This window comes from Streptomyces sp. NPDC001410, from assembly GCF_042895235.1.
Classification (GTDB): domain Bacteria; phylum Actinomycetota; class Actinomycetes; order Streptomycetales; family Streptomycetaceae; genus Streptomyces.
Genome location: NZ_JBIAWE010000019.1, coordinates 1 through 114,908 on the forward strand (window position 1 = coordinate 1; position 114,908 = coordinate 114,908).

Annotated in this window: 98 protein-coding genes and 2 tRNA genes; 61 read left to right on the forward strand and 39 right to left on the reverse strand. The window is 71.5% G+C overall.

The genetic code is table 11. From position 1 onward, the window contains the following. A partial coding sequence (locus ACFY3C_RS34510) for a tetratricopeptide repeat protein (RefSeq protein WP_390773602.1) occupies positions 1-932 on the forward strand: 932 nt, incomplete at its 5' end. A gap of 394 nt (positions 933-1,326) precedes the next feature. Here the strand turns inward: ACFY3C_RS34510 and ACFY3C_RS34515 are convergent. After that, a complete protein-coding gene (locus ACFY3C_RS34515) occupies positions 1,327-1,668 on the reverse strand; it encodes a hypothetical protein (RefSeq protein WP_390773603.1) in 342 nt (113 codons plus the stop codon). A 291-nt stretch (positions 1,669-1,959) separates the two neighbouring features. Between ACFY3C_RS34515 and ACFY3C_RS34520 the strand changes: the two genes are divergently transcribed. Beyond that, positions 1,960-3,396 (forward strand): hypothetical protein, encoded by a 1,437-nt coding sequence (locus tag ACFY3C_RS34520; protein WP_390773604.1) that lies wholly within the window; start codon positions 1,960-1,962, stop codon positions 3,394-3,396. Positions 3,397-3,584: 188 nt separating this feature from the next. Here the strand turns inward: ACFY3C_RS34520 and ACFY3C_RS34525 are convergent, their stop codons facing one another. After that, positions 3,585-4,322 carry an HNH endonuclease signature motif containing protein gene (locus ACFY3C_RS34525; RefSeq protein WP_390773605.1) on the reverse strand — a complete coding sequence of 246 codons (738 nt, stop codon included), beginning with the start codon at positions 4,320-4,322 and terminating at the stop codon, positions 3,585-3,587. A 2-nt stretch (positions 4,323-4,324) separates the two neighbouring features. Beyond that, positions 4,325-5,203, reverse strand: a complete 879-nt coding sequence (locus ACFY3C_RS34530; protein ID WP_390773606.1) for a recombinase family protein — start codon at positions 5,201-5,203, stop codon at positions 4,325-4,327. A gap of 317 nt (positions 5,204-5,520) precedes the next feature. On the opposite strand from ACFY3C_RS34530, the gene ACFY3C_RS34535 reads away from it, so the two are divergent. Further along, positions 5,521-6,366, forward strand: coding sequence for a hypothetical protein (locus ACFY3C_RS34535; RefSeq protein ID WP_390773607.1), 846 nt, complete (start codon positions 5,521-5,523; stop codon positions 6,364-6,366). A gap of 1,144 nt (positions 6,367-7,510) precedes the next feature. Here the strand turns inward: ACFY3C_RS34535 and ACFY3C_RS34540 are convergent. The 5 genes from ACFY3C_RS34540 to ACFY3C_RS34560 form a co-directional block, all read right to left on the reverse strand. After that, positions 7,511-9,160, reverse strand: a complete 1,650-nt coding sequence (locus tag ACFY3C_RS34540) for a tyrosine-type recombinase/integrase (RefSeq protein WP_390773608.1) — start codon at positions 9,158-9,160, stop codon at positions 7,511-7,513. A gap of 87 nt (positions 9,161-9,247) precedes the next feature. After that, a tRNA-Arg gene (locus ACFY3C_RS34545) sits at positions 9,248-9,320 on the reverse strand. 87 nt (positions 9,321-9,407) lie between these two features. After that, the gene (locus tag ACFY3C_RS34550) at positions 9,408-11,048 is read right to left on the reverse strand and encodes a glutamate--tRNA ligase (RefSeq protein ID WP_390773609.1); all 1,641 of its coding nucleotides are present in this window, start codon (positions 11,046-11,048) and stop codon (positions 9,408-9,410) included. Between the two features lie 166 nt (positions 11,049-11,214). Further along, complete coding sequence (locus tag ACFY3C_RS34555) at positions 11,215-12,828, reverse strand: IclR family transcriptional regulator C-terminal domain-containing protein (RefSeq protein ID WP_390773610.1); 1,614 nt, start codon at positions 12,826-12,828, stop codon at positions 11,215-11,217. 98 nt (positions 12,829-12,926) lie between these two features. Continuing rightward, the gene (locus tag ACFY3C_RS34560; RefSeq protein ID WP_390773611.1) at positions 12,927-14,204 is read right to left on the reverse strand and encodes a M6 family metalloprotease domain-containing protein; all 1,278 of its coding nucleotides are present in this window, start codon (positions 14,202-14,204) and stop codon (positions 12,927-12,929) included. A 334-nt stretch (positions 14,205-14,538) separates the two neighbouring features. Between ACFY3C_RS34560 and ACFY3C_RS34565 the strand changes: the two genes are divergently transcribed. Then, positions 14,539-15,180 carry a TetR/AcrR family transcriptional regulator gene (locus tag ACFY3C_RS34565; RefSeq protein ID WP_390773612.1) on the forward strand — a complete coding sequence of 214 codons (642 nt, stop codon included), beginning with the start codon at positions 14,539-14,541 and terminating at the stop codon, positions 15,178-15,180. 160 nt (positions 15,181-15,340) lie between these two features. Beyond that, complete coding sequence (locus ACFY3C_RS34570) at positions 15,341-16,879, forward strand: MFS transporter (protein WP_390773613.1); 1,539 nt, start codon at positions 15,341-15,343, stop codon at positions 16,877-16,879. Between the two features lie 16 nt (positions 16,880-16,895). Here the strand turns inward: ACFY3C_RS34570 and ACFY3C_RS34575 are convergent, their stop codons facing one another. Next, a complete protein-coding gene (locus tag ACFY3C_RS34575; protein ID WP_390773614.1) occupies positions 16,896-17,405 on the reverse strand; it encodes a MarR family winged helix-turn-helix transcriptional regulator in 510 nt (169 codons plus the stop codon). 102 nt (positions 17,406-17,507) lie between these two features. Between ACFY3C_RS34575 and ACFY3C_RS34580 the strand changes: the two genes are divergently transcribed. Further along, positions 17,508-18,299, forward strand: a complete 792-nt coding sequence (locus ACFY3C_RS34580) for a dioxygenase (RefSeq protein WP_390773615.1) — start codon at positions 17,508-17,510, stop codon at positions 18,297-18,299. Between the two features lie 37 nt (positions 18,300-18,336). Here the strand turns inward: ACFY3C_RS34580 and ACFY3C_RS34585 are convergent, their stop codons facing one another. Then, a complete protein-coding gene (locus ACFY3C_RS34585; protein ID WP_386573352.1) occupies positions 18,337-18,858 on the reverse strand; it encodes a GNAT family N-acetyltransferase in 522 nt (173 codons plus the stop codon). 188 nt (positions 18,859-19,046) lie between these two features. Between ACFY3C_RS34585 and ACFY3C_RS34590 the strand changes: the two genes are divergently transcribed. Both ACFY3C_RS34590 and ACFY3C_RS34595 read left to right on the forward strand, forming a co-directional pair. Continuing rightward, a complete protein-coding gene (locus ACFY3C_RS34590; RefSeq protein WP_386573350.1) occupies positions 19,047-20,045 on the forward strand; it encodes an RNA polymerase sigma factor RpoD/SigA in 999 nt (332 codons plus the stop codon). Between the two features lie 597 nt (positions 20,046-20,642). Then, positions 20,643-21,287: a TetR/AcrR family transcriptional regulator gene (locus tag ACFY3C_RS34595; protein WP_386573859.1), complete on the forward strand. Its 645-nt coding sequence runs from the start codon at positions 20,643-20,645 to the stop codon at positions 21,285-21,287. A 152-nt stretch (positions 21,288-21,439) separates the two neighbouring features. On the opposite strand, the gene ACFY3C_RS34600 is transcribed toward ACFY3C_RS34595, so the two are convergent. Next, positions 21,440-22,411: a helix-turn-helix transcriptional regulator gene (locus tag ACFY3C_RS34600; RefSeq protein WP_386573349.1), complete on the reverse strand. Its 972-nt coding sequence runs from the start codon at positions 22,409-22,411 to the stop codon at positions 21,440-21,442. A gap of 62 nt (positions 22,412-22,473) precedes the next feature. Between ACFY3C_RS34600 and ACFY3C_RS34605 the strand changes: the two genes are divergently transcribed. From ACFY3C_RS34605 to ACFY3C_RS34625, 5 genes are all read left to right on the forward strand, one after another. Beyond that, entirely contained in the window at positions 22,474-23,985 is a 1,512-nt protein-coding gene (locus ACFY3C_RS34605; RefSeq protein WP_390773616.1) for an MFS transporter, read from the forward strand. Between the two features lie 182 nt (positions 23,986-24,167). Beyond that, the gene (locus ACFY3C_RS34610) at positions 24,168-24,929 is read left to right on the forward strand and encodes a DeoR/GlpR family DNA-binding transcription regulator (RefSeq protein WP_386573346.1); all 762 of its coding nucleotides are present in this window, start codon (positions 24,168-24,170) and stop codon (positions 24,927-24,929) included. Next, on the forward strand, positions 24,926-25,873 hold the full coding sequence (pfkB, locus tag ACFY3C_RS34615) for a 1-phosphofructokinase (RefSeq protein ID WP_386573345.1): 948 nt from the start codon (positions 24,926-24,928) through the stop codon (positions 25,871-25,873). The genes ACFY3C_RS34610 and pfkB overlap by 4 nt, the downstream gene beginning before the upstream one ends. Positions 25,874-26,198: 325 nt before the next feature. After that, positions 26,199-28,325 carry a fructose-specific PTS transporter subunit EIIC gene (locus tag ACFY3C_RS34620; protein ID WP_390773617.1) on the forward strand — a complete coding sequence of 709 codons (2,127 nt, stop codon included), beginning with the start codon at positions 26,199-26,201 and terminating at the stop codon, positions 28,323-28,325. 112 nt (positions 28,326-28,437) lie between these two features. After that, positions 28,438-28,668 carry a hypothetical protein gene (locus tag ACFY3C_RS34625; RefSeq protein WP_386573342.1) on the forward strand — a complete coding sequence of 77 codons (231 nt, stop codon included), beginning with the start codon at positions 28,438-28,440 and terminating at the stop codon, positions 28,666-28,668. Positions 28,669-28,699: 31 nt separating this feature from the next. Here the strand turns inward: ACFY3C_RS34625 and ACFY3C_RS34630 are convergent, their stop codons facing one another. The 4 genes from ACFY3C_RS34630 to ACFY3C_RS34645 form a co-directional block, all read right to left on the reverse strand. Further along, positions 28,700-29,446 (reverse strand): DUF6227 family protein, encoded by a 747-nt coding sequence (locus ACFY3C_RS34630; protein WP_390773618.1) that lies wholly within the window; start codon positions 29,444-29,446, stop codon positions 28,700-28,702. A gap of 157 nt (positions 29,447-29,603) precedes the next feature. Continuing rightward, positions 29,604-30,824 carry an Ig-like domain-containing protein gene (locus tag ACFY3C_RS34635; RefSeq protein WP_390773619.1) on the reverse strand — a complete coding sequence of 407 codons (1,221 nt, stop codon included), beginning with the start codon at positions 30,822-30,824 and terminating at the stop codon, positions 29,604-29,606. A gap of 160 nt (positions 30,825-30,984) precedes the next feature. After that, entirely contained in the window at positions 30,985-32,025 is a 1,041-nt protein-coding gene (locus ACFY3C_RS34640; protein ID WP_390773620.1) for a P1 family peptidase, read from the reverse strand. 40 nt (positions 32,026-32,065) lie between these two features. Beyond that, positions 32,066-33,301, reverse strand: coding sequence for a low temperature requirement protein A (locus ACFY3C_RS34645; protein WP_390773621.1), 1,236 nt, complete (start codon positions 33,299-33,301; stop codon positions 32,066-32,068). Between the two features lie 136 nt (positions 33,302-33,437). Here ACFY3C_RS34645 and ACFY3C_RS34650 point away from each other — a divergent pair, with 136 nt between their 5' ends. Further along, entirely contained in the window at positions 33,438-33,614 is a 177-nt protein-coding gene (locus ACFY3C_RS34650) for a hypothetical protein (RefSeq protein ID WP_386573335.1), read from the forward strand. Positions 33,615-33,633: 19 nt separating this feature from the next. Here the strand turns inward: ACFY3C_RS34650 and mscL are convergent, their stop codons facing one another. The 6 genes from mscL to ACFY3C_RS34680 all read right to left on the reverse strand — a co-directional run bounded on the left by mscL (position 33,634) and on the right by ACFY3C_RS34680 (position 39,743). Next, complete coding sequence (mscL, locus tag ACFY3C_RS34655; RefSeq protein WP_389176139.1) at positions 33,634-34,092, reverse strand: large conductance mechanosensitive channel protein MscL; 459 nt, start codon at positions 34,090-34,092, stop codon at positions 33,634-33,636. Positions 34,093-34,230: 138 nt separating this feature from the next. After that, complete coding sequence (locus tag ACFY3C_RS34660; RefSeq protein WP_386573332.1) at positions 34,231-34,803, reverse strand: hypothetical protein; 573 nt, start codon at positions 34,801-34,803, stop codon at positions 34,231-34,233. Positions 34,804-35,113: 310 nt separating this feature from the next. Next, the gene (locus ACFY3C_RS34665) at positions 35,114-35,947 is read right to left on the reverse strand and encodes an S-methyl-5'-thioadenosine phosphorylase (RefSeq protein WP_390773622.1); all 834 of its coding nucleotides are present in this window, start codon (positions 35,945-35,947) and stop codon (positions 35,114-35,116) included. 102 nt (positions 35,948-36,049) lie between these two features. Next, entirely contained in the window at positions 36,050-36,364 is a 315-nt protein-coding gene (locus ACFY3C_RS34670) for an FmdB family zinc ribbon protein (protein ID WP_390773623.1), read from the reverse strand. A gap of 198 nt (positions 36,365-36,562) precedes the next feature. Continuing rightward, entirely contained in the window at positions 36,563-37,867 is a 1,305-nt protein-coding gene (locus ACFY3C_RS34675; protein WP_386573327.1) for an MFS transporter, read from the reverse strand. Between the two features lie 298 nt (positions 37,868-38,165). Further along, positions 38,166-39,743 carry a potassium/proton antiporter gene (locus tag ACFY3C_RS34680; RefSeq protein WP_390773624.1) on the reverse strand — a complete coding sequence of 526 codons (1,578 nt, stop codon included), beginning with the start codon at positions 39,741-39,743 and terminating at the stop codon, positions 38,166-38,168. A 195-nt stretch (positions 39,744-39,938) separates the two neighbouring features. Here ACFY3C_RS34680 and ACFY3C_RS34685 point away from each other — a divergent pair, with 195 nt between their 5' ends. After that, on the forward strand, positions 39,939-42,698 hold the full coding sequence (locus tag ACFY3C_RS34685; RefSeq protein WP_390773625.1) for a penicillin acylase family protein: 2,760 nt from the start codon (positions 39,939-39,941) through the stop codon (positions 42,696-42,698). 88 nt (positions 42,699-42,786) lie between these two features. On the opposite strand, the gene ACFY3C_RS34690 is transcribed toward ACFY3C_RS34685, so the two are convergent. After that, positions 42,787-43,368, reverse strand: a complete 582-nt coding sequence (locus tag ACFY3C_RS34690) for a 5-formyltetrahydrofolate cyclo-ligase (RefSeq protein WP_390773626.1) — start codon at positions 43,366-43,368, stop codon at positions 42,787-42,789. 134 nt (positions 43,369-43,502) lie between these two features. Between ACFY3C_RS34690 and galU the strand changes: the two genes are divergently transcribed. The 7 genes from galU (at position 43,503) to ACFY3C_RS34725 (ending at position 49,063) form a co-directional block, all read left to right on the forward strand. Then, positions 43,503-44,414, forward strand: coding sequence for a UTP--glucose-1-phosphate uridylyltransferase GalU (gene galU / locus ACFY3C_RS34695; protein ID WP_386573322.1), 912 nt, complete (start codon positions 43,503-43,505; stop codon positions 44,412-44,414). Next, entirely contained in the window at positions 44,411-45,733 is a 1,323-nt protein-coding gene (gene glp / locus ACFY3C_RS34700) for a gephyrin-like molybdotransferase Glp (protein ID WP_386573320.1), read from the forward strand. Before galU ends, glp begins: the two co-directional genes overlap by 4 nt. A 79-nt stretch (positions 45,734-45,812) precedes the next feature. Further along, entirely contained in the window at positions 45,813-46,325 is a 513-nt protein-coding gene (moaC, locus tag ACFY3C_RS34705) for a cyclic pyranopterin monophosphate synthase MoaC (RefSeq protein WP_389176119.1), read from the forward strand. After that, positions 46,322-46,822 carry a molybdenum cofactor biosynthesis protein B gene (locus ACFY3C_RS34710; protein WP_386573316.1) on the forward strand — a complete coding sequence of 167 codons (501 nt, stop codon included), beginning with the start codon at positions 46,322-46,324 and terminating at the stop codon, positions 46,820-46,822. Before moaC ends, ACFY3C_RS34710 begins: the two co-directional genes overlap by 4 nt. Before the next feature lie 20 nt (positions 46,823-46,842). Then, entirely contained in the window at positions 46,843-47,475 is a 633-nt protein-coding gene (locus ACFY3C_RS34715) for a GNAT family N-acetyltransferase (RefSeq protein WP_386573315.1), read from the forward strand. Positions 47,476-47,660: 185 nt separating this feature from the next. Continuing rightward, positions 47,661-48,896 carry a gephyrin-like molybdotransferase receptor GlpR gene (glpR, locus tag ACFY3C_RS34720; protein WP_390773627.1) on the forward strand — a complete coding sequence of 412 codons (1,236 nt, stop codon included), beginning with the start codon at positions 47,661-47,663 and terminating at the stop codon, positions 48,894-48,896. Between the two features lie 93 nt (positions 48,897-48,989). Then, positions 48,990-49,063, forward strand: a tRNA-Ala gene (locus ACFY3C_RS34725). 50 nt (positions 49,064-49,113) lie between these two features. Here ACFY3C_RS34725 and ACFY3C_RS34730 read toward each other — a convergent pair. Further along, a complete protein-coding gene (locus ACFY3C_RS34730) occupies positions 49,114-49,590 on the reverse strand; it encodes a GNAT family N-acetyltransferase (protein WP_386573312.1) in 477 nt (158 codons plus the stop codon). A gap of 71 nt (positions 49,591-49,661) precedes the next feature. On the opposite strand from ACFY3C_RS34730, the gene ACFY3C_RS34735 reads away from it, so the two are divergent. Further along, complete coding sequence (locus tag ACFY3C_RS34735) at positions 49,662-50,465, forward strand: exodeoxyribonuclease III (protein WP_386573311.1); 804 nt, start codon at positions 49,662-49,664, stop codon at positions 50,463-50,465. Between the two features lie 9 nt (positions 50,466-50,474). On the opposite strand, the gene ACFY3C_RS34740 is transcribed toward ACFY3C_RS34735, so the two are convergent. Then, positions 50,475-51,095, reverse strand: a complete 621-nt coding sequence (locus ACFY3C_RS34740) for a MerR family transcriptional regulator (protein ID WP_386573858.1) — start codon at positions 51,093-51,095, stop codon at positions 50,475-50,477. Positions 51,096-51,295: 200 nt separating this feature from the next. On the opposite strand from ACFY3C_RS34740, the gene ACFY3C_RS34745 reads away from it, so the two are divergent. From ACFY3C_RS34745 to ACFY3C_RS34760, 4 genes are all read left to right on the forward strand, one after another. Next, positions 51,296-52,825: a flavin-containing monooxygenase gene (locus ACFY3C_RS34745; protein WP_390773628.1), complete on the forward strand. Its 1,530-nt coding sequence runs from the start codon at positions 51,296-51,298 to the stop codon at positions 52,823-52,825. Beyond that, positions 52,822-53,739 (forward strand): alpha/beta fold hydrolase, encoded by a 918-nt coding sequence (locus ACFY3C_RS34750; RefSeq protein ID WP_386573308.1) that lies wholly within the window; start codon positions 52,822-52,824, stop codon positions 53,737-53,739. Before ACFY3C_RS34745 ends, ACFY3C_RS34750 begins: the two co-directional genes overlap by 4 nt. Next, on the forward strand, positions 53,736-54,620 hold the full coding sequence (locus ACFY3C_RS34755; RefSeq protein ID WP_386573307.1) for an SDR family oxidoreductase: 885 nt from the start codon (positions 53,736-53,738) through the stop codon (positions 54,618-54,620). Before ACFY3C_RS34750 ends, ACFY3C_RS34755 begins: the two co-directional genes overlap by 4 nt. Before the next feature lie 94 nt (positions 54,621-54,714). Continuing rightward, positions 54,715-54,930, forward strand: a complete 216-nt coding sequence (locus ACFY3C_RS34760; RefSeq protein ID WP_386573305.1) for a hypothetical protein — start codon at positions 54,715-54,717, stop codon at positions 54,928-54,930. A 94-nt stretch (positions 54,931-55,024) separates the two neighbouring features. Here the strand turns inward: ACFY3C_RS34760 and ACFY3C_RS34765 are convergent, their stop codons facing one another. Next, on the reverse strand, positions 55,025-58,417 hold the full coding sequence (locus tag ACFY3C_RS34765) for a S41 family peptidase (RefSeq protein ID WP_390773629.1): 3,393 nt from the start codon (positions 58,415-58,417) through the stop codon (positions 55,025-55,027). Between the two features lie 167 nt (positions 58,418-58,584). On the opposite strand from ACFY3C_RS34765, the gene ACFY3C_RS34770 reads away from it, so the two are divergent. From ACFY3C_RS34770 to ACFY3C_RS34795, 6 genes are all read left to right on the forward strand, one after another. Continuing rightward, on the forward strand, positions 58,585-59,232 hold the full coding sequence (locus tag ACFY3C_RS34770) for a TetR/AcrR family transcriptional regulator (protein WP_390773630.1): 648 nt from the start codon (positions 58,585-58,587) through the stop codon (positions 59,230-59,232). A gap of 142 nt (positions 59,233-59,374) precedes the next feature. After that, positions 59,375-61,606, forward strand: a complete 2,232-nt coding sequence (locus ACFY3C_RS34775; RefSeq protein ID WP_390773631.1) for an MMPL family transporter — start codon at positions 59,375-59,377, stop codon at positions 61,604-61,606. A 145-nt stretch (positions 61,607-61,751) separates the two neighbouring features. Then, a complete protein-coding gene (locus ACFY3C_RS34780; protein ID WP_390773632.1) occupies positions 61,752-62,132 on the forward strand; it encodes a hypothetical protein in 381 nt (126 codons plus the stop codon). Positions 62,133-62,185: 53 nt separating this feature from the next. Further along, complete coding sequence (locus ACFY3C_RS34785) at positions 62,186-62,398, forward strand: DUF397 domain-containing protein (protein WP_390773633.1); 213 nt, start codon at positions 62,186-62,188, stop codon at positions 62,396-62,398. An 848-nt stretch (positions 62,399-63,246) separates the two neighbouring features. Next, positions 63,247-63,762 (forward strand): YbaK/EbsC family protein, encoded by a 516-nt coding sequence (locus tag ACFY3C_RS34790; protein ID WP_386573296.1) that lies wholly within the window; start codon positions 63,247-63,249, stop codon positions 63,760-63,762. Continuing rightward, a complete protein-coding gene (locus tag ACFY3C_RS34795) occupies positions 63,759-64,604 on the forward strand; it encodes an EamA family transporter (protein ID WP_386573295.1) in 846 nt (281 codons plus the stop codon). Before ACFY3C_RS34790 ends, ACFY3C_RS34795 begins: the two co-directional genes overlap by 4 nt. Positions 64,605-64,755: 151 nt before the next feature. Here ACFY3C_RS34795 and ACFY3C_RS34800 read toward each other — a convergent pair whose 3' ends face one another. Next, positions 64,756-66,108 carry a hydrolytic protein gene (locus ACFY3C_RS34800; RefSeq protein WP_390773634.1) on the reverse strand — a complete coding sequence of 451 codons (1,353 nt, stop codon included), beginning with the start codon at positions 66,106-66,108 and terminating at the stop codon, positions 64,756-64,758. A 232-nt stretch (positions 66,109-66,340) separates the two neighbouring features. On the opposite strand from ACFY3C_RS34800, the gene ACFY3C_RS34805 reads away from it, so the two are divergent. The 4 genes from ACFY3C_RS34805 to ACFY3C_RS34820 all read left to right on the forward strand — a co-directional run bounded on the left by ACFY3C_RS34805 (position 66,341) and on the right by ACFY3C_RS34820 (position 73,366). Continuing rightward, complete coding sequence (locus ACFY3C_RS34805) at positions 66,341-67,033, forward strand: LuxR C-terminal-related transcriptional regulator (protein WP_390773635.1); 693 nt, start codon at positions 66,341-66,343, stop codon at positions 67,031-67,033. A 203-nt stretch (positions 67,034-67,236) separates the two neighbouring features. Further along, entirely contained in the window at positions 67,237-70,401 is a 3,165-nt protein-coding gene (locus ACFY3C_RS34810; protein WP_390773636.1) for a hypothetical protein, read from the forward strand. Beyond that, positions 70,398-71,105 carry a DUF4255 domain-containing protein gene (locus ACFY3C_RS34815; protein ID WP_390773637.1) on the forward strand — a complete coding sequence of 236 codons (708 nt, stop codon included), beginning with the start codon at positions 70,398-70,400 and terminating at the stop codon, positions 71,103-71,105. Before ACFY3C_RS34810 ends, ACFY3C_RS34815 begins: the two co-directional genes overlap by 4 nt. A gap of 155 nt (positions 71,106-71,260) precedes the next feature. Further along, positions 71,261-73,366, forward strand: coding sequence for an AAA family ATPase (locus tag ACFY3C_RS34820; protein WP_390773714.1), 2,106 nt, complete (start codon positions 71,261-71,263; stop codon positions 73,364-73,366). Between the two features lie 22 nt (positions 73,367-73,388). On the opposite strand, the gene ACFY3C_RS34825 is transcribed toward ACFY3C_RS34820, so the two are convergent. Beyond that, on the reverse strand, positions 73,389-74,978 hold the full coding sequence (locus ACFY3C_RS34825; protein WP_390773638.1) for a DUF4157 domain-containing protein: 1,590 nt from the start codon (positions 74,976-74,978) through the stop codon (positions 73,389-73,391). Positions 74,979-75,228: 250 nt separating this feature from the next. Here ACFY3C_RS34825 and ACFY3C_RS34830 point away from each other — a divergent pair, with 250 nt between their 5' ends. From ACFY3C_RS34830 to ACFY3C_RS34845, 4 genes are read left to right on the forward strand one after another with little or no spacing between them, the layout of a single operon-like run. Continuing rightward, entirely contained in the window at positions 75,229-76,788 is a 1,560-nt protein-coding gene (locus ACFY3C_RS34830) for a phage tail sheath family protein (protein WP_390773639.1), read from the forward strand. Positions 76,789-76,823: 35 nt separating this feature from the next. Then, positions 76,824-77,264: a phage tail protein gene (locus ACFY3C_RS34835; RefSeq protein ID WP_097254126.1), complete on the forward strand. Its 441-nt coding sequence runs from the start codon at positions 76,824-76,826 to the stop codon at positions 77,262-77,264. Beyond that, on the forward strand, positions 77,261-77,767 hold the full coding sequence (locus tag ACFY3C_RS34840) for a hypothetical protein (protein ID WP_390773640.1): 507 nt from the start codon (positions 77,261-77,263) through the stop codon (positions 77,765-77,767). The genes ACFY3C_RS34835 and ACFY3C_RS34840 overlap by 4 nt, the downstream gene beginning before the upstream one ends. After that, positions 77,764-77,922 (forward strand): DUF6760 family protein, encoded by a 159-nt coding sequence (locus tag ACFY3C_RS34845; protein ID WP_163014002.1) that lies wholly within the window; start codon positions 77,764-77,766, stop codon positions 77,920-77,922. Before ACFY3C_RS34840 ends, ACFY3C_RS34845 begins: the two co-directional genes overlap by 4 nt. A 1,804-nt stretch (positions 77,923-79,726) precedes the next feature. Here the strand turns inward: ACFY3C_RS34845 and ACFY3C_RS34850 are convergent. Both ACFY3C_RS34850 and ACFY3C_RS34855 read right to left on the reverse strand, forming a co-directional pair. Further along, positions 79,727-79,948, reverse strand: a complete 222-nt coding sequence (locus tag ACFY3C_RS34850; protein WP_390773641.1) for a hypothetical protein — start codon at positions 79,946-79,948, stop codon at positions 79,727-79,729. A 156-nt stretch (positions 79,949-80,104) separates the two neighbouring features. Then, positions 80,105-80,377 carry a hypothetical protein gene (locus tag ACFY3C_RS34855; protein ID WP_390773642.1) on the reverse strand — a complete coding sequence of 91 codons (273 nt, stop codon included), beginning with the start codon at positions 80,375-80,377 and terminating at the stop codon, positions 80,105-80,107. A gap of 717 nt (positions 80,378-81,094) precedes the next feature. Between ACFY3C_RS34855 and ACFY3C_RS34860 the strand changes: the two genes are divergently transcribed. The 11 genes from ACFY3C_RS34860 to ACFY3C_RS34910 all read left to right on the forward strand — a co-directional run bounded on the left by ACFY3C_RS34860 (position 81,095) and on the right by ACFY3C_RS34910 (position 90,744). Next, the gene (locus ACFY3C_RS34860) at positions 81,095-81,373 is read left to right on the forward strand and encodes a hypothetical protein (RefSeq protein ID WP_386573281.1); all 279 of its coding nucleotides are present in this window, start codon (positions 81,095-81,097) and stop codon (positions 81,371-81,373) included. A gap of 33 nt (positions 81,374-81,406) precedes the next feature. Next, positions 81,407-81,832 carry a phage tail protein gene (locus ACFY3C_RS34865; RefSeq protein ID WP_386573280.1) on the forward strand — a complete coding sequence of 142 codons (426 nt, stop codon included), beginning with the start codon at positions 81,407-81,409 and terminating at the stop codon, positions 81,830-81,832. A 63-nt stretch (positions 81,833-81,895) separates the two neighbouring features. Further along, a complete protein-coding gene (locus ACFY3C_RS34870; RefSeq protein WP_390773643.1) occupies positions 81,896-82,618 on the forward strand; it encodes a LysM peptidoglycan-binding domain-containing protein in 723 nt (240 codons plus the stop codon). Then, the gene (locus ACFY3C_RS34875; RefSeq protein WP_390773644.1) at positions 82,615-84,444 is read left to right on the forward strand and encodes a VgrG-related protein; all 1,830 of its coding nucleotides are present in this window, start codon (positions 82,615-82,617) and stop codon (positions 84,442-84,444) included. The genes ACFY3C_RS34870 and ACFY3C_RS34875 overlap by 4 nt, the downstream gene beginning before the upstream one ends. Positions 84,445-84,483: 39 nt before the next feature. Next, the gene (locus ACFY3C_RS34880) at positions 84,484-84,801 is read left to right on the forward strand and encodes a PAAR domain-containing protein (RefSeq protein WP_390773645.1); all 318 of its coding nucleotides are present in this window, start codon (positions 84,484-84,486) and stop codon (positions 84,799-84,801) included. After that, a complete protein-coding gene (locus ACFY3C_RS34885) occupies positions 84,801-85,223 on the forward strand; it encodes a GPW/gp25 family protein (protein ID WP_097254132.1) in 423 nt (140 codons plus the stop codon). The genes ACFY3C_RS34880 and ACFY3C_RS34885 overlap by 1 nt, the downstream gene beginning before the upstream one ends. Beyond that, positions 85,223-87,184 carry a putative baseplate assembly protein gene (locus tag ACFY3C_RS34890; protein ID WP_390773646.1) on the forward strand — a complete coding sequence of 654 codons (1,962 nt, stop codon included), beginning with the start codon at positions 85,223-85,225 and terminating at the stop codon, positions 87,182-87,184. The genes ACFY3C_RS34885 and ACFY3C_RS34890 overlap by 1 nt, the downstream gene beginning before the upstream one ends. Further along, positions 87,181-87,759 carry a phage tail protein gene (locus ACFY3C_RS34895; RefSeq protein WP_390773647.1) on the forward strand — a complete coding sequence of 193 codons (579 nt, stop codon included), beginning with the start codon at positions 87,181-87,183 and terminating at the stop codon, positions 87,757-87,759. The genes ACFY3C_RS34890 and ACFY3C_RS34895 overlap by 4 nt, the downstream gene beginning before the upstream one ends. A gap of 808 nt (positions 87,760-88,567) precedes the next feature. Next, positions 88,568-89,314 (forward strand): NADase-type glycan-binding domain-containing protein, encoded by a 747-nt coding sequence (locus ACFY3C_RS34900; protein WP_390773648.1) that lies wholly within the window; start codon positions 88,568-88,570, stop codon positions 89,312-89,314. Between the two features lie 125 nt (positions 89,315-89,439). Then, positions 89,440-90,330 carry an NAD(P)-dependent oxidoreductase gene (locus tag ACFY3C_RS34905; protein WP_390773649.1) on the forward strand — a complete coding sequence of 297 codons (891 nt, stop codon included), beginning with the start codon at positions 89,440-89,442 and terminating at the stop codon, positions 90,328-90,330. Positions 90,331-90,468: 138 nt separating this feature from the next. Then, positions 90,469-90,744 (forward strand): DUF1876 domain-containing protein, encoded by a 276-nt coding sequence (locus tag ACFY3C_RS34910; RefSeq protein ID WP_386573272.1) that lies wholly within the window; start codon positions 90,469-90,471, stop codon positions 90,742-90,744. Between the two features lie 46 nt (positions 90,745-90,790). Here the strand turns inward: ACFY3C_RS34910 and ACFY3C_RS34915 are convergent, their stop codons facing one another. From ACFY3C_RS34915 to ACFY3C_RS34940, 6 genes are all read right to left on the reverse strand, one after another. After that, positions 90,791-91,951, reverse strand: coding sequence for a serine hydrolase domain-containing protein (locus tag ACFY3C_RS34915; RefSeq protein ID WP_390773650.1), 1,161 nt, complete (start codon positions 91,949-91,951; stop codon positions 90,791-90,793). A gap of 75 nt (positions 91,952-92,026) precedes the next feature. Further along, positions 92,027-92,431, reverse strand: coding sequence for an organic hydroperoxide resistance protein (locus ACFY3C_RS34920; protein ID WP_390773715.1), 405 nt, complete (start codon positions 92,429-92,431; stop codon positions 92,027-92,029). A 167-nt stretch (positions 92,432-92,598) separates the two neighbouring features. Beyond that, positions 92,599-93,075 carry a MarR family winged helix-turn-helix transcriptional regulator gene (locus ACFY3C_RS34925; protein WP_386573270.1) on the reverse strand — a complete coding sequence of 159 codons (477 nt, stop codon included), beginning with the start codon at positions 93,073-93,075 and terminating at the stop codon, positions 92,599-92,601. Continuing rightward, on the reverse strand, positions 93,072-93,833 hold the full coding sequence (locus tag ACFY3C_RS34930) for an energy-coupling factor ABC transporter ATP-binding protein (protein ID WP_390773651.1): 762 nt from the start codon (positions 93,831-93,833) through the stop codon (positions 93,072-93,074). The genes ACFY3C_RS34925 and ACFY3C_RS34930 overlap by 4 nt, the downstream gene beginning before the upstream one ends. Continuing rightward, positions 93,821-94,582 (reverse strand): cobalt ECF transporter T component CbiQ, encoded by a 762-nt coding sequence (gene cbiQ, locus ACFY3C_RS34935; protein WP_386573268.1) that lies wholly within the window; start codon positions 94,580-94,582, stop codon positions 93,821-93,823. The genes ACFY3C_RS34930 and cbiQ overlap by 13 nt, the downstream gene beginning before the upstream one ends. A 1-nt stretch (position 94,583) precedes the next feature. Then, the gene (locus ACFY3C_RS34940; protein ID WP_386573266.1) at positions 94,584-95,633 is read right to left on the reverse strand and encodes an energy-coupling factor ABC transporter permease; all 1,050 of its coding nucleotides are present in this window, start codon (positions 95,631-95,633) and stop codon (positions 94,584-94,586) included. A gap of 149 nt (positions 95,634-95,782) precedes the next feature. On the opposite strand from ACFY3C_RS34940, the gene ACFY3C_RS34945 reads away from it, so the two are divergent. Continuing rightward, on the forward strand, positions 95,783-96,124 hold the full coding sequence (locus tag ACFY3C_RS34945; protein ID WP_386573265.1) for an SsgA family sporulation/cell division regulator: 342 nt from the start codon (positions 95,783-95,785) through the stop codon (positions 96,122-96,124). Positions 96,125-96,191: 67 nt separating this feature from the next. Here ACFY3C_RS34945 and ACFY3C_RS34950 read toward each other — a convergent pair whose 3' ends face one another. The 3 genes from ACFY3C_RS34950 to ACFY3C_RS34960 all read right to left on the reverse strand — a co-directional run bounded on the left by ACFY3C_RS34950 (position 96,192) and on the right by ACFY3C_RS34960 (position 103,619). Beyond that, positions 96,192-97,856 carry a penicillin-binding transpeptidase domain-containing protein gene (locus ACFY3C_RS34950; protein WP_390773652.1) on the reverse strand — a complete coding sequence of 555 codons (1,665 nt, stop codon included), beginning with the start codon at positions 97,854-97,856 and terminating at the stop codon, positions 96,192-96,194. A 96-nt stretch (positions 97,857-97,952) separates the two neighbouring features. Next, positions 97,953-99,608 carry a penicillin-binding transpeptidase domain-containing protein gene (locus ACFY3C_RS34955; protein WP_390773653.1) on the reverse strand — a complete coding sequence of 552 codons (1,656 nt, stop codon included), beginning with the start codon at positions 99,606-99,608 and terminating at the stop codon, positions 97,953-97,955. 906 nt (positions 99,609-100,514) lie between these two features. Further along, positions 100,515-103,619, reverse strand: a complete 3,105-nt coding sequence (locus ACFY3C_RS34960; protein ID WP_390773654.1) for a tetratricopeptide repeat protein — start codon at positions 103,617-103,619, stop codon at positions 100,515-100,517. A 298-nt stretch (positions 103,620-103,917) separates the two neighbouring features. Between ACFY3C_RS34960 and ACFY3C_RS34965 the strand changes: the two genes are divergently transcribed. After that, the gene (locus ACFY3C_RS34965) at positions 103,918-105,015 is read left to right on the forward strand and encodes a PP2C family protein-serine/threonine phosphatase (protein ID WP_390773716.1); all 1,098 of its coding nucleotides are present in this window, start codon (positions 103,918-103,920) and stop codon (positions 105,013-105,015) included. A gap of 183 nt (positions 105,016-105,198) precedes the next feature. On the opposite strand, the gene ACFY3C_RS34970 is transcribed toward ACFY3C_RS34965, so the two are convergent. Beyond that, the gene (locus tag ACFY3C_RS34970; RefSeq protein WP_390773655.1) at positions 105,199-106,944 is read right to left on the reverse strand and encodes a dolichyl-phosphate-mannose--protein mannosyltransferase; all 1,746 of its coding nucleotides are present in this window, start codon (positions 106,942-106,944) and stop codon (positions 105,199-105,201) included. Between the two features lie 105 nt (positions 106,945-107,049). On the opposite strand from ACFY3C_RS34970, the gene rsmI reads away from it, so the two are divergent. From rsmI to ACFY3C_RS35005, 7 genes are all read left to right on the forward strand, one after another. Next, a complete protein-coding gene (rsmI, locus tag ACFY3C_RS34975; RefSeq protein WP_390773656.1) occupies positions 107,050-107,898 on the forward strand; it encodes a 16S rRNA (cytidine(1402)-2'-O)-methyltransferase in 849 nt (282 codons plus the stop codon). Positions 107,899-108,174: 276 nt separating this feature from the next. Further along, entirely contained in the window at positions 108,175-108,588 is a 414-nt protein-coding gene (locus tag ACFY3C_RS34980) for a hypothetical protein (protein WP_390773657.1), read from the forward strand. 48 nt (positions 108,589-108,636) lie between these two features. Next, positions 108,637-109,515 (forward strand): TatD family hydrolase, encoded by an 879-nt coding sequence (locus ACFY3C_RS34985; RefSeq protein ID WP_390773658.1) that lies wholly within the window; start codon positions 108,637-108,639, stop codon positions 109,513-109,515. Positions 109,516-109,641: 126 nt separating this feature from the next. After that, the gene (locus ACFY3C_RS34990; RefSeq protein WP_390773659.1) at positions 109,642-111,006 is read left to right on the forward strand and encodes a ubiquitin-like domain-containing protein; all 1,365 of its coding nucleotides are present in this window, start codon (positions 109,642-109,644) and stop codon (positions 111,004-111,006) included. A gap of 68 nt (positions 111,007-111,074) precedes the next feature. Further along, positions 111,075-111,944 carry a 16S rRNA (adenine(1518)-N(6)/adenine(1519)-N(6))-dimethyltransferase RsmA gene (rsmA, locus tag ACFY3C_RS34995; RefSeq protein ID WP_386573253.1) on the forward strand — a complete coding sequence of 290 codons (870 nt, stop codon included), beginning with the start codon at positions 111,075-111,077 and terminating at the stop codon, positions 111,942-111,944. Then, complete coding sequence (locus ACFY3C_RS35000) at positions 111,941-112,840, forward strand: 4-(cytidine 5'-diphospho)-2-C-methyl-D-erythritol kinase (protein ID WP_390773660.1); 900 nt, start codon at positions 111,941-111,943, stop codon at positions 112,838-112,840. Before rsmA ends, ACFY3C_RS35000 begins: the two co-directional genes overlap by 4 nt. Before the next feature lie 82 nt (positions 112,841-112,922). Next, on the forward strand, positions 112,923-114,731 hold the full coding sequence (locus tag ACFY3C_RS35005; RefSeq protein ID WP_390773661.1) for an ABC-F family ATP-binding cassette domain-containing protein: 1,809 nt from the start codon (positions 112,923-112,925) through the stop codon (positions 114,729-114,731). The last annotated feature ends 177 nt before the right edge of the window (positions 114,732-114,908 follow it).

A 114,908-nucleotide genomic window follows, 5' to 3' on the forward strand; every position in this document is an offset into this window, starting at 1 on the left:
CCATCTACCGCGAGACCAGCGACCGTCACGGCGAAGCTGAAGCGCTGACCGGCCTTGGTCTCGCTCTGGCCGGTATGCGTCGGTTTGAGGAGGCGATCGAGGCTCACGCCCAGGCTGCCGACATCTACCGTGAGAACGGCGACCGCCCTCGCGAAGGAATGGAACTGATTAGCCTCGGTCTCGCGCTGGTCAGGGTGGGGCGGTTCGAGGAGGCGATCGAGGCTCACACCCAGGCCTCTGCCATCTACCGCGAGACCAGCGACCGCCCTCGCGAAGGAATGGCGTTGGGCAACCTCGGTCTCGCGCTGGTCGAGGTGGGGCGGTTCGAGGAGGCGATCGAGGCTCACGCCCAGGCTGCCGACATCTACCGCGAGAACGGCGACCGCCCTCGCGAAGGAATGGCGTTGGGCAACCTCGGTCTCGCGCTGGTCGAGGTGGGGCGGTTCGAGGAGGCGATCGACGCCCACACCCAGGCCTCTGCCATCTACCGCGAGACCAGCGACCGTCACGGCGAAGCTGAAGCGCTGAGCAACCTCGGTTCCGCTCTTGTCGGCGTGGAGCGGTACGTTGATGGGGTGACTGCGGTGGAGTGCGCAGTGGAGATCTATCGTTGCCTTGCGGTAGACAGCCAGTCCGATTACGAGCCTGGCCTTGCTCATTCGCTTCTGTTCTTGGCTTCGCTGCGAGTCGAAGTGGAGAGGGAACGCGACCTTCCCGGGGCGTTGAGGGCGGCGGAGGAAGCAGCAGAACTCTTCGGCCGGCTGGTCGCAGCGGAGCCAGCAGCGTTCACTGGCCTGCTCCGTAGGGCGCTCGAGCTGCTCGCGGAGACCTTGGAGCTGTTGAGGCGTTCTGAGGACGCAGAGCGGGTACGTTGTCGCCTCGCGGACATGGACTCTCCAAAGAATGATCCCATCCTGCGACCAGGCGCTTGAGGAAGCACTCGCCCATGTCCCTGACCTGCTCCACCTCGCCGAGGTCTTCGGCTGGACGAGAAGACCTCGATCCGCTGTGCGAACTCAGCCCGCGCTCTCCTGGAGCAGCCCCTGCAAACCGACCCCACGACTTCACCACCAACCCACGGGTGAACCCCCCCAACATCGGTGCGCCGGACCGTGGGTTCCCGCCGAACTACCTTCAGTCTTCGCGAACTCGCGGGGGTCACGGGGTGTCGGTAAGAACCGTGTCACCGATCCTGATGGCTTATTGGGGTCCAGCCAAGGTGAGCCCAAAAGCCGCCACATGATGACCTTGGCAAATACCCGTCGGCCAGCTCGGCGGCGGTGTGGCCCCGCGTGTTCCGCTGTGGCGGCGCGCGGGCCGGGGAGTTCACCGGCGTGGAGGGCGGCGAATGTCGGCGCGCGCCTGTTCGACGCCGTCGGGGTACGCCTCGCGCTTGGTGTGCTCGGCGAACGCCCGGTAGATGCTCGCCACAGACGGGCTCTGCCCTCTGCGCTTGCTGGTGGGGCTGATCAGGTCGGGCTGGATCTGCTCGACGGACTCGCCTTTCGCCCTGCCGCGCAGCACGGTGTGTAGCAGGGCGTCGGTGATGGCCAGCGGCCGCCCCCCGTGCTTGCCCTTGCCGGCCGTGGTGTCGAGCCCCTCCAGCGTCGACTCGCGAATGTTCTCCCGCTCGGTCTCCGCGATCGCCGCGAAGAACGCGAACAGCAACGGCGCTGCGCCGGTGCGGTCGTAGGTGGCGGGCAGAGGCCGCCGGCGAGCATCCAGCCTTGGCCGGAGAGGAAGTTCGCGCCGGGATGTCTGGACGAGGCCAATTCGGGCGCGTCATGCTTGTCACGATGCGGCGCCTTGGGGAGCGCGGACCGCAGAGGGGAGGGGCCCTGGCCCGAGGCTTTGTCCTACACCGGCCTAATCAGGGCCTATCGGACGAAACCGCTCACAAGTCCGGAACCGATCACCTCACATCGGGCAACAGCACAGCCGCGAGGCGGAGGAGCCATAATGCCCTGGTACCCCTACACGCCCATCCCGAGACACCCATTCGATGCGGATATCGACTGTGGCGGTGCGGACAACACCGCCGGTTACACGCTCGTGGGGGACTTCGACGGGGATGGAGTCCAGGAAATAGCAGTCCAGATCTCTGGACGCGGCAGTCCCCAGAACATCTTCTGGGCCATGAAGAGGGCCGACGACCGCTTCATCAACATGAACCCGACCGGTCATCCGCTTGGTGCGGATATCGACTTCACCAAGCTCGACATCCCTACGGACTGGGGCGTCGTCGGCGATTTCGATGGAGACGGCACCGACGAGTTAGTCCTCCACATCGCCCGTCCTGGGACCGAGGGCAACGACCTGTGGGCTATCAAGCGCGACCCCGCTAGTGGCGCGTGGCTCCACATGCACCAGACAGGCCACCCTCTTGAGGCCGACATCGACTGCAGTGCGCTGGACATCGCCGTGAAGTTCGCGGTGGCGGGGGACTTCGACGGCGACGGAACCGACGAGCTGGTGCTTGCGCTCGACCGTCCTGGGACCGAGGGCAACGACCTGTGGGCCATGAAACGCGACCCCGCTAGTGGCGCGTGGCTCCACATGCACCAGACAGGCCACCCTCTTGAGGCCGACATCGACTGCAGCGAGTCGGACGTCCCCACAAGGTTCGCGGTGGCGGGGGACTTCGACGCCGACGGCACCGACGAGCTGGTGCTGGGCATAGATATGGGGAGAATCCAGGGCAACAGCCTGTGGGCCATGAAACGCGACGCTGGTAGCGGTGCGTGGCTCCACATGGACGCTGGCAGCTACTCATACGACGCCGACATCGAACTCAGCACAAGTCGGATGCCCGTCCGCGCCCTCGACGTCGGACGCTTCAGCAACGACGAACGAGACGTGCTCCTCGCCCTCCCGGAGTGGGCGGGAACACTCGGGAACGATCTGTGGGCGGTCGAACGAATCACCGACTTCCCGTCGATCCTCACCGGCACTGGCACCCTGTTCACCTCAAATCCGGGAGCGCCCGGGCCATTTCCTGCGCCTGTGACCATTGCGGTACTCGTGGCTTCCAACCGACGTTCCGCAAAGATCATGTCGATGACGCCGATCACGACCACGTTCGCGACTCCGTTCGGCATGAACACAGCCAAAATGACCCTGGTACGGGCCGGAGTGCTCCAGATCGACCGTGCCAACGGCACCGCGAACGTCACCGTGGTCCTGAACATAGCCAACAGCCTCGGCCCGGTCTATGAACTGGCCGTTCCCCTCAGCACCGAAACCTCACTCGTGACACCGCGGGCGAGTGGAGCCCGCTACAACTCCACGAGCGGCGCCATCGCACTCGTGGGGCAAGGGACCCTTGAGGGTCCACCTCCACTCGGCGGTGCGACGGCAACGCTCCTCATCAGCGGGACGTTCTCTCCTCCGTGGTAGGGGGTGCCGGAACGTCGCACTGTCGGCAGGACCTGCGCTCTCCCTACCAAGCGGCCCTGCCATCGGCGTACCGTCAAGAGCTATGACCAGCGGAAACCGGCAACGACGCGACGGCTCCCCCAAGAGGGTCCAGCTGACCAGCGGCGCTCATGGCGGCCCCAAGGACAAGAAGCGCAAGCTGCCGCGCGTCACGCAGCCGGACCGTGGGCAGAAGAAGGCAGCCGCCAGCCGGGCGTGGAAGGACCTGTTCGACCGGCTCGGCGAGGTGAAGAAGCGGGAGCAGGCCCGGCAGCAGGCCAAGCGCGGCACACCATAGGCCCCGGATTAGCGGTCAGCCGCGGCGTTGAGCCGACCAGTCGAGCTCGGCGCGTCCCGTATCGGGGTGCCGGTGTCGGTGGGTCGGTTCGGGCCTGAGCGCGACGGATGGCCTCAGCCATCACGGCCCGGGTCGTCTCGTAGTTCCATCCGCCCTGCCCGAAGTGGACGGTGGGCCGGAGCGAGGCGCCGGCCTCGCGGGCCGCCTCCCGGGCGATGCGCTCGATCTCCTCGTGCGGCACGTCGCGCAGCTGGCTGTTGAAGGTCTCGCGGGTCCCGGCGTCACCGAGGAACTCGGCAAGGATCCGGAGGTTCGTCATGCCGGGCCCCTGGCCGGACGCCTGCCGCCGTTCCAGCCAGGAGAGGAAGGAGTCCCGGGAGGCGGTGTTGGGCGCGCTCTCGTGGCAGGGGCGGCACAGCACCGCGAGGTTGTCGGCGTCGTCGGTGCCGTCCGCGGCGACGGGGACGATGTGCGCGATGTCGAGCCCGGTCCACACGGGGCGGTCGTCCTCCGTGGTGTAGCGGCTGGCCCCGTAGGTGCAGGCTTCGCAGGCCACCGGACGCCCGGCTTCTTCGAGGATGCGGCGCAGGGCCGCTGTGCCGGTGCGCACGCTCACTCGCCTCCAGCCACGGCGGCCTGGGCGGTCTGGTCGTTGTGCTCGCGCAGCATTCGCATGACGGTCGCGGGGGAGGGGTGCTGGCCCTTCTTCTTGCCGGTGGTGATGACGAGCTTGGCCGCGATGTCCCGCAGGCTCATCTCCTGCCCGCGCAGGTGCAGGGCCATGGCGAGCATGGCGTCGTCGGTGACGCTGGCGCCGCCGATCGACTTGCCCCGGGTGCGGGCCGACTCGTGGCCTTCCAGGGTGCGGTCCCGGATGTACTCGCGCTCCATGCCCGACAGGGCGGCGAGCACGGTGAACACGACGCCCGACGGGTCGTGCGAGCCCTTCAGCTCCCCGGTGAGGAACTCCAGCCCGATGTCACCGGCCTTCAGGTCTTCTGCCAGGGTCGCCAGGTCGATGCCGCGACCGAGGCGCTTGTGCTCGTGGACGACGACGGTCACGCGGACGCCGGAGGCGCGGATCTCGCGGGCGAGGGTGACGGCCTTCTCCAGCTCCGGCCGCTTCGTGGCGCGGGTGGAGATCTTCTCCGAGAACACGCGGGTGATGCCGTGCTCGTGCAGGGAGTCGAGCTGGGTGTCCAGCGACTGCCGGGCGGTGGACGCGCGGGCGTAGCCGATGCGGACGTGGCCGACGGGTTCGGCGCTGGCCCCGGCGGGGCGCGGCAGTTCCACCCAGGCCGTGCCCGGCTTGCGCACGGGCGGCACCGGCACGTTCAGGGCCTTGGCCAGTTGGGGCACGAGCCGGAAGCGGGCGGTGTGGTACTGGATCGCCACCCTGCCCTTGGTCGTACGGCAGGGTGAGCCCGCCGGGGCGGCGCAGGTGGACATGGGGCAGTCGTGCGCTTCAACGCGCTGGTAGTCGTCGGCCACGGACCCAATGTTTCATGTGTTGTTTCAAACAGGCAAGCCGTTTGCAACGTCCCATGAAACAGAGAACGTGCAGCATGATCGCTGCCCGGCGGGGTGTCTCACGAGCGACCACCTATGAAACGCGGCTCTCCGCTCGGCGCGAGACGGGGTGGGCAATTGCCCGGATGACTGTCCCGCCCCGGCTGCCCCGCGCGTGCTATTTCCGGGGAGCCGGATGCCCGCCAGGGCTTCAAGATCAATTCATTGCCCCTTTGACGCCCATCGGTTGGCCCCGAAACCCATCGCGACCGCGTCACGGTGCTGCCACACTCACGCCCATGACCGACGACAGCGCCAAGAGCCTCGACGGAGCCATCGGCACCCACGTCCACGCCATCACCTACGAAGCGATGGACTGGGCGACAGAGGCACTGCCGGCGCACGTACCGGCGGACAACCTGAAGAAGCTGAAGCTGGCCGCGGGCGAGCATCTCGCGGCGATGCTGACGACCGCCTATCTCGGCATCGTGCCGGTCGCCGTAGACGTCCACGGCGGCGTGGATCTCGTCTACCGCGTGGCGGACTCGGACGGCGACGCACTGTCGTCGCTGCTTGGCCGCAACGGTATCGAGTTCGCCGACTTTGAGGTGAAGTCGATACCCGGTGACTTCCGCGAGCACGACGCAGCGGCCTCGCGGGCACTGAAGCGAGGTGAGGAGCCAGGCACTCATTGGTCAACGTTCGTGTCAGCGAACGATGTCGTCGAGGCGGCCCAGCCGATGATCGCCAAGGCCGCGAAGCAGTTGCGGGACAAGTCCTCGCCTGACAGGGCCCGGGTGGTGTTCATCGTCTCCCACTTTTTCGACCGGCCCTACGTGGAATGTCTCGACCCGCTGATCGCGCACACCCTGACTGCCCCAACGCTGCCAGACGAGATCGACGCCATGTGGGTGTTCTTCGCGCCCTCGCACCTGGTGGTGTGGTCGGCTATCGAGCAGCGCTGGACGCAGCTTCTTCTCAGCAGTCTTAAGGAGGACGGGACGTCCCCGGAGGTCGACTTCGGCATGGAGCTGCTGCAGCACTACGAGAGGCTGTTCCTGGAGCGGGCAGGAATCGACGGGCCCTCGCCCTTCCTATACGGCCTCGTGGCTGGTGAGCTTGCATCTGCGGTTGACGCAGAGTGACGGCCGTCCGAGATGCGCGACACGGCAGCGGGAGTCAGCCAGTGCCAGGGCCCGTCAGACGGCTCGGGGTTTGGCCGCCCCGGCACGCCGCCGCCCTGTGACTTGTACGCACCATGACGGAGTAGTACGGACTGTGCGCCCTGTGGGAGGGTAGATACGACGGTCCCAGAACGGGGAGCGCCCCCCGCCGGACAGGGCGGAGGGCGCTCGTACCGCTACTGGGCGAGATGCCCCGGCTCACTGGTTATGAGCCGGGGCATCGTCACGACCGAGGCCAGACGAATTCCCGGATCGTGCGCGCCGTCCAGTACGCGGCGGATGCCACCGGCCCGAGCCAGAGGCGGATACGTTCCCGTACCGCCCGCCAGTCCACCTGCGGCTTCCTCCGCTTGCCCATCTCGTCCTCCCGGACGTCGGGGGACCGGCCGGATGCCGGGCCCTCGCGCGAGGGGCCTGGATAAGCCGCCCCCGGGCAAGCAGCACTGACCGTACAGGACTTGACGGGCCGTTACTCAATCGTCACCAAAGGATCGAAGGGCAGGGGGCAGGTGTCGTTCTCGCGGCTCTGCCAGCCCATCGCAGGCGCGCGGGCCTGCAGGCGGCCGCCTGGTGCTCGGGCGGTTGTGTCAGCTCTTCCGGCGCAGCCAGCGGCGGCGCTCGGGCCGGATCGCGTCTCCGGCGGGGGTGGCCGTGCCGTCGGGGTGGATCAAGTTCTAGGCGGTCGGAGTAGTTCCCTGGCAGCATGCGTCCCCTGCCATGTGCTGGGCGCCCCGCAAGTCGCCGGGACGCTCGCACTTGGGGCAGCATCCATCCTTGTCCAGTCGGACGTGCCCCGTACTGCTCCCGCTCGGATGCACTACCCGGACGCCCTTGGGAGGGCGGGGAGCTGTGCCCGTCCCGCCCCCACACCACAGGCACGGATAGCCCGACGCCATCGCGCCGAAAGCCCCGTCGTCCCAATAGATGCTGTGCCCACAGGAATGCCGCACATGGAAAACCACATCAGCCATGCCGGCACCCTACTTGCGCTATCGCCTGGGTCAGGGGTGCGCGGGGTCGGCGCACGCCATCCGTAGCGAGTCCCGTGACCTCTACGGTACGGGCCTCAACGCGCGCAGGGGAGAGAGTGCGGAGAGCACGGGCCCTATGCGACATCGGCTGTCGCCTGGAGCTCACGGACGACGGCTCGGCGGCCCCGGCTGACCTCGATCAGGCCGTCCTTCCTCAGCTGAGTGAATGCCCGGTGTGCGGTACCGACCGAGACACCGTGGGCCTGCGCGATGTCGCCGACTGTGGGGACGTCCTCGCCGGGCAGCATCGTGCCGTCCTTGATGGTGTCCGCGAGTTCCTTTGCGATCACTTCCCAGGGAGCGAGCTCGCGGGGCGGGGCGGCTTCGGTCTTGATCGTCTTGCCGATGGGACCCACCGCCGCGTCCGGGCCGGCCTGGACGGCCGTCTCGCACTGGCCGCACAGAGCCTCAGCGCCTTCCTCGGTGACCACGAGCATTGCCCACAGCGATTCGTTGCCGCACTCGCAGAGCAGACGGAGCCCGTTGATGACGGTAGTGACCGGCTGTTCGGCGAGTAGCCCTGCCGGCACCGGCAGCTGCTTGGCGAAGGCGGTGACGGCCTGGCGGTCGGAGGTGGCCAGGAAGGCTGCGTAGTACTTGAGCGTGGTCGCTCCTCCGCCGCCGTGCCCAACGCGACCGGCGACCGTTCGTACGTCGGCACCGGCGCCCAGAAGCTCGGTCACGTTGTACGCGCGCAGGTCTTTCAGACGGTGGGTGTGGATCTTCAGCTTCTGCGCGAGGCGGCGGTATCTCTGGCTGACGCTTGAGGGCACGAGTGGGGCGGAGCTGTCGGCTTCGCCGGAGAACACGAAGGCGTCACGGGCGAGTTCACCGCCGAGCGCCTTGCAGCGTTCCTCGGCTCGGGCTCGGTGGGTGGCCAGGACGGAACGCGTGATCACGTCGATTGCCTGCTTACGGCGCTGGTGGGTCTTGGTGTCCTTGATCCTGCGGCCGTTGTTGGAGTGCTTCACAAAGAGTTCGAGGCGGTTGAGGTTGATGTCCGACCAGCGCAGGGCGCACATCTCGCCGCGGCGTGAGCCGGTGACCATCGTCATGAACAGGAACGCTCCCCAGTCCAGGTCCCGCTGCCAGGCAGTGTTCAGAACCAGGGCTGCCTCTTCGGGAGTGGGCGGGTCGGGGTTCGGCTTGGGTTGGGACGGCGGCTCGGCGAGGGCGGCCACGTTCGTCGTCACGTATCCCCAGCGCAGGCCGCGGCTGAGCGCCGGACGCAGGATGAAGTGAATCTTGCGGACGGAGTTCGCGGCGAGCGGCGCGCAGAGGTGCTTCTGCTTTGTCTTGGGGTCGGTCTTGCCGTTGCGCCGGCCTTCGCACTGGTCCTGGCACTGCCGCAGACGGGCGTAGAACAGCTCCAGCATCTCGGCGGTCAGCTTGCCCGCCTTGAGGTCGCCGAACGTGGGCCTGAGGTAGTTGCGGATGATGCCCTCGGCACGCTCGTACGACGTCTCGTCGAGTTCGGCGACGCCGAGCCAGCGATCGAGCAGGAAGGACATGGTCACCTGCGTCTTGGGGTGGCGCTTCTCGTCGACCTGGTGCAGGAGCTTCGTGCGGAGCTTCTCCGCCTCGGTCTCCGTCTCGGCCTGCTCGTGGAGGTAGATGTCCTTCTTCGTGAGCGGGTCGCGCCCGGCGTACACCCGGACCTGGAAGCCGGCCCCATTGGGGCGGATGCTGCCGCGCTGACGTCGCTTGCTCTTGGTGTTCGCCATGGTTCTGGAACCTATTCATGGTTAATGCCATGGCTACGACGAACAGCGCGCCTACCTCAGAGAGGTAAACGCGCTGGTCAGGCAGTGTGCCCCCGGCAGGATTCGAACCTGCGACACCCGCTTTAGGAGAGCGGTGCTCTATCCCCTGAGCTACGAAGGCGAGGATCTGCACCGACAGTGTAGCGGCTGCCGCCGTGGGGGGTTCGAGCGTTTGTGGGGGTCGGCGGGTGGGGGTGGTGGGGGAGGGCTACGCGGTCAGTGCGGACACGCGGCGGAGTACCTCGTCGCGGCCCAGTGTGCGGGCCACGGCGAAGAGGTCCGGGCTGCGGGTCGAGCCGGTCAGGGCCACCCGGATCAGCTGGGAGGCCTCGCGGATCGAGCCGGGGTAGGCGTCCGGGTTCTTCTTGTACTCCTTGGGCGAGGGGGCGAAGCCGTGCTTGGTGGCGAGGGTGCGGATCTGGTCGAACCAGGCCTGGGGGTCGTCCAGTTCCGCGTACTGCGCCGCGAAGTCCTGCGCGAAGGCGCGGACCAGGTCCTCGTCGAGGCCGCCGAGACGCTCGTCCCCGGCGGCGACGAGGGTGAACAGCTGCGGGAAGAAGAAGCCGTAGGCGTCGCGGAAGTCCGACCACTTGCGGAGGTCCTTGCGGGGGTTGTCCACGCCCACGCGCTCCACGTCCACGGCCGTCAGCGCGAGCGCCCGCTCGGCGTCCAGGACCGGCACGAGGCCGGGGTCGTGGGACAGGGCCCACTCGCGTACGGCGGTGAGGATCTGCTCGCTGCTCAAGGTGGCGATGTGGTCCGCGCTGATGCCCTCCAGCTTCACCAGGTCGACCAGCGGACCAGCCACGCCACAGTCCTCAAGCCTGATGGGCTCCTGCAGCGCCTGGGCGAGCGGCAGTTCGGCCAGCCGGCCGTTCGCGAGGCCGCGGAGGTAGTGGAGCACCGGCTCGGCCGGGTAGCCCTCGCCGAGGTAGAAGTCGACCGTGGACTCGGGGTCCTTGCGCTTGGAGAGCTTCCGCTTGCCGCCCTTGATCTGCTTCATCAGCGGCGCGATGTGCGCGTACACGGGAGGTTCGAAGCCGAGCGCCTCGAAGAGCTGGAGGTGCACGGGCACGGAGGAGATCCACTCCTCGCCCCTGATGACGAGGTTGACCCGCATCAGGTGGTCGTCCACGACGTGCGCGAAGTGGTACGTGGGCAACCGCAGCGCACTGTCGGAGGACTTGAGGATCACCACGTCGTTGCGGTTGTCCTCGTGCTCCAGGCGCCCGCGGATGGCGTCCGTGAAGGACCGGCGCGCACCGCGCAGGGCGGGCGAGCGGAAACGCACCACGTAGGGCGCGCCCTCGGCGAGCTTGGCCGCGACCTCGGCGGGGTCGGCGTCGCGCCAGATCGCCCAGTCGCCGTAGTAGCCGGTCGGCACCTTGGCGTCCTCCTGGCGCTGCCGGATGTCGGCCAGCTCCTCCTGGGTCGCGAAGCAGAGGTAGGCCTGTCCCGTCCGCAGCAGCGCACGCGCGTAGCTGAGGTAGATCTCCTGGCGTGCCGACTGGAGGTAGGGGCCGTAGTCGCCGACGGCCGTGGCGTTGTCGGCGGGCAGCGAGAAGTAGGCGAACGCCCGGTCGAACTGTTCTGTGGCGCCCTCGACTTGGCGCGACTGGTCGGTGTCCTCGATGCGCAGCAGGTACGTGCCACCGGTGCGGTGCGCGACGGCCTGGTTGATCAGGCCTGCGTAGATCCCGCCGATGTGGACGAAGCCGGTCGGCGACGGCGCCAGCCGTGTGACCTGCGCGCCGGCGGGCAGGTCGCGGGCCGGGTAGCGCTGCTCCCAGTGCGCGGGCTCCGGAAGGTCCGCGGGGAACAGTGCGTCGATGGTGCTGGCGTCGAGCATGGAGAGTCTCGGTTTCCGACCTGGAAGGGACAAGGGATGTGGAAAGGGGCGCAGGAGGAACGCAGAAGGGGTGTAGAAGGGGCGTTGATGGATGTTTGGTCAGGTTATCAACGGGGCGCTCGGGCTTGGCGGGTGGATGTTGGGCCAGGGGGCATCCGGCCGGGGCTCAGGCCGACGGGACCCGTGTGAAGCGGGACGCGGTGTGCAGGTCCGTCTGGATCCGGTCGGCGGTCGCGCTGAGGGCGGGGAGGAGGTCGTCGACGCACTCCTCCAGGGTGCGGCGGGCCGGGTGGGTTGCCACGTTCACCGCGGCGACCGCCCGGCCCGTGCGGTCCCGTACCGGTACGGCTATCGACCGCAGGCCCGACTCCAGCTCCTCGTCGACGAGGGCGTAGCCCTGCGCGCGGACCTCGGCGAGGGCGGGGGACAGGGGTTCGGCGCCGTCCGCGAGGAGGACGCGGCCCAGGGACGTGGACGCGGCCGGCAGCCGTGCGCCCACCGTGATGTCCACCGTCAGTACCCTGCTCGCGCCCGCTCCGGCCGTGTACTGGATCTCCGACTCCGCGCCCGGCGCCAGGACCGCCAGTGCCGTCGGCTCGTGCAACCGGTCGGTGAGCGCGCGCAGATGGGGCTCGGCGAGGCGGGGGAGCGTGGTGCGGGACAGCGGTGGGAAGCCCAGGTCCAGGACGCGGGGCGTGAGGGTGAAGGTGCGGTCGGGGCCCGCGGCCACCAGGCCCAGGTGCTCGTACGTGATCAGCGCCCGCCGGGCCGTGGCGCGGGCCAGGCCGGCCGCCCGGGCCACCTCGGTCAGCGGCAGCGCGGAGCGGTCCGCGCCGAACGCGGTCAGCACGGTCAGGCCCCGGGCCAGGGACTCGACGAACTCCCGGCCCAGCTCGTGCTTGGACGCCGTCGTCCAGGTCGCCAGGCCCGCGGGCGGTGGGCCGGGGTGCGGCCGCGGTGCCTCGCGCAGGTCGGCCTCCATCGCCGCCACCGCCGTACGCAGCCGGGGGAGCAGGGAGGTGCGCAGGTCGGCCGGCGAGTGGCGGCTGGTGTGGCTGACCACGCTCGCCACGCACGCCACCCGGCCGGTGTCCGGCTCCCGTACCGGTACGGACACCGCGACCAGGCCGGGTTCGATCAGCTGGTCGTCCAGTGCCCAGCCGTCCCGGCGGGCCCGTTTCGCCCGCCGTTCGAAGTCGTCCGCGGCGGATGCCGGCCGGGGCGGTACGGCGGGGAAGGAGGCGTCCTCGGGGTCCTCGGCCCGGCGGGCCCGCCACCGCTGCCAGTCCGCGTCCGTCCATCCGGCCGCGAACAGCGGTCCGGGCGCGGTGCGTTCGGCCGGCAGCAGGTCGCCGATGCGGAAGCTCACGGACATCGCGCGGCGGCGGGTGGCCTGGTGGATGAAGCGGATGCCGTCCAGGTCGGCCACCGCGAGCGACACCGACTCGTCCAGCTCGTCGGCGAGGGCGTCCGCGCGCGCGTCGAGGAGCGCAGGCAGGCGCAGGGCGGCCAGGTAGGCGTTGCCCAGCTCCATCACGCGGGGGGCGAGGACGACGTCCCGGCCGTCGACGCGGACGTACCCCATGCGGGCCAGGGTGGCGGTGATCCGGTCGACCGTGGACCGGGCGAGCCCGGTGGCCCGCTCCAGCGCGCTCGGGCTCAGTGTGCCGCCCGCCTCGGTCAGCCGCCGCAGCACGCTGATCCCACGGATCAACGGCGCGACCGCCTCGGCCGGCACCCCGGCGTGGACCTCGGCATCCAGTGCGGTGTTCGCGGGCATCAACTCTCCGATACGGCATCCAGGCACGCCTACGGGCTACGGTAAACCCGCCCGCGCGGCGGTCGGCCCGCCTCCGCTCCGCCTCCACCCCGCTCCCGCTAGGTCCGGGTGATCCGCACCTTGTAGTTCCCGGAATCGTCCGCACCCAGCACCTCGATCGTGATGCCATGGCGCGGGTCCTTGAAGGACTCGCCAGTGATGAAGGGGGCGTCGGAGAGTTCCGCCTGGACGTTGGGGCTGCGGGTGCAGCCGCCGCTGCCCCGGTGGGCGTCGTAGACGGTGACCGGGCCGCGTCCGGTGTCCACGGCGGCGTCGACCTTGTAGACGAGGATGCCCGGCTTGCACACCGCCTCGTCGTTGCCGCCCGGGGCACGCAGCTCCAGCGCGTACGTGGTCCGCGCGTCGACCGGTACGAGGACCAGCTTCCCGCCGCCCTCCTTGTACAGCGGCGTCAGCGTGTACTCGACAGTGCCCGGGGCGGCCGCGCAACCGACCTGGTTGCCGTCCAGCCAGCCCAGCTTCCACTTGTGCCAGCCGAGCAGGTCGTTGTTGGCCCCCCAGTCCTCGCTCATGATGTCCCAGTGGCCGACCGTGCCCCCGCCCTCCTGGGTGTAGAGGTCGGGCAGCCCGAAGGTGTGGCCGTTCTCGTGCGGCAGGACGCGGTAGCCGGTGCGGGAGTAGGAGCCGGAGCCGTCGTCCTGGCGGGAGTAGACGAAGGACGCGTTGGCGATGGGGATGCCGTCGGCGACCGGGGCGTCGGCGTTGCCGGCGAAGGTCACGGACAGCACCGTGTCCAGGGCGGAGGGGCCGGCGTTCGGGGTGATCAGCACGTTCAGCAGGTCGTACGAGCGGAAGTCCACGTCGGGATCGGCGGCGGCCACGATGTCCTGCACCAGTTGCCGGTAGCCGGGGTCGAAGGGCGCGCCGCGCTCTATGCCGTACTCCTTGAAGGGCTTCGGCATCCGCAGCCAGGACCCGATCGGGGTCTCGGGCCGGTAGTCGAGCCGGCCGTACGACGCTGTACGGAACCACTCCTGGGTCTGCGGGAAGAACTCGTGGAAGCGGTCGAGCGCGCTGCCCTGCCCGGGCGCGTCGGAGAAGTCGACCATCAGGGTCAGGGCGTGGACCGCGCCGGTGGAGCGGGAGTAACCGGCCGGGGTGGGCAGGCCCTCGGTCATCTGGACGTCCAGGCCACTGTGGATGAGGCACGGCGAGAGGGCGGTGGAGCGGGCCAGGCCTATCGGCCCGGCGGTGGTGGGCGCCGCCAGATGTCCGGTCCCGGCCGAGGTGCTGACCGCGAGGGTGAGAACGGTCACCGCGACGAGGGCGGCCACGCGGCGCGGGCGTATGCGGCGGCGCGGCGAGTGCGGCTGCATGCATGGACCTTTCGCTCCACGGCAGCCGCCGGTCGCCGGCTGCACCCTTGCGCTCACCCTGTGTCGACGGGGTGGGGGGCGCGCGCTGGAGGAGACCGATCGTGGGAAATCCCCGCGCGAGCGGGTGGGAACCGCGCCCGGCAAGTGTGGTTCAGGTCACAGCAAGTCTTTCCGGGGGCGGGAAATAACCGGGGAACCTCTCCCCGTTTAGACCTGTGTCCGAGCGAAACGGGGAGTCTTTCCCCGGATCGCCCCGCAGACCCGGATCACCGTCAACAGACGCGGATCACCGTCGACAGACGCGGATCACCGTCAACGACTCAGGGAGTACGCCGTGCAGACCGCAACCCCCACGCGCAAGGTGCCCCGGCCGCGCGCCGACGCCCTGCGCAACCGGGAGCGGATCGTCACCGCCGCCCGGGAGATGTTCGTCGAACACGGCCCGGACGTGCCGCTGGACGAGATCGCCCGCCGGGCCGGCGTCGGCAATGCCACCCTGTACCGCAACTTCCCGGACCGTGACGCCCTCGTCCGCGAGGTCGTCTGCTCCGTCATGGACCGTACGGCCGAAGCGGCCGAGCAGGCCCTCGCGGAGACCGGGGACGCCTTCGCCGCCCTGGAGCGTTTCGTGCACGCCGCCGCCGACGAGCGGATCAGCGCGCTGTGCCCGATGGTCTCCAGCACCTTCGACAAGGACCACCCCGACCTGGTGGCGTCCCGGGAACGGGCCGAGCATCTGATCGAGGAGGTCATGGGCCGGGCCAAGGAGGCGGGCCAGCTCCGCACCGACGTGGGCGTCGGCGACCTGATGATCGCCGCGGCCCAGCTCAGCCGGCCGCCGGCCGGTACCGACTGCCTGAGCAGCGACCGCTTCGTCCACCGCCATCTGCAGCTGTTCCTGGACGGGCTGCGGGCCCCCGCCCGCTCGGTCCTGCCGGGGGCGGCCGTGAGCATCAAGGAGCTGCGCCGGTGCTGAGCGATTAGTTCCGGCCGCGCCGGCGGTCTCCCACACACCAGCACCCCGGTCGTCAGTGACGACGAGCCGGCCCCTCCAGCACGCCCGACAGTCTTCCCTTTTCTGATCTTTCCGTTTTCTGATCGTTTTTCCGTCACGAAGTCCCGAAGTGGGTACCCCCATGTCCGAAACAGCCCTCAAGGCTCCCCGCGCCGCCGCACCGAGCGGTGACGCCAACCGCTGGAAAGCGCTCGTCTTCATCGCGCTCGCCCAGCTGATGGTCGTCCTCGACGCCACCATCGTGAACATCGCCCTGCCCTCCGCCCAGCAGGACCTCGGCATATCCGACGGCAACCGGCAGTGGGTCGTCACCGCCTACGCCCTCGCCTTCGGTGGTCTGCTGCTCTTCGGTGGCCGCATCGCCGACCTGTGGGGCCGCAAGCGCGCCTTCGTCCTCGGCCTGACCGGTTTCGCCGCCGCCTCCGTGCTCGGCGGTGTCGCCACCACCGGCGCGATGATGTTCGGCGCCCGCGCGCTCCAGGGTGCCTTCGGCGCCCTGCTCGCCCCGGCCGCGCTGTCCCTGCTCGCCGTGATGTTCACGGACGCCAAGGAGCGCGCCAAGGCATTCGGTATCTACGGCGCGATCGCCGGTGGCGGTGGCGCCGTCGGCCTGATCCTCGGCGGCTTCCTCACCGAGTACCTGGACTGGCGCTGGACCTTCTTCGTGAACGTCCCGTTCGCCGTCGTCGCCGCGCTCGGCGCCAACTTCGTCATCCGTGAGCCGGAGGGCGGCCGCAACCGCTCCCCGCTCGACATCCCGGGCGTGATCCTCTCCACCCTCGGCCTCGTCGCCCTCGTCTACGGCTTCACCCGCGCCGAGTCCGACGGCTGGAGCGACGCCGTGACCATCTCGATGTTCGTCGCGTCCGCGGTGCTGCTGATCGCCTTCGCACTGGTCGAGTCCAGGGTCAAGGCCCCGCTGCTGCCGCTGCGCGTGGTCACCGACCGCAACCGCGGCGGGATCTACCTCTCCCTGGGCCTCGCGATCATCGGCATGTTCGGCCTGTTCCTCTTCCTGACCTACTACCTGCAGGTCGTGAAGGGCTACTCGCCGGTCAAGACCGGCTTCGCGTTCCTGCCGATGATCGCGGGCATGATCACCGGCTCCACCCAGATCGGCACCCGGCTGATGACCCGGGTCCCGGCCCGCTTCCTGATGGGCCCCGGCTTCCTGGTCGCCGGTCTCGGCATGCTGCTGCTGACCCAGCTGGAGGTCGACTCCTCGTACACCACCCTGCTGCTGCCCGCGATGCTGCTGCTCGGCCTCGGTATGGGTACGGCGTTCATGCCGGCCATGTCCCTGGCCACCTCGGGCGTCGAGCCCCGGGACGCCGGTGTCGCCTCCGCGATGGTCAACACCTCGCAGCAGGTGGGCGGCGCGATCGGCACCGCCCTGCTGAACACGATCGCCGCCTCCGCGACGACGTCGTACGTCAAGGACCACATCGCCGGTGCGGCCTCCAAGCCGCAGCAGCAGCTGGTCAAGCTGCACGGCATGGTGCACGGCTACAGCGCGGCGATCTGGTTCGCCGTCGGCATCCTGGGCCTCGCCTCGCTGATCGCCTTCACCTTCGTCAACGCCGGCCGTCCGGGCGCCGTCACGGTGGCCTCCGGCGAGGGTGTCGAGGACGAGGTGCCGGTGCCGGTGGTCGCCCACTGACCCCCGCGGCCGTGATTTAGCGGAGCCAGGGCAGGTCCGCACCCGCTTCGTTGGGCTGAAGGCCCTCGGCGACGATCTCCATGATCTCGCCGAGGGTCTTCTGCTGTTCCGGGGTCAGCCGCTCGAACAGCGCCTGCCGTACGGCGTCCACATGGCCCGGCGCGGTCCGGCGCAGCACCTCGGCGCCCTCGTCGGTGAGCACCGCGAACTGGCCGCGCTTGTCGGAGGGGCATTCCTCGCGGCGGACCCATCCGTTCTTCTCCAGGCGCGCGATGGCGTGCGACAGCCGGGAGCGGGTGATCTTCGCCTTCATCGCCAGCTCCGTCATCCGCAGCCGGCGGCGCGGCGCCTCGGCGAGACCGACGAGCAGGCCGTAGTAGATGTGCGGCATGCCCGCGTCACGCTGCAACTGCCGGTCGAGGTGGTCCTCCAGCAGGGTGGTGGCGTGCAGATAGGCGCGCCAGACGCGCTGCTCCTCGTCGGTGAGCCAGCGGTGCCAGCCGGCGGAGTCCGTTGCCGTGTTCATGTACCCCACTGTACGGCGCATCTCCTTGAAACTTGAACAAGTCGGGCGTACGCTGTCCGTGAGAGCTTGAGAGTTAAAACATCTGTATTGGGAGCCGCCGTCATGTCCGCCGCCACCCAGGAGCGCATGCCCGCCCTGTACCTCAGCCACGGCGCCCCGCCGCTCGCCGACGACCCGATCTGGCCCGGCCAGCTCGCCGCCTGGTCCGCGGACCTGCCGCGCCCCAAGGCGATCCTCATGGTCTCCGCGCACTGGGAGGAGGCCCCCCTCGCCCTCGGCGCGACCGAGACCATCCCGCTCGTCTACGACTTCTGGGGCTTCCCCGAGCACTACTACCGGGTCCGGTACGCCGCCCCCGGCGCGCCCGAACTCGCCGAGTCCGTCCGCAAGCTGCTGCGCGCCCCCGGCACCCCCGTCCAGGACATCCCCGACCGCGGCCTCGACCACGGCGCCTACGTCCCCCTCGTCGAGATGTTCCCGGCCGCCGACATCCCCGTCCTGCAGGTCTCCCTGCCCACCCTCGATCCCCGGCGTCTGATGGACATCGGCCGCAAGCTCGCCCCGTTGCGCGACGAGGGCGTGCTGATCGTCGGCTCCGGCTTCTTCACCCACAACCTGGCCGCCCTGCGTCACACGGGCGGCGGCGTGCCCAGCTGGTCCTCCGAGTTCGACGACTGGGGCCGGCGGGCCTTGGAGGCCCGTGACTGGGACGCGCTGCTGGACTTCCTTCACAAGGCCCCGGCCGGCCGCTACGCCCACCCGCGCACGGAGCACTTCGCCCCGCTCTTCGTCGCCATGGGCGCGGCGGAGGCGGGCGGTGAGCAGGACGCGCAGAAGTCGGTGATCGACGGTTTCTGGATGGGAATGGCGAAGCGCTCGGTGCAGTTCGGATAAGGGCCGGCTCCGCACAAGGGTCGGCTCCGGACAAGGGTTAGCCGAGATCCTTCTCGTACCAGGCCACGTCCCAGTAGCGGCCGAACTTGCGCCCGACCTCCCGGTAGGTGCCGACGTACCGGAAGTCGAAGCGTGTGTGCAGCCGCTCGGAGGCCTCGTTGGGCTGGGCGATGCCGGCGTAGGCGCGGTGGATGTCCTCGTCGGCCAGGGCCTTGAAGAGGGTGTCGTAGAGCAGGGTGCCGATCCCGCGGCGGCCGGCGTCCGGGGCGACGTACACCGAAGTCTCCACGGACGTCGCGTACGCGGGCTTCACCCGGTAAGGGCTGGATGTGGCGTACCCCAGAATTCGCTGAGTTCGTCCTTCCGCGGCAACCATCAGGCGGTACGGTCCGTCTTCCGGGTGGGAGAGCAGCCAAGGACGGCGCTCTTCCGGCGTGAAGATCGTGGTGTCGAACGTGATGGGCGTCTCGCGCACGTAGTGGTTGTAGATGTCCGTGAGGGCTTCGAGGTCGCTCTCGACTCCCGGCCTGACCTGCACTTCTGCATGTGCCGACGGCATCTGGCCTCCCTGTGGTCGGACAGGGTACTGCAAGATCAGAAAAATTGAGGGGCGGGTTGGGAATTCTGTCCGGATTCCAGTCGTTGTTTCCTTCGGATGCCGGGCACTCGTGGAGAGTCCCAGGAGTTCCAGGAGTGCTGAGCATCCCTTAAGGACCACCGCCCGCCCACCATCGCAAGGGAGCACGCATGGCAACCCGTGCCGTCGCCCGTCGTCAGTCCGCCACCGGCGAGACGGCCGACTCGGCAAGCAGTGTTCGCGCCCATGGCGGCGAGATCGCCGATCGCGATCTGGTCGGTATGTATCTCGACGAGATCGCGCGTACGCCGCTGCTCGACGCCGCAAAGGAAGTCGAGCTGTCCCAGACCATCGAGGCGGGTGTGTTCGCACGGCAGGTCCTCGACGGCGAGGAGGAGTCACAGACGGACGCCTCCCGCGAGGAGTTGGAGGCCCTGGTCGCCGCGGGCGAGCGGGCCAAGGACGTCTTCATCCGCTCCAACCTCCGCCTGGTCGTGGCGGTGGCCCGGCGATACCCGCGCAGCGGCCTGCCCCTCCTCGACCTGGTCCAGGAGGGCAACGCCGGTCTGGTGCGCGCCGTCGAGAAGTTCGACTACCGCAAGGGCTTCAAGTTCTCGACGTACGCCACCTGGTGGATCCGTCAGGCCATCACCCGCTCCATCGCCGACCAGTCCCGCACGATCCGGCTCCCCGTCCACCTGGTGGAGGAGCTGGGCCGTATCCGCCGCGTGCAGCGGGAGTTCAACCGTGAGCACGGGCGCGAGCCGGAGCCCGCGGAGATCGCTGCCGAGCTGGGCTCGACGCCGGAGCGCGTGACCGACGTGCTCGACTGGTCCCGTGACCCGGTCTCCCTCAACATGTCCGTGGACGACGAGGGCGAGACCCAGTTCGGCGACCTCCTGGAGGACACCTCGGCGGTGTCGCCGGAGCAGTCGGTGCTGACGCTGCTGCGCAGCGAGGAGCTGGACGGCCTGATCGGCCGCCTGGACCAGCGCACGGCCTCCATCATCAAGATGCGGTACGGCATCGAGGACGGCCGCGAGCGCACCCTGACCGAGGTCGGCAAGGAGCACGGCCTGACCCGCGAGCGCATCCGCCAGATCGAGAAGCACGCGCTGCTCGAACTGAAGAAGCTGGCCCGCAGCACCGGCTTCGACGCGGCGGCGTGAGGGACGGGGAGTACAGCCCATTGACGGACGGGGAGCACAGCCGATGACGAAACCGGGCGTACGACCGCGTGCGCCCGGTGGCGAAAGACGGCGCAAACATGGCGTGGTCCCATCGCTTCAACCCCCGGACCCGAGGGAACAACCCTTCAGGGCCCAGGAGTTGGACCCCAGGGCCCGCACTCCCGCCTTTCGCAGACACCCCACACCTGCCATGACGAGCACGTCGTAGGTCCTGGTCCGTCAGTTCCTACTCGACATGTGAGCCACGTCCCCGCGCTATCCCCCCCGGCGCCGGGACCTTCCCGGAGCCGGGCTTCGGCGCCTACCCCCCCCAGGCGCCGGGGCCCGGCTTCTTGCTGTGGGGAGAAGAGGGAGGGCGTGAGCTCGCCGAAGGCCGGCGGTGCGGACATGCTGGATCGGCGGGCCACTCCGTACCTGAACCACGGGGTGGCCCGCCGGATGGCAGATTCTGCCACATCGGCATAGCCTGCCGAGGTGAGCACCCCGAGCACCACCGGCAACACCGCGCACCAGCCTTTTTCCGCCTCCGCGCCCGCCCCGGTGTCCCTCACCGAGCGCCGCAAGGCGGAGACCCGCATGGAGATCGCTCGTGCGGCGGCGGCCCTCTTCGTCCGCCAGGGGTTGCGTGCCACCCGTGCGGAGGACATCGCCCAGGCGGCGGGCATCGCCCCGCGCACGTTCTACCGCTACTTCGCCTCGAAGGAGGAGGCGGTGGCCCCTCTCTATGCGGCGGGTGCCGAGCGCTGGACGCAGGCGGTCCGCGAGGCCCCGCCCGCCCTCACCGTCCCGGAGGCTCTGCGCCACGCGGTCCACCAGACGCTCACCCCGGGCCTCGGCGTCTCGGTGTCGTCCTGGGAATGGGTCCGCACCCTGATCCGCCTGGCCGACGCGAGTCCCGCCCTGCGCAAGGTCTGGGCGGAGGTCTGCCAGTCCTCGGAGAAGACGCTCGCGGAGATTCTGGCGGAGCGATTGTCGGTGTCCCGAGGGCAGACGGTCTCCGCCGACCCCGACCCCGACCCCGAGTCCGGCGACAACGTTGCCCACCCGGCCCCGATCCCCCTGCACCTCCACTTCGCAGCGGCGGTGGCCGGCGCGGCAGTTCGTGTAGCCGTCGAATCCTGGTCCACCACCACGTCCCCACCCATCGGCCCCACCGGCCCAGCAGCCCTGGCCCTCCAAAACCTGGAGGCGGTGGGGGAGTTCGAGTGGGTCGAGGAATAGCCAACGCCTCGTCAGTGCCCGGAGGCCGCCGTTGGACTGACGGCCGTCGCCGGAGTGCGGGTCCGCTGTGGCTGGTCGCGCAGTTCCCCGCGCCCCTGGGGAGTTGCAGCTGCCGTACTTGCCAGCCGCAGCACCGGCAACCCGAAACCCGCCTAGGCTCCCCCCGCCCGACTCAGTCGCTCGCCCAACTCCCTTACGTACGCCACCAGTTCAACCGGCCCCCGAACCGTGAACTCGCACCCCACCATCGCCAACCGCACAGCCAGCCACTCCACCGGATCCCCGCTGCTGCCCCGCACCACGCACCAGCCCTCCCCGTCCGCCTCCGGTACCCCGACCCACCCGGGCACCCGCGACGACACCTCCTCCACGGACCCGGCGAACCGCACCTCGAACTCGTACGTCCCGGTATCGGGCCGCCGCTGAATGGACCGCCGCAGGTACTCCGCCGCACTCCCCATCGGCAACTCCCGCGGAGCGAACCGCACGCCGGTGGCGAACGGCTCCCGTACCCGGTCCACCCGGAACGTCCGCCAGTCCTCGCGCCCGAGGTCGTACGCGACGAGGTACCACCGCCGCCCGGTGGACACCAGCCGATGCGGCTCGGCCAGCCGCCGCGACTCGCTGCCGTCCTTGTCCCGGTAGGCGAACCGCAGCCGCTCGTGCCCGGCCACCGTCGACGCCATCACGGTCAGCGTCTCCGGCGCGATACTCGCCCCGTCCCCACTGGTCAGCGCCGTCGTCGCGGCCTGAAGCGTCGAGACCCGGTGCCGCAGCCGCGACGGCAGCACCTGCTCCAGCTTCGCCAGCGCCCGCACCGACGCCTCCTCCACCCCCTCCACCGCGTGCCCGGCCCCGGCCCGCAGCCCGACCGCGATCGCCACCGCCTCCTCGTCGTCGAGCACCAGCGGCGGCATGGCCTTGCCCGCGACAAGGCGGTAGCCGCCGTCAGCACCTTTGCTGGCCTGCACGGGATAGCCCAGCTCCCGCAGCCGGTCGATGTCCCGCCGCACGGTACGGCGGGACACCCCGAGCCGGTCGGCCAGCTCGCCGCCGGGCCACTCGCGCGGGGTCTGGAGGAGGGAGAGCAACTGGAGGAGCCGAGCCGGAGTGTCCGTCGTCATGTATTCGAGAATGCCGCACAACTAGGACACGATCTGACCTAATGCGGTCCTAGCTTGTACGCATGACCTCCACGGAACAGACCCTCAGCGCACAGCAGACCCCGGGCGACCGCCGCCGGTGGTTCGCGCTCGCGATCGTGATGACCGCGGCCTTCATGGACCTCGTCGACGTCACGATCGTCAACATCGCGATCCCCTCGATCCGGCACGACGAGGGCGCCACCTTCAGCCAGATCCAGTGGATAACCGCGGGCTACGCCCTGGCCTTCGCCGCCGGCCTGATCACCGGCGGCCGTCTCGGCGACATCCACGGCCGCCGCCGGCTGTTCCTCATCGGCATCGGCGGCTTCACCCTGGCCTCCGCCCTGTGCGGCTTCGCCGCGAACCCGGAGATGCTGGTCGCCTCCCGCATCCTGCAGGGCGGCATGGCGGCGATGATGGTCCCGCAGGTCCTGTCGATCGTGCACGCCACCTTCCCCGCCCACGAGCGCGGCAAGGTCTTCGGTCTCTTCGGCGCGATCGTCGGCCTGGGCGCCGTCTCCGGCCCGCTGCTCGGCGCCCTGCTGACGGAGTGGAACCTGTTCGGGCTGGAGTGGCGCCCGATCTTCCTGATCAACCTCCCCGTGGGCGTCGTCGCCTTCCTCCTCGGCCGCCGCTACATCAGCGAGTCCCGCGCCCCGAAGGCGCTGAAGCTGGACCTCGTCGGCGTCGCCCTGGTGATCCTGGGCCTGCTGATGCTGCTCTACCCGCTCACCCGGGGCCGCGAGCTGGGCTGGCCGCTGTGGGGGTACGTCTCGATGGCCGGCGCGTTCGGTGTCTTCGCGGCGCTGGTGGCGTACGAGCGGCGCAAGGCGGCCCGGGACGGTTCCCCGCTGATCGAGCTGTCGCTGTTCCGTGTGAAGAGCTTCGCCGCCGGTATCGCCGTGCAGACCGTCTTCGGTGTCGCGCTCGGCATCTTCTTCCTGGTCTGGACGCTGTACATGCAGGTCGGGCTGGGCTGGACCCCGCTGCGGGCGGGCCTGACGGGCGTGCCGTTCTCGCTCGCGGTCTCGACGGCGGCCGGCATGTCCGTGCAGAAGCTGGTCCCGCGCTTCGGCCGCAAGGTGCTCCAGGCGGGCGCGCTGGTGATGGCCGTGGGCGTCCTCGTCTACATCTGGGAGTCGCACCGCTACGGCCTCGCCATCGCCTCCTGGCAGATGGCCCTCCCGCTGGTCGTCATGGGCGCCGGCATGGGCCTGATCGTGGCCCCGCTGACGGACGCGGTGCTCTCGGAGGTGCCGCGCGAGCACGCCGGTTCCGCGTCCGGCCTGATCAACACCGTGCAGCAGATGGGCAACGCGCTCGGCCTCGGGCTGGTCTCGGTGGTGTTCTTCGGTGTGATCGGCGACCGGCTGACGCGCGCCGAGGTGGGCCCGGCGTACGTCCACGGCTTCGAGCACGCGCTGTGGTGGGTGGCCGGTGTGCTGGGCGTGATCTTCCTGCTGATGTCCGCCCTGCCGAAGCATCCGGCGCAGCACGTGGAGGGCGCGTCCGACGCTCCGGCGGTGGAGAGGGAGCCCGAGCTGGTGTCCTGACCAGGCAGGAGGCGGCCCGGTACCGACCAGGTACCGGGCCTTTCTGCTGCCCGGTCCTGTCCGGACAGAAGCGGAAGTCCGTTCATGCCCGATTGTGGCCCGAACCTGTTTACTTCCCGGAAATCGGGGCGTATTCTCGCGGTGAAACCACACGTTCGGGCATGAGTCGGAGGCGAACGGACATGTACGCACCGGAGCGGCAGCAGGAGATCCTCCGGATCGCCCGTGACGGCGGCCGGGTGGACGTGCTGTCGCTGGCCGAGGAGTTCCAGGTCACGGCGGAGACGATCCGCCGGGATCTGAAGGCCCTCGACCGCGCGGGCCTCGTCCGCCGGGTGCACGGCGGTGCCATCCCGGTCGGCCGCCTCGACTTCGAGCCGGACCTCGCCGAACGCGAGTCCACCGCCGCCGACGAGAAGGACCGCATCGCCAAGGCGGCCCTCGCCGAGCTGCCCGTCGAGGGCACGATGGTCCTCGACGCCGGCACGACGGTGGCGCGGATGGCCGCGGCCATCCCGCTGGAGGCCTCCCTCACCGTCGTCACGCACAGCCTGCCGATCGCCGCCCGCCTCGCCGACCACCCGGGCATCCAGCTCCACCTGGTCGGAGGGCGCGTCCGGCACCGTACGCGCGCCGCCGTGGACGCCTGGGCACTGCGCGCGTACGGCGAGATCCGCGCCGACGTCCTGTTCGTCGCCGCCAACGGCTTCTCCGCCGCGCACGGTCTGACCACCCCCGACCTCGCCGAGGCCGCGGTCAAGCGCGCGGCCGTCGCCGCCGCCCGCCGTGTCGTCCTCCTCGCCGACTCCTCCAAGCACGGCCAGGAGCACTTCGCCCGCTTCGGCGACCTGAGCGACGTGGACCTGCTGATCACCGACAGCGGGCTGAGTCCCGAAGACGCCGCCGTGATCGAGCGCGGCGGCACGGAAGTAGTGCGCGCATGATCCTCACCGTCACCCCCAACCCGTCCCTCGACCGCACCTACGAGGTCCAGGCCCTCAAGCGCGGCGAGGTCATCCGCGCCGAGACCGAGCGCATGGACCCCGGAGGCAAGGGCGTGAACGTCTCGCGCGCCGTCGCGGCCGCCGGCCGGCGCACGGTCGCCGTACTTCCCCTGGGCGGCGCGCCGGGTGCGCTCGTCGCCGATCTGCTCGACGCGCAGGGCATCGAGGTCGCGCCGGTCCCGGTCGCCGGAGCCACCCGCTCGAACATCGCGCTCGCGGAGGCGGACGGGGTGCTCACGAAGATCAACGCGCCGGGCCCCGAGCTGTCCCCGGCCGAACAGGAGCTGCTCCTGGACACCGTCCGCGAGCAGTCCCGCGACGCGGACTGGATCGCGTGCTGCGGGAGCCTGCCCCGGGGTCTCGCACCCGCCTGGTACGCCGACGTCGTCACACGTGCGCACGCCGGCGGCGCGCGCATCGCGCTCGACACCTCGGGGCGCGCGCTCCTGGAGGCGCTGCGCGCCCGGCCCGACGTGGTGAAGCCGAACGCCGAGGAGCTGGCGGAAGCCGTCGGGCGCCCCCTGGCGACGGTGGGCGACGCGGTGAAGGCGGCCGAGGAACTGCGCGAGATGGGCGCACGCGCCGTGCTCGCGAGCCTGGGCGCCGACGGGCAGTTGCTCGTGGACGACGCGGGCGCCTGGTTCGGCAGTGCGCACGTGGACGCCGTACGCAGCAACGTGGGCGCCGGCGACTCCTCCCTCGCGGGCTTCCTGATCGCCGGCGGCCGCGGCCCGGAGGCCCTCGCCTCCGCCGTCGCCCACGGCGCCGCCGCCGTCCAGCTCCCCGGCAGCGTGATGCCGACCCCCGCCGACCTGGACCCGGCCGCGGTGACGGTCACGGCCGACATCCCGGTCGACCGCGAACTGACGGAGCCGGTGTCATGAACTCGATCGTGCTGCGTGGTACACGCCCTGGAACCCGGCATCTGGGCGCACGCCCCGTGCCCGCGCGCCCGATGCCCACACGCCCGGACACACCCACCCCACCGGCCCCCAAGCGGCGGCGCGCCCCATTACTCGCCGCCTCAGCGGGCCGGCAGGACGCCCCGATCCGCCCTGCCACCCCGGGGTCCTGTCGTCTGACAGGGCCCAGGAGGCGAGGTCTCCCCGTCCCCGCCTCCGCCCACCCCGCCGCCTCCCCCCACAGCACCCCCGTCCCCACCTCCGCCCACCCCACTCCCCGGGCGATACGCGTGCATAGGAGCCCGCGATGAGCGACATGATCACCGCGGACCTGGTCGACCTCGACCTGTCCGCCGATACCAAGGAAGCGGCGGCGCGCGCCCTCGCCGAGCGCATGGTGGCCCAGGGCCGGGTGACCGACCTGGAGGGCTTCCTCGCCGACGTGGCCGCCCGTGAGGCCCAGATGCCGACCGGCCTCGACGGCGGCATCGGCATCCCGCACTGCCGCAGCGCCCATGTCACCGAGCCGACGCTCGCCTTCGGCCGCAGCGCCGCCGGCATCGACTTCGGCGCCCCGGACGGTCCCGCCGACCTGATCTTCCTGATCGCGGCCCCGGCCGGCGCCGACGACGCCCACCTGACGATCCTCTCCGCCCTGGCCCGGCAGCTGATGAACACCGAGTTCACGGACGCGCTGCGGTCGGCGGGCGACGCGGGGACGGCGGCGGCGCTGATCCGCGGGGACGAGGCACCGGCGACTGCGGACAGCGCGTCCGCCGGTGCACAGGCGTCCGAGGACGCCTCCGAAGACTCCGCTGCGACGCCGGTGGCGGCCTCCGCCGGCGCCGCAGCGGGCAGCACGGCCCCGGCGCCGGGTGCGGCCACCGAGAGTGGTTCCGCCCCGGCGCCGGGCGCCACGGGAACGGGCGAACGCCCCTTCCGTATCGTCGCGGTCACCTCCTGCCCGACCGGCATCGCCCACACCTACATGGCGGCCGAGTCCCTGGAGAACGCGGGCCACGAGGCGGGCGTCGAGGTCGTCGTCGAGACACAGGGCTCGGCCGGCTTCACCCGGCTCGACCCGGCGGTGATCGCGGCGGCGGACGGCGTGATCTTCGCGCACGACGTCCCCGTACGCGACAAGGACCGCTTCGCGGGCAAGCCGACGGTCGACGTCGGCGTGAAGGCGGGCATCAACCGCCCCGCCGAGCTGATCTCCGAGGTGCGCGGCAAGGCCGAGCGCGGCGAGGTCACCGCGGGCGCCGCTCATGGGACGCCCGTCGAGCGCGCGGGCGACTCCACCGAGGGCTACGGCACCAAGCTCCGCAAGTGGCTGATGTCCGGCGTCAGCTACATGGTCCCGTTCGTCGCGGCCGGCGGTCTGCTCATCGCCCTCGGCTTCGCGATCGGCGGCTGGAAGGTCAACAAGGCGCCGTCGGTCATGGACCACTTCGTGTGGACCCAGACGGGCAGTTGGGGCGCGCTGCTGTTCCAGATCGGCGTGGTGTCCTTCGGCTTCCTCGTCCCGGTCCTGGCCGGCTACATCGCCTACGGCATGGCGGACCGCCCCGGTCTCGTCCCCGGCTTCGTCGGCGGCTCGATCGCCCTCACCATCAACGCCGGCTTCCTCGGCGGTCTGGCGGCCGGTCTGATCGCCGGTGGCGTGGTGATGGCGATCCAGAAGGTCAACATCCCGGCGGCGTTGCGCGGCATCATGCCGGTGGTGGTGATCCCGCTGATCTCCTCGGCGATCGTCGGGTTCCTGATGTTCGTCGTGATCGGCAAGCCCATCGCGTCCGCCCAGAAGGGCCTGACCGACTGGCTCAACGGCCTCACCGGCACCAACGCCATCCTGCTCGGCGCCCTGCTCGGCCTGATGATGTGCTTCGACCTGGGCGGCCCGGTCAACAAGGTGGCCTACACCTTCGCCACGGCGGGCATCGCGGTCGCCAGCCCGAGCGACTCCGCGATGAAGATCATGGCCGCGGTGATGGCGGCCGGCATGGTCCCGCCGCTGGCGATGGCCCTGGCCACGACGGTCCGCGGCAAGCTCTTCACCCAGACCGAGCGCGAGAACGGCAAGGCCGCCTGGGTGCTGGGCGCCTCCTTCATCTCCGAGGGCGCGATCCCGTTCGCCGCGGCGGACCCGCTGCGGGTCATCCCGTCCGCCATGGTGGGCGGCGCGATCACCGGCGCGCTGTCGATGGGCTTCGGCGCCACCCTGCGCGCCCCGCACGGCGGCATCTTCGTGGTCCCGCTGATCGGCAACCCGTTCCTCTACCTGATCGCCATCGCGGTCGGCGTGTGCGTCAGCGCGGCCCTGGTCGTCCTCCTCAAGGGCATGCGCAAGCAGGCCCCGGAGACCACGGCCACGGACCCGGCCGCGGGCCCGGCCACGGCGTCGAAGGAGGCGAAGCAGCCCGTCGCCGCCTGACGGAGTTCCGCTACCTCTTGTCCCTTTGGTGAGCTGTGAGTTGTTCACGCCACCTGCGAGATACGTCACGGTCCGGGACCAAAGTCCCGGACCGTGGTGTCTACTGGACGGCATGCCTGAGCAAGTCTCGACTCTTCAAGTGATCGGCGTGACCGTCCTCACGCTGGCGGGCGTCGTCTGGGCCGTCGCGGTGACCCGCATCATGCGCCGCGCGCGCGTCGAGGCCGCTCTGTCGGCCTTCCCCCACCAGCGCTTCGGCCCTCCGCCGCAGGAGTACGTCGAACTGAGCGCGGCGGAACAGGACGCCTTCGCGGGCCTGGTACGACGACTCGGACGCCGCTGACGGAAGCGGGCACCGAGGCTGCTGTCGGCTCCTAGGCCCGCCGCGCCGCGCGCCGTTCCATGGCGTCCCGGGCCGCGTCCTCCGACGTGTAGACCTCGCACATGTGCCGGCCGTCGGGCGTCGCCGTGTGCTCGACCTCCCACAGGGAGACCTCCTGGCCGTCCGGCAGCAGGAACGCGTGCTCGTACAGCGCGAAGCTCAGGCCCGCGCGGCCGGTCCGTCCGGGCCGCCCGAACGCCTGGGTGATCTGATGCGCGGCCGCCGTCGCCAGCAGCGCCGCCGTCTCCGCGTCCGGGCGGTCGGGGTTCTCCGCGCGGCGCAGCAGCCGGCGCGCGTGGTCCGGCGAGTCGTCCGGGGCGTACACATGCCGGGGCCCGGGGATCGCCGACAGCTGCATCAGCACCGGCAGCTCGAAGTCCGGAGTGTCCGGCGGCAGCGCGAGCCGGGCGGTGGCCGTGTGCAGCTCCTCCTCGTCGACGTACACCTCGTGCTGTGCGTCGCCGCCCGGCACGAGGTTGTGGACCAGCTCCCACAGGGTCAGCGCCGAGCCGTCGGCGAGCAGCCAGGTGTGTCGGTACGTCTCACGGTGCAGCCCCGCGCTGTGGTGGGCGGAGTGCAGGGAACTGTCGTGCGCCAGGGCGCAGTCCAGCCGTCGTATGACCTCGTCGGGCAGCTCGAAGGAGTTCAGGGCACGACCGAGGAGCGCCTCGAGATGCTCCTCAGGAGACTCGGGCGACTCGGCTGGTTCGTACGCTGCTGTCTCGTACGGAACGCTCAAGGCTTCTCCCGGCGTTGCTGCATGTCACCTTGTGGGTGCATACCGTAGCCCCTCGGTCGGACATCATGTCCGGGAACCGAGAAAACGTATGCAGGGAAAACGTGAAGGCCGCGCGAGAAGTTCCCGCGCGGCCTCACGATCCGTCAGAAGCGGCCGGTCAGGCGGCACTTCCGGCAGTCCAGGCACTCCACGACATGTTCCAGCCATTGAGACCGTTGTCCGGGGACACCGTCTTGTCGGGGGAGTTCTTCACGATCACGACGTCACCGATGAGCGAGTTCTCGTAGAACCACTTGGCCGTCGTGTCGCCCTGCGCGCCCTGCACGTCCGCCAGGCCGACGCAGCCGTGGCTGGTGCCCTCCCGGCCGAACGGCGGGTTGCCCTTGTTGTACCAGTAGTTGCCGTGGATGAACGTGCCGGACGTCGTCAGGCGCATCGCGTGCGGCACGTCGGAGATGTCGTACTCCCCGCCGAAGCCGACCGTCGAGCCGTTCATACGGGTCTGCACGAACTTCTCGGAGATGACCATCTGCCCGTTGTACGTGGTGTGCTGCGGGCTGCCCGCGGAGATCGGCACCGACTTGAACGTCCTGCCGTCCCGCACCACCGTCATGGTCTGCGTGTTGGCGTCGACCGTGGAGACCTGCGAGCGCCCGATCGTGAAGGACACCGTCTTCTTCTGCACGCCGTAGACGCCGCTCGCGCCCTGCACCCCGTCCAGGTCGATCTTCATCGTGACCTTGGAGCCGGCCTTCCAGTACTCCTGCGGCCGGAAGTCGAGCCGCTGGTTCCCGAACCAGTGGCCGACCACCTGCTGACCACTGCTGGAGTTGACCGTGATGTGCGACTGCACGGCCTTCTTGTCGGTGATGCCCTTGTCGAAGGTGAACGACACCGGCATGCCCACACCGACCGTCGAGCCGTCGTCCGGCGTGTAGGTGCCGATGAAGCTGTTGGCCGAGCTGACGGTGGTGAAGATGGAGTTGGCCGCCGCCGTACGCCCGCTCGCGTCCTTCGCGGTCGCGGCGATCTCGTACTTCGTGCCGCGCTCCAGCTGCCCCTTCGGCTTCCAGCTGCTGCCGTCCGCCGATATCGCCCCCTGCACCGCCTGCCCCGACCCGGCCACGGTCATCTTCACGTCCGTCAGCTTGCCGCCGCTGACCTTCACGCCGGTCGCGTTGATCGAGGCGCCGGTCGAACCGTCCTTGGCCGAGATCACGACCTTCGCCGTCGACGTCTTGGGCGAGTCCTTGCCGCCCTTGCCGTCGTCGTTCGAGGCGTTGGCGCTGCCACCGCAGGCGGTCAGGGTCAGGGCGCCGACCACCAAGGCGGCACAGGCCCCCAGTACGCGCCGCGCTGCAATGTCCGGCGTTGTCACGGGCTGCTCCATGTTCGTGTGATGTGCGTGTTCCGTTCCAGTGCGTGATGAAAGAGGGCCCGGGCCAGGGGGGAGGTTCCCTCCGGATCCCGTTGACGTCATCACGTGACAGAACCGCGACAATCCATGGCTCAACCCGCGGCCCGACGGCCGCCGGGGCTCATCGCTGCCCGGACGACTCCCCGTACAACTCCCCGTACGACGGCCACACTCCACCCGGCCCGTCGACCGACCCGGCGGCGCGCACGGCGCGGACGATCGCGCGCGTCACGACGTCGGCGCCGGCCGCGAGGACGTCGTTGAGCGCCAGCGGGCCGTCGCCGTCGAGCGCGCGGGTGCCGGTCGCCAGCGCGAACACCGTGTCGCCGTCGTGCAGCAGGTGCACCGGCCGCACGGCGCGTGCGATGCCGTCGTGCGCCGTGCCCGCCATCTTCTGCACCTGCGCCTTGGTGAGGTCCGCGTCGGTCGCGACCACCGCGAGCGTCGTGTTCAGTGGCGGCGGCGCGTTCTTCGAGGCCACCTCGGCGAGGCGCCGACGCGCGGCCTCGTGCACGCGCTCCTCCGGGTACCGCACGCGCCCCTGGAACAACTCCCCGTACAGGACGCCCGTTTCCGGATCCAGCACCGACCCCGCCGCGTTCACCACCACCAGGGCGGCCACCGTGACCCCTGAGTCCAGCACCGCACTCGCGGTGCCCACCCCGCCCTTGAGCTGCCCCGCCACGGCGCCCGTACCGGCGCCCACACACCCCTCGTGCACGGCCGCGCCCCGCGTGCTCGCCGCGGCCGCCTCCACCGCCGCGCGCCCCGTCGCCGCGTCCGGCCGGGCGCGGAAGTCCCCGCCGCGCCCCAGATCGAAGACGCACGCGGCGGGCACCACCGGCACGACGTGCCCCGGGTCCGGCCCGACCCGCACCCCGCGCCCCTGCTCCTCGAGCCAGGCCATCACCCCGGAAGCGGCGTCGAGCCCGTAGGCGCTGCCTCCGGTCAGTACGACGGCGTCGACCTTCTGCACCACGTTGCGCGGGTCGAGGGCGTCGGTCTCCTTGGTGCCGGGGCCGCCCCCGCGCACGTCCACGGCGGCGACGGCGCCACCTTCGGGCGCGAGGACGACCGTGGTGCCGGTGAGCCAGCCGTCCCCGCTGCGGGTCGCGTGTCCCACCCGCAGCCCGGCGACATCCGTCAATGCGTCAACTGTCATGGGGCCAGTCTGGCCCAGCCCCAGGACGCGTCCGCGGGGTTCAGGCGGCCGGTGCCGTCTCGTTCGCACGCCGCTCGTGGGCGACCATGCGCGTCGTGAGCGTGACCCCGACCACCACCGCCGCCGCGGACACGAGCCCCGCGGCGAGCACCGCCCACTCGCCCAGGAAGGTGCAGCAGACCACCAGCAGCGCCGTGACCGGAAGCACCAGCTGCTGGCTGATGCCGACCTTGAAGTGCCGCGAGTGCAGCGCCCACACGGTCAGCAGGTACAGCGCCGTCGGCAGGGTCACGGCCGCCGAGGCGGACAGCGTCGAGATGTGCGCCTTGCCGACCACCTGTTCCACCGCCACCTCCAGGCCGGCGCCGATCGCCGCGACCGAGGCGAAGATCAGGTAGTGGCCGTAGCCCCAGAGGAACGCCTGTCTGCTGGAGCGCAGGTGACCGTGGATGGGCACCACGAAGTAGATCCACCACGCGGCGAAGACGATCAGCAGGCCGCCCGCCGCGATCGGCAGCAGCTCGCCCAGCGCGTCGTGCCCGTCCAGTGCCGACTTCACGGCGACCGTGGCCGCGGCGATCGTCTCGCCGAGCACGATGATCGTGAACAGGCCGTACCGCTCGGCGATGTGGTGCGGATGCCAGGACGTCACACGGGCCTTCTCCGCGTACACCGGCACGGCCAGCTCCGCGATCACCATCACCAGGAACACCCAGGGCCGGGCCGGCTCCGGCAGCAGGATCAGCCCCACCCAGCCGACCTGGCACAACAGCACACCGCACGCGTATCTGAGCGCCGTGGTCCGCTCCGGCCCCTCGGCCGATCGCGCCGCTCTCAGCCACTGCGCGACCATCGCCAGCCGCATGATCACGTAGCCGAGCCAGACGACCAGGTAGTCGTGGTGCTCGAACGCCCGGGAGACGCCCGCCGCCAGCACCAGCACACCGGCGATCTGGACCAGGGTGACCACGCGGTAGAGCGCGTCGTCGTTGTCGTACGCCGAGGCGAACCAGGTGAAGTTCATCCAGGCCCACCAGATGGCGAAGAACACCATCGCGTAGTTGATGATCCCGCTGCCCGCGTGCCCCTCGGCCACGGCGTGCACGAGTTGCACGCCGGCCTGTGCGATGGCCACCACGAAACACAGGTCGAAGAAGAGCTCCAGCGGGGAGGAGACCCGGTGCGCCTCGTCGCGCCTGCGAGCGGTGAGCCGCCGCAGGGGCCCGTGGGACTTGTGCGCACCCGAGGCGGGCGCCGGAGCGGAACTGGACGTCATGCCTCCCAGAACAGCAGAAATCCGCGACAAAATCTTGTGAAGGGATTCACAAATCTGCGGGGATTCGAAGTTCGGGAGAAACCTCCAGGTCAGAGGCTTCGCGGGGTCGCCCGGGCCGGGGCCGTACCCTGGGGACATGAGCACTGCCCCCGAACCCGAGCCGCGCGACCCCAAGCCCGCGCTGATCTTCGACGACCCGCTGAGCCAGCAGTCCTCGGACGACACCGACCGCGGGTGGGGCGAGCGCCCGGACGGCGACAGCGCCGCCGACCTGAAGCGCTTCCTCGACGAGAAGCCGCCCCACCACCTCTGAGCGGCCCGCGGGAGCGCCGCTAGCGCTCGTCGTGCCCCGACCCGCGCTGGGCGACCAGCGCGTCGCGGATCTCCTTGAGGACCTCCAGCTCGGTCACCTCGATGATCTCGTGCGTGCCCTCCTTCGCCTTCCGGCGGGCCTCCACCCGGGACAGGTACTTCGCCATCGGCAGGACCATCAGGAAGTACACGACGGCCGCGGTGATCACGAAGCTCAGCGTCGCGCCGAGGACCGAGCCCCACATCAGCTGGATGCCCTGGTCGCCCTTGCAGCTGCTGCTCAGGCACGCGCTGTAGATGTCCAGGTTCTGCGTGCCGATCGCGCCCACCAGCGGGTTGATGAGCCCCTTCACCACCGAGTTGACGATGTTGGTGAAAGCGGCGCCGATGACCACCGCGACTGCCAGATCGACGACGTTGCCGCGCATCAGGAAGGCCTTGAAGCCCTGCCAGATGCTCGGTTCCTTCTTCGCGTTCACCTCGGGGACTCTCCTCGCGTGCACAGGGTGTGGAACGAAACGCTCCGCAACCTACGGCACGGTGCGGCCATTGTGTCCAATTCCGTAGCTCGGTCGAAGGGGTCGACGGCGGGTCGCAGAGACATCGGCCGAGGTGGCTCAGCACAGCGTCACCGCCAGCCGTGCGGTGGCGCTCGCGCCCACGAGCCGCGCCGCCGTGGTGCGCGGCACCGACAGCACGACCAGCGCCCCGCTCTCGGACGCACCCTCCAGCGGCTCCGGCACCCTCGTCACCCGCACACCCCGCGCGAGCACCCGGGCGCCGCCTCCGGCCGACGGATCCTCGGCCGCGATGACGTCGACGCGGTCGCCGGGCCGGAGCAGCCGGACGGTGGCGGCGTCCGAGATCCGCACCGGCGCCGTCACCATGTCCACCGCTCCGTGCCGTCGTGCGGGTTCCGTGACCGGGTGCCCGCGGACCCGTTCGGCGCGGTGGGGTTCGGTCGTGCTCCGCGGCCCCGCCGCCACGAGCGCGGCCGCGGTCACGGCGAGGCCGGCCGCGAGAGCCCGCCTGCGATGCCGTACCAGCCGCTGCAACTGATACCGCCCGCCGCGCACGCGCACCGGGGCGAAGGGCGGGACCTCGCAGGTCGCCGGGGCGTCGGTGCCGAGGGGACGCGGGAGGCGGAGGGGAGGCGCGGCCGGACTGGGGGACGACGAGGTCAAGGGCATGGGGATCACCGCCTGCGACGAGGGGATTTCGGCTTGCCCTGCCACGATGACGCCTCGCGCCGAAGCCCGCCGGAGCCGGTGGACTACTGCGGGGTTGTGGACAACTCACCCACCCGAACGGGGACTTCCGGCCGCCCCGTCCCTCGTGTCGAGCCATCCCTCGTGTCGCCCCGTGCCTCGCCTGGCCCCGTTCCCCGCCTCGTTCCCGGCGCCGACCCGTTCTTCGCGTCGACCCGTTCCCCGCGTCGACCCGTCCGCGTCGACCCGTCCCTCGCGTCGAGCAGTTCCCCGCCTCGCCCCGTTCCTCCCGCTACGGCAGTTCGAAGCCCGGGTCCATCCCGCCGAGGGCGTTCTTGCAGAGGCAGTCCCGCGCCCCGGTCTCCGGCAGTGCCGCCACCGCGTCGAACAGCACGCCGCGCAACCGGTCCACGTTGGCCGCGAACACCTGCAGCACCTCCTCGTGGGAGACCCCCTCGCCGGTCTCGGCACCGGCGTCCAGGTCGGTGACCAGGGCCAGCGACGTGTAGCAGAGCTCCAGTTCACGGGCGAGCGCCGCCTCGGGGTGGCCGGTCATGCCCACCACGGACCAGCCCTGAGCCTGATGCCACAACGATTCGGCGCGGGTCGAGAAGCGCGGCCCCTCGACCACGACCAGCGTGCCGCCGTCCACCGGTTCCCAGTCCCGTCCGTGCGCCGCCTTCAGCGCGGCAGCCCGGCCGGCGGGGCAGTAGGGGTCGGCCATGGACACGTGCACGACGTTGGGCACCGTGCCGTCGGGCAGCGGCAGCCCGTCGAAGTACGTCTGGACCCTGACCTTCGTACGGTCCACCAGCTGGTCCGGCACGAGCAGGGTGCCGGGGCCGTACTCGGCGCGCAGACCGCCGACCGCGCACGGGCCGAGGACCTGCCGGACGCCGACCGAGCGCAGCGCCCAGAGGTTGGCGCGGTAGTTGATGCGGTGCGGTGGCAGGTGGTGGCCGCGGCCGTGCCGGGGCAGGAAGGCGACCCGCCGGCCGGCGATCTCGCCGAGGAAGAGGGAGTCGCTGGGCTGCCCGTAGGGGGTGTCCACCTGGACCTCGGTCACGTCGTCGAGGAACGAGTAGAAGCCCGACCCGCCGATTACACCGATCTCTGCGTTCGCCATGACGAGCACATTAGCTGGCTGCGGAAAGCCGGGGGAGCCGGTGCCCGAGTACACCTGAGGCCCTGCCGTCACGCGCGACGGCAGGGCCCGGGGAGTGAGATCTCAGGCCGCGGAGCTGCTGCTCGACGAGCCCGACGAAGACGAGGACGCCGAGGACGACGTGGACGCCGACGAGGACGACTTCGAGTCGGACGACGAGGAGCCGGACGACTTCGTCGCCGGGCTGCTGCTCGACGTGGAGCCGCGGGAGTCGTTGCGGTAGAAGCCGGAGCCCTTGAAGACGATGCCGACCGCGGAGAACACCTTCTTCAGGCGGCCACCGCAGTTGGGGCACTCGGTCAGGGCGTCATCGGTGAACTTCTGAACCGCCTCGAGGCCCTCGCCGCACTCGGTGCACTGGTACTGGTAGGTCGGCACTGTCTTCCTCCTGGCACTCTCACTCGATGAGTGCTAACGATCGTCCATATTAACCCGTGCGGCCAGCGAACGGAGTAACGTACGTCACCTGCCCACGGGCAGCGGTCAGGGCTTGACCGTCATGAGGGCCTCGTGCCCAAGTGAGGAGCCGCTTGGCGGCGGAGTCACAGTGACGTATTCCCGGGTTTTTTCGACACGTCACATCTCACCGATCGCGACAGGCTCGCGATGGGCCGCGCCGCGCGTGACCACCTTGGTCGCGCGCGGCGGCACCAGCCGCGAACGCAGCGCCGCCAGGGTCGCCAGAGCCAGCAGTGTGCCGGCCATCGGCACCAGGAAACCGGCACCACCCCACAGGCGGTCCTCCAGCTGTCCGGCGACCGTGACGGCGGCCGCCTGACCGAGCGCGACGGCGCCGGTCAGCCAGGTGAACGCCTCGGTGCGGGCCTCGGCCGGCACCAGGCCCTCGACCAGTGTGTAGCCGGTGATCAGGGCTGGTGCGATGCACATGCCGACCAGCAGGCCGAGACCGGCCAGCAGGAGCACCGAGTGCGCCGTCCACAGCGCGGACGCGGTCAGCGCGAGCGCGGCGTAGCCGAGGACCAGGCGGCGCTGCGGGGCGGCCTTCCAGGCGATCGCGCCGCAGACGATGCCGGAGAGCATGTTGCCGGCGGCGAAGGTGCCGTAGAGGACACCGTTGAGGCCGGGCTCGCCGATCGACTCGGTGAACGCCGCCAGCGACACCTGCATGCCGCCGAAGACCGACCCGATGCCCAGGAAGGTCACCACCAGCACCCGGACGCCCGGGACGCGCAGGGCGGAGGCGTGCTGCACGCGCGCGTGCCCGCTCTCGCCGGACACCGACGGCTGCGTGCTCTTCTGCGCGGCGAACAGCAGACCGCCGACGAGCGTCAGCGCGGCCTCGGTCACCAGGCCCGCGGACGGGGTGACGGCGGTGCACAGCGCGGTCGCCAGCAGGGGCCCGAAGACAAAGGTCAGCTCGTCCGTGACGGACTCGAAGGCCGCCGCGGTGGTCATCAGGGGCGAGCCCTGGAGCTTCACGCCCCAGCGTGCACGCACCATGGGGCCGACCTGCGGGACCGAGGCGCCGGTCGGCACGGCCGCCACGAACAGCGCCCACAGGGGCGCGTGCGCCAGCGCGAGCGCCGTCAAGGTCAGGCCGGACAGCGCGTGCACCAGGACACCCGGGATCAGGACGGCGCGCTGTCCGTAACGGTCGGCGAGGCGGCCGCTGTACGGCGCGAACAGCGCCATGGAGACACCAGTGGCGGCCGCGGCGGCGCCCGCGGCGCCGTACGAGCCGGTGGTGTGCTGCACGAGCAGCACGATGGAGATGGTGAGCATCGCGAACGGCTGGCGCGCCGCGAAGCCGGGGAGCAGGAACGTCCAGGCGCCGCGGGTGCGCAGCAGCTGTCCGTATCCCGGGCGGGAAGAGGCCGGCGAGGTCGTCTCCGGTGCGGTGGTGGTGACCGTGGATCCCACGGCCGTGCCTTTCTGCCGCCTGGTAGCGCGGGCCCCGTTGTGGGCCCGGGCGCCGAGAGCTGTCCTCTTGCGCAAACTGCGGTAGATACCGGCGCCCACTGTGGGTGGGGGTGGCCCGGCCGCCATACGGTCGCGCCAGCTCTGCGTCAGGCAGAGTTGGTTCGATCAGGGTGCGCCTTCATCGTACAGGTGGCGCTACCTCGCCCACCTGTGAAAATGAGCACCATCCGTGGCGGTCACCTGTGATTACCGGAGGTGTGAACCGCACGAAACACCCCCTTAACGCGGGGCTGCCCGGTTAACGCGAGCTGCCCGGCCCGTCCATGCCCAGCCAGCCGGCCAGCTTGCCGCCGTAGGCGACCGCGCGCAGGCGCCGTTCCGCCGCGTCGCGCACGGGGTCGGTGGCGACCACAAGGAGTTCGTCCCCGTGCCGCAGCACCGTCGTGGGCAGCGGAACAAACGATTTTCCATCCCGGACGACGAGGGTGACGGCGGCGCCGGGCGGCAGCCGCAGCTCGTTGACCTCGACGCCGTGCATCCGGGAGCCCTCGGGGATCGAGACGGACAGCAGATGCCCGCGCAGCCGCTCCAGGGGTGCCGACTCGATGCCGAGGTCGGCGGCCTCGCCCTCCTCGCCGAGCCGCAGCGTGCGCGCCAGCCAGGGCAGGGTCGGCCCCTGCACGAGGGTGTAGACGACGACCAGCACGAAGACGATGTTGAAGATCCGATGACTGCCCGCGACGCCGTTCACCATGGGGATCGTCGCCAGGATGATGGGCACGGCGCCGCGCAGTCCCGCCCAGGACATCAGCGCCTGCTCCGGCCACGGCACCCGGAACGGGGCCAGGCTGAGGACGACGCTCAGCGGGCGGGCCACCATGGTCAGCGCGAGCCCGATGACGAGGGCCGGCCAGATGTCGTCGCCCAGCTCGTGCGGGGTGACGAGCAGGCCGAGCAGGACGAACATGCCGATCTGGGCGATCCAGCCGAGCCCCTCGGCGAAGCCGCGCGTGGCGGGCCAGTGCGGGAGCTTGGCGTTGCCGAGCACCATCGACGCCAGGTAGACGGCGAGGAAGCCGCTGCCGTGATCCAGTGCGCCGGCGGCGTAGGCCGTGACGGCGATCGCCAGCACGGCGATCGGGTAGAGGCCGGAGGCGGGCAGGGCGACGCGCTTGAGGGCCCAGGCCCCGAGCCAGCCCACCGTGAGACCCACGGCCGCGCCGATGGCCAGTTCCAGCGCTATCTCGCCGACCAGGGCGTACCAGTGCTCGACCGGGCCGGCCGTGGAGAAGGCGACGACCAGGATGACCACCGGGGCGTCGTTGAAACCGGACTCCGCCTCCAGCGTGCCCGCCACGCGCGCGGGGAGGGGGATCCTGCGCAGGACCGAGAAGACCGCCGCCGCGTCCGTCGAGGAGACCACCGCGCCGATGATGAGCGCCTGCCGCCAGTCCAGCCCGACCAGATAGTGCGCGCCCGCCGCGGTCGCGCCGACGCTGATCGCGACCCCCGCCAGCGCCAGCATGGAGGCGGACCCCAGGACCGGCCGGATCTCCTTCCACTTCGTGCCCAGACCGCCCTCGGCGAGGATCACGACCAGGGCCGCGTACCCGATGACCTGGGTCATCTCGGCGTTGTTGAAGTGGATGTTCCCGATGCCGTCCTGGCCCATGAGGACGCCGATCCCCAGGTAGACGAGCAGGCTGGGGAGCCCGCTGCGGGAGGAGATCCGGACGGCCGCGACGGCGACCAGGAGGACCAGGGAGCAGACGAGCAGGAGCTGGTCGAGGTGGTGAACGGTCAGCGGCGGTTCCCTTCCTCGGCTCGCGCGGGGGCGCGTGAGCTCACGTACACAAGACCCGAGGCTGCGGCGCACCGCACCCAAGTACTTCGTTACCTTACCTAACTCTTGACGTTTTCTTGACACTCGCCAGGGCAAGATCGAACGTCCGTGCGCGCCGGTTCCCGACTCCGCGTCAAGCGGCTCGGGGCCCTGCGCCTATGGTTGCTCCAGCGCTCATTCAAAGTCACAGCCCGACCTGCCGCTCGCGTTAGGACAGCAAGGACAGCGATGCCCCCCAACACCACCGCCACAACGGGTGACAAGCCCGGCAAGTCCGGCAGGAAGAAGGGGCGCAAAGCGCGACTTATCGTGCTGGTGCTCGTCCTGGCCCTCATCGGAGGCGTCGCCTACGGGGCTTACTGGTCGATCAGCACCGTTCGCGCCTCCTTCCCGCAGACCACAGGATCGATCACGCTCCAGGGCCTGTCGGGGCCCGTCGACGTCAAGCGGGACGGGAACGGCATCCCGCAGATCTACGCCTCGTCCGACGAGGACCTCTTCATGGCGCAGGGCTTCGTCCAGGCGCAGGACCGGTTCTACGAGATGGACGTGCGCCGGCACATGACCTCCGGACGCCTGTCGGAGATGTTCGGCAAGGGTCAGGTCAAGAGTGACGAGTTCCTGCGCACCCTCGGCTGGGACCGGATCGCCAAGGAGGAGTACGACACCAAGCTGTCGGCCTCCACGAAGAAGTACCTCGACGCCTACGCCAAGGGTGTCAACGCCTACCTTCAGGGCAAGGACGGCGAGGACATCTCCCTGGAGTACGCGGCTCTGGGCTTCACCAACGACTACAAGCCGGCGAAGTGGACCCCGGTCGACTCCGTCTCCTGGCTGAAGGCGATGGCCTGGGACCTGCGCGGCAACATGCAGGACGAGATCGACCGCGCCCTGATGACCAGCCGTCTGGGCCCGCAGCAGATCGAGGACCTGTACCCCGAGTACCCCTACGGCCGCAACAAGCCGATAGTCCAGGAGGGCCAGTACAGCGACGTGGCCAAGGCCTTCCAGCAGGGCGGCGCCACGAGCGGTTCTCAGGGCACGACCGGCACGACCGGCTCCTCCACCTCGTCCACGGCCGGTTCGGCCCTCACGAGCCAGCTGGCGGGCCTCTACAAGGTCCTGGACAACGTGCCCACCGCGGTCGGCGTGAACGGCCAGGGCATCGGCTCCAACTCCTGGGTCGTCGCCGGGAAGTACACCATCACCGGCAAGCCGCTGCTCGCCAACGACCCGCACCTGTCGGCGTCGCTGCCGTCCGTCTGGTACCAGATGGGCCTGCACTGCCGCACCGTCTCCAGCAAGTGCCAGTACGACGTCACCGGCTACACCTTCGCCGGCATGCCCGGCGTGATAATCGGCCACAACGGGGACATCGCCTGGGGCATGACCAACTCCGGGGTCGACGTCACCGACCTGTACCTGGAGAAGCTCAGCGGCAACGGCTACCTGTACGACGGCAAGGTCCGGCCCTTCAAGAGCCGCGAGGAGACCATCAAGGTCGCCGGCGGCAAGTCCAAGACCATCGTCGTACGCCAGACCGCCGACGGGATGCCGCTGCTGTCCGACCGTGACGACGAACTCGTCCAGGTCGGCAGGAAGGCCGCCGTCAACACCGCTGCGCCCGACCGCGGTGACGGCTACGGCATCGCCCTGAGGTGGACGGCGCTCGACCCGGGCACCTCCATGGACGCCGTGTTCGCCCTCGACAAGGCAGCCGACTGGAGCGACTTCCGCTCCGCCGCCGCCCTGTTCGACGTGCCCTCGCAGAACCTGGTCTACGCCAGCACGGACAACCACATCGGCTACACCCTGCCCGGCAGGATCCCCACCCGCTCCTCGGTGGACGACGGCTCCATCCCGGCGCCGGGATGGGACTCGAAGTACCGCTGGACCGGCTTCATCAAGCAGGACGAGCTGCCCTACGAGTACGACCCCGAGCGGGGCTACATCGTCACCGCCAATCAGGCTGTGGTCGACAAGGACAAGTACCCGTACACGCTCACCACGGACTGGGGCTACGGCACCCGCAGCCAGCGCATCACCGACCTGATCGAGTCCAAGATCAAGGGCACGGGCAAGATCTCCACCGACGACATGCGCCAGATGCAGGTGGACAACAGCAGCGAGATCGCCAAGCTGCTGGTGCCCAAGCTGCTGAAGATCAACCTCGACGACAAGAACGTCCGGGAGGCGCAGAAGCTGCTGGAGGGCTGGGACTACACCCAGGACGCCGACTCCGCGGCGGCCGCCTACTTCAACTCCGTGTGGCGCAACGTCCTCAAGCTCACGTTCGGCAACAAGCTCCCCAAGGAGCTGCGCGTCAAGGGCCAGTGCCTGTGGGTCGACAAGATCGACAACACCGGCCCGGTGGACGACGACGCGAAGGTCCGCGAGTGCGGCCAGCGCGACGCCGACCAGGCGCAGCCGGACGGCGGCGACCGCTGGTTCGAGGTCGTGCGCACGCTGATGGACAAGCCGGACAGCGACTGGTGGAAGACGCCCAAGTCGGGCACCCGCCCGGAGGCGAAGAACCGGGACCAGCTGTTCGCCCGCGCCATGATCGACGCCCGCTGGGAGCTGACCGCCAAGCTCGGCAAGGACATCGACACCTGGAGCTGGGGCCGGCTGCACCGCCTGTTCCTGAAGAACCAGACGCTCGGCACCGAAGGCCCCGAGTTCCTCCAGTACGTCCTCAACCGCGGTCCCTGGAAGCTCAGCGGCGGCGAGGCCACCGTCAACGCGACCGGCTGGAACGCCGCCGGCGGCTACGGCGTCGTCTGGGTGCCGTCGATGCGCATGGTCGTCAACCTCAAGGACCTCGACAAGTCCAAGTGGATCAACCTGACCGGAGCCTCCGGACACGCCTACAGCGCCCACTACACGGACCAGACCAGCAAGTGGGTCAAGGGCGAGCTGCTGCCCTGGTCGTTCTCGGACAAGGCGGTCGACGCGAGCACGAGCGACACACTCGTCCTCAAGCCGTGATCGGCTGACGCCAGGCCGAAGGGACGGGCCCCCTCCACGCGCGCGTGGAGGGGGCCCGTCCCGTTTGTGGACCAGGGGCCTCGCCCGCTCAGGAGCCTGTGAAGCGGCGCACACCCGACGGCGTCACCACCGCGTGCACCGGCTGATCGTGCGCCTCCTCCGGGACGCGTGCGACGACTTCCGTGTCGTACAGGAGCACCACGAGCGCGGGGCGCGCGCCCGCCCGCTCCAGACGCGCGAGCACCCGGTCGTACGACCCTCCGCCGCGCCCCAGGCGCATCCCGCGCGCGTCCACCGCGAGCCCGGGCAGCAGCACGACGTCCGCCGCGATCACGGCGTCCGGGCCGAGGCGCTCGCCGGAGGGCTCGAACAGGGCCATTTTTCCGCCATGTTGGATCCGCGCGAGGGAGCCCGGACCGGCGTACTCGCCCCAGTCCAGATCGTTGTCGGGCAGGAGCGCGGGGAGCAGGACGCGCACGCCCCGCGCGCGCAGCGCGTCCAGCAGGGCGAGCGTGCCGGGCTCGCTCCCGACGGAGACGTACGCCGCCACCGTGCGCGCACGCGCCAGTTCGGGCAGTTCAAGGGCGCGCTCGGCCAGCGTGTCGCCCGCCTCCCGTACGACATCCTCCGGCAACCTGTTCCTCACCGCGAGGAGCTCCCGTCGCAACATTCGCTTGTCAGGCTCGCTCGTGCGTCCGTCGTGTACCACTGGTCGTTCTTGCACCCTTCTTAATGCGCTCATATGAGGGCCAAATAACCGGAGCCACATATTCCTTACCAAAGGCACCGGTTAAGGTTGCGAGCATGACTCAGTCGCACCCCAGGATCAGCAAGGCTGTCATTCCCGCAGCGGGCCTCGGTACCCGGTTCCTGCCGGCCACCAAAGCCACTCCCAAGGAGATGCTGCCGGTCGTGGACAAGCCGGCGATCCAGTACGTGGTCGAGGAGGCCGTGTCGGCGGGGCTCGACGACGTCCTCATGATCACCGGACGCAACAAGCGTCCGCTGGAGGACCACTTCGACCGAAACTACGAGCTGGAATCGGCGCTCCAGAAGAAGGGAGACGCCGGGCGGCTCGCGAAGGTGCAGGAGTCCAGCGACCTGGCCACCATGCACTACGTGCGCCAGGGCGACCCCAGGGGCCTCGGTCACGCCGTCCTGTGCGCCGCCCCGCACGTCGGCCACGAGCCCTTCGCCGTCCTCCTCGGTGACGACCTGATCGACCCGCGCGACCCGCTGCTCCAGCGCATGATCGAGGTCCAGGAGCAGCACGGCGGCAGCGTGATCGCGCTCATGGAGGTCGCGCCCGAGCAGATCCACCTCTACGGCTGCGCGGCCGTCGAGGCCACCGCCGAGGGCGACGTGGTCAAGGTGACCGGCCTGGTCGAGAAGCCGGACCCGGCGGACGCCCCGTCGAACTACGCGATCATCGGCCGCTACGTCCTCGACCCGCACATCTTCGACATACTTCGCAAGACCGAGCCCGGCCGCGGCGGCGAGATCCAACTGACCGACGCCCTCCAGCAGCTGGCCCAGGACGAGAAGGTCGGCGGCCCGGTGCACGGCGTCGTCTTCAAGGGCCGCCGCTATGACACCGGCGACCGTGGCGACTACCTGCGTGCCATTGTCAGACTGGCGTGCGAACGTGAAGACCTGGGCCCGGACTTCCGGACCTGGCTTCGCAGTTACGTAGCCGAGGAGATGCAGCAACGTTGAGCAACGCCGCGACCAGCCCCGCCGGCCCGGACCACCTCTGGTCGGTGGACGAGCACCTGGAGGACATCCTCTCCACCGTCCGTCCCCTCGAACCCATCGAGCTGCAACTGCTCGACGCCCAGGGCTGTGTCCTGGTCGACGACGTCACGGTGCCGGTCTCCCTGCCACCGTTCGACAACAGCTCCATGGACGGGTACGCGGTGCGGGTCGCGGACGTCGCCGGCGCCACCGAGGAGTTCCCGGCCGTCCTCGAGGTCGTCGGGGACGTCGCGGCCGGCTCGGCCGACCTGGTCCGGGTCGGACCCGGCCAGGCCGCCCGCATCATGACCGGCGCCCCGCTGCCGCCCGGCGCCGAGGCCGTCGTCCCCGTCGAGTGGACCGACGGCGGGCTCGGCGAGGGCCCCGTGAGCGGGATGCGGGCCCGCAGCCTGACCCCCGAGGGCGCCGAGGGGCAGGTGCGCGTGCACCGCCCCGCCGAGGCACGCGCGCACGTGCGCGACAGGGGCAGCGACGTGAAGGCCGGAGACCTGGCCCTGGAGGCCGGGACGATCCTCGGTCCGCCGCAGATCGCACTGCTCGCCGCGATCGGCCGGGGCACCGTACGGGTGCGCCCGCGCCCGCGCGTGGTCGTCGTGTCCACGGGCAGCGAACTCGTCCAGCCCGGCGAGGACCTGGGCAGCGGCCAGATCTACGACTCCAACAGCTTCGCCCTCACCGCGGCAGCCCGCGACGCAGGCGCCATCGCCTACCGGGTGGGCGCCGTCGCCGACGACGCCGACACCCTCCGCTCCACCATCGAGGACCAGCTCATCCGCGCCGACCTGCTGGTGACCACGGGCGGGGTGAGCGTCGGGGCGTACGACGTCGTCAAGGAGGCGCTGTCGCACGTAGGCGACGAGGACGAGGCGGGTGGCGGCATCGACTTCCGCAAGATCGCCATGCAGCCGGGCAAGCCCCAGGGCTTCGGCTCCATCGGCCGCGACCACACGCCCCTGCTGGCGCTGCCGGGCAACCCGGTGTCGTCGTACGTCTCCTTCGAGCTGTTCGTCCGCCCAGCGATCCGCACCCTGATGGGCCTCGATGACGTCCACCGGCCCCGCACCCGGGCCACCCTGAAGGCGGACAAGGCGCTCGGCTCCCCGAAGGGGCGCCGGCAGTTCCTGCGCGGCAAGTACGCCGACGGCGAGGTGACTCCCGTGGGCGGCTCGGGCTCCCATCTGGTCGCGGCGCTGGCGCAGGCCGACGCGCTGATCGTCGTCCCCGAGGACGTGGAGTCCGCCGAGCCCGGTACGGACGTGGAGGTCGTGCTGCTCGGCTGACGAGCGGGCGGTACCGTGTCGCGCACAACAGGCCCGCGCACCGCACTGCGACGGGCCCGGACCGGGAGCGCCACACACCATGACTGTGCCTTCCCGGGGGGAGACCCCCGGACGCCCTGTGCAGGACCGACTCACGCACATCGACGACGCGGGCGCGGCCCGCATGGTCGACGTGTCCGGGAAGGACGTGACCGCGCGCACCGCCCGCGCGAGCGGCCGGGTCCTGGTGTCACCGCGGGTGGTCGAGCTGCTGCGCGGAGAGGGTGTGCCCAAGGGGGACGCCCTGGCCACCGCGCGCATCGCGGGCATCATGGGCGCCAAGCGCACCCCGGACCTGATCCCGCTGTGCCACCCCTTGTCGGTGTCCGGTGTGAAACTGGATCTGTCGGTCGCGGACGACGCCGTGGAGATCTGGGCCACCGTGAAGACGACGGACCGTACGGGCGTCGAGATGGAGGCCCTCACCGCGGTGACGGTCGCCGCGCTCACCGTGATCGACATGGTCAAGGCGGTCGACAAGGGAGCGGTCATCACGGACGTTCGGGTGGAGGAGAAGACGGGCGGCAAGTCGGGCGACTGGAGCCGGTCATGACGTACCGCGCGCTGGTGGTCACCGCCTCCAACCGGGCTGCCGCGGGGGTCTACGAGGACAAGGGCGGCCCCCTCATCGCCGACGGCCTGCGGGGCTTCGGCTTCGACGTCGACGGCCCTCGGGTCGTCCCGGACGGGGACCCGGTGGAGGCGGCCCTGCGCGCCGGTGCCGACGCCGGCTACGACGTCGTCGTCACCACCGGCGGCACCGGTGTCTCGCCCACCGACCGCACGCCCGAGGCGACCCGCGCGGTGATCGACTACGAGGTGCCGGGCATCGCGGAGGCCATTCGGGCGTTCGGACGGGAGAAGGTGCCGGCTGCGGCGCTCTCCCGGGGCCTGGCCGGGGTGGCCGGGCGGACCCTGATCGTCAATCTGCCGGGCTCCACCGGCGGGGTGCGGGACGGCCTCGCCGTCCTGGAGCCGCTGCTGGTCCACGCCGTCGACCAGATCCGCGGCGGCGACCATCCGAGACCCAGTAGTGGGGGTGCGAGCTGAACAGCCCTTCCTGGCCCGTCGTGCTGGCGGACGGAGACGTCGTCCTCCGGCCGATAAAGCTGCGCGACCAGCGGGTCTGGCGTGAGGTGAACCGGCGCAACAGGGACTGGCTGCGCCCCTGGGAGGCGACCATCCCGCCGCCCACGCCGAGCGGGCCGATCACGCACCGGCCGACCTACCGCCAGATGGTCCGGCATCTGCGGTCCGAGGCCCACGCGGGCCGGATGCTGCCGTTCGTCATCGAGTACCGGGGGCAGCTCGTCGGGCAGTTGACGGTCGCCGGGATCACCTGGGGGTCGATGTGCTCGGGCCACGTCGGCTACTGGGTGGACGAGGCGGTGGCCGGGCGCGGGGTGATGCCGACGGCCGTCGCGCTCGTGGTCGACCACTGTTTCCGCACCGTCGGGCTGCACCGCATCGAGGTCTGCATTCGCCCCGAGAACCGGCCCAGCCGCCGGGTCGTGGAGAAACTCGGATTCCGCGAGGAGGGGCTGCGGCCGCGTTATCTGCACATCGACGGAGCCTGGCGCGACCACCTCGTCTTCGCGCTCACGGCGGAAGAAGTGCCGGAGGGGTTGCTCGGGCGCTGGCAGCGGGCACGCTCTCAGCAGACGCGGCACACGCAGGAGAACACTCCGGGGAATCCGGTCTAGGCCAGAAATTGAATACGTGTTCGAAATTGATCGGCTGATGACCGTCTCGGTGCATTGAATTGGCGGGCTCGGACGGTCCACTGATCGCATCGGTCGCAAAAAAAGCTCGAAATATCAGCCAGATCGTGCGACACACCGGCCCAATTGGCGGATGGCCTCACGCAAACCCCTCTACCGTGTGAGGCGTGAGCAGCAGCGGCCTCATCTACGCAGTCATTGTCGGGGCCTGGGCCGCCTACTTGGTGCCGATGTGGCTCCGTAGGCAGGACGAGCTGAACGAGGCCCGTCCGACGGAACGCTTCAGCACCGCCATCCGGCTGCTGTCCGGACGGGCGGGGATGGAGCGTCGGTACGCCAGGGACCTGCGGGCGCGCTCCGCCCAGGAGGGGGAGCCGGACGCCAGTGATCCGGACGCCGCCACCGACTCGGTGGACGTCCGGGCCTTCGCCATGCCTCCGACCCGCCGTCAGGTGCGCCCGGAGGCCGGGGCGGAGGCGTCCGGGCGGGCGGAACCGGTACGCGACCAGCCCGTCATCCCGGCGCCCAAGTCCCCTTCCGCGTCCGCGCATCACTCGCCCGGAGCCTCCGTGTCCGCCTCCGCCTCCGCGTCCGCGCAGAAGCGCGTACCGGCCGCGCGGCGCGCGCCCTCGGCACAGGCGTCCGCGGCGCGCGCCCGGCGCTCGAAGGTGCTGGCGCGCCGTCGGCGCACCACCGTGATGCTCTTTGTCGCCTTCACGCTCGGCGCGATCGTCGCCGCCGTCGGAGGCCTCGCCTTCCTGTGGGCGCCCGGCGTACCCGCGGTCATGCTCAGCACGTACATCGCCTATCTGCGCTCCCAGGAGCGCCGCCGGTTCGCCTACCAGATGGATCGCCGGCGCGCCGAGGTCGCAGCCCAGCGGCTGCGCGAACGCCAGCCGCGGCGGCGCGCGCCCCTCGACGCGGGCCCCGTCGCCGACGAACCGGACGAGGGACCAGAGACCGAGACCGACACCGGCCTCTCCGCGCTCGCCGCGGACCGCCGCGCCCTCGTCGAGCAGACCGACCACGCCGAGTGGGTCGACCAGCAGCAGCGTGAGCGCCAGCGGCGGCCCGGGCACGGGGACAGCTGGGACCCGGTGCCGGTGCCCCTGCCGACGTACGTGACCGCGCCGGTCGCGCCGCGGGCCACCTCCGACGTGGACCTGGGGGCGCCCGACACATGGAGTTCGGCGCGTTCCAGCTCGGTCGTGCCGGAGCAGGAGGCGAGCCGCGCGCCGGAGGCCGGGGAGGGCGAGGCGGCGCTCGCGTCCGAGGACAAGCCGGCGGACGACCGGAGCGACGCCCGCCGGGCGGCCTCCGCCCGCCGCTCGCGCGAGCGCGGACGCACCCCCCTCTTCGACCAGTACGAGGACGGGGACCGGCCGCGCGCGGCCAACGAGTGACCGCTGTCACGCGGCTGGAAGTCCGCCTCTGACCAGTCAGGGAACGGATTTCCAAGCACCCCGATGGGGATGCTAGAGTTTCACTCGTTGCAAGGGCCTGTGGCGCAGTCCGGTAGCGCACCTCGTTCGCATCGAGGGGGCCAGGGGTTCAAATCCCCTCAGGTCCACGCATCATGAAGCCCCGGTCGGCAGTAGCCGACCGGGGCTTCATCGCGTCCTACAGCTGCTTCGCGTAGCAGAGGCTCTCCTCGTAGTGGCGGTAGTAGCCGAACTTGGCGCAGGGCTCGTAACCGCTGGAGATGTACAGGGCGACGGCCTCCGGCTGCTTGGTGCCGGTCTCCAGAACCATGCGGACGCGGCCGGCCGCGCGGGCGTCCTCCTCCAGGACGGAGAGGATGCGGCGGGCGAGGCCCCGGCCGCGCATCGCCTCGACGACGAACATGCGCTTGAGTTCGGCGTCGCCGTCCTCGTTGCCCTCCTCGTTGAGGTCCTGGCTGCGCCAGCCGCCGGTGGCCACCGGGCGGTCGTGCTCGTCGTAGGCGATCAGGTACGCGCCCCGGGGCGGGGCGAAGTCGGCGGCGTCGAGGACCGTGGCGTCGCCGCCGTCGCCGTAGCGCAGGTGGTACTCGGCCTGGACCTCGTCGTTGAGCTTGACGGCGTCGGGGTGATCGAAGCGAACACGGCGTATATTCATGCTAAGTATCGTACTTCTATGCAGAAGGTGGGGAACGCGGACCACGACCAGTGTGCCGGTATCGTGCCCTGGTGCTGACTGTGACCACGGTGAACGTGAACGGGCTGCGGGCCGCCGCCAAGAAGGGCTTCGTGGAGTGGCTCGCCCAGACCTCCGCGGACGTCGTCTGCCTCCAGGAGGTGCGCGCCGAGCCGCACCAGCTGCCGGAGGAGGTCCGGCAGCCCGACGGCTGGCACGTCGTGCACGCCCCGGCGGCCGCCAAGGGGCGCGCGGGCGTCTCCCTGTACACGCGGCGTGAGCCCGACCGGGTCCGGGTCGGCTTCGGGTCGGCCGAGTTCGACGGCAGTGGGCGCTACGTCGAGGCCGACCTGCCCGGTGTGACCGTCGCCTCGCTCTACCTGCCCTCCGGTGAGGTCGGCACCGAGCGCCAGGACGAGAAGGTCCGCTTCATGGACGAGTTCCTCGTCCACCTCAGGGAGCTGCGCGAGCGGGCCGCCGCCGACGGGCGCCAAGTGGTCGTCTGCGGCGACTGGAACATCGCCCACCAGCAGGCCGACCTCAAGAACTGGCGCGGCAACACCAAGAACTCGGGCTTCCTGCCCGAGGAGCGGGAGTGGCTCACCCGGGTGCTCGCCGCTCAGGACGGCGGCTACGTGGACGTCGTACGCGCCCTGCACCCGGACGCCGAGGGGCCGTACACCTGGTGGTCGTACCGCGGGCGGGCCTTCGACAACGACTCGGGATGGCGCATCGACTACCACGTGGCCACCCCGGGGCTCGCGGCCAAGGCCGTCAAGGGGCTCGTGGAGCGAGCGGCCACGCACGCCGAGCGGTGGTCCGACCATGCGCCGGTGACCGTCGTGTACGACCTGTAGGAGCGCGGCTCAGTCCCGCTTGCTGAGCCGCCGGTCCAGCGCCAGGGACAGTTCCGCCTCCACGACGCTCCGGGCGAGCGGGCGCAGGCGGTGCAGGTCCTCCTCGGGGGCGTGGCGCAGGATCAGGTCGCGGAAGAGTTCGGCGAGGGCGTCGGCGTGTTCGCGCACGCGCTTGCCGGCCGCCAGGACCTCGGCGAGGGGTATGCCCTCGCGGACCAGGGCCGAGGAGACGTCCAGCAGGCGCCGGCTGATGTGGACGATCTCGTCGCCGTCGGTGCCGAGATAGCCCAGCTCCATGGCGGCGGCGAGGTTCTCGGGGGTGACCTCGCCCTCGAAGCGGGCGGCGAGTTCCTCGGGGGTGAGGTGGACCGGCTCCTCCTCGGTGGGGGTGCCGACGCCGAGCAGGTCGGCGACATCGCGGCCCTGGTCGAGGGCTTCGGCGAGTTCCGCGATGCCGTTGAGGGTGTGACCGCGCTCCAGCAGCGCCGAGATCGTGCGCAGGCGGGCCAGGTGGTGGTCGTCGTACCAGGCGATACGACCCTCGCGGCGCGGTGGCGGGATCAGCTTGCGCTCGCGGTAGAAGCGCAGCGTGCGCACGGTGATGCCGGCCAGGCGGGCCAGCTCCTCCATGCGGTACTCGCGCGGTGCGCCGACCTTGCCGCTGCCCTGCTCGTCCTTGCGTTCGCCGTCGTCTGCCACGTCCGAAGCCTATGTTGTACCGCCGGTAACTTTCCCTCGCCTGCCCCTACCGCTCGGTACGGAGCTGCTCTACAGTCCCATTGCGCCAGTGTTCACTGGCAGAGTCCAAGGCGATGCGTGGAGGCTTCGGGATGGCCGAGCACGAGCATGTACGAGTGGCGGTGATCGGGTCCGGGTTCGGCGGACTGGGAGCCGCGGTGCGGCTGCGCCGCGAGGGGATCACCGACTTCGTCGTCCTGGAGCGGGCCGACAGCGTCGGCGGCACCTGGCGGGACAACAACTACCCCGGGTGCGCCTGCGACGTCCCCTCCCACCTGTACTCCTTCTCCTTCGCGCCCAACCCGGACTGGCCGCGCACCTTCTCCGGGCAGCGGCACATCCGCGCCTACCTGGAACACGTCACCGACGTCTTCGGGCTGCGCCCGCACATCCGCTTCGACTCCGAGGTCAAGCTGATGACCTGGGACGGCGAGCGGCTGTGCTGGGAGATCGAGACGACCCGGGGGACGCTGACCGCCGACGTCGTCGTCTCCGCCACCGGGCCGCTGTCCGACCCGAAGATCCCGCAGATCCCGGGGCTCGACTCCTTCCCCGGCAAGGTGTTCCACTCGGCCCGCTGGGACCACGACTACGACCTGCGCGGCAAGCGCGTTGCCATGGTCGGCACCGGCGCCTCCGCCATCCAGATCGTGCCCGCCATCCAGCCGCAGGTGGGCCGGCTCACCCTCTTCCAGCGCACCCCGCCCTGGGTGATGCCCCGCGTGGACCGCGCCATCAGCGGCGCCGAGCGCCGGCTGCACCGGGCTCTGCCCTTCACCACCCAGCTGCGGCGCGGACTGCTGTGGGGGCTCCGGGAGCTGCAGGTGCAGGCGTTCACCAAGCATCCCGACGAACTCGGCCTGGTCGAACAGCTCGCCAAGCGCAACATGGCCCGCGCCATCAAGGACCCGGCCCTGCGCGCCAGGCTCACCCCGGACTACCGCATCGGCTGCAAGCGGATCCTGCTGTCCAGCGAGTACTACCCGGCCCTCGCCCGGCCGAATGTGGACGTCGTCGCGAGCGGGCTCACCGAGATCCGCGGGTCGACCGTGATCGCCGCCGACGGCACCGAGGCCGAGGTCGACGTGATCATCTTCGGTACGGGCTTCCACGTCACGGACATGCCCATCGCCGAGCGCGTGGTCGGCGCGGCGGGCGGCACGCTCGTGGAGTCCTGGAAGAGCGGCATGCAGGCGCTGCGCGGCGCCTCGGCCACCGGGTTCCCGAACTGGATGACGATCATCGGGCCCAACACCGGGCTCGGGAACTCCTCCATGATCCTCATGATCGAGTCCCAGCTGAACTACATGGCCGACTACCTGCGCCAGCTCGACGTCCTCGGTGGCCGCACCGCCCTCGACGCCCGGCCCGCCGCCGTCGACGGCTGGAACCACAAGGTCCAGGAGCGCATGAAGCGGACCGTGTGGAACACCGGCGGCTGCACCAGCTGGTACCTCGACGCGAGCGGCCGCAACACCACCATCTGGCCCGGTACGACGACCGAGTTCCGGCGCGCGACCCGGCGGGTGGACCTGGCGGAGTACGAGGTGATCCGGAAGGCCGACGCCAAGCCCGCCGAAGCGGACACGGCTGTCCAGCAGGAGAGCGAGGCCGCCGCATGAGCCGTCTCACCTCCGTGGCCTCCGGCCCCTACGCCCCGCCCGCCCCCGCCCGCACCCTCACCGTGGTCTCCGCCGACGGCGCACGCCTGCACGTCGAGGTCCACGGGCCAAAGGACGCGCCCCCTGTCGTCCTCTCCCACGGCTGGACCTGCTCGACCGCGTTCTGGGCGGCGCAGATACGGGAGTTGGCGGCCGACCACCGGGTGATCGCGTACGACCAGCGGGGGCACGGGCGCAGTCCTGCGAGCCCCGCGTGCACCACCGACGCCCTGGCGGACGATCTGGAAGCGGTGCTCGCCGAGACGCTCGCGCCCGGTGAGAAGGCCGTGATCGTGGGGCACTCCATGGGCGGGATGACGGTCATGGCCGCCTCCGCGCGCCCCCGTTTCCGCGAACACGCCGCCGCCGTCCTGCTGTGCAGCACCGGCAGCTCGCGGCTGGTCGCGGAGTCGCGGGTGGTGCCGCTGCGCGCCGGGCGCGTGCGTACCTGGATCACCGGGCACATTCTCGGTTCGCGCGCTCCTCTCGGCCCGGTCACGCCCGTCGCGAAGCGCATCCTCAAGTACGCCACCATGGGCGCCGGTTCCGCCCCGCACATGGTGGAGGCGTGCGCGCGGATCGTGCACGCCTGCCCGCGCGCCGTGCGCCACGCCTGGGCCGCCGTGCTCGCGGCGCTCGACCTCGACCACGGCGTACGGGAGTTGCACGTGCCCACCGAGGTGGTGCACGGCGCATCCGACCGGCTGACGCCCCCCGTGCACGCTCGCGCGCTGGTGGCCGCGCTGCCCCGGTGCATCGGCCTCACCGAACTCACCGGCGTCGGTCACATGACCCCGATCGAGGCCCCGGAGTTGATGACCGGAAAGATCCGGGCACTCGTCAGCACCTACACGTACACCAAGGAGGGCGCATGAGCAGGGTCAGCCTCGAAGGGCAGGTCGCCGTCGTCACGGGAGCGGCGCGCGGCGTCGGCGAGTTGCTCGCGCGCAAGCTGTCCGCGCGCGGTGCCAAGGTGGCGCTCGTCGGACTGGAGGAGGAGGCGCTCAAGGAGGTCTCCGAGCGGCTGCACAGCGACAGTGCGCACTGGTACGCCGACGTCACCGACCACGAGGCTATGAGCCGGGTGGCGCAGGAGGTCAAGGAGCGGTTCGGCAAGGTCGACATCGTCGTGGCCAACGCCGGTGTGGCGACCGGCGGGCCCTTCGCCGACTCCGATCCGCAGGCCTGGCGGCGCGTGATCGAGGTGAACCTGATCGGTTCGGCGGTGACGGCCCGGGCCTTCCTGCCGGTGCTCACCGAGAGCCGCGGCTACCTGCTGCAGATCGCCTCGCTCGCCGCGATGACCCCGGCGCCGATGATGACGGCTTACTGCGCCTCCAAGTCGGGCGTGGAGGCGTACGCGCACAGTCTGCGCGCCGAGGTCGGCCACCAGGGCGTGCGCGTCGGTGTCGGCTACCTGTCCTGGACCGACACCGACATGGTGCGCGGGGCCGACCAGGACGACGTCATGCGGGAGTTGAGGCAGCGGCTGCCGTGGCCGGCGAACAAGACGTACCCGCTGGGCCCGGCGGTGGACCGGATCGTCGCCGGTATCGAGCGGCGCTCGGCGCACGTGTACGCGCAGTGGTGGCTGCGCGGCATGCAGGGCGTGCGCGGATATCTGCCGGCGCTCATCGGCACCGTCGGCCAGCGCGAGATGCGGCGGTTCGCGCCCCGTCTGCAGGGGATGAGTTCCGGGCTCGTCGGCGCAGGTGGCGAGGCCGACGAAGCGGCGAGGGCTACGCACCGTAACTGATCGAAGTGCGCTCCGTGTCCACCCGTGTGAATCTGGTCGAGGCCCCTCCGAGGGGCCTCCCCCCCACCCACACCCACCACGGGAGTGAACCCACATGGGTATGAAGGACAAGTCCAGCAAGATCGGTCAGGGCAAGGAGAAGGCCGGCCAGCAGGGTCAGCCGCAGCCGGGTCAGCCGCAGCGCGGCCAGCAGCAGCGCGGTCAGCAGCCGCAGCGCGGCCAGCAGCAGCGTGGCCAGCAGTCCGAGCGCCGCATCCCGGACACGGACCAGGAGATGAGGGACCGGCTCGACCAGGACTACGACGCCTAGTCGTCACCCTCGACTTCACCCCTGAGGCGGGGTGCCCGGTGATCGCCGGGCACCCCGCTTCGTCGTTCCCGGGCCCCGCTCCCGCCGGCTCCCGCTAGGGCGTCGTCCGGGGCGGCAGCTTCGGCCTCGACCGGTCCGGTACGTCGCTGTAGTCCGGGGGAACCGCCGCGGGGTTGGTGTCCAGCAGCTCCACGGCCAGCTGCACGGCGTCGTCGAGCTGGGCGTGCCGGCCCTCGGCCCAGTCCAGCGGGGTGCGCAGGATCTCCAGGTCGGGGGCCACACCGTGGTTCTCCACGGACCAGCCGTAGGCGTCGAACCAGGCGGCGTTCATCGGGACCGTGATCACCGTGCCGTCGCCGAGGCGGTGCCGGCCGGTCATGCCGACGACTCCGCCCCAGGTGCGCTGCCCCACGACCGGACCGAGTTTCAGGAGTTTGAAGGCGGCGGTGATCATGTCGCCGTCGGAGGAGGTCGCCTCGTCCGCCAGGGCCACCACCGGGCCCCGGGGCGCGTTCGAGGTGTACGACACCGGTTGCGCGTTCCGGGTCAGGTCCCAGCCCAGGATCGTCCGGGTGAGCTTCTCGATGACGAGTTCGCTGATGTGCCCGCCGGCGTTGCCGCGCACGTCCACGATCAGCGCGGGCCGGGACACCTCCTTGCGCAGGTCCCGGTTGAACTGGGCCCAGCCGGAGCCGCCCATGTCCGGGATGTGCAGGTAGCCGCACTTGCCGCCGCTCAACTCCCGTACGACCTCACGGCGCTTGGTGACCCAGTCCTGGTAGCGCAGCGGCCGTTCGTCGACGAGCGGGACGACGGCGACCCGCCGGGGCACGCCGGTTTCGCCCTCCGCCAGATCAGAGGGGCCCGAAGGGCCTTCCTCGGAAGGGTGGTGGTGGGCGACGGGTTGGGCGAAGGTCAGTTCCACGGTCGTACCGCCCGAGCCCGCGAGCAGCGGATACGGTCCCGCCACCGGATCGACCGGGCGGCCGTCCACATGGGTCAGGACGGCGCCCTCCTGGATGCCGGTCCCGGCCAGCGGCGAGCGGGCCTTGGAGTCGGACGAGTCGCCGGGCAGGATCCGCTTGACCGTCCAGCCCGCGTCCCGGCGTACGAAGTTGGCGCCGAGCAGGCCCTGCCAGCGCTGGTAGTGGGGCGGGCCCTCGTTGCGCCGGGCGGCGGTGACGTAGGCGTGCGACGTGCCCAGCTCGCCCAGCACCTCGCGCAGCAGGTCGGCGAACTCGTCGGGGGAGGCGACCCGTTCGACGAGCGGCCGGTACTGGGCGAGCACGGCGTCCCAGTCGATGCCGCTCATGCCCGGGTCCCAGAAGTAGGAGCGGATGAGACGGCCGGCCTCCTCGTAGGACTGACGCCATTCAGCGGCCGGGTCGACGTCGTGCAGGATGCGGCGCAGGTCGATCCACACGGTCGTGTCGCTGTCGCCGGACTCGGTCGACGGCACCGCCCGCAGATCCCCCTCGTCGACCACCACGAGCCGGGTCCCGTCCCCGCTCACCGCGAACCAGTCGAGATGGTCGACGAGTTCGGACTTCTTCGCCTTGGTGATGTTGAAGTACTCCAGCGTCGGCCGTCCGCTGATGTCGGCCGGGTTGACGAAGGTCTCGCCGAGCGCGCCGGAGATGGGCCAGCGCAGCCAGACCAGGCCGCCGCCCGCGACCGGGTGCAGCGCCGAGTACTTGGAGGCGATGACCGGGAACGGCGTCACCCGGTTCTCCAGGCCCTCCACCTCCACGGTCACCGTGCCGGCCTCGCCGCTCTCCTCGTCCTCGACGGGGTCGAGCCCGCCCGCCGCCGGCCGGCCCTCGGGGTTCAGTGCGAACGGGGACGGGGTCGCGGAGGACAGCGGGACCAGGTACGGGCGGCAGCCCAGCGGGAAGGACAGGTCGCCGGTGTGGACGTCGTACACCGGGTCGAAGCCGCGCCAGGAGAGGAAGGCGAGGTAGCGGCCGTCGCGGGTGAAGACGGGGTTCTCGTCCTCGAAGCGGCCGTTGGTGACGTCCACGATGAGCCGGTCCTTGATGCGGGCCAGCTTGATCTGCCGCAGCGAGCGGCCGATGCCCGGCTGCGACCAGGCGAGCCAGGATCCGTCCGGGGAGAAGGCGAGGTCGCGGACGGGCCCGTTGATGGACCGAATCAGCTCGGCGACCTGCCCGTCCACCGATTCCACCGAGCCTTCAGCGCCACCGGAGTCGTCGGAGCCCTCAGCGACACCCTCTGCGACCCCCTCTCCGACCTCCGCCGCTTCCTCCGCCACGTCGATCAGCAGCAACCGCCCGTCGTGCGACGCGATCGCCAGCCGCTCGCCCAGTGGATCGGACGCCATCTCCAGCACCCGGCCCAGCTCGCCCGAGGCCAGTCGGCGCGGGGCGCGGTCGCCGCTGGCGCGGGGGAGGTGGGCGATCTCGATGGCGTCCTCGCCCTCGGCGTCCGTCACGTACGCCACCTGCCCGGTAGAGCCGAGCATCTCCGGCAGCCGGACCCGCACGCCGGGCGTGTCCGTGATCGTGCGCGCGGGGCCGTCCCGGTGCGTGAGCCAGTGCAGGCTGCCGCGCACGACGACGGCGCTGGCCCGCCCGGTCTCGTCCACGGAGATGCCGTCCACGTGCTGGGCGGCCGGCACCTGGTACCTGCGGCGTCCCGCGCGCGGGCCGCTCAGCCGGATGTCGAGCTTGTGCGGTACGGCGTTCGGGGCGAGGTCGTCCACCAGCCACAGGTCGCCCGCGCACTGGTACACCACCCGGGTGCCGTCGCTGGCGGCGTTGCGGGCGTAGAAGGCGTCGTGGTCGGTGTGGCGGCGCAGGTCGGAGCCGTCGTGGGCACAGGAGTAGAGGTTGCCGACGCCCTCGTGGTCGGAGAGGAAGGCGATCCGGCCGCCGACGAACATGGGGGAGGCCAGATGCCCGCCGATCCCCTCCAGCAGCCGCTTGCCGTGCAGCCACAGTCGGCCCATGGCGCCGCCCCGGTACCGCTTCCAGGAGGCGGGTTCGTGCGGCGGGGTGCCGGTGAGCAGCAGGGTCATGTGCACGTCGTCGATGTCGGCGACCTGGATGTCGGAGACCGGGCCCCAGGGCAGCTTGCGGCCGGGGTCGCCGTCCGTGGGCACCTTGTAGGCCCAGGTGTAGTAGGAGAAGGGCTGGCCGTGGGAGGCGACGGCGAGGATGTCGCGGTGGCCGTCCGCGTCGGGCGGTGTCCAGCCGCAGACCTGGGTGTCGATGCTGCCCCAGTAGGTCAGCTGCCGCGCGGGTCCGCCGTCGACACTGACGAGATGGATCTCGGGCATGAGGCTGCGCCAGCTCGTGTAGGCGATCTGGCGGCCGTCGGGGGAGAAGCGGGGAGGGCCGGTCTTGGTGCGGTCCACGGTGAGCCGCCAGGCGCGGCCGGGGGAGTCGAGGGGGGCCAGCCACAGGTCGTCCTCGGCCACGAAGCACAGCAGGTCGCCGTTGAGGTGGGGAAGGCGCAGATAGCTCACCTCCCCATGCTTTTCCGGGTGCGCAGGCCCAGCAACTTATGGAAAACCGACAGGCGTGACCCAGCACACGTACGAAACTGTTTCGTTTCGCTTGTCGTTGCGATAGATTCGTCACGTACGAAACCGTGTCGTTCGGAGCGGGCAACCGCGTCGGGAAGGTGATGGACATGGCTGAGGCATCCAAGGGCGCGGCGTCAGCCGCTCCAGTGGAGCCGGTGCTTGCACCGGGGCGTCGCAGTCGGATCACGCCCGAACGCGAGGCCGAGTTGTACGAGGCCGTGCTCGACCTGCTCCGCGAAGTCGGCTACGACGCCCTCACCATGGACGCCGTGGCCGCCCGCACCCGGTCCAGCAAGGCGACGCTCTACCGCCAGTGGGGCGGCAAGGCCGAGCTGGTGGCGAAGGCGGTGCGGCACAACAAGCCGGGCGGCCTCGGTCTCGATGAGATCGACACCGGGTCGCTCAAGGGCGACCTGCACACCCTGACCATGCGGTCGGACGACTGCGAGATGGAACAGAACTCCGCGCTGATGCGGGGTCTGGCCATGGCGATCCATGGCAACCCGGAACTCCTGCAGGCGTTCCGGGACCATCTGATCGAGCCGGAGATGGCCCAGTTCCGCAAGGTGCTGCAGCGGGCCATCGACCGGGGCGAGGTCCGTGCGGACAACCCGGCGATCGAGTTCGTGATGCACATGATGATCGGCGGGTTCGCCGCCCGCACGATGATCGACGAGAAGCCGCCGACGCAGGACTTCCTCATTTCGTACATCGACGCCGTGGTCCTCCCCGCCCTCGGCGTCACCGCCGGCTGAACCCGTCGGCCGAGCCCCTCGGCCGAACCCGCCGGCTGAACCCTCTCCCCAGCAAGCCCACCACCTGACGTCACCGCTCACGTCGTTGGGCTGATCGCCCCTGCCCAGATGAACCCCACGACCTGACCGGGAGTACGCCCTCGTGGCCACGTTTCTCTACAGAATCGGCCGGCTCGCCTTCAGGCGACGGCACTTCGTCGCCCTCATATGGGTCGCGCTGCTCACCCTCGCCGGGGTGGGCGCCGCCTCCGCGCCGGCCGCCGGCAACTCCTCCTTCTCGATCCCCGGTACAGAGGCCCAGAAGGCCTTCGACCTGCTGGAACAGCGCTTCCCCGGGATGAGCGCCGACGGCGCGACCGCACGGGTCGTCTTCAAGGCGCCGGACGGCGAGAAGATGACGGGCGCCGGCAACAAGGCGACCGTCAAGAAGACGGTGAAGGAGCTGCAGAGCGGCTCCGAGGTCGTCTCCGTCGCCGACCCGTACATCGGGCACGCCGTCAGCAAGGACGGCACGATCGCCTACGCCTCGGTGAAGTACAAGGTCTCCGGCATGGAGCTGGAGGACTCCTCGCGCGACGCGCTGAAGGAGGCGGCGCAGCACGCGCGGGACGCCGGGCTCACGGTCGAGATCGGCGGTGATGCGCTGCAGACGGCGCCCGAGACCGGCTCCAGCGAGGTCATCGGCCTCGCGGTCGCCGCGGTCGTCCTCGTCATCACCTTCGGCTCGCTGCTCGCCGCCGGATTCCCGCTGCTGACCGCGATCATCGGTGTCGGCATCGGCGTCTCCACGATCACGGCGCTGGCGAACGCCCTGGACCTGGGCACGACCACCTCCACCCTGGCGTCGATGATCGGCCTCGCCGTCGGCATCGACTACGCCCTCTTCATCGTCTCCCGCTACCGCTCCGAACTGGCCGAGGGCCGCGAGCGCGAGGAGGCGGCCGGACGGGCCGTCGGTACGGCGGGCTCGGCGGTGGTCTTCGCCGGCCTGACCGTCGTCATCGCCCTGGTGGGTCTGTCCGTGGTCAACATCCCGATGCTGACCAAGATGGGTGTCGCGGCCGCCGGCACGGTCGCCATCGCGGTCCTCATCGCCCTCACCCTGATCCCGGCGCTGCTCGGCTACGCGGGCCGCAGGATCAAGCCGGCCGGCGAGAAGAGCAAGCTGCTCGGCGGCGGCAGGCCCAAGAGCGCGGAGAAGCAGGCCCGCCCGAACATGGGCACCCGCTGGGCGAGTTTCGTCGTACGGCGCCCGGTCGCCGTCCTCCTTGTCGGTGTGATCGGCCTCGGCGCGGCGGCGGTCCCGGCCGCCTCCCTCGAACTGGGCCTGCCGGACGACGGCTCCCAGCCGGTCTCCACCACCCAGCGCCGCGCCTACGACCTCCTGTCCGACGGCTTCGGACCGGGCTTCAACGGCCCGCTGATGGTCGTGGTCGACGCCAAGGACAGCGACCACCCGAAGGCGGCCTTCACCAAGGTCCGCGACGACATCAAGGGCCTGAAGGACGTCGTCACGGTCACCCCGGCCGCGCCCAACAAGGCGGGCGACACAGCGACGATCACCGTCATCCCGGACTCCAAGCCGTCCTCGACCACCACCGAGGACCTGGTGCACGCCATCCGTGGCAAGGGCGCGGACATCACCTCGGCGACCGACGCGAAGGTGCTGGTCACCGGCTCCACGGCGATGAACATCGACGTCTCGCAGCGCCTGAACGACGCCCTGCTGCCCTACCTCGCCCTCGTCGTCGGCCTGGCCTTCCTCCTCCTGATCGTGGTCTTCCGCTCGATCCTCGTCCCGCTGAAGGCGGCCCTCGGCTTCCTGCTCAGCGTGATGGCGGCCCTCGGCGCCGTGGTCGCGGTCTTCCAGTGGGGCTGGCTGTCGGACCTGATGAACGTCGAGGAGACCGGTCCCGTCATGTCGATGATGCCGATCTTCATGGTGGGTGTCGTCTTCGGCCTCGCGATGGACTACGAAGTCTTCCTGGTGACCCGCATGCGGGAGGCGTACGTCCACGGGGAGAAGCCCGCCCAGGCCGTCGTGACCGGCTTCAAGCACGGCGCACGGGTCGTCACGGCCGCCGCGATCATCATGATCGCCGTGTTCTCCGGCTTCATCGGCTCCAGCGAGTCGATGGTCAAGATGATCGGCTTCGGTCTCGCCGTCGCCGTCTTCTTCGACGCGTTCATCGTCCGCATGGCCATCGTCCCGGCGGTGCTCGCACTGCTCGGGAAGAAGGCCTGGTGGCTGCCGAAGTGGCTGGACCGCGCCCTGCCCAATGTCGACGTCGAGGGCGAGGGCCTGCGCACGCAGTCCTCGGCGGACGGCAAGAACGCCGACCCGGACGAGGAGAAGGAGCTGGTACGCGCCTGACGTACCGCTCGTGAAAGACCGCCGGTGAGGGATCCGTGGGGACGGGGCGCCCTCACCGGCTTCTTTTGTGCCTGAGTACCCGGGGGCCCGCGTTGAGTATCCGCGCCCATGCCCCACCGGCGGCCCTCCGCGCAGGATCGTCCTCGTGAACCTGAACCCTCAGACGTATGCGACTCTGTACGGCCCCGCGCGGCCGGCGCCGCGGAACAGCCGTGGTGAGACCGCGGTGGGCCTGCTGGCCGCCGTGCTCTGGATCCTCACCCTCAGCTCGCTCGGCTGGCTGACGTTCCTGGTGGGCATGGTGGCCGTGTGGGGCCTGGCGGACGGCATGTCCTGGCCGGAGGTCCGGGCCTTCGTGCTCCCGTACGCCCTGACACTCGTCGGCGCCGCCGCTGTCCTGACGGCACTGGCCTTCGCCCCCGGCGTCCGCCGCCTCAACCCCCTCACCCGCCTGCTGCTGACGGGCGCCCTCGCCTTTCCGGTGCCGACCGGGCTCGCGGTGTGGACGTGGGTTCAGGTCGGCTGAACTCCTCCTGGCAGCGTCACCTCGACCCACACCGTCTTGCGCGGGCGTGGGCCGTGCGCGACGTCCCAGCGGTCGGCCGGCGCCGCCACGAGGAGGAGGCCGCGGCCCGACTCGCCGTCGGGGGCGGCGGTTCGAGCGACTCCTGCGTCGAAGTCGCCACCACCCCCGCCACCATCCACATCCGCGACTCCAAGACCCCCGAGACGGGGCAGCTGAAGGTGACCCCCTCCGCCTGGGCCGTTTTCCTCACCCACGCTGCGAAGTGACCGTAGGGGCCGCCCGCTTCTTGGCCAGTGTCGTGCTTCCACGGCCCGCCTCAAGGGCGCTTCGCGTCGCCTTCGGCGATGGCCCTTCGAGCCATCCTTGACCCGGGCCGCTCCAGCACGGGGAAGAAGCGAGCGAGCGGCCCGGAAAGGCGGGGTCCCGGCCGGGGTTCGCGAGCAACCGTCGGCTGCGAGGGCACCCTCGGCTGACGGGCGCGGTCGCGCCTCGCCAGCACGCCGGGTCGGCTTAGCGACTTGCGGCCGGTGGGGGAGGGGGCAAGGTGGCGGGTCGGGGGTCGTGGCGGTCCCTCAGGCAGCAATTGGTGGATTTGGGCCAAGGGGTTGAGGGAGAGTCGCAGGTGAGGGTCATGCTCCCGGCCGTAGAGGTGGGACGGATGCACCACTCATGGCCCAATGCTGCCAATCACCACCCCCGCGTGACGGGAGGGACGGATGTGACGCCCCAACTGCCCCACCGACCCGACCCCGAGAGCAGCCCCCACCCACTCACCGCAAGCCGCTAAGCCCACCCGGCGTGCAGGCGAGGCGTGGCCGCGCCCCCTCCGCCGACGTCGCGTACACAGCCCACCCAGGGGACCGATCCCGGCAAGCCAGCCACTCTCCCCTGGCCGCTCGCTCGCTTCTTCCCCGTGCTGGAGCGAGGCGTGTCAAGGGTGGCCCGGAGGGGCATCGCCGAAGGCGACGCGTAGCGCCCTTGACTCGGCTCGTGGAAGCACGACACTGGCCAAGAAGCGGGCGGCCCAACGGCAACCAGGAAACGTCGTTCGCTCCGACAACTCATCCGACAACTCAGTCGCGTGTGCTGTACAGCGACCGCTAGCGTGCCCGGCATGACGACGACAGCCGCCACTGACGCCGAAGAGTCCGGAGCCCACCCCCGGTTCGCCGAAGCCCTCCGCGCGCTCGGGCTGGAGGATCTCCTCGCCCGGACCCGCCGGTTCCCGGAGGCCACCCGTACCGCCGCCGAGGCCGCTGCAGCGATCGGGTGTGAGCTGAGCCAGATCTGCAAGTCGCTGATCTTCGCCGCCGACGGGGTGCCGGTGCTGGTGCTGATGGACGGGGCCTCGCGGGTGGACGTGGAGCGGGTGCGGGAGGTGCTGGGGGCCGGGAAGGTCACCCGGGCCGACGCCGGCGTCGTACGCGAGACCACGGGGTACGCCATCGGCGGCGTACCGCCCTTCGGGCACCGTACCCGTACCCGGGTCCTCGCCGACCGCTCGCTGCTCGCGCACGACGTGGTGTGGGCGGCGGCCGGGACGCCGCACACGGTTTTTCCTGTCGAGCCCAAGGCGCTCGTCGCTCACGCCGGTGCCGACCTGGTGGACGTTCGCGAGCAGAACGCGTGACGCCGCTGGTCACCGTGGCGGTGCTGCTCGCTGCGGTCACCCACGCCAGCTGGAACGCCATCGCGCACCGCATCACCGACAAACTGGTCGGGTTCACGCTGATCTCCGGCGGCGGCATGCTCATCGGGCTCGCGGCGGCGCCGTTCGTGGCGTTTCCGGCGGGGCCCGCCTGGCCGTACCTGTTCGCCTCCGCGGGCGTGCACATCGCCTACTACGCGCTGCTGATGACCTCGTTCCGGCTGGGCGACTTCGGGCAGACGTACCCGATCGCGCGCGGCAGCGCACCGCTGGTGGTGACCGTGCTGGCGGCGGTGTTCGCGCACGAGGTGCCCGGCGTGTGGGCGGCGGCCGGGATCGCCGTGTCGTGCGTCGGGCTCACGGGTGTCAGCCTGTGGGGGCTGCGCGGCAGCCGGCCCGACTGGGCCGCGATCGGGGCCGCCCTGGCGACGGGTCTGACCATCGCCGCGTACACGGTGATCGACGGCCTGGGCGTACGTGCCTCGCACGCCCCGCTCGGCTACATCGCCTGGCTGATGGCCGTTCAGGGTGCCTTCGTCCCCGCGTACATGTACGCGCGTGTGCGCGGTGACGCGGTCCGGCAGCTACGGCCGTACGTCTTCGTCGGCTTCCTCGGCGCAGCCCTGTCCGTCGTCGCGTACGCCCTCGTCCTGTGGGCCCAGACCCGTGCCGCCCTCGCCCCCATCGCCGCCCTGCGCGAGTCCTCGATCATCGTGGGCGCGGCCATCGGGGCGTTGTTCTTCAAGGAGCGCTTCGGTGTGCCACGGATCGCGGCGGCGGGTCTGCTGGTCGTGGGGATCGGGCTGATGCTGCACGCGGGGTAGCGAGCGCCCCGGCACACGGCAGTGACCTGTTTCTGTCGGTAATGGTGTGGTTTTTGGTCCTGGATTGCCGATTTCCGGCCGGAACAAAAGTCAACCCTTTACATAAGCCGTCGGTAACGATCGACAATGGCCCGGAATCGGAAGGACCGGTTCATTCCCTGGTACGGCTGAGCACTCCGCTGACGTTCAGGACCTCGTGGCACCCCTGTGCCTGACGTCCGGTGGCCGGTGTGCCGGGCTTCGCGCACGTCACGTTGATGGTCACGGTGTCGTTCGCGGGGATCTTGATGGGGGTCACCCAGTGGTAGTCCTGGTTCCGGAAGGTCTCCAGCGCGATCGTGGTGATCTTGCGCTCGCCGAACGTGATCGTCAGCACCCCTTCGTCGCCCTGGAAGTTGGCGACGACGATGTCCGTGACCCCGAAGACACTGTCCTCGGGCACCTTGTAGGTACCGGTCCTGGTCTGCCCGCCAGACGTCTTCAGATCGATGGTCGCCGAACTCTGCCGGCCGTCGCCGCCGGAGGTGCCGTCGCCGCCCGAACCGCCGTCACCCGAGCCGCCGTCACCGCCGGTTCCGGACGGCGCCCCCGACGCCTTGCCGCCGGGCTTGTTGTTCCCGCCGGTGCCCGGAGATTCCCCGGAACCCTGGTCCCCGCCGGGCGTGGGACGGGGCTGGACCGCCTCGTGGGCCGCTTCCTTGGCGGCGCTGCGCACCACCGGACGGACCAGCGCGAACCAGGCGAGCAACAGCGCGATCAGCGCGGCGAGCAGCGCGAGCAGCCACTTCGGGAAGATGGGGATCTGGACGAACTCCGCGTCCAGCGGCGCCCGTACGGCGGGATCGTCCCGCCTGGTCTCCGCCGCCTCCTCCGGGTCCCCGGTCTCGGTGGTGTCCACGGTGAACGGCCACACCACGGGTTTGCCGAACCACACCGGCTTGGCGGTGCGGACCCGCAGCACGACCTCCGTCGACTCACCGGGCTCCAGCTTCGGCTCCGCCGGGGTGAAGGCGAACCCCAGCTCCTCGCCGGCCTGGCCGGGAGCGAAACCCACCTGCACCGGGGTGTTGCCCTGGTTGCGCACGGCCAGCCGGTAGCGGCCGCGCAGCCAGCCGCGCCGGCGGCGCGGGGCCAGCTCGGTCTGCAGCTCGTGGAACTCCTCGACATGCACGGTGGTTTCGAGGACCCGCACCGACTCGGGGTGCTCGGTCGGCAGCACCCGCACGCCGAGCGGCTTGTCGCCGGCCCGGATCTCCGGGGAGCGCGGCGGCGCCAGACGGAGCGTCACCGTCTCGGAGGTGCCGGGGTACAGCGAGACACGCGCGGGTTCCACCGTGGTCCAGGGCGCGCAGTCCCCGACGACCTCCAGGCTGTACGCCTCGACGATGTCGCTGTCGTTGCGCACGGTCAGGGTGGTGGTGGCGATGTCACCGGGCGTCACCGTCACGGCCGGGATGTCGAGGCCGGGCGCACCGGGTCCGGAAGAGGCTGCGGAAGGCGTCACGCCAGCACGGTAGGAGAGCGCTCCGGAGCGCGGCGAGGAGCGCGAGGGCAACACCCGGGCAGTCACGGTGCCCGTGAAGTCAAATCGAACGTCTTTGTGACAGCGGGTCGTTGATGTGGCGCGCCGCCTCCCGCGGGCCGCCCTCCCGTGGTCGCCTCGAGCTGCACTTCTACCCCCACGAAACTCATGAAACAGGTACACCATGTCCCCTGTTGAGGAGAACGGCCCTGTTATGTCCGATGCCACGTCACATGCTGCCGCTCGGATCGACTCGACCCACCGGACCTCCCGCCCAGCCCTCCCGAACCGGGTGACCGTGGCCCTCTACGCCGCCGATCCCGTCCTGCGCATCGGCGTCGTCCAGCAGCTGCGCCAGCGCCCCGAGGTCGACCTGGTGGACGAGGCCGACGCGGACCGGGCCCTGGTGTCACTGGTGGTCGTGGACAGCGTCGACGACGACGTCGCCGCCCTGCTCAACCGGCTGCGGCACAACAGCGCCACGCACACGGGCCTCGTGGTCGGCACCCTCGCGGCCGGCGGGCTGCAACGTGTCATCGAGTGCGGCGTGGCGGCGGTGCTGCGCCGCGCCGAGGCCGATCAGGACCAGCTCCTGCGCCTGGTCCTGGCGCTGGCCAACGGCGAGGGAGTGCTGCCCGGCGACCTGCTCGGCAAGCTGCTCTCCCACGTCGGCAGCCTGCAGCGCTCGGCGCTCGACCACGGGAGCCTGTCCCTGTCCACCCTGACGACGCGCGAGGCGGACATGCTGCGCCTGGTGTCGGAGGGCCTGGACACCGCGGAGATAGCCCGCAAGACCGCGTACTCCGAACGCACCGTCAAGAACGTCCTGCACGAGATCATCACCCGGCTGCAGCTGCGCAACCGGGCCCACGCGGTCGGTTATGCGCTGCGCAACGGGCTGATCTGACGGACGGCGCCGTCGGGCCGGGACGGGGGCCGGACGGTCGGCCGGGCGGTCGGTCGGGCGACGGCAGGGAACCTGCACTGCCCGAAAGCGCACCGCGCGCTTCCCCCGGGTACGGCCCCGCCGCCCTGCCATGCCGCGCGCCCGCCGGTGCAGGGTGGCGGGGGCACATCCGGATGCCGCACCACACTGCGAAGGGGACCGTGATGGAAACCGCTGGCTCCGGCGGGCGGTACCGCCTGGGGAGACTCGGCTCGGCCTTGCTGCTGCTCGTCCCGCTGCTCGGGGTGGCCGCGGCCGCCGGGCCGGGCAGCGCCGAACCCCAGGCGAGGCCGGCCGACGCCGCGGCCACCCGGGTCGCGTACGCCGGTACCCGGCACCGCAGTCTCGGCCGGGTCGCCACCACCACCTCCAGCACACCGCTGTTCGGCGCGGGCCCGGCCCACAACGACGTCCAGCCGTCCGCCCTCGGCGACCAGATGGTCTTCGCCAGTCGCCGCGACGAGAAGAAGCCGCAGATCTACCTGCGGTCCGCCGATGGTTCGGTACGCCGGCTCACCAGGGGCCTGGACGCGGCACACCCCCGGCTGACGCCGGACGGCCGGGCCGTGGTGTTCGACGCGGCCGCACCCGGCGGCCCGGACGGCCGGACGCAGCGCGACCTGTGGCTGGTGCGCACCGACGGCACCGGCCTGACCCGGCTGACCGACACGCCCGCCGACGAGGAGTGCCCGACGGTGTCCCCGGACGGGCAGCGGCTGGCGTACTCCAGCGACAGCGACCCGGCGGCCGGCCGGCAGATCTACGTCCGGCCCCTGGACGGCGGCACCGCCACCCGGGTCACCGACCCGGCGAACGGCACGGCGACCGAACCGGCGTGGAACCCGGTGAACGACGACGAGAACCGGAACTGGATCGCGTACACCGCCACGACCACCGTCGACGGCCAGCCTGTGCCCCGGCTGCGGGTGACGAACGCGGAGGGCACCGGTGACGAGCCGCTGCTCGGGGGCGCGCGGGCACAGTGGCGTGCCCACGGGGCAGCGTGGCTGCCCGACGGGGACGGTGTGCTGTTCCTGAGCCCGGAGATCACCTGTGAGTGCGAGGGCGACTGGGACCACGTGTTCCGGGCGACCGCCCACTCCGACCAGGTCCCCTCACTGGTGCTCAACGAGAACCGCGAGGTCCTCTCGCCCACCTGGCTCGGCCCGCTGAACGGCGGCGGCGTGGTCGTGGAGCGCACGTCGGCGGCCACCCCGCACGTGGTGACGCTGCAGGACATCCGGATGGACGGGGCCGACCCCCGCGACCTGGGGCTGACGATCCTCGACGAGGACCCGGCGGCCGACACCAACACCGATCCGGCCAAGGACCCGCTGTTCCAGCCCGCGGCCGGGTACGACCCGTGGACCGAGCGGCAGAACTACACGCCCGACGGCCGCCGGATCGTCGTCACCCGCTTCGAGAACAACGCCGACGGCCGGCGGATCGAGCGGATCTGGATGACGGACGCCGACGGCTCCAACGCCGCCCCCCTGCCGCTGGCGGGACGCGGGGCGAAGGACTGGGACACCGACCCGACGTTCTCCCCGGACGGCAAGTACCTCGCCTTCACCCGGACTTCGCCGGGCGGTGTCGGCCAGGCCGCCGGACCCAGCCGCATCCTCATCGCGGAGGTCGCCACCGGCGCGATCATCGGCCGGATCACCCCGCCGGCCGGGCAGCTCCAGGGCCAGGACGCCCAGCCCACCTGGTCCTCCGACGGCACCACCCTGGCCTTCACCCGCAACATGGAGATCAACGGGGGCGGCGGCAACAAGCACATCTGGACCGTGCCCGTGAACGACCTGTCCCGGCAGCGCGACCTGAGCGCCACGATCTGCCCGGGCGACTGCGAGGTCATCGACGACAGCCCGGCGTTCTCCCCGGACGGGCTGAGCATCGCCTTCAACCGCAAGAACGGCGCCGGCCGGATCGACGAGCAGAACGGCATCCTCCTGACGTCGCTTTCGGGCGACGACTGCCAGGTGCTGCTGCCCACCGCCGCCCGCGGCCTGCCCGGCGCCTGCGGCCGGGAACTGCCGGAGAACACCGGCCCGTTCCAGCCCCGGGACGCCGCCTGGACGGCCGACGGCAAGGGGCTGGTGATCAGCGCCCGCCCCAGCCGTCCGGTCAACACCCCCGAGAAACTCAAACTCCTGGACATCGCGTCCGGCAAACTCACCAAGCTCACGACCGAGCTTCCGGGCCGGCAGAAGGAACCCAGCGTCCAGCAGTCCGTCGACCTCGCCGTCAAGGCGCCCGGCACCGTCCCGGAGGTGACCGTCGGCGACTCCACCACGGTCCGCGTCGACGTCGTGAACAACGGCCCCGCCGCCTCCCCCGGCACCCGGCTGACCGTCGCCCCGCCGCTCGGCGTGCGCGTCACCCGGATCACCTGGTCCGGGGGCACCTGCGACGCCGCCTCCCTCCAATGCGGCGTCGGCGTGGTGCCGCCCGGTACGACCGTTCCGGTGGACGTCACCCTCACCGGGGTCACCGCGGGCGACGCGCCCGTCGACTGGTCGGTCACCGGCACGGTCCTGGACCCGCGGCCCAGCGACAACGCGAGCCGGACCGTGGTGCCGGTGCGCGAGGCCACGCCGCCCCCGACCCCCACGCCGACCCCGACGCCGCCCACTCCGACGCCGCCGCCCACTGTGCCGCCGAAGCCGCAGGAGCCCAAGGCCGGGCCCGGGGTGCGCGTCACGGCCCAGCCGAACCCCGGCTACGTCGGCGGGCGCGTGGTCGTGACGTACACGGTGCGCAACGGCCGCAACGCGCTGGCGACCGGTCTGCGGCTGCGCATCGGCCTGCCCAAGGGCATCCCGAACAGCGGGCCGCCGGAGGGCTGCGACCGCTCCTGGGTGTGCGCGCTGCCGGACCTGACGCCGGGCGCGAGCACCGTCGTACGCGTCGTGCTCAGCCCCGACAAGGCACTGACCGGCCGGGTCACCGGCGTCCTCACCACCACCGGGACGGACGCCGACAAGAGCGACAACACCGCACGGCAGCGGCTGCGCATCCTGCAGCCGCGCATCGTCGCGGTGCCGGACATCGGCAAGCCCGGGTTCGTCACCTCGGTGCGCGGCAAGGACTTCCCGCCGGGCGCGCCGGTGCGGTTCACCTGGAAGCCGGGGATCACCGCGGCCGCGGCGCCGACCGTTCCGAAGCCGGACGGCACGTTCATCGGCCAGCTGCTCATCCTCGCCAAGGACCAGACGGGACCGCGCATCATCACCGCCAAGGGCCCCGGGTTCTCACCCGTGACCACCGACTTCCTGGTGGTCAACGGCAGCGTGCAGCCGCCCGACGAGGTGACCCGCCGGTGATCCACGAGGTCGACGAGGGGCTGCGCCGCCTGCTCGGCGAGTCGGGCCTTGAGGCATCGGGCGTCGACGTGGTCTTCGACGCCCCCACCCGGGACTGGGCCGCGCGCCGCAGCGCCCCGACGGTGTGCGTCTTCCTGTACCACATCCGCGAGGACGCAACCCGGCGCGGCAGTGGCGCCGGGGAGGTGTACGACGAGGACGGGTACCTCGTGGCGCGGCGCAGCCCGCCGCGCTGGTTCGAGCTGACGTACTTGGTCACGGCGTGGGCGAACCGCCCGCAGGACGAACACCGGCTGCTCTCGCAGGTGCTCACCTGTCTGGTGGCGGGCGACACGCTTCCCGCCCGGCTGCTCACCGGCACGCTCGCCGAACTCGGCCTGACCGTGGGACTGGACACCGCCGGGGGCGCGCTCGACGCACCGGCCGCCTCCGACGTGTGGTCGGCGCTCGGCGGGGAGATGAAGGCCTCCCTCGCGGTGCAGGTGCGGGCACCGCTCGCCGGCGTGACCACGGCAGCCGCACCACCGGTCACCGAGGGCCTGGTCGTCCGTTCCGCGGCCGGGCGCGAGGGCGAAGAAGTGACGTCCGGGCGCCGGCTGCGCTACACGGAGGTCGGCGATCCGGGCCCGGAGGGTTTCACCGGCCCGCGTGAACGGCCGCCCGCCCCCGCCCGACGCCGCCGCCGGGGGGACCGTCAGCCGTGACACACACCGCCGAAGATGTCGCGGACACCCGAGCCGAAAGCGAAGCCGAGATGCCCGGCCCCTCCGGTACCGAAGCCGACGTGGCTGCCCGAAGCGTTGTCCGACTCGGCGCCGAGGCCGTCCCGGACGGCATGGAGCACACCGCCGAACCTGCGATGGCCGCCCGAACCGACGTCCGCCCCGATGCCGGTGCCGTCACCGCCGACGTGGACCACCTGTGGACGCGGCTTCGCGTGGTCGAGGAGCGCGTGCGGCACGCGGTGGCGGCCCGCCGGGCCGGCGACCCCGACCCCGACGACCCGTACCGGGGCCAGTACCTCACCCCCGAGGCGGCGGCCCGCATCCTGGACGAGCCGGGCGGCCTCGACGTACCCGCGCACGAGCCGGGGCGGCCGCCCGCCGGTTCCGTCCTCGACGGCCTCGCCCGGAGGTTCGGGTTGTCCCCGCTCGACCTGGACCTGCTCCTGGTCGCGCTGGCACCCGACCTCGACGCACGGTTCGAGCGGCTCTACGGCTACCTCAACGACGACCTGACACGACGGCGCCCCACGGTCGGGCTCGCCCTGGAACTGTGCGGGCTCGCCGGGGCGGCGTCCGCCCGGTTCCGGCTCGCTCCGGGCGCCCCGCTGATCGCGGGCGGTCTGGTGGAGGTCACCGAGCCCGAACGGCCGCCGCTGTCACGGGGGTTGGCGGTCTCCGACCGGGTCACCGGGCATCTGCTGGGCAGTGCCCGGCCCGACGCCCGGCTCGCCGGGATACTCGGCGAGGCCCGCGAGGACCCGAGCGCCGAGGCAGCCGACGTCCACCGCACGGCGGCCGCGGCCGGCACCGGCGTCGGCCTCGTCCATCTGCGCAGCCGGGGCGGCGATGCGGCGGGTCTCGCCGTCGCCGCCCTGCGCGCGGCCGGGCTGCCACCGCTCGTCCTGGACGCGGTGGCCCTCGCCCGGCGCTCGGCCGACGTACCGGAACTCGCCCGGACAGCCGCCCTCGAAGCCCGCCTCACCGGCGCCGGAGTCGTCCTCGGCCCCCTGGAGGCGCTCCCCGGGGAACCCGCCGAACGGGCCGGAACGCTGGGGGCGTTGTGTGCGGCGCTGCGGGGGATCCCCCTGATCACCCACGGCACGGTCGGCTGGGCCCCGGAGTGGGCGGCCGACACCCCCGTCGCCCTGACCGTGCCGGCGCCTTCGCCCGAACGGCAGGCCGCGCGCTGGCGGCACGCCCTCGAAGGGGCGGCCGACGACATCTCGGGTGACGACCTCGCGACCGGTGACGTGGAGGCGCTCGCCGAGGCGGTCGCCGCGCACCGCCTGGACTCCGGGCAGTTGCTCCGCGCTGCCGATGTGGCGGTGCGCACGGCCGCCCTCGCGGGGCGTCCGGTCCGCCCCGACGACCTGCGCACGGCCGTACGGGCCCAGAACGGCGCGGGGCTGGAGCGGCTCGCCCGCCGGGTGGAGCCGGGCGTCGGCTGGGACGACCTGGTGCTGCCGCCGACCACCCACCGGCGGCTGCACGAACTCGCGGTGCGCGCCCGCCACCGCGAGCAGGTGCTCGGGCAGTGGGGGATGCGGCCCGGCGGCGGCCGGGGACGCGGCGTGATCGCGCTTTTCGCCGGGGAGTCGGGCACCGGCAAGACCATGTCCGCCGAGGTCGTCGCCGCGGACCTGGGCATGGACCTGTATGTGGTGGACCTGTCCACAGTCGTGGACAAGTACGTGGGGGAGACCGAGAAGAACCTGGAGCGGATCTTCACCGAGGCGTCGGCGGTCAACGCCGTGCTGCTCTTCGACGAGGCCGACGCGATCTTCGGCAAGCGCTCGGAGGTGAAGGACGCGCACGACCGGCACGCCAACATCGAGTCGGCGTACCTGCTGCAGCGCATGGAGTCCTTCGACGGGATCGCGGTGCTGACCACCAACCTGCGGGCCAACCTCGACGAGGCGTTCACCCGACGGCTGGATGTGATCGCCGACTTCCCGGTGCCCGACGCCGGCCAGCGCCTCGCCCTGTGGGAGCGCTGCCTGGGCGACCGGCTGCCCCGCGCCGGGGACCTGGACCTCGCCTTCTGCGCCGACCGCTTCGAACTCGCCGGCGGCTCCATCCGCGCCTGCGCGGTGACCGCGGCCTACCTCGCGGCCGAGTCCGGCAGCCCGCTCACCATGCGGCAACTGGTGCGGGCGGTCGCGCAGGAGTACCGCAAGCTGGGACGGCTGGTCCTGGAGGGCGAGTTCGGGCCTTACCTGGCGGACGCCCTCGACGCCTGAGCCGGGGGCGGCGTGGAAGACCTCAGTCGGAGGCCTTCTTCCACTTGTCGCCCACTTTCTTCCACCGTTCGAGGGCGGGCGGGGAGAGGATCGCGCCTCCGTACTCCTTTTCGTGAAGGCGCTGCGCCTCCCTCAGCTTGTCCGCAACGGCCCCCCAGTCGACGGTGGCCGCGTTCGCCAAGCTCAGTGCGTCCTTCAACTCGCTCGACCGCGGCGTCATCGCACCCTCAGGCGTGTAGTTGAAGTCGGTTCCGGATCCCGGGTCGCCGGTCCTCGTGTCGCTCGCCGGGCCCATTTCCAGGTTGGCCGGCATGTTGTGCAGGGCCTTTTTGTTCGCCGCGGTCGAGCCGAGTACCGTCCGCACCTCGTCCAGGAACTCGAACAGCGGTTTCGCGTTCGCCTTGTCCCTCTCGGCCGAGGCGAGTACAGCGTCCAACTCGCTACGGGAGATCTTGTGATGGAGGGTCGTCTTGTCGCCCCAGATCGGATGGTCCGCCCGCATCCCCGCATGTGCCGAAGTGACCGCGCTCGCCGCCCAGTCACTGCTGCCGCCGCCCATACCCGCGAACCCGGACGCGTGTTTCGCGGTTTCGATCTCCGCGAGGAGAGCGTCCATCATTGACTCGTCGTTCTTCACTTCGTCGAGCGTGAAAAGATCGCTTCCGGGTACGATTCCGATCTCTTCGAGGAGGAGCTCCTTCTCGTTCTGCTTCTTTGCCTTGAATTCTTCGCTGCGTCCCTCGAAGTACTCCATTATTTCCTCGAACACGGTCTTCGAGGAAGTGGCCGCTTCCGCGGGTGGGTTGCCCCCCGCCTGCTTTTTCGACTGCTTCTTCTTGGGGGGCATGCGCTGCACCTCGGCCGACGCCCCGGTCGTCCGGTGCGCGGCGTCGGCGGTGTGGTCCGCGACCGAGCGCTGGACGTCCGCACCGCCGCGCATCACCTGCTCGGCCTTGCGTTCGGCCGACCTTTCGAACCGGTCGGAGGGGTCGCTGATGCTCAGGCCGCTGCCGTTGTCGGTACCGGCCACAGCCCCCGCACGCTGCTGGCGGACGTGCTCCAGTTCGTGCGCGAGGGTCTTCTTGTCGATCGTGCCGCGGAACACGATGTGACGGGTGCCGGTGGTGTACGCCTCGGCCCCGACCGCCTCGGCGGAACGCCGGGCAGCGGCGCCGGTGTGGACCGCGACGTCGGAGAAGTCCTCGCCCGAGAAGCGGGCTTCCATCTCCCGCTGCAGCGAGGCGGGCAGTCGGCTGCCGGCGGACCGCACCACGGAGTTCACCGCGTCGGCGGCGCTCGGCTGCGCCGCGGCTTCCCGGCCGTGTCCCGCGCCGTGCTGATGCTTCGAGCGAGGGTCCTCGTGCACCCCGGCGTCCTGCTGTTCCTGGGCGTCCAGCTGCTCCTGGGCGGGCGCGCGCCGGGCGCGCCGGGCGATCATGGCGGTGACCGCGGCGTTGCCCGCGCCGCGCTGCGCGGCCCGGAGCGCGTCGGCGGTGAGTGGCGGCGGCGTGGCGGCGCCGCCCGGGGACGTCTCCCGGCGGGCGGCGGCGGCCGGGCCGCGCGTGGCCTGCCGGATCTCGGTCTGTTCTGTGTGCGCCCCGGACGTCCGCACTTCGCTGCCTCCTAGTCGGCCGCACCCCTGCTCCGGCCCCCCAGTGGACCGCCCGGGCGACCGGGACGTCCAGGCCCGTACGGGCAGAACGAGGGCAACTCCGGGCGGCGGCCGGACCGCCCGAGCGGGCAGCCGAAGGCAGCGATCTTGCCCTTGGCCAGGTCTCCGCGTCCCTGTCGCCCCGGCGGACCTCCCGCCCAGACTCGGCCTGGACACAGCTGACAGACCCGTAGGACGCGAAGGAGCGAGCATGCCGACGTACCTCACCCCGGGCGTGTACGTGGAGGAGGTGCAGTCCGGTGCCCGGCCGATCGAAGGGGTCGGCACCGCTGTCGCCGCGTTCGTGGGCTTCGCCGAGAACGGCCCGTTCCACGCGCCGACGCTGGTCACCGGCTGGGACCAGTACACCCAGCTGTTCGGTGGCTTCACCGAGGGCGCCTACCTGCCCCACGCGGTCTACGGCTACTTCGCCAACGGCGGCGGCGCCGCGTACATCGTGCGGATCGGCGGATCCGCCGAGGACACCTCCGCGCCGGCGGCCCAGGGCGCCAAGCGGCAGCAGACCAAGGCCGTGGAGCCGGCGGAACTCGGCGGTTTCCTGGTCGCGGCCAAGCCCGGCGCCTTTGGGGTGTCGGTGGAGGTCGCCGACGCGGACGGCGAGAACCCGCCGGAGGACCGCTTCAAGGTCCTGGTCCGCCAGGGCGACCAGGTGGCGGAGACGTACGAGGCCTCCGCCCGCAAGAACGTCAAGGGGTACCTGGTCAACCAGGCCCGCGCCTCCAAGCTGATCGAGGTCACCGAGCAGCGCGGTGCCACCCAGAGCAGGCCCGCCAACCAGACCGTGGCGCTGGCCGACGCCCCGGCAGCGTCGGCCGTGCCCGGCTCCGGCGCGGTGTCCCGCCTCGACCCGGCCGAGTACGTCGGTGACGCCGGGGCCCGCACCGGGTTCGGCGGCCTGGAGACCATCGACGAGATCACCATGGTCGCGGTGCCGGACCTGATGAGCGCCTACCAGCGCGGCGACATCGACGCCGAGGGCGTGCGCACCGTGCAACTCGCCGTGATCTCGCACTGCGAGCAGATGGGCGACCGGGTCGCCGTCCTGGACGCCCCGCCCGGGCTCTCCGCCCAGCAGGTGCGCACCTGGCGCAACGACGAGGCGGGCTACGACTCCCGGTACGCCACCCTCTACTACCCGTGGGTGCGGGTCTTCGACCCGGCCGCCGGACGCAACACCGTCGTCCCGCCGAGCGGGCACATCGCCGGTGTGTGGGCGCGCAGCGACGCCGAGCGCGGTGTGCACAAGGCGCCCGCCAACGAGGTGATCCGCGGCGCGGTCGACCTGGAGACCCGGCTCAGCAAGGGCGAGCAGGACCTGCTGAACCCGATCGGCGTGAACTGCATCCGGGCCTTCCCCGGCCGGGGCATCCGGATCTGGGGCGCCCGCACCCTCTCCTCCGACCCGGCCTGGCGCTACCTGAACGTGCGCCGTCTCTTCAACTACCTGGAGGAGTCGATCCTCCTGGGCACCCAGTGGGTCGTCTTCGAGCCGAACGACGACCGGCTGTGGTCGAGCATCCGGCGCAACGTCACGGCATTCCTCAGCGAGGAATGGCGCCGTGGCGCCCTGTTCGGCCGCACCGCCGAAGAGGCCTTCTATGTGAAGTGCGACCGCGACAACAACCCGCAGGAGTCCATCGACCAGGGCCGGGTCGTCTGCGAGATCGGTGTCGCACCGGTCAAGCCCGCCGAGTTCGTGGTCTTCCGGCTGGCCCAGTTCTCCGACACCACCAGCCTCATCGACGAGTGACCCGCGGGTCTGCAGAGAAAGGTTGACAGACAGTCATGGCAACGGGCGATGCTCTTTCCACCCACGTCTTCGGCGTGCAGCTCGGCGGCTACATGGTCGAGTCGATCCAGGAGATCAGCGGGTTCACCGTCGAAGAGGATGTAGTCGAGGTCAAGCAGGTCACCTCGGAAGGCAAGCAGATCATCCGCAAGCAGCCGGGCGCCCGGCAGGCCGGCGAGATCACGATCACCCGGGGACTCGACCAGAGCAGCGAGTTCACCAAGTGGATCAAGGAGACCCTGAACAACGGGGCCGTGAACTCCGCACGGCAGAACCTCACCATCGAGATCAAGGACACCGAGGGCAACACGGTCCGCCGCATCCAGCTGATGCAGGGCTGGGCCTCCAAGTGGGAAGGCCCGTCCCTGAAGGCGGGCGAGTCGTCCGCGGCCACCGAGTCCGTCACGATCGTGTTCGAGGAGATCGTCGTCGAATGAGGCGTCGTACGGTCACGGCGGGCAACCTGGAGGAGCTGCTCCAGGTCACGGCACCCGCCACGGCACCCGCTGCGGCGCCGGAACAGGTGGCGGCCGCTCCGGCCGCCGCCCCGGTGCCTCGGGAGGACCACGGCCTGCGCACCGAGTTCGAGTTCGAGCTGCCGCGCGGGTACGTCGACGAGGCGGGCACAGTGCACCGCCATGGCGCGATGCGCCTGGCAACGGCCCGGGACGAACTGCGGCCCCAGATCGATCTGCGGGTCAAGGAGAACCCGGCGTACCTGAGCGTCGTACTGCTGAGCCAGGTGATCACCCGGCTCGGGAACATCACCGACGTGCACGCCGGGATCGTGGAACGGATGTACGCCACCGACGTCGCCTTCCTCCAGGACTTCTACCGCCGCGTCAACAGCGAGGGCCACACCCGTGCGGCGGTGACCTGCCCGCACTGCGACGGCGGCTTCGAGGTCGACCTCTCGGGTGGGCGCCTGGGGGAATCGTGACGTACGCCCTTCCCCGGCTCCGGGAGGAGATCGCGTACATCGCCTACCACTTCCACTGGCAGCGCGAGGAGATCCTCGACCTGACCCACGGCGAGCGCCAGCAGTGGGTGGCCGAGATCGCCCGCATCAACACCCGCATGAACGAAGGCGGTTGAGCACATGGCATGGCGGGACTGGCTGCGCCGCCGGGCCACCGGAGGACCGGACACCGCGGAGCGCCCGCGGCGTGCGGGGCGCACCGGCGAGGGCCCTGACCCGAGCACGCCCGGCGGCTCGGGTTCCGCCGCGCCGGTTCCCTCCGTGCCGCACGACTGGGACGGCGGCTGGCGCCGCACCGCCGCGCCCGAACTGACCCTCTCCCGCGTTCCGCTCGGCGTCAGCGACGGCCTCACCTTCCGCGCGGGCCTCGCCGCCTGGCAGAACCCGTCGTTCGACAACGGCCTCGGACACGCCCTGCAGCCCACGGCCCCGACCGGCCTCGTACGAGGAGTCACGCGCCCGGCCGCGGCACGGCCCACCCACACCGGTGGGGGGCCACTGCTGCTTCGGGCACTGCGCCCGGACGGGGCAGAGGGGGCGGAGGGCCACGGGACTCCGGAAGCCGGGACCCCGGACGGCACGGCTCGGACGCCGGACGGCCGGACACCGCAGGTCCAGCGCCGGGCGCGTGCGGGGGCGCGGAGCTCGGGTCCCGGGCCGTCCGTCTCGGAGCCGTCAGGTTCAGTGCCGTCAGGTCCAGCGCCGTCCGGTCCGGTCCGGCCCGGTCCGCTGCCCTCCGGCTCCGGCGATACCGGAGTGGCGGAAGCGGGTGCGGGCCCGGAGCCCGTGGTGGCGCGTCCCGGCGGCAACAGCGGCAACAACGCGGCGGAGGAGGGGCGTTCGAACGGGGCTCCGCAGAACCGTGGCCTCACGTCTGGGGATTCCCCGGCCGTGCTCTCCTCGTCGCCTCCCCCTGTCCAACGCGCCGCGGCGCCGGGCACGGCCCCGGTCGTGACTCCCACCGACACCGGCCGCCCGCCGGCCGCTCGGGAGATTCCGCTGGTACGACGTGTGGCGGTGCTCCCGGGCACAGCAGCCGGCGGGGGTATGGCCCGTTCCGCGTCCGAGCGGGACTCCGGGGGTGCATCCCGGCCCACGGCAGGTTCAGGAGGCCGTACACCCTCCGGCCCCGCCGCCCGGACGACAGGTTCACCATCCGCTCGGCGAGCCGGACAGCCGGAGGCGTCCCACCCTGCCGTCCGACTCCGACCGGTGGGGACTCGGCTGACCGTCGCCCTGCGCCCGGCCGGACCCGCACGCCGCGTCCCCGCCCTGCGGCCCGCCGGCACCCCGGCGACCGCGGGCGGCGCCCCCGAGGCACCCGGTCCCAACTCCGCCACGACCGAACCGGCCGGTACGGGGGTGCCCTCGACCGCCCCCGTACAGCGTGCCGCCACCCGCACGGCGAGCCGCGCACCTCTCGGCGCCCCACTGAGCGAGCTGCCCGCCACGGCCGTTCCGCCGACGCAGGCCGCCCCCGCCCCACAGCCCCCGCCCGGCGCCGGATCCGTGTCCGGTAGGGCGCTTCCCGTCGTCCAGCGGCACGCCGAGGGCACAGCGGAAGGCGCAGTTGGCGCCTCGCGGTCGGCTGACGGTGGTGCGGGCGGGACGAGGCATGGTGCCTCGGGGCCGGCTGACGGCGGCGGGAGCGGGACGAGGCATGGTGCCTCGCGGCCGGTCGACGGTGGTGCGGGCGGGACGAGGCATGGTGCCTCGCGCTCGGCCGACGGCGGTGCAAGGGGGACGAACCACGGCGCCCCGCGCCCGGCCGACAGCGGAGGGAAGGGGACGGCCCACGGCACCCCGGGCGGCACCGACGAGTCGCGCCGGGCTGCCGGCCCGGCCCGGAGCGGCGCACGGGTGCGAGGTGGCCTGGGCGCGCCGCTGCCCGCGATGCCGCCGAGCGCCGACCTGCCCGGTTCAGCCGCGTCCGGTGCCCGCGCCGCTCGTACGGCGCCCGGCCCGGACGTCCAGCGCGCCCCGGCCCACCAGGACAGGGGCGCCGGAGCCGCTCCGGCACCGTCCGCGGCGGATCGAGACCGGGCGCCCGGTGAGACCGCACCCCTGCGGCGGGGAGAGGGGGGAGCGGACGCGCCGCTGCTGGGGGCCGTCGACGTCCAGCGCAGCCTCGCGGACCAGCACACCACAGGGGGCACCGCGGAACCCCGCCCCACCAGCCATGGAGACGGACCGGCCACACCGCTGGTGACGCCGTCTCCGGCCGCAGCGCCGGAAGGCGCAGCGGGTACGGCAGGCCCGGCAGGCCCGGCAGGGAATGCGCCACGCTCCGGTGTGACCTCAGCCGGGCCGGGCCTGGACGGGCAACGGCCCCAGGAACCCGGTACCCAGGGCCCGGTCGTCGTGGCCCGGGCGCTGGCCGAAGCAGGCACCGAACGCACCGAGCGCACCGAAGGTGGCCGCGCCTCTGCCGCCGTCCCGCCGTCCGCACCCCACTCCCTCGGCCCCGCGGCCGACCGACCTCGCGGCGCAGCCGACCCGCGCGTTCTCACCGCGACCGGCTCCGGAGCGCACGCCGTCCCTGCGGCGCCCCGCAGCCTCCAGTTGCTCCACGCGCGCCCGCTCGCCGTGAACACCCGCGCTCCGGAAGGGGTGGCGCAGCCCACCGCCTCCCGCACCGGCGACCGTCCCGTGGTGGCCGTGCGCTGGCCCGGCGCGCCGGCCGTCCCGCAGGGCGAGCCCGAGCCGTCCACCGGGGCGTCCGCGTGGCCGTCCCGGAGCCCGAGCCCGTCCGCAGGCACCCTGGTGACGCCTCAGGTACAGCGAGCCGCGACCGCGTACGGACCGGAGAACTCGGGTGTACGAAGCACCAGTTCCCCGGCGACGCCTCACGTACAGCTGGCCGCGACCGCGCACGGACCGGAGAACTCGGCTGCACGAAGCACCAGTTCCCCGGCAACATCTCACGTACAACGAGCCACGACCGTGCACGGACCGGAGAACTCAGGTGTACGAAGCACCAGTTCCCCGGGAAACGTCCAGCGCGTCCCGGTCGTACGCCCCGCACCGCCGGGGTCGGAGACGTCCGGGCCGCTCGCCCGGGCCGCCGCCGCACCGGGGCGCCCCCTGCCGGTGACCGCCCCGCAGGCACCGCCGCTCCCGGACCGCCCGCCGGCCATGTCGGCACCGGCACCCGCATCGGAAGGGACCGTTCCCGTGGTCCGGCCGAGGAGCGTCGCGCAAGGCCCCCGATCGACGGCGGGCGGCGCCGGCGGGAACAGCCCGGCGGCATTCCCGGTCCAGCGCGAGGTCTCAGGCGCCGGGAAGACCGTGTCCAAGGGCGTACCGGCCAAGTCGGCCCCGGCGCGCGGCAAGCAGCAGCCGTCCGGCACGTCCACCACGTCCTCGACGTCGTCCACGTCCTCCGCGTCCTCCAAGTTGTCCGCCTCCAGCAAGCGCACGCCCCACCGCGCCGAGGCACCGCAGGACCCCGGCATCGACCTGGACGACCTGGCCCGCCGCCTGCTGGACCCGATGGCCCGGCTGCTGCGCACCGAGCTGCGGCGCGGCCGGGAACGCACGGGCCGCCCCTACGACGGACGCCGCTGAGGGCATGGAACGGATCGGACGGATGACGGACGGATGACGGACAACATCTTCGCGACGAGCGTGTTCTTCCGGCTCGCGATCGGCGGCAACGACCTGGGCGCCTTCCAGACCTGCTCCGGCATGGGCGCCGAGGTCGAGATGGAGAGCTACGCGGAGGGCGGCAACAACGACTTCACCTGGCAGCTCCCCGGCCGCGTGACCTGGTCGAACATCACGCTCACCCGGCCGGTCACCGCCGACACGGCGAAGATCGCCCGGTGGCTCGACGAGACGCTGAGGCGGGTGGAGCCCAAGGACGGCGAGATCGTGGCGTTGAAGCCCGACCTGACCCGGATCATCAGCTGGCAGGTGTTCGGGATCGTCCCGGTGCGCTGGCAGGGCCCGTCCTTCGACCCCAACAGCTCGCAGGCCGCGGTGGAGACCCTGGAGATCGCCCACGAGGGGCTTCGCCCTTCCTGACGCACCATCATCGCCCCTCCCGCAGCCAGTGATTCGCCCTCGTCCCGGAAAGGAAGTCCCGGCATGTCCCCAGCGTCCCGCTCCAGTCGGGCCAGGGCCCAGCTGACGCTGAAGGAGCCCCCGGCCTCCGTCGGCGCGAAGCCCGGCGGGACGATCGCGCGGCTGAACCTCCAGTTCAACCCCTCCACCCTGGAGCTGCGCAAGACCACCGAGTGGCGGCGCTCCCCGTCCCGGATGGCGGGGCAGTCGGCGCTGCCCGAGTTCGTCGGCAGCGGCCCGCGTGAGCTGAGCCTGGAGGTGTTCCTGGACGCCACCGCCACCCACGACAACTCCGTGGAACTGGCGGTGGAGAAGCTGATGAAGGCGTGCGTGCCGACTCCGGCCAGCCTCGGCCGCAAGAAGCCGGCCAGTCCGTGGGTGCGGTTCGAGTGGGGCACCGCGCGGACGACCTCGTTCGACGGGGTGCTCTCCAGCCTGTCGGTGACGTACACGCTCTTCGACGTGGACGGCAAGCCGCTGCGGGCCACCTGCGCGCTGTCGATCGAGGAGGCGAGCGTCGACCCGCCGGGCCAGAACCCGACGTCCGGCGCGCGCACCGCCCGCAGTACGCACACCGTCGTGGCGGGCGACAGCCTGGCCCTGCTGGCCTGGCGGGAGTACGGCGACGCGACGGCCTGGCGGGCCATCGCCGAGGCGAACGAGATCGACGACCCGATGGCGCTCGTACCCGGCACCGACCTGGTGGTGCCGGCGCTGCGGGACGCGGGCGCAGAGGAGGAGCGGTGAGCATATCCGGGGAACAGGGCGGCCGGTCGTTCGCGGCGGACCCGGTCGTGGAGGCACCCGGCGAACTTCCGCCGATCTGGGCCGCCCAGCTGGTGAGTTGCGTGGTGGACGAGAACGTGGGCCTGCCGGACGCGGCGGTGCTCACCTTCCGCGACCCCGACCACGAGTTCCTGACGGCGACCGGCATCACCATCGGCACCCCGCTGAAGGTGTCCGTGATGACCGTGAGCGGACAGGCCCGCGAGCGGCTGTTCAACGGCGAGGTGACGGCCCTGGAGCTGGACCGGGACCGCACGGGCTCGTTCACGGTGGTGCGCGCCTACTCCAAGGCGCACCGCCTCCAGCGCGGCCGGAAGGTGGTGGCGTACCGGAACATGACGGCGGCGGCGATCGTCCGCAAGGTGGCCGCCGGGGCCGGGCTGGCCTGCGGCACCGTGCAGGCAGCGCCCGTCACGTACAAGCAGCTGTCGCAGGCGAACGTGTCCGACTGGGACTTCCTGCAGTTCCTGGCGGCCGAGAGCGGCGCGCTGGTGCGCGTCGACGACAAGGGGCTGCTGCAGTTCACCAAGCCGCAGAAGGCGTCCGGCGCGCCCGCGCCGTCGACGTCGGCCACCCGTAACCCGATGGTGCTGGAGTACGGGCGGAACCTGCTGGCGCTGCGGGCCTCGCTGTCGGCCGCGGACGGCGCACAGCAGGTGGAGGTGCGCGGCTGGGACGTCACCACGAAGCGGCCGCTGGTGTCCCGGCAGCCGTCGGTGAACAGTGACACGGTGGTGCCGGGCCTGAGCCCGGCGTTCGCCGCCCGGTTCGGCAAGTCGTCGAAACTGACCGTGACCGACACCCCGTACCGCACCCAGGCCGAGACGACCGCGGTCGCCGACGCGGTGGCCGCACAGGTCAGCGCGGGCTTCGGCGAGCTGGAGGTGGTGGCCGAGGGCAACCCCAAGCTGCGGGCGGGCAAGCCCGTGGCGCTCGGCAACGTCGGGAAGGCGTTCTCCGGCAAGTACACGGCGACGGCGGTACAGCACGTCCTCGAACCGCAGGGCGGGTACCGGACGACGGTGTGGGTCAGTGCCAGCCCGGACCGCTCGCTCACCGGCCTGGTGACCGGAGCCAACGCGCCGTCCCGCGGCCCGCGCATGCCGGGACTTGCGATCGGCGTGGTGACCGACGTACGCGAACCGGGCGGCTCCGAGCGCGGCTCGGTGAAACTGAAGTTCCCCTGGCTGGACGACACATACGTCACCGACTGGGTGCGCACCGTGCAGTGGGGCGGCAAGGGCGGCGGTGGCGTGGTGAGCCCGGAGGTCAACGACGAGGTCCTGGTGGGCTTCGAACAGGGACTGCTGGACAGCCCGTACGTCATCGGAGGGCTCTACAACGGCGTGGACAAGCCGTCTCCGCACGACGTTCCGCTGATCGACAGGACCAGCGGGAAGGTCAACCGCCGCTCCATCGTGTCGCGTTCGGGGCACCGGATGGAGCTGCTGGACGCGAGGGCACCAGGACGCTCCGGGGTGCGGCTGATGACCGGCGACGAGCGCCTCGAAGTGTTCCTCGACGACCGGCGGGACCGGATCGAGCTGAAGGTGTATGCGGGGAAGGGCAGCCGGCAACCCCTCACCTCCGTCCAGCTCGACAGGAAGGGCATCACCCTGGACGCGGGGCGGGGCAACGTGAGCGTGTCGGGCCGGAACGTGGACATCAACGGCAGGGTCGGCGTGAAGATCGGCGGCCGCACGGTGAACGTCAGCGGCAGCTCGAACGTCACCGTCGACGGCGGTCTGCTCGGCGTCCTCAAGGCCAAGCTCATCCGCATCAACTGACCCCCTGCCCCCGAGATCTCGACTCGAAAGGAGCGCCGCATGCCCGCCGCAGCCCGTACCGGCGACCCCACCAACCACGGCGGGGTGATCGCCACCCCGCCGCCCGCCGCCGCCAGGGCGGTGGCGACCGTGCTGATCGGCGGCCGCCCCGCCGCCGTCGTGGGCAGCCTGCACACCTGCGTGGTGCCGCCGCACGCGGCCCTGGGACCGGGCAACGTGATCACGCCCAACCCGGCCGCTGCCACCCGGGGCACCGTCCTCATCGGCGGGCTGCCGGCCGCGCGGGCGCGCGACCAGACGACGTGCGGCGCCATGATCGTGACCGGCGCCCCGAACGTCCTGATCGGCGGTGTGTGATGAGCGAGCGGTTCATCGGCCGTGGCTGGGCGTTCCCGCTGCGGGTCGGGCCGACCGGCGGGATCGCCATGGTCGAACGGGAGCGGGAGATCGAGGAGGCGATCCGCCTGGTGCTCGGCACCGCGCCCGGCGAGCGCCCCATGCGACCCGAGTTCGGCTGCGGCATCCACGACTACGTTTTCGCCCCCGGTGACGGAGCCACCGCCGGACGCATCGCGCAGCAGGTGCGCGAGGCCCTGGAGCGGTGGGAGCCGCGCATCGCGGTGGACGACGTGGTGGTCGCCTTCGACGCCGTCGAGGACGGCACCCTCTACATCGACGTGCACTACACGGTGCGTTCCACCAACGACCGGCGCAACCTGGTCTTTCCCTTCTACACGATCCCCTCCGAGGAGGGGGCCGAGGAAGCGGGCGCTCACTGATGGCCCTGCCCTCCCCGAACCTGGACGACCGGCGGTTCCAGCAACTCGTCGACGAGGCCAAGCGGTACGTGCAGCAGCGCGCCCCGGAGTGGACCGACCACAACGTCTCCGACCCGGGCGTCACCCTGATCGAGACGTTCGCCTACCTCGTGGACCAGTTGCTGTACCGGCTGAACCGGGTCCCGGACAAGAACTACACCGCGTTCCTCGACCTGTTGGACATCCGTCTGTTCCCGCCCACCGCGGCCCACGCCGACGTCGACTTCTGGCTCTCGGCGCCGCAGCCCGACACGGTCGCGCTGCCTGCGGGCACCGAGGTGACCACCGCGGGCGGCGAGACTGACGAGGCCGTGGTGTTCACGACCACGGACGAACTGCGCATCGTCCCCAGCGAGTTGATACGCCTGCTGACCGCACCCCGGTCCGGTCAGCAGACCGACCGGACGGCCGTGCTCGCCGAGGGCCACGACATTCCCTGCTTCCAGGCGGCACCGGAGCCGGGCGACGCGCTGCTGTTCGGCCTGCCGGCGGCGGTGCCGCGCTGTGTCGTCGCGGTGCGCCTGGACAGCCGCGTGGAGGGCGTCGGCGTGGACCCGCGCCAGCCCCCGCTCGTGTGGGAGGCCTGGGACGGCGGCGGCTGGCAGCGCTGCGAGACCGGCACCGACACCACCGGCGGGCTGAACCGGCCCGGCGAGGTCATCGTGTACGTACCGGCCGGGCACACGGCGTCGGTGATCGGCGGGATCCGGGCCGGCTGGCTGCGCTGCCGGGTGACCGAGGCGGAGCCGGGCCAGCCGTTCTACTCGGAGTCCCCGACGGTGCGCGAGGCGGCCGTGTTCACCGTGGGCGGCACCATGTCCGTCGAGCACGCGGAGACCGTGACCGATGTGCCGCTCGGCGCCTCGGAAGGGGTCTCGGGGCAGACGTTCCGGCTCGGCCGCCCGCCGGTCCTCCTCGACGGCGAGCCCCCCGTGGTCGAGGTGTCCTCGGCCGAGGGGTGGCAGCGCTGGGAGGTGGTGGAGCACTTCGGCCGCTCCGGCCCCACCGACGCGCACGTCCGCGTGGACGCCACCACCGGGGAGTTCACCTTCCCTCCGGCGCTGCGCGAACCGGACGGCACGCTGCGGCAGTGCGGTGCCGTACCGCCCAAGGGCGCCCAGATACGGGTGGCCCGCTACCGCACCGGCGGCGGCCCGGCGGGCAACGTCGCCCGCGGCGCGATCTCCGTGCTGCGCAGCTCCGTCCCGTACGTCGCCCGGGTCACCAACCGGGAGGCGGCCCGGGGCGGCGTCGCCGGGGAGACCGTCGCCAACGCCAAGCTGCGGGCGCCGGAGGTGCTGCGCATGCAGGAGCGCGCGGTGACCGCCGAGGACTACGAGATCATCAGCCGCCAGGCCGCGCCCTCGGTACGCCGGGTCCGCTGTCTGCCCGCCGCGGACGGTCCGGGCGCGGTACGGGTCCTGGTGGTGCCGGACGCGGTGGCCGACGAGGGCGACGACCGGCTCCGCTTCGAGCAGCTGATCCCCTCGGACCAGGTGCTCGAAGCGATCACCAAGAGCCTCGACGAGCGGCGCCTGATCGGCACCCGCCTCGTGGTGGAGCCGCCGGTGTACCAGGGCGTCACCGTGGTGGCTCGGCTCGCGGCGGCGCCGGGCGACACCGACCGGGTGCGCGACGCGGCGCTGGACGCGCTGTTCCGGCACCTCAACCCGCTGAACGGCGGTCCGGACGGCACCGGCTGGCCGTTCGGGCGGCCGGTGCAGTACGGCGACGTCTTCGGCGTCCTGCAGCGCGCCACCGGCAATGCGCTGGTGGAGGAGATCCGGCTGTTCCCCGCCGACCCGATCACCGGCCGGCGCGGCGCCCCGTCGGACCGCATCGACGTGGCCCCGGGCGCGCTGGTCTTCTCCTACCAGCACCAGGTGGTCGTCACGGCCGTCGATCCGGAGGCGCGGGGATGAGCCGCGCCGCCGTGCCCGGCCTGCCGAGCAGGTACCCGATCGGCGAGCAACTGCCCGCCCTGTACGCCGACGACGACTTCGCGCAACGCTTCACCGCCGGTCTCGACACCGTCCTCGCCCCGGTGTTCGCGACCCTCGACAACCTGCCCGCCTACCTCGACCCCCGGGTGACCCCGACCGACTTCCTGGCCTGGCTGGCGTCGTGGGTGGGCGTAGCGGACGACCCGCAGTGGCCCGTGGAACTGCGCCGCGAGGCGGTCGTCCGCGCGGTGGAGCTGCACCGGTGGCGCGGCACCAGGCGTGGCCTGGTCGAGGCCCTGCACCTCGCGCTCGGCGTGCACGCCGAGGTGACCGGCGACGGCGGCGCGACGTGGTCGAGCACCGCGGGTGCCGAGCTACCGCCGGACCCGGGCGCCGAGGTCCTGGTCCGGGTGTGGCCGGCCCGCGAGGCGCGGGTCGACGTGGTCAGGGTCGACGTGGTCAGGGTCCGCGAGATCGTCCGGGCCATGTGCCCGGTGCACATGGCCTTCCGGGTGGAGGCCCTGCCCGCCCCGCCCGCCGACGAAGGGAGGTGACGTCATGCGCGCGTGTCCCGCGTGCGGGGCGTCCAACGACCCCACGGACGACTTCTGCGGCAACTGCGGCGCGTACTTGGGCTGGTCCGACTCCAGCACGCCTTCGCCGACAGCCGCGGAGCCGCCCGCGCCGAACACATCTCCGGCACCTGGGCCGCCGGCCTCGGGTACACGTGCGGCGCCGGGGCGGCCGGCCTCGGGTACGGGTGAGGCACCTGGGCTGTCGGCTTCGGGTACGCGTGCGGCGCCGGGGCGGCCGGCCTCGGGTACACGTGCGGCGCCGCCGCAGCCATCGACCCCGGGTACACCTGCGCCGCCGGAGCCGTCGCCCCCGTCCTCGGAGCCTCCGTCCGAGTCCGCCTCCGCGTCCGCGCCCGCCTCCACGCCCACCCCGGCGCCCGCCGCGCGCACCCGCACCTCATCGCTGCGCGACCGGCTGACCGGCCGCGGTCGCGGTGAGGCGAGGGGGACGAGCACCCCGGATACCGAGGGCTCCGGCGCCGCCCCCGGCCGCACCGAGACCACCCCTCCGCCCCAATCCGCCGCGGACGAACCGCCCGCAACCCGCGGCCCCGCCGCTGCCACGACGAACGAACCGCCGGCCGCCGACGGCGAGGACGCCCCACAGGGGCCACCCGCACTCGACGACGAAATCCGCACGGGTGGTGCGGGTGGGAACAACCCGGCCGAAGGCGAAGCCGAGGCCGCCATACCCCCCACTCCACCTGCTCCCACCATCCCGGCCCGCGCGCCGCAGGCACCCGCACCGGCGCCGGACCCCATCGGCCCCGTACGCCCCGCGAAGCCCGTGGCCCCCCGCCCCGTCGTACGACCAGTCGCCGCGCCGGACGAAGGAACGGGACGCCCCTGCCCCGCCTGCGGCACCCTCAACCAGCCGGAACGCCGTTTCTGCCGACGCTGCGCCGCCGAGCTGACGCCCGCAGCGAAGCCCGCCCCGCTGCCGTGGTGGCGAACGGTATGGCCGTTCCGCCGCCGGACCCGCGCGGGCTCCGGCCGCGCGTTCCGGTTCTTCGTGATCCTGGCCGTCGTACTGGCGCTGTGCGCTGGCGCCTTCCTGCTGCTGCCGGCCGGACGCGCCCTGTTCGAGGACACCCGGGACAAACTGGGCAAGGCCAGGTCCGTGACCCCGGCCGAGGTCAAGGCGAGCGCAGAGGTGCGCGGGCATCCGGCGACGGACACCACGGACGGGCTGAGCAACCGCTACTGGGGCGCGCCCGGGCCGGGCGCCTCGGTGACCTACACCTTCCGCAAGCCGTTCCGGCTGGTCGACGTGATCATCACCAACGGCGCGTCCTCGTCGCCGGAGGAGTACGCCCGCCAGGCACGCGCACTCCAGCTGGACATGGAGGTGACGACACAGGACGGCGAGAAGCACCGCAAGGAGGTCACCCTCAGCGACAAACCGGGGCCCCAGACGATCCCCACCGGGATCAGCGACGCGAAGACGGTACGCCTGGTGCTCCGCTCGCCCGTCGGTCTGACCCGGGGCCGCCACCTGGCCCTGGCGGAGGTGGAGTTCTTCCAGCGGAGCTGACGGCCACCAGGCCAGGCTGGACGGACTGGTCCGCGCCGCCACCGGAAAGGAGCGGTCCTGAGGGTCGTCCGTACGAAGATGATCGCGGACGACGAGGGCAGGAACCGTACGACAGGGAGCCGTCAATGACCGACAAGCCGACCGTCAGTGTCCTGGGCACCGGCATCATGGGCGCCGCCATGGCCCGCAACCTCGCCCGCGCCGGATTCGAGGTCCGGGCGTGGAACCGCACCCGCGAGAAGGCCGAGCCGCTGGCCGCGAACGGGATCCGGGCCACGGAAACGCCCGCCGAGGCCGTCGAGGGCGCCGACGCCGTGCTGACCATGCTGTACGACGGCAACGCCGTCCTGGAGGTCATGCGCGAGGCCGCCCCGGCGCTACGTCCGGGCACGGTGTGGGCGCAGTGCACCACCGCCGGGGTCGAACTGCTCGCCGACCTGGCCGGCTTCGCGGACGAGCACGGGCTGGTGTTCTACGACGCCCCCGTCCTCGGCACCCGCCAGCCCGCCGAGGCCGGTCAGCTGACCGTGCTGGCCGCCGGGCCCGAGGAGGGCCGGAAGACGGTCACGCCCGTGTTCGACGCGGTCGGCGCCAGGACCGTGTGGACCGGTACGGACGGGGCGGCGGGCAGCGCCAGCCGGCTGAAGCTGGTCGCCAACAGCTGGGTCCTCACGGCCACCGCGGCGGCGGGTGAGGTGCTGGCCCTCTGCCAGGCCCTCGGCGTCGACCCGCAGGACTTCTTCGAACTGATCCGGGGCGGGCCGCTCGACATGGGGTACCTGCGGGCCAAGGCCACTTTGGTGCTCGACGGGAAGCTGTCCCCGGCGTCGTTCGCCGTGGCCACCGCAGCGAAGGACGCCCGGCTCATCGTGCAGGCGGGCGAGCGGGGCGGGGTCCGGCTCGACGTCGCCGCCGCGACGGCCGAACGGCTCGCCCGGGCCGCCGCGCAGGGGCACGGCGACGAGGACATGGCCGCCGCCTACTTCGCCAGCTTCGACGAGAAGCCGGGCGACTGAGCCGGCCGACTGAGCCGGGCGACTGAGCCGGCCGACTGGGCCGGCCCAAAGGCCGCGACGGGACCGATCGGGCCTCCGCATGACGTTCCGCGCGCGCGGGAGCACCCTGGTATCAGTGGTTCTCCGGAGGTGGTCGACATGATGCACACCGCTGTGGGTTGGCACGTGGAGCTGGAATTCCAGGAAGACGACACGCACACGCGCGCCGTCGCCCTGGTGCGCTTGCCCGACGGCAGCGAGGTCCGGGCCCATGGGAGCGCGAGCCGACACCGCGTCGACTCGAACCAGCCACGGGTCGGCGAGGAGATAGCGGGCGCCCGCGCGCTCAACGAACTGGCCATGGAGTTGCTGACCAAGGCCCATGGGGAGATCGATGCGGCGTCCGGCCGGACCTCGCACCCGATCAACGTGTGACGCCCAAAGGGCGCGTGCGGCGCCGCACGCGCCCTGAGCAAGCGCCCTACGCGAGCGCCGTACGCACCGCCCGCACCAGCGCCTGCGCCCTCGGGTCCGCCGTCACGCTCTTCCTGAATCCGTTGGTGACATAGCCGAAGGCGACGCCCGTCTCCGGGTCGGCGAACGCGAGGGCGCCGCCCCGGCCCGGGTGGCCGAAGGAACCGGGGGAGAGCAGCGGGGACGCGCTGCCGTGCAGCATGTAGCCGAGGCCGAACCGTGTGCCCACGACGAGGATCCGGTCCGGTCCGGCGGACTGCTCGGCGCGGGCCAGTTCCATGGTCCGGGGGGTGAACAGACGCGTGCCGCCGTCCACTTCACCGATGAGCGAGCCGTAGAAGCGCGCCAGGCCGTCGGCGGTGGCGATGCCGTTGGAGGCGGGCAGGGCGGCCGCGCGGTAGGCGGGCGCGTTCTCGTCCGGGAGCGGGGTGATCGCGGCGAAGGCGCGCCGGGTGAGGGAGTCCGGGGCGGCGTAGGCCTCGGACACGGACCGCTTCGGGCGGGTCTTCAGCGCGCCCGACGTCTGGGGTGCCTCCACGGGACCGACGCGGCCCACGCGCGCCTGCTCCGCCACGGGCAGGCCGAGCCACAGGTCGGCGCCGGCCGGCGCGGCCATCTCGTCCGCCACCCACGCGCCCACCGGCCGCCCGGTGATCCGCCGGACCAGCTCGCCGGTGAGCCAGCTGTAGGTCTGCGCGTGGTAGCCGTGGTCCGCGCCCGGCTCCCACACCGGTGCCTGCGCGGCGACGGCCGCCGCCCCGAGGTCGGGATCGGCCGCCTCCTCGGGAGTCAGCGGGCGGTCCAGTACGGGCACGCCGGCGCGGTGCGCGAGCAGGTGCCGGACGAGCGTGCGCTCCTTGCCGGCCGCCTTGTACTCGGGCCAGTACGTGCCGACCGGGGCGTCCAGGTCCAGTTCGCCGCGTTGGTGCAGCAGCAGGAGCGCGGCCGCGGCGACGCCCTTGGTCGCGGAGCGCACGACCTGTGCGGTGCCGTGCTCCCAGGGGGCCGTACCGTCCACGTCCCTGGTGCCGCCCCAGAGGTCGACGACCTTGTGGCCGTCCCGGTACACGGCGACGGCCGCGCCACGCTCCCCGAGCAGCGCGAAGTTCGCCGCGAACGCCTCCCTGACCGGCTCGAAGCCCTCGGCCACCACGCCGTTCACGTCCACGCCCGCTCATCCCTTTCGGCTCACCTTTGACAGCGCATGCAACACCCACTGTCAGCCTGGGATTCCTTTGCTGCGCTAGCCGAGGAGGATCGTTACGTCGATGTTGCCTCGGGTCGCGTTCGAGTACGGGCACACCTCGTGCGCCGCGTCCACCAGCTTCTCCGCGATCTCCCGGTCCAGGACCGGCAGCGAGACGCTGAGGGCGACCGCGAGGCCGTAGCCGTGGTGCTTGTTCGGGCCGATGCCGACCTTCGCGGCCACCGTGGAGCCGGTCAGGTCGTAGCCCGCGCGGTTGCCGACCAGGATCAGCGCGTTGTGGAAGCAGGAGCTGTAGCCGGCCGCGAACAGCTGCTCGGGGTTGGTGCCGTTGCCGTCCCCGCCCAGCTCCGGGGGCATCGCGACCTTCAGCTCGATCTGGCCGTCCTGACTGGTGACGTAGCCGTCCCGGCCACCGTGGGCGGTTGCCTCGGCGACGTACATGATCTTCGTCGGACGGGTGTCGACAGCGGTGTCAGCGGTGTCAGCGGTGACATCGGTCAAGGTTGGCCTCCCCCGGGACAAGTGGCGCACAAGTACATCGCGCACAAGGTACCGGCCGGTAGGTCGGTCTGCGTCGCCAGGGGGTGGCAACCGGGGGTAACGCGAGATCAGCGCCGGTCGGCCGCCGCGTCGGCGCGCTCGGTGAGCTTCCACAGCTCCTCGCGCAACCGCGTGATCTCCTGCGTTTCCAGCCCCGTGGTCGTGAGCAGCGCGCCGGGCACGCGAGCCGCGCGCTCCTTGAGCTGCTCCCCGCGCCCGGTGCACGCGACGAGCACCGAGCGCTCGTCGTCCGCCGCGCGCTCCCTGTGCACCAGGCCCGCCCCCTCCAGCCGCTTCAGCAGCGGCGAGACGGTGCCGTAGTCCAGGCGCAGGGCGCCCGCCAGCTCCTTCACGCTGGTCTCACCGCGCTCCCACAGGACCAGCAGCACGAGGTACTGCGGGTAGGTGAGCCCCAGGTCGTCGAGGAGCGGGCGGTACGCGGCGGTCACGGCGCGCTGTGCCGCGTACAGCGCGAAGCACAGCTGGTCGTCCAGCAGCAGCGACCCGGCGGCCCCTTTGTCGTCTCGGTCGTCTTGACGCGTCACGCGCCCATTGTCACGGACTTCGGGGCGAAGCCGAACGGCAGCTCCAGCCGGTGCGCCCGCATCAGGGCGTCGTCGCAGAGCAGCTCGCCGGTCGGGCCGTCCGCCGCGATCACGCCGTCGCTCAGGATCAGCGAGCGCGGGCACAGCTCCAGGGCGTACGGCAGGTCGTGCGTGACCATGAGGACCGTCACGTCCAGGGAGCGCAGGATGTCGGCGAGTTCACGCCGGGAGGCCGGGTCGAGGTTGGAGGACGGCTCGTCCAGGACCAGGATCTCCGGCTCCATCGCGAGCACGGTCGCGACCGCGACCCGGCGGCGCTGGCCGAAGGACAGGTGGTGCGGCGGCCGGTCGGCGAAGTCCTGCATGCCGACCTGCTCCAGGGCCGTGCGCACCCGCTCCTCCAGCGCCGCCCCCTTGATTCCGGCGGCGGCCGGCCCGAACGCCACGTCCTCCCGCACGGTCGGCATGAACAGCTGGTCGTCGGGGTCCTGGAAGACGATGCCGACCTTCTGCCGGATCGCCGCCATGTGCTGCCTGCCGACCGGCAGCCCGGCCACGGTCACCGTGCCGGTGCCGCCGCCCAGGATGCCGTTCAGGTGCAGGACGAGGGTGGTCTTGCCGGCGCCGTTCGGGCCGAGCAGCGCGACCCGTTCGCCGCGCCCGATCGAGAAGTCCACGCCGAACAGGGCCTGATGGCCGTCGGGATAGGCGAACGCGAGGCCGGAGACCTCCAGGGAAGCAGTACTCACAGGACCCATCCCAGCAGACGGACGACGAGGGCGGCGCAGGGGAGTGCGAGGGCGTACGACCACTCGGCCCGGGACGCGGTCACCTCGTCGATGACCGGCATCGAGCCGGCGTACCCCCGGCTCACCATGGCCAGGTGCACGCGCTCCCCGCGCTCGTAGGAGCGGATGAACAGCGCGCCGGCGGACTTGGCGAGCACGCCCCAGTGCCGTACGCCCCGCGCCTCGAAGCCGCGCGACTCGCGGGCGATCCGCATCCGGCGCATCTCGTCGGTGATGACGTCGCCGTAGCGGATCATGAACGAGGCGATCTGCACGAGCAGCGGCGGCAGCTTCAACCGCTGCAGCCCGAGCAGCAGTTCGCGCAGCTCGGTGGTGGCGGCCAGCAGCACGGAGGCGGCGACGCCGAGCGTGCCCTTGGCGAGCACGTTCCAGGCGCCCCACAGCCCGTTCACGCTGAGCGAGAGGCCCAGCACATGCACCCGCTCGCCCTCCGCCACGAACGGCATGAGGACCGCGAACGCCACGAACGGCACCTCGATCAGCAGCCGTCCGAGCAGGAAACCGGCGGGCACGCGCGCGCGGTACGCGACGTACGCGAGCAGGACGGCGTACGCCGCGAACGCCCACATCGCCTCGCGCGGGGTGGACACCACGACCACGACGAAGGCGAACGCGGCCGCCAGCTTGGTGTGCGGAGGCAGGGCGTGCACGGGGGAGTGCCCGTGCCGGTAGAGCCGGTGCGCGTGTCCCGCTCCCATGTCACACGCCCGTGTTCACGTTCACGGGCGAGACGTCCGCGCCGCGGCGCCTGCGCACGGCCCAGAACACCGCGCTGCCCGCGACGACCGTGACGCCGACGCCGATCACGCCCGCGACGCCGCCGGACAGCCGGGCGTTCGAGACGTCCTTGACGCCGTAGCCGGCGAGCGGGGAGTCGGCCGCCGCGTGCTGCTCGGTCCTCTTGTCGATGCCCTGGTCGCGCGCGACCTTCTCCAGGCCGTCGGGGTCGGCGGAGGCGTAGAAGCTCACGAAGCCGGCGAGCACCAGCGACGCGACCAGTCCGGAGATCCACAGGGTGCGCCGGGAGGTGCGCGCCGCGACGGGTGCCGTGGGCGCCGGAGCGTCCACCAGCGTGCCGTTCACGCGCAGCTTGAGCCGCTGCTGCAGGCCGCGCGCGCCGTGCACCAGATCCGGGCGGACGGCGATGACGGCGCTCACCGTGAGCGCGGTGATCACGGCCTCGCCGATGCCGATCAGCACATGGACGCCGATCATCGCGGTCGCCACCTTGCCGATGGCGACGTCCGTGGTGCCGCCGACCGCGTACATGAGCGTGAAGGCGACGGCGGCGGCCGGCACGGAGACCAGCGCGGCCACGAAGGAGGCGACGGTGACCGAGCGCCGCTTGCGCGGCAGTACGGCGAGCAACGCGCGGAAGACGGCGTACGACACCACGGTCGTGACGATCGCCATGTCGGTGATGTTCACGCCGAGCGCGGTCAGCCCGCCGTCGGCGAACAGCACGCCCTGCATGAGCAGCACGACCGACACACACAGCACGCCCGTGTACGGGCCGACCAGGATCGCGGCGAGTGCACCGCCCAGCAAGTGGCCGCTGGTGCCTGCCGCCACCGGGAAGTTCAGCATCTGTACGGCGAAGATGAACGCCGCCACCAGGCCGGCCAGCGGGGCCGTCCGCTCGTCGAGCTCGCGGCGGGCGCCGCGCAGGCTCACCGCGAGGGCGCCGGCGGCGACCACTCCGGTGACCGCGGAGGCGGGGGCGTCGATGAATCCGTCAGGTACGTGCACCGTACGATTTTAGAGGCTTGTTGCGAACCTTTTGCAAGAGAGACGTAGTCTCGCTCCCTCGCCGGGCGCGAACCGGAAAATATGGCACATTGGATGGAAAGCGGACGCACGACTTCCGCGTAGGTCACAGAACGTGAGAGGGCGGTCCGATGTCTGTAGTCGAGCAGTACGCGCGCGCCCACATCGTCACGGACGAGGAGGACCCGGGGGCCGTACCCGTCATGCTGCGGTACGACCCCGACACCGATCCACGATCGGTCCGGGTCGGCCTGCCCGGACCGCACCACGAGTGGACCTTCTCGCGTGCGCTGCTCGAACGGGGACTGCGGTCGCCGGCCGAGAGCGGCGACGTACGCGTGTGGCCCTGCGGGCGCGTCCAGGCCGTCGTGGAGTTCCACTCCGCACACGGCGTGGAGGTGGTGCAGTTCGAGTCGAAGACGCTGCTCCGGTTCCTGCGCCGGACGTACACCGCCGAGCCCGTCGGCCGCTGACGCCTCCCGGACCGCTCGACCGTCCAGCTCAGCCGCTCGCCTCGGCCGCCCTGCTCGGCCGCCTTGCTCAGCCGCCCATTTTCAGCAGCGCCGCGACGATCGGACCAGCCGTGTCGCCGCCGTGGCCGCCAGCCTGGACCACGCCCGCCGCGGCGAGGTCGCCCCGGTACGCGGTGAGCCAGCCGTTCGGCTTCTTCTGGCCGTCGACCTCGGCGGAGCCCGTCTTCGCGCCGTAGTCCGGGCCGAGGCCCGACATCGCCTTGGCCGCCGTGCCGTACGCCGCCGTGTACTGCATGACGTCCTTCAGCTGGGCCTGCGTCTTCGACGACATGGTGCGCGAGGCCTTCGCCAGCGTGCGGTGGTCCACCGTGGGGGCCACCAGGTACGGCTGGCGGAAGACGCCCGACTCCACCGTCGCCGCCACCGACGCCATGTTCAGCGGGTTCATGCGCACCCCGCCCTGCCCGATCAGCGAGGCGCCCATCTGCGCGCCGCTCTGCACCGGGACGGCGCCGTCGAACGACGGGACGCCGATGGCCCAGTTGTTCAGGCCGAGGCCGTAGACCTCCTGCGCCTCCTTCGTCAGGTCGCTGTTGGACAGCTTCGGCGCGAAATTGATGAAGGCGTTGTTGCAGGAGGCCCCGAAGCTCAGCTTGAACGTGCCCTTCTTGATCTCGGAGTCGGCGTCGTTGTGGAACGTCCAGCCGGCGAGCTTGTACTTCTTGGGGCAGGGGTGCGATGCCTCGGGGGTGACGAGCCCCTTCTCGAACAGCATCGTCGACGTCACGATCTTCATCGTGGAGCCGGGCGCCAGGGAGCCCTGGAAGGCGGTGTTGAAGCCGTGCCCGCTGTTGGCGACCGCGAGGATCTCACCGGTCGACGGCCGCAGGACCACCACCGAGGCCCGCGCCCGCGTCTCGACCTGCTTCTCGGCGGCCGCCTGAAGCGTCGGGCTCAGCGTCGTCTTCACCGTGCCCGGCGTACCCTTGCTCAGCTCCACGAGCGTCTTGTCGGACAGCTTGGCCGCCTCCGACGCCTTGCCGCGCACGACGCGCAGCTCCACGCCCGCCTTGCCGCCCGCCTTCTTGCCGTACTTCTCCCGCAGCCCGTCCAGGACCGTGCCCAGCGACGGGTACTCGGCGGTCGTCAGTTCCCCGCCGTCGCGGTCCAGCGCCTTGACCGGCGGGGTGCCGGACTCGCCGGTGACGAGCGTGTCGCCGTCCTTCAGGTCCGGGTGGACCACCGAGTCGTGCCAGTCGACCAGCGGCTCTCCGTCGCTCGGCCGCCGCACCACGGTGAGCGAACTTCCGTACGCGAGCGGCTTGCTGAGGCTCTGGTACGACACCGTCGCCTTGACGGAGAACGGCACCTTGGCGCCGGTGGCGGCGCCGGCGGTGAGCGTGACGTCCTTCAGGTGGGCGTCCTTGGTGTAGCCGGTGAGCAGTGCGGTGGCGGCGGACGGGTCGTCGGTGGCGGCCGCCGCCTCGGTGGTCCGGCCCTGCTGCCAGGCGGTGAGGAAGCGGGTGGAGGCCGTGCGGACCTCGGCGGCGGTGAGCGGTCCGGTCTTGACGGCCTTGTGGTCGGCCGTGGACGACTGCTCGTCGGCCGACGCGCCGCCGTCGGTGAGCGCGTAGACGCCGAACCCGGCGCCGACGACGACCACGGCGATCATCCCGCCGAGCACGGCGGGGTTGGTCTTCCGTCGCTCGGCGACGCGCCTTCTCTTGCCCACTTCCTCAGTTCCTCCGCGCTTTCCCCAGGGTCCCCGCAGCCCTCACACTCCCCAACGACGGCACCCACGGTAAGGTCCCCGGCTTTGCGGGTGATGTCAGCCCGCATTCCGTAGCACACTTGCGACAATCGGCCCGGCCGCGTCGATGCCGTGTCCGCCGTCCTGGACCATGGCCGCGGCGGCGACGTCGTTCCGGTACCCGGTGAACCAACTGTCCGACTTCGCCTGCCCGTCGGCCTCCGCCGAGCCGGTCTTCGCGCCGATGTTCCCGCCGAGCCCGGACATGACCCCGGCCGCGGTGCCACTGGTCGCTGTGCGATTCATCATGGCGCGCAGCTGCTGGACGGTGCTCTGGGACAGTCCGCGCGCGCGTGCCGGTTCGCGGTGGTCCAGGCTCAGCGGCACGATCACCGGCTGTCGGAAGGTGCCGGTCATCGCGGTCGCCGTCACGGAGGCCATGTTCAGCGGGCTCATCTGGACCTGGCCCTGGCCGATCAGGGCGGCCGCGGTGTCGGAGCCACCGGCGGCGGGAACCCGGCCGTCGAAGGACGGGACACCGATCCGCCAGTTGTTCTGCCCCAGCCCGAACCGCTCCTGGGCCTCCTTGGTGAGGGTGTCCACCTCGACCTCGTCCGCGAACTTCACGAACGCCGTGTTGCAGGAGCGCGCGAAGCTGTCGGAGAGCGTGGCGTGCTCGTCCGGGGTGAGGCCCTTGAGGTTCTGGAAGGTCTGGCTCTCGGAGACGGCGGAGGGCGGGCAGGGCGCCGGGCCGTTCGCGGTGGTCAGGCCGTTGTCAATGAGGGCCGCCGCGCTGATGATCTTCATGGTGGAGCCGGGCGGGCGTTCACCCAGGAGGGCCGCGTCGAATCCGTCGTTGCGGTGGTTGGCGACGGCCAGGATCTCGCCCGTGCTGGGCTTGACGGCCACGAGGGACGAATCGGCGTACTTCTCCACAGCGCCCTCGGCCGCCGCCTGCGCGCTCGCGCTGAGCGTCGTGTGCAGCTTGCCGGGCCGCCCCTTGGCGAGGGTCACCAGGGTCGTGTCGGCCCCTGTTTCTCCGGTTTCTCCCGTTCCTCCTGCTTCTGCGCCCGCATGACGTATCACCAGCTCCACGCCGGACCGGCCGCCCGCCTTGTCGCCGTACCGTTTGCGCAGCTCGTCCAGGATCGGGCCGAGGGACGGGTACTTCTCCGGCGTGAGCACCTTCCCGCCCCGGTCGACGGCCTCGATCGGCGGGGTCGCGGACTCGCCCGTCATCAGCGTGTCCCCCTTCTGCAGCCGCGGATGCACGACGGAGGGCTGCCAGTCGACCAGAGGCCGGTACGAGGTCCTCCCGCGCACGACGTCCAAGCGGCTCTCGTAGCTGAGCGGTTGGGTCTTCCCTCCGTATGACACCGTTGCCTTGACCGTGAAAGGCACGGTCGTGCCGGTGGCCGCACCGGGCGTGATGTGCACCTCGGTGATGTGTGCGTCGCCCCCGTACGCCGTCAGCAGCTCCCGCGCCGCCTCGGGAAAGTCGGTGTAGGCCGCCGCGGTCGAGGCGTCCCCCTTCTCCCAGGCGGCGAAGAACTTCGCGGCCGTCTCCTTGACCTCCGTGCTGCTCGGCGGACCGCTCTTCACGACGGCCGGGCCGCCGCCCGTTCCCCCGTCGCCGTTCAGCGCGGACACGAAGTTGTACGCGCCGTACCCGGCCCCGCCCAGCATGACCGCACACACGCCGCCTATGACGGCACCCCTGACTCCCCTGCGCATCGCGCGAATCCTCCCCGTTTTTCCCCGTTGAACGCGTTCAAAAACACGTCGCAGAGGAACTGTAAGCGGATGCGGGGCGGCTGTGGCCAGAGTTGCCGATTGTTGTCCGAACAGAGACGTTGGCGGACGCGTGTGATCACTCCTCGAACTGCCCAGTGGCGAAGGCTGGCGAAAGGTGGCGCTCGGTCGTGCGGCCACCTGGCGCGCCGGTATGTTGCGTGACGTCCGGCCGTGTCCCTCCCCCAACGCCTGCCCGTGGTGGGCAGGTTGGTCACATCGAGAGGGGAGACCGGACCTGATGGAGCGATCGACGAGGCGGGGGCGGTGCCGTGGGCGCCGGAAGTCCGACTGGGTGCAGCTGGCGGCACTGTTCCTCACGGCGGTCACTGCCATCGCGGGATGCGTCGAGCGGTTCTCGTGACGCATGAGGGGTGAGCCCGGCCGAAGCGTGTGCGGCCGGACCCACCCCGCCCCGCGCACCGGCCCGGCCTCGGGGTGCCTCCCGAGGCCGGGCCCTGGTGCGTATGTGGACGAGGAAACCCCAAGCCCAGCGTGTTGCTCAAGGGTCCGGCCTCGATCTCCGGACGGAGATTTGCCCCCCTTTGTCGGTAGTGGACACGCTTTTTGCTGGTGGCGGACACGCTTGCGTTCGAATGGCGCGTTCGAGTGGCGAATCACAAAGCCCCAGGTGGTGGATGCGCCGGGGTGGCGAAACCTGGCGTATGTAGCTACACGGGCGTGGTCAACCTGCGGGATCGGCTCCGGGTGCAGGGTGGGACGCCGGCCGAGTCGGCGGTGAGGAGCGGCATCCGTGGAGGGCGACGGGGCCGTAGGCGTACGCCAGTACCCCGCGACCCATGCGACCAGCCCGTCAGGCTCGGGGACGGAGTCGGATCCCGCCAGCCTTCAGGCGCGGGGTGTCTCTCCCGCCTTCCCTCGCCAGTAGGCGAGGTGGCTGCGGGTGGTCAGGGTGTGGGGGTGGTCCTCACCCAGCACCCGCAGCCGGTCGGCCAGCAGCTGCTCGTACGCGGCTGTGGCGCCGGCCGCGTCTCCCGCCTGCCCCCGCCAGTGGGCGAGGTGGCTGCGGGTGTTCAGGGTGTCGGGGTGGTCCTCACCCAGTACCCGAACCTGGTCGGCCAGCAGCTCCTCGTACGCGGCTGTGGCGCCGGCCGCGTCTCCCGCCTGCCCCCGCCAGTGGGCGAGGTTGTGGCGGGTGGTCAGGGTGTCGGGGTGGTCCTCACCCAGCACCCGCAGCCGGTCGGCCAGCAGCTCCTCGTACGCGGCTGTGGCGCCGGCCGCGTCTCCCGCCTGCCCCCGCCAGTAGGCGAGGTGGCTGCGGGTGTTCAGGGTGTCGGGGTGGTCCTCACCCAGTACCCGAACTTGGTCGGCCAGCAGCTCCTCGTACGCGGCTGAGGCGGCGGCCGCATCCCCCGCCTCCCCCCGCCACCGGGCGAGGTGGCTGCGGGTGTTCAGGGTGTCGGGGTGGTCCTCACCCAGTACCCGAACCTGGTCGGCCAGCAGCTCCTCGTACGCGGCTGTGGCGCCGGCCGCGTCTCCCGCCTCCCCCCGCCACCGGGCGAGGTGGCTGCGGGTGTTCAGCGTGTGGGGGTGGTCCTCACCCAGCACCCGCAGCCGGTCGGCCAGCAGCTCCTCGTACGCGGCTGTGGCGCCGGCCGCGTCTCCCGCCTGCCCCCGCCAGTGGGCGAGGTTGTTGCGGGTGGTCAGGGTGGCGGGGTGGTCCTCACCCAGCACCCGAACCTGGTCGGCCAGCAGCTCCTCGTACGCGGCTGTGGCGCCGGCCGCGTCTCCCGCCTCCCCCCGCCACCGGGCGAGGTGGCTGCGGGTGTTCAGCGTGTGGGGGTGGTCCTCACCCAGCACCCGCAGCCGGTCGGCCAGCAGCTCCTCGTACGCGGCTGTGGCGCCGGCCGCGTCTCCCGCCTGCCCCCGCCAGTGGGCGAGGTTGTTGCGGGTGGTCAGGGTGGCGGGGTGGTCCTCACCCAGCACCCGAACCTGGTCGGCCAGCAGCTCCTCGTACGCGGCTGTGGCGCCGGCCGCGTCTCCCGCCTCCCCCCGCCACCGGGCGAGGTGGCTGCGGGTGGTCAGCGTGTGGGGGTGGTCCTCACCCTGCACCCGGACTCGGTCGGCCAGCAGCTCCTCGAGCGCGGATGCGGCGCCGGCCGCATCCCCCGCTTCCCCCCGCCAGTGGGCGAGGTTGTGGCGGGTGTTCAGGGTGTCGGGGTGGTCCTCATCCAGTACCCGAACCTGGTCGGCAAGCAGCTCCTCGCACGCGGCTGTGGCGCCGGCCGCATCCCCCGCTTCCCCCCGCCACCGAGCGAGTTCGTTGCGGGTGGCCAGGGTGTGGGGGTGGTCCTCACCCAGCACCCGCAGCCGGTCGGCCAGCAGCTCCTCGTACGCGGCTGCGGCACCGGCCGCATCCCCCGCCTCCCCCCGCCAGCGGGCGAGGTTGTGGCGGGCGGCCAGGGTGTCGGGGTGGTCGGGGCCGAGGTGGTGGCCGGTGGTCTCGGTCAGGCGACGGAAGTGGGCTGTGGCGGCGGTGACCTGGCCGGCTTCGCCGAGGCTTCGTCCGGCCCGGAACAGCACCGTATGCGCGGCGGGCCGGTACAGGGCGTCTTCGGCGGTGCGGGTGAGGGTGGTGGCACTGGCGCGCAGGGCCTGGGCGAGTTCGGTGTCGCGTTCGATGGCGGGCCAGGCGATGGTGAGGGCGTCGGCGGCGGTGCGGGCGAGCTGGACGTACTGGCCGGGGGTGAGCGTGTCACGAGTGGCGCGCTGGATGAGCTGGTGGACGCGGACGGCCTGGTGCGGGGTGGCGCGGGTGTGGTCGATGAGGCTGAGCCGATCCAGCGCCCGCAGAGCACCGACCGCCTCCTCGGCAGTGACAGACACGGGAGTCCGGCGGTGCCCGGTCAGGTGGGCGAGGGCGGGAGCGCTGGTCAGGACGGTTTCGGGGATGCCGTTGGGGCTGAGGAAGGCGGCGAGCTGCAGCATCGGGCGGGCCAGGCCTGCAGGGCGCAGAGCGTCGGCGCGGTCGACGGACAGCGACCAGGCTGCCGCCGCGGTCTGGGTCTGGCCGTCGGGCAGGACCTCGGGGGCGGCATCCGCGAGCAGGGTGGCACGGTCGGCCAGCAGCCCTCGGTAGGCGGCGGCGCTGATGCCGGCGTCGATGAGGTAGGCAGCGGCTTGCGACAGTGCGAGCGGCAGGTGCCCTAAATCCTGGGCGAGCGCGGTCAGCTGATCGTCGGGCTCACGGCGCTCACGGGCGCCCAGCGCGGCGGCGAGGTAGGCGAGGGACTCGGCCTCGGTGAACAGCCCGACCTTGATCAGACGGCCGATCAGGGCGGCGTCCTGACGGCGGGTGGTGACCAGGGTCCGGCCGTGCGGGCCGGCCGGCGGCCACAGACCGTTCAGGTCGGCGGGGTCGGTGACGTCGTCGAGTACGACCAGCCACCGGCACGGCGTCGCGTTCGCCTTGGGCTCCAGCCAGGCCAGGAACACGCGGGCGGCCGTTTCCCGGTCCGCGGGGTCGGCGCCCAGGATCTCCACGGCGGCCTGCGCATACCCGGAGGCAGCAGCGGTGGCGTTGCTCGCGGTGATCCACACCAGCACGTCCAGTTCACCGGCCTGCCAGGCGGTGCGGGCGTAGTCGGCGGCCAGCTGGGTCTTGCCCACCCCACCCATGCCGGCCAGCACCTGCCCGTGGACCGTGTCCTGCCCCACCAGGACCGCAGCCTGCCCACCCGTGAGTGCCTCACGCAGCCGAACCACTTCCGCGCGGGTCTGGAAGCAACCCGCCCGCGGTGGGATCACCCCCACCTGATGCGGCCACTCGGCCGCAGGCCGCCGGGTCCCGTAGTAGTGGTGGTGGTCGCCCTTGCCCGTGACCGGGCCGATGAACACGCCGTCGCGGAAGTCGACGTGGTCCCCACCCTCAGCGCCGTACTGCGCCTCCCCGCCCGCCACCAAAACCCCCTCGACCACGGTCGGATCCAGCACCCCGACCGTACCCGCGCACCCACCCCGGCCACCGGCTGTTCGCGACACAGAGCAGACCTGGAACAGACGCTGATTCCCCCAGGCGTCCCCCAGCAGCAGCACGCAGAGGCAAACCTGCAGGTCACGGACAGCGGACTTAGCCCGCTGTAAATGGGCTGGGCCAGTCCTCGTACTGCCCAAGGCGGCTGACTGGGTGGAGCTGTGGGTTTCAGCGAGGCACCCTTGGTGCATGGGGTCGCTCTTGCGCTCACCCTCGCTGCCAGGAGCAGGCGGTCATAACCAGGTCCTCTTCACACTGATGCAGTGTGTGCCCTATCTGATCGCGCTGGCCGTGCTGGTCATCGAGCTCACGCCTGCGCACTTCATCTATACCGGCCCCTTTCTCACCGCAGTGCCGGCGCTGGCGGCAGTGACGTTGGGGCCCAAGGGCACCACCGCGGCGGCGGTCCTAGCGCTGGCGATCAGCGTGACCACTGCGACCTATAACGGGGCATGGGGCACCCTGCAGGTCTACAGCAACTTCCTGGCTCTGATCTTGGTCTTCGTGGCTGGTTTCATTACAAGCCGCGCTATGCAGGAGCGCAGGCAGGAAGAACTTGACCGGGTCCGCCGCATCGCCGTGGCGGCCCAGGAGGTCGTGTTGCGGCCCGTGCCCGCGCGCCTGGGCCCGCTGCGGGTCGGCAGCCTTTGCCTTGCGGCCGGGACTGGGGCACGGGTGGGCGGTGATCTGTATGAGGCCGTGCAGACGCGGTACGGCGTCCGGATGATCGTCGGGGATGTCCGGGGCAAGGGGCTGTCCGCGGTGCGAGCCGTCGCGGTGGCGCTGGGCGCGTTCCGGGAAGCCGTGCACTATGAGGAGGACCTGGCGGAGGTCATGAACCGCTGCGCGGCTGCGCTGCGGCGGGAGGTCGCCGTGCCGGGTGCGTATGGTCAGGAGGTTCTGCTGGAAGGGTTCACCACGGCGCTCATCGCGCAGGTGCCGGACGAACCCGTGGTGCAGCTGGTAAGCCGTGGACATCCGCCACCGCTGCTGCTGCACCAGGGCAGGGCCACGCCGCTTATGCCGAGCTTGCCGTCGCCACCTCTTGGCCTCGAAGACCTCATCGCCGGCCTCCCCGAGAAGCCTGAAAGCTATGCGTTCATCCCTGGTGACCGTTTGCTGCTGTACACCGACGGTGTGATCGAGGCCCGGAACCGCGACAGCGAATTCTTCGCTCTGCCGGAGGCCATGGAGGGGCTGGGCGTCGGCCCCACCCCGCCGGACTTCCTGGAGCAACTACACCAGGCGTTGATCCGCCACACCGACGGCGACTTGGCAGACGATGTGGCGATGATTCTGGCTGACCGGCTCAACGACGTACCAGAGTCACCTTCCGGTGGGGCAGACGTGGGGTGACCGTCGTTGTCGGCTGCGAAACCGCAGCTCACGGGTCGTCCCCTGTACCGTCTGTAAATCTGCCGGCTCATCTCTCTGGGCCGTCTCCGGGCCGTCCGAGGGCGGCCGGCGACGGCCAGTGACGACCAGCATCGACCACGAGGGCACGGCCGCCGGCCGTGCCCTCGTGCAAGGTCTACACAGCTACACCCAGGTGTCCAGCCACATCCGCGACCGCCACGAGTCGATCGGGATCGCCGTGCCCGTGTACAGCGGCCAGAAGTAGATGAAGTTCCAGGCGATCAGCAGGACCAGGACGCCCGCCGTCGATGCGCCGATCACGCGGCGGGTCTCCGTGGAGCCCGGTGGGCCGATGATCGCGCCGATCAGCATGGCCACCGCGAGGCACAGGAACGGCAGGAAGACGACCGCGTAGAAGAGGAAGATCGTTCGCTCCTGGTAGTGGAACCAGGGCAGGTAGCCGGCCACGATTCCCAAGGCGATGGCGCCGGCCCGCCAGTCGCGGCGCAGCAGCCACCGCCACAGGACGTACAGGAGCGCGAAGCAGGCCGCCCACCACAGCAGCGGTGTGCCGATGGCCAGTACCTCCCGGGCGCACTTCTGGCCGGCGTCGGCCGGGCAGCCGTAGGCGCCGGGGGAGGGGGACTCGTAGAAGTACGACACCGGGCGGCCCAGCACCATCCAGCTCCACGGGTTGGACTGGTAGGTGTGCGGGGACGACAGGCCGATGTGGAACTTGTAGACCTCGTGCTCGTAGTGCCACAGGCTGCGCAGCCAGTCCGGCAGGAAGGTCCAGTTGCCGCCCCTGCCGTCGGTCGCCGCCCAGTTGCGGAAGTAGCCGCCGGTGCCGTCGGACGGGGAGAGGATCCAGCCGGTCCAGGAGACCAGGTAGACGGTGAGCGCCACCGGGAACGTCGCGAGGAACGTGATGCCGGTGTCGTACTTGAGCGCCGCGACGAGCGGGTGCCGGGCGCCGGCCACCTTGCGCGCGCCCGAGTCCCACAGCACCGCCATCACGAAGAACGCGGCCAGGATGTACAGGCCGTTCCACTTCGTGCCGATGGCCAGGCCCAGCATCAGCCCGGCGCCCCAGCGCCAGGGCCGCCAGCCGAAGCGGAAGGTGTCGCCGACGTGGTCGTCGGGGCGTACCCGGCCGTCGGGACCGGCGGGGAGGGCGGCGGCCAGTTTTTCCCGTGATCTGTCCCGGTCGACGATCAGGCAGCCGAACGCGGCCACGACGAAGAACATCAGCACGCCGTCGAGCAGCGAGGTCCGGCTCATCACGAAGTGCAGGCCGTCCACCGCCATCAGCGCGCCCGCCAGACAGCCGAGGAACGTCGAGCGGAACATCCGGCGGCCGATCCGGCACAGCAGAAGGACGGAGAGCGTCCCCAGCAGCGCCGTCATGAACCGCCAGCCGAACGGGTCGAACCCGAACATCAGCTCGCCCAGACCGATGACGTACTTGCCCACCGGCGGGTGCACGACGTACGCCGCGTCCGTGGGGATCGCGAGATGGCCGTGGGTCTGCAGCACCAGGTCGTTGGCGTTCTTGTCCCAGTTGACCTCGTACCCGCGGTGGACGAGCGCCCAGGCGTCCTTGGCGTAGTACGTCTCGTCGAATATCACCGCGCGCGGGCTGCCCAGGTTCCAGAACCGCATCAGGCCCGCCATCAGCGTCACCAGCAGCGGACCGATCCAGCCCGACCAGCGGGTGATCCGCTCCGCCAGGACCGGCGGGACGCCCAGCGCCTGCCACAGGCGCGGACTCGGCTCGACGTACGGCGGCACCAGCCGGTCGCGTACGCCCGAGGGAGCGTCCTTGGCGGGCGTGTAGCCGAATCGGCGCAGCCGCCGCTGCCACGACGGCCGCTGGTCGTGCGGTGCCTGGCCCTGCCGGAGGTCCGTGGAGGACGCGGTACTGGTCACCGCGCCATCGTAGGGAACCGTTCTGTGTGAGTCCCGTGCATGTGAGGTACCGGTCGCGATGCGGTCGCTTTCCCCCCTCCTCGCCGGCCCTGGGAGGATGGGGGCGTGACTGGAACCCTTGTCCTGGCAGGAACCCCCATCGGCGAGATCGCGGACGCGCCGCCCCGGCTGGCCGAGGAGCTGGCGGGCGCCGACGTCGTCGCCGCCGAGGACACGCGTCGGCTGCGCCGGCTCACCCAGGCGCTGGGTGTGACCCCCAAGGGCCGCGTGGTGTCGTACTTCGAGGGCAACGAGGCCGCCCGCACCCCCGAGCTGGTCGAGGAGCTGCTCGGCGGCGCGCGTGTGCTGCTCGTCACGGACGCGGGGATGCCGTCGGTCTCCGACCCGGGGTACCGGCTGGTCGCGGCCGCCGTGGAGAAGGACATCCGGGTCACCGCCGTCCCCGGGCCGTCCGCCGTGCTCACCGCCCTCGCCCTGTCCGGGCTGCCCGTCGACCGGTTCTGCTTCGAGGGCTTCCTGCCGCGCAAGGCGGGGGAGCGGCTGTCCCGGCTGCGCGACGTCGCCGGCGAGCGGCGGACGCTCGTCTACTTCGAGGCCCCGCACCGGCTCGACGACACCCTCGCCGCGATGGCCGAGGTCTTCGGCGCGGAGCGGCGGGCCGCCGTGTGCCGTGAGCTGACCAAGACGTACGAGGAGGTGCGGCGGGGGCCGCTGGACGAGCTGGCGCGGTGGGCCGCCGAGGGGGTTCGCGGGGAGATCACCGTCGTGGTGGAGGGTGCGCCCGAATCCGTCCCCGAGGAACTCGACGCGGCGGAGCTGGTGCGCCGGGTGCGGGTTCGCGAGGAGGCGGGGGAACGGCGCAAGGAGGCGATCGCCGCGGTGGCGGCGGAGGCCGGGCTGCAGAAGAGGGTTGTTTTCGACGCGGTCGTTGCTGCGAAGAAGGCGGGCGACTGAGCCGGGGGTGCCGTTGGGGGTTCGGTTCGTGGCGGGCTGACCGTTTGCTGAATAGGCTCTCTGAGCAGGGGCGTTCTCGGTTGAGCACGCGCCCCATGTGAGGGCAAAAGGCTGGCGCCGAAAGCAAAGACCAGCCCCCCGCCCCGGGCCGATTTGGCAAGCGACGTCCAAATCGCCTCCAACACTCGACAGGCCCTGCTGCATTCGCTCCGGTGAAGGCGTCCACTGGTCGAAGGGACGCACCCGTCCCGTGTCCAGCGGACAAGAGGAGCTGGAATGAGCGAGATCGCAGGGCAGACCGGCCTCCGCGGTACGGCCACAGCCGTCGTTCACGAGTCGTACTCGTTCGCCTGCATGCGATGCGGGCACGGCTGGGAGCAGTCGTACGCGATAGAGCACCACACGGATGCCGACGGCCACGAGTTCGTGATGTACGTGACCGGCGGGCAGGTCGTGCCGTCCCCGCTGAGCCGGCCGACGTGCCAGAACTGCGACGGCCACGTCGTCCGGATCATGCGGCCGGGGCAGGTGTCGTCGGTGCGCAGCGCGGCGCAGCACCACCAGGCACCGCGGGCCGAGGCGCGGCAGGCCGAGGCACCGCAGGCGGCGGAGACGGCCGCGCGGGCCGAGGAACACCACCACTGGCATCTGTCCGATCTCCTGCACCCGTTCCAGCGCAGGGCGAGCTGAGCACATCGCCGACGTTCGAACGCATGCTCCTTTCGTAGGATCGGGGGCATGCCTTCGAACGCCGACAAGAACGCGGCACCGCCGCTCCCGGAGCCCCTCCGGGTGCCCGTGGCCGACTCCCACACCCACCTCGACATGCAGTCCGGCACCGTCGAGGAGGGCCTCGCGAAGGCCGCGTCGGTGGGGGTGACGACGGTCGTCCAGGTCGGCTGCGACATCAAGGGCTCGCAGTGGGCCGCCGAGACGGCCGCCGCGTACGAGAACGTCCACGCGACCGTCGCGCTGCACCCCAACGAGGCCCCGCGGATCGTCCACGGCGACCCCGACGGCTGGTCCCGGCAGGGTGCACGGCAGCCGGGCGGTGACGCCGCGCTGGACGACGCCCTCGCCGAGATCGACAGGCTGGCCGGTCTGCCCCAGGTGAGGGGCATCGGCGAGACGGGGCTGGACTACTTCCGCACCGGGCCCGAGGGCAAGGCGGCCCAGGAGCGGTCCTTCCGCGCCCACATCGAGATCGCCAAGCGGCACGGCAAGGCCCTCGTCATCCACGACCGCGACGCCCACGCCGACGTCCTGCGCGTCCTGAAGGAGGAGGGCGCCCCCGAGCGCACTGTCTTCCACTGCTACTCCGGCGACGCCGAGATGGCCGAGATCTGCGCCCGCGAGGGCTACTTCATGTCCTTCGCGGGCAACGTCACCTTCAAGAACGCCCAGAACCTCCGGGACGCCCTCGCCGTCGCCCCGCTGGAGCTGGTCCTCGTGGAGACCGACGCGCCCTTCCTGACCCCGGCGCCCTACCGCGGACGGCCCAACGCCCCGTATCTGGTGCCGGTCACGGTGCGCGCGATGGCCGCCGTGCGCGGCATCGACGAGGACACCCTGGCGACCGCCCTGGGCGCGAACACCGCACGCGCCTTCGCTTACTGATTCGATCACCGGCCGCAGATTCGGCGCGCAACAGTACGTAGTCGCGTCGCTTTGGACAGTGACATCCGCTCCGCTAGGTTCTGGGGGCCCGATCCGGACCCCTCTGGCCTTCTGGAGCGTGTCGGCGTGAGCAAGTCGCAGTACGAGACGTACGACCCGTACGGCCATGACGCCTCCGTGCACACCGCGGAGACGCTGCCCTACGGGATGTACGAGGACACCTACCGGCCCGCCTACGAGGCCGAGGCGTACTTCGTCACCGAGCCGGTGCTGCCGCTGCCGCGGCAGGTGGCGAGCGTGCCCGACGTTCCCGAACCGGTGACCCTGGAGTTCGCCGCGCCCCAGGAGGCGGTCGGGCGGGCGGTGCGCCGGCGCAGGGCGCGCTCCGCCGAGCGCTCGGAGTCCGCGGTGCGCCGTCTGCTGCCGCAGGCGCTGGTCGTCGCCTTCCTCGCGGGCGGCACCACCGCCTTCGTCGCCAAGGACAAGGCGATCGAGCTGAGCGTCGACGGCGAACCGCGCACGCTGCACACCTTCGCCGACGACGTGTCGGAGCTGCTGGCCGATGAGGGCGTGCGCGTGGGAGCCCACGACGTGGTCGCGCCCGCCCCCGGCGCGGCGCTCGCCAGCGGTGACGAGGTCGCGGTGCGCTACGGGCGCCCCGTACGGCTCACGCTGGACGGCGAGCGGCGCGAAGTGTGGACGACGGGGCACACGGTGGACGAGGCGCTCAGGGAGCTGGGGGTGCGCGCGGAGGGCGCGTACCTGTCGGCCTCGCGGTCCCGGAGCATCGGACGTGCCGGGCTCGCGCTGGACGTGCGCACCGAGCGCGCGGTCACGATCATGGCGGACGGCCGCACCCGCACCATCCGCACCAACGCGGCCACCGTCGGCGAGGCCGTCGAGGAGGCCGGCGTCACCCTGCACGGGCAGGACACCACCTCCGTCCCGGCCGACAGCTTCCCGCGCGACGGGCAGACGGTGACCGTGCTGCGGGTGACCGGCGTCAAGGAGGTGCGCGAGGAGCAGATCCCCTTCGGGGTCGAGCGGACCGAGGACCCCTCCCTCTTCAAGGGCACCGAGGTCGTCGAACGGCCCGGCCAGCCCGGACTGCGGCGGGACACCTACCTCCTGCGCACCGTCAACGGCGTCCGGGAGAAGCCGCGCAAGGAGACGTCCGAGGTGGTGCGCGGGCCGAGCACGCAGCTGGTGAAGGTGGGCACCAAGCCCCGGCCGAAGTCCGTGCAGGGCGCCGACCACCTCAACTGGCGCGCGCTGGCCGCGTGCGAGTCCGGCGGCCGTCCGCACGCGGTGGACCCGTCGGGGAACTACGGCGGGCTCTACCAGTTCGACACCCACACCTGGCACAGCCTCGGCGGTCACGGGCGTCCGCAGGACGCGACGGCGGAGGAGCAGACGTACCGCGCGAAGAAGCTGTACGTACGCGCCGGCGCCAGCCCTTGGCCGCACTGCGGGGCCCGGCTGCACAAGTAGCCGCAGTCGCGGCACCGTCGGCCGACGCCCTGGCAACCGGGCTGTCCACACCCCCGTACCCTTGTCCCGTGAGCAGCCCCACCCCCGACGCCCTCCTCGGCCCCGCCGACATCCGTGAGCTGGCGGCAGCGCTCGGTGTCCGTCCCACCAAGCAGCGCGGCCAGAACTTCGTGATCGACGCCAACACGGTCCGCCGTATCGTCCGTACCGCCGAGGTCCGCCCCGACGACGTGGTCGTCGAGGTCGGCCCGGGGCTCGGCTCCCTCACGCTCGCGCTGCTGGAGGCCGCCGACCGGGTCACCGCCGTCGAGATCGACGACGTGCTGGCCGGCGCGCTGCCCTCGACCGTCGCCGCGCGCATGCCGGAGCGCGCCGAGCGGTTCGCGCTGGTGCACTCCGACGCCATGCACGTCGCCGAACTGCCCGGACCGCCGCCGACGGCCCTGGTGGCGAACCTGCCGTACAACGTGGCCGTACCGGTGCTGCTGCACATGCTCGAAACCTTCCCGAGCATCGAGCGGACGCTCGTGATGGTGCAGTCCGAGGTCGCCGACCGGCTGGCCGCCGCGCCCGGCTCCAAGGTGTACGGCGTCCCGTCCGTGAAGGCCAACTGGTACGCGGACGTGAAGCGGGCCGGGGCCATCGGGCGCAATGTCTTCTGGCCCGCGCCGAACGTCGACAGCGGGCTCGTCTCGCTCGTCCGGCGGGCCGAGCCGCTCAGCACGACGGCGTCGAGGCGCGAGGTCTTCGCGGTCGTCGACGCGGCGTTCGCGCAGCGCAGGAAGACCCTGCGCGCGGCGCTCGCCGGGTGGGCCGGGTCCGCCCCGGCCGCCGAGGCCGCGCTGGTCGCGGCCGGGATCTCGCCGCAGGCGCGCGGGGAGTCACTGACGGTCGAGGAGTTCGCTCGGATCGCCGAGCAGAAGGAGGCGGGCAAGTGAGCGTGACGGTACGGGTACCGGCGAAGGTCAACGTCCAGCTCGCGGTGGGGGCCGCCCGCCCCGACGGGTTCCACGACCTGGCCAACGTGTTCCTCGCGGTCGGTCTGTACGACGAGGTCACCGTCACGCCGGCGGACCGGCTCCGCATCACCTGCGAGGGGCCGGACGCGAGCCAGGTCCCCCTGGACGGCACCAACCTCGCCGCGCGCGCGGCCGTCGCGCTCGCCGAACGCCGCGGCATCGAGCCGGCCGTGCACATCCACATCGCCAAGGACATCCCGGTCGCGGGCGGCATGGCGGGCGGCAGCGCGGACGGCGCGGGTGCGCTTCTCGCGTGCAACACGCTCTGGAGTGCCGGCGCCTCCCGTGCCGAACTGCTCGCCATCTGCGCCGATCTCGGCAGCGACGTGCCGTTCAGCCTGGTCGGGGGCGCGGCCCTCGGTGTCGGGCGCGGTGAGCAGCTGACCGCCCTGGAGGTCGGCGGCACCTTCCACTGGGTGTTCGCGATGGCCGAGCGCGGGCTGTCCACCCCGGCCGTCTTCCGCGAGTTCGACCGTCTCGCCGAGGGCCGTACGATCCCCGAGCCGACCGCCTGCGCCGACCTGCTCGACGCGCTCGCCAAGGGCGACCCCGAAGCGCTCGCGGCCACCGTCTCCAACGATCTGCAGCCCGCCGCGCTCTGCCTCTTCCCGGAGCTGGCCGACACCCTCGCGGCGGGTCGCGGCGCGGGCGCGCTCACTGCGCTCGTCTCCGGCTCGGGCCCCACGACGGCCTTCCTCGCCCGCGACGCGGAGTCCGCGTCGAAGGTCGCCGAGGCCCTGCGGGCCTCCGGCACCTGCCGCACGGTGCGCACGGCGACGGCACCCGCGCCCGGCGCGACCGTACTGCCTGCCTGAGGCCGCTGACCTGCGGCGGGAAGGGGCACGGCCGCCGCCGACTACGCTGGAAGGTCGATCCGTCCCCCTTGGCAGGAGTGAAATGGCCGTCAACCTGGTCAATGTCGAGAACGTCAGCAAGGTGTACGGCACCCGTGCCCTGCTGGACGGCGTCTCGCTCGGTGTGTCCGAGGGCGACCGGATCGGTGTGGTGGGCCGCAACGGCGATGGCAAGACCACCCTCATCCGGATGCTCGCCAAGCTGGAGGAGGCCGACACCGGACGCGTCACCCACTCCGGCGGGCTGCGCATCGGCGTGCTCACCCAGCACGACTCCCTCGACCCCGCCGCCACCGTCCGCCACGAGGTCATCGGCGACATGGCCGACCACGAGTGGGCCGGCAACGCCAAGGTCAGGGACGTGCTCACCGGGCTGTTCGGCGGGCTCGACCTGCCCGGCTTCCCGAAGGGGCTCGACACCGTCATCGGGCCGCTGTCCGGTGGCGAGCGGCGCCGTATCGCGCTCGCCAAGCTGCTCATCGAGGAACAGGACCTGATCGTCCTCGACGAGCCCACCAACCACCTCGACGTCGAGGGCATCTCCTGGCTGGCCCGGCACCTGCAAAGCCGCCGCTCGGCGCTGGTCTGCGTGACGCACGACCGCTGGTTCCTCGACCAGGTCTGCACCCGCATGTGGGACGTGCAGCGCGGCGACGTCTACGAGTACGAGGGCGGCTACTCCGACTACGTCTTCGCGCGCGCGGAGCGCGAGCGGATCGCCGCGACCGAGGAGGCCAAGCGGCAGAACCTCATCCGCAAGGAGCTGGCCTGGCTGCGCCGCGGGGCGCCCGCGCGCACCTCCAAGCCGCGCTTCCGGGTGGAGGCCGCCAACGAGCTGATCGCGGACGTGCCGCCGCCCCGGGACAGCAGCGAGCTGATGAAGTTCGCCTCCTCCCGTCTCGGCAAGACGGTCTTCGACCTGGAGAACGTCACCGTGCAGGCCGGACCCAAGGTGCTGCTCAAGCACGTCACCTGGCAGCTCGGCCCCGGCGACCGCATCGGCCTCGTCGGCGTCAACGGCGCCGGCAAGACCTCCCTGCTGCGGGCCATGGCCGAGGCGGCGCGGACCGAGGGCGAGACGCAGCCGGCGGGCGGCCGGGTCGCGGTCGGGAAGACCGTCAAGCTCGCCTACCTCTCCCAGGAGGTCGCCGAACTCGACCCCACCTGGCGGGTCCTGGAGGCCGTGCAGCACGTCCGGGAGCGCGTCGACCTCGGCAAGGGGCGCGAGCTGACCGCCGGCCAGCTGTGCGAGACGTTCGGCTTCAGCAAGGAGAAGCAGTGGACGCCGGTCGGCGACCTGTCCGGTGGTGAGCGCCGGCGCCTGCAGCTGCTGCGCCTGCTGATGGACGAGCCCAACGTCCTCTTCCTCGACGAGCCCACCAACGACCTCGACATCGAGACTCTCACCCAGCTGGAGGACGTCCTCGACGGCTGGCCCGGCTCGATGATCGTCATCTCCCACGACCGGTTCTTCGTGGAGCGCACCACGGACCGGGTGTTCGCCCTCCTCGGCGACGGCGCCCTGCGGATGCTGCCGCGCGGCATCGACGAGTACCTGGAGCGGCGTCAGCGGATGGAGGAGGCGGTCGCCGCACGGGCCGCCGCCACGGCGCCCAAGCCGGACACGTCGGAGAAGAGCGCCGCCGACCAGCGCGCCGCCAAGAAGGAACTCCAGCGGATCGAGCGCCAGTTGGACAAGGTCTCCGAGAAGGAGTCCAAGCTGCACGCCCAGATCGCCGAGAACGCCACGGACTTCGCGAAGGTCGCCGAACTGGACGGCCAGTTGCGCGATCTGGCCACCGAGCGCGAGGAACTGGAGCTGCGCTGGCTGGAACTGGCGGAGGACGCCTGACCGCACACGACCTCACACGCATCTCGCGCAGGGGGCGCGTGCGCTGCGTGAAGGGGGCGTGAAGGCGCATAACGACGGCGTCACGGGCCGGTCCTCCCTTGGGAACAGGGGAGGGCACGGCCCCGTCTGTTGTCTGCCCTTGGTGATAGAAAGAGCCGTCTGAGAACTGTCTGAGTA

Bases quoted from the DNA above. Each gene is read 5' to 3' on its own strand.
- ACFY3C_RS34520 (WP_390773604.1), top strand. From the start codon at position 1,960: ATGCCCTGGTACCCCTACACGCCCATCCCGAGACACCCATTCGATGCG.
- ACFY3C_RS34535 (WP_390773607.1), top strand. From the start codon at position 5,521: ATGACCGACGACAGCGCCAAGAGCCTCGACGGAGCCATCGGCACCCAC.
- ACFY3C_RS34540 (WP_390773608.1), bottom strand. From the start codon at position 9,160: ATGGCGAACACCAAGAGCAAGCGACGTCAGCGCGGCAGCATCCGCCCC.
- ACFY3C_RS34550 (WP_390773609.1), bottom strand. From the start codon at position 11,048: ATGCTCGACGCCAGCACCATCGACGCACTGTTCCCCGCGGACCTTCCG.
- ACFY3C_RS34555 (WP_390773610.1), bottom strand. From the start codon at position 12,828: ATGCCCGCGAACACCGCACTGGATGCCGAGGTCCACGCCGGGGTGCCG.
- ACFY3C_RS34560 (WP_390773611.1), bottom strand. From the start codon at position 14,204: ATGCAGCCGCACTCGCCGCGCCGCCGCATACGCCCGCGCCGCGTGGCC.
- ACFY3C_RS34570 (WP_390773613.1), top strand. From the start codon at position 15,341: ATGTCCGAAACAGCCCTCAAGGCTCCCCGCGCCGCCGCACCGAGCGGT.
- ACFY3C_RS34575 (WP_390773614.1), bottom strand. From the start codon at position 17,405: ATGAACACGGCAACGGACTCCGCCGGCTGGCACCGCTGGCTCACCGAC.
- ACFY3C_RS34580 (WP_390773615.1), top strand. From the start codon at position 17,508: ATGTCCGCCGCCACCCAGGAGCGCATGCCCGCCCTGTACCTCAGCCAC.
- ACFY3C_RS34585 (WP_386573352.1), bottom strand. From the start codon at position 18,858: ATGCCGTCGGCACATGCAGAAGTGCAGGTCAGGCCGGGAGTCGAGAGC.
- ACFY3C_RS34590 (WP_386573350.1), top strand. From the start codon at position 19,047: ATGGCAACCCGTGCCGTCGCCCGTCGTCAGTCCGCCACCGGCGAGACG.
- ACFY3C_RS34595 (WP_386573859.1), top strand. From the start codon at position 20,643: ATGGAGATCGCTCGTGCGGCGGCGGCCCTCTTCGTCCGCCAGGGGTTG.
- ACFY3C_RS34600 (WP_386573349.1), bottom strand. From the start codon at position 22,411: ATGACGACGGACACTCCGGCTCGGCTCCTCCAGTTGCTCTCCCTCCTC.
- ACFY3C_RS34605 (WP_390773616.1), top strand. From the start codon at position 22,474: ATGACCTCCACGGAACAGACCCTCAGCGCACAGCAGACCCCGGGCGAC.
- ACFY3C_RS34610 (WP_386573346.1), top strand. From the start codon at position 24,168: ATGTACGCACCGGAGCGGCAGCAGGAGATCCTCCGGATCGCCCGTGAC.
- pfkB (WP_386573345.1), top strand. From the start codon at position 24,926: ATGATCCTCACCGTCACCCCCAACCCGTCCCTCGACCGCACCTACGAG.
- ACFY3C_RS34620 (WP_390773617.1), top strand. From the start codon at position 26,199: ATGAGCGACATGATCACCGCGGACCTGGTCGACCTCGACCTGTCCGCC.
- ACFY3C_RS34625 (WP_386573342.1), top strand. From the start codon at position 28,438: ATGCCTGAGCAAGTCTCGACTCTTCAAGTGATCGGCGTGACCGTCCTC.
- ACFY3C_RS34640 (WP_390773620.1), bottom strand. From the start codon at position 32,025: ATGACAGTTGACGCATTGACGGATGTCGCCGGGCTGCGGGTGGGACAC.
- ACFY3C_RS34645 (WP_390773621.1), bottom strand. From the start codon at position 33,301: ATGACGTCCAGTTCCGCTCCGGCGCCCGCCTCGGGTGCGCACAAGTCC.
- ACFY3C_RS34650 (WP_386573335.1), top strand. From the start codon at position 33,438: ATGAGCACTGCCCCCGAACCCGAGCCGCGCGACCCCAAGCCCGCGCTG.
- ACFY3C_RS34660 (WP_386573332.1), bottom strand. From the start codon at position 34,803: ATGCCCTTGACCTCGTCGTCCCCCAGTCCGGCCGCGCCTCCCCTCCGC.
- ACFY3C_RS34665 (WP_390773622.1), bottom strand. From the start codon at position 35,947: ATGGCGAACGCAGAGATCGGTGTAATCGGCGGGTCGGGCTTCTACTCG.
- ACFY3C_RS34685 (WP_390773625.1), top strand. From the start codon at position 39,939: ATGCCCCCCAACACCACCGCCACAACGGGTGACAAGCCCGGCAAGTCC.
- ACFY3C_RS34690 (WP_390773626.1), bottom strand. From the start codon at position 43,368: ATGTTGCGACGGGAGCTCCTCGCGGTGAGGAACAGGTTGCCGGAGGAT.
- galU (WP_386573322.1), top strand. From the start codon at position 43,503: ATGACTCAGTCGCACCCCAGGATCAGCAAGGCTGTCATTCCCGCAGCG.
- moaC (WP_389176119.1), top strand. From the start codon at position 45,813: ATGACTGTGCCTTCCCGGGGGGAGACCCCCGGACGCCCTGTGCAGGAC.
- ACFY3C_RS34710 (WP_386573316.1), top strand. From the start codon at position 46,322: ATGACGTACCGCGCGCTGGTGGTCACCGCCTCCAACCGGGCTGCCGCG.
- ACFY3C_RS34730 (WP_386573312.1), bottom strand. From the start codon at position 49,590: ATGAATATACGCCGTGTTCGCTTCGATCACCCCGACGCCGTCAAGCTC.
- ACFY3C_RS34740 (WP_386573858.1), bottom strand. From the start codon at position 51,095: ATGGAGGAGCTGGCCCGCCTGGCCGGCATCACCGTGCGCACGCTGCGC.
- ACFY3C_RS34745 (WP_390773628.1), top strand. From the start codon at position 51,296: ATGGCCGAGCACGAGCATGTACGAGTGGCGGTGATCGGGTCCGGGTTC.
- ACFY3C_RS34750 (WP_386573308.1), top strand. From the start codon at position 52,822: ATGAGCCGTCTCACCTCCGTGGCCTCCGGCCCCTACGCCCCGCCCGCC.
- ACFY3C_RS34755 (WP_386573307.1), top strand. From the start codon at position 53,736: ATGAGCAGGGTCAGCCTCGAAGGGCAGGTCGCCGTCGTCACGGGAGCG.
- ACFY3C_RS34760 (WP_386573305.1), top strand. From the start codon at position 54,715: ATGGGTATGAAGGACAAGTCCAGCAAGATCGGTCAGGGCAAGGAGAAG.
- ACFY3C_RS34770 (WP_390773630.1), top strand. From the start codon at position 58,585: ATGGCTGAGGCATCCAAGGGCGCGGCGTCAGCCGCTCCAGTGGAGCCG.
- ACFY3C_RS34790 (WP_386573296.1), top strand. From the start codon at position 63,247: ATGACGACGACAGCCGCCACTGACGCCGAAGAGTCCGGAGCCCACCCC.
- ACFY3C_RS34805 (WP_390773635.1), top strand. From the start codon at position 66,341: ATGTCCGATGCCACGTCACATGCTGCCGCTCGGATCGACTCGACCCAC.
- ACFY3C_RS34810 (WP_390773636.1), top strand. From the start codon at position 67,237: ATGGAAACCGCTGGCTCCGGCGGGCGGTACCGCCTGGGGAGACTCGGC.
- ACFY3C_RS34820 (WP_390773714.1), top strand. From the start codon at position 71,261: ATGGCCGCCCGAACCGACGTCCGCCCCGATGCCGGTGCCGTCACCGCC.
- ACFY3C_RS34830 (WP_390773639.1), top strand. From the start codon at position 75,229: ATGCCGACGTACCTCACCCCGGGCGTGTACGTGGAGGAGGTGCAGTCC.
- ACFY3C_RS34835 (WP_097254126.1), top strand. From the start codon at position 76,824: ATGGCAACGGGCGATGCTCTTTCCACCCACGTCTTCGGCGTGCAGCTC.
- ACFY3C_RS34840 (WP_390773640.1), top strand. From the start codon at position 77,261: ATGAGGCGTCGTACGGTCACGGCGGGCAACCTGGAGGAGCTGCTCCAG.
- ACFY3C_RS34865 (WP_386573280.1), top strand. From the start codon at position 81,407: ATGACGGACAACATCTTCGCGACGAGCGTGTTCTTCCGGCTCGCGATC.
- ACFY3C_RS34870 (WP_390773643.1), top strand. From the start codon at position 81,896: ATGTCCCCAGCGTCCCGCTCCAGTCGGGCCAGGGCCCAGCTGACGCTG.
- ACFY3C_RS34880 (WP_390773645.1), top strand. From the start codon at position 84,484: ATGCCCGCCGCAGCCCGTACCGGCGACCCCACCAACCACGGCGGGGTG.
- ACFY3C_RS34885 (WP_097254132.1), top strand. From the start codon at position 84,801: ATGAGCGAGCGGTTCATCGGCCGTGGCTGGGCGTTCCCGCTGCGGGTC.
- ACFY3C_RS34890 (WP_390773646.1), top strand. From the start codon at position 85,223: ATGGCCCTGCCCTCCCCGAACCTGGACGACCGGCGGTTCCAGCAACTC.
- ACFY3C_RS34895 (WP_390773647.1), top strand. From the start codon at position 87,181: ATGAGCCGCGCCGCCGTGCCCGGCCTGCCGAGCAGGTACCCGATCGGC.
- ACFY3C_RS34905 (WP_390773649.1), top strand. From the start codon at position 89,440: ATGACCGACAAGCCGACCGTCAGTGTCCTGGGCACCGGCATCATGGGC.
- ACFY3C_RS34910 (WP_386573272.1), top strand. From the start codon at position 90,469: ATGATGCACACCGCTGTGGGTTGGCACGTGGAGCTGGAATTCCAGGAA.
- ACFY3C_RS34920 (WP_390773715.1), bottom strand. From the start codon at position 92,431: ATGTACGTCGCCGAGGCAACCGCCCACGGTGGCCGGGACGGCTACGTC.
- ACFY3C_RS34930 (WP_390773651.1), bottom strand. From the start codon at position 93,833: ATGGGTCCTGTGAGTACTGCTTCCCTGGAGGTCTCCGGCCTCGCGTTC.
- cbiQ (WP_386573268.1), bottom strand. From the start codon at position 94,582: ATGGGAGCGGGACACGCGCACCGGCTCTACCGGCACGGGCACTCCCCC.
- ACFY3C_RS34945 (WP_386573265.1), top strand. From the start codon at position 95,783: ATGTCTGTAGTCGAGCAGTACGCGCGCGCCCACATCGTCACGGACGAG.
- ACFY3C_RS34955 (WP_390773653.1), bottom strand. From the start codon at position 99,608: ATGCGCAGGGGAGTCAGGGGTGCCGTCATAGGCGGCGTGTGTGCGGTC.
- ACFY3C_RS34965 (WP_390773716.1), top strand. From the start codon at position 103,918: ATGCAGTGTGTGCCCTATCTGATCGCGCTGGCCGTGCTGGTCATCGAG.
- ACFY3C_RS34980 (WP_390773657.1), top strand. From the start codon at position 108,175: ATGAGCGAGATCGCAGGGCAGACCGGCCTCCGCGGTACGGCCACAGCC.
- ACFY3C_RS34985 (WP_390773658.1), top strand. From the start codon at position 108,637: ATGCCTTCGAACGCCGACAAGAACGCGGCACCGCCGCTCCCGGAGCCC.
- ACFY3C_RS35005 (WP_390773661.1), top strand. From the start codon at position 112,923: ATGGCCGTCAACCTGGTCAATGTCGAGAACGTCAGCAAGGTGTACGGC.